This is a genomic window from Burkholderia sp. IMCC1007 (assembly GCF_027257875.1).
GTDB lineage: Bacteria > Pseudomonadota > Gammaproteobacteria > Burkholderiales > Burkholderiaceae > Burkholderia.
In genome coordinates, this window is sequence record NZ_JAPVQY010000004.1 from 56,676 (window position 1) to 172,018 (window position 115,343).

A 115,343-nucleotide genomic window follows, 5' to 3' on the forward strand; every position below is an offset into this window, starting at 1 on the left:
CAATGCCCGAGACGCTCTTCGGCTTTCAGGCGAAGGGGAGACAGCAACCCGTTGAACCCGCCCACTTTGCCCATCGGGAATAGGGATCTATACTTAGTTAACAGACTAATCCGTGATTTCGCAACGCTTCTTAGACAGCCTTCGGCAGTCCCGTTGTCAAACATGACCCACGTCGACGGAGGGGATATGAATCTGCAACGCGGCATCACGCTCGCTGGCGTCGGCATGCTGCTCGCCAGCGCCGTAACGTGTGCGCAATCGTCACCCAACCATGCGGACGCCTCTCCACCGCTGACGCGCACCGAAGTCCGACAGCAGGTGATCGATCTGAATGCGGTCGGCTATCGTCCCGAGATCACCGGCAACGCGCTCTACCCGAACGATCTTATCGAAGCGCAACGACGTCTGGCCTGCAAGCAGAAACTGCAGGCCCAAGGCGGAAACGATGCTGAATGGGCACGGCGTTGCAACATTGCAAGCACGATCACGACGGCCAATCCGTCAGCTTATTGAGCGTCGATGCGCGCCATAAGCCGGCATTCACCGACACACCGCTACGCGAATTGCCGGCACGACGGCGTGTCGCGCCGGCGCGTCGTTCATCGCCGGGTTCCGTCTCGACGGTAGCACCGGATGACGGCTGACAGGCTTCGTCAATGCTTCGTGCCGAAGCCGGCAACGATCGCCTTCGATTCAGCCGAGTCGAGCAGCGTTTCGAATTCGTAGAGTTCGGATCTGAACAACGCATTCATGCCCGCAAACGCGTGGCTCTTGAGCAGCGCCTTGGTCTTGACAACCGCCGCGCCGGGCATCGTCGCCAGTTTCTCTGCGCGTTCGCGGGCATACGCGAACAGCTTTTCAGGCGCGAGCACGCGATTGACGAGGCCGGTGCGCAGCGCATGGTCGGCGTCGAATGCTTCGGCAAACAGCATCGCTTCCGCGGCCAGCCGGTAGCCGGCTGTCATCGGTGCCAGTCGGCTCGACCCGAATTCAGGACTCACGCCGATTTTGGTAAACGGCATGCCGAATATCGCATTGGAGGCCGCGTACACGACGTCGCAGTGATACAGCAGCGTCGTCCCGATCCCCATTGCCGGTCCCGCGACAGCAGCGATCAGCGGTTTAGTCAGCGCATTGACCGTATCCATGAAGGTCAAGACCGGGCGATAGCCTTCATGGGCGACGGATTCCGACTTCAGATCTTTCCCGGCCGTAAACATATCGGTCTGGCCGCGAATGAGAAGAACGCGGACGTCAGGGTCGTTTTCGGCATCGGAAAATGCCTCGCGAAGCATCGTATAGGCGTTGTCGTCGAGCGCATTCCTGCGCTCGCGTCGGTTGATTTCGATTTCAGCCACACCCTTGGACACAACATAGAGAATGGGGAGATCCACTGCCGGCATCCTGGTAATTTGAGAAGAAAAGGCGCTTCATGAATCGCGGCTGCGTTGCACCTGGAAATTCACCGGTTCCGTTACGTCGTCACCGCAATAGCCGGCCAGATCGATTCCGTAATCTCGCGGATTCCCTGATGCAGGTACGGCCGCCGCCCGAAAACCTGCGGAGATCGGGTTCGTCCATTGCCGCGCCGCGTTGACGGTCAGTTCGTATGCCGGCATCCTGACCTCCGCTTACTGCGCCAGCGCACGAATTCCCGCGTTGAAGTTCACCATCGGCGAGCCTGCGTCGCCGGTGGTCGTCTTGCTGATCTTGCCGACGAACATCTCGTGCGTGCCGAGGGTCGTGGTATGGATGACGTCGCACTCGACGTTGGCCAGTGCGTCCACCAGGATCGGCAGGCCGTCCAGTCCCGCGTTCCACTGCCCCCTGGCAAAGCGCGGGCAGCCCTGCGGCTCCTTCATGAATTTCGTCACGACGTCCTGGTGAGCGTGGCCCAGGATATTGGCGACGAATTTGCCGTGGGTTCTCAACGGCTCGAGCATCGAGGAGTCGCGGTGCACGAAGAAGCCCACCAGCGGCGGCTCGGCCGAAATCGCCGTCAGGCTGGAGACCACCATCCCGCTCGGATTGGCGACGTCTCCGGTCGTGATCGCGGACACGCCGGCCGCGAGCATGCGCATCGCGGCCTTGAAGTCCTCGACCGAACTGCCGCCCGAGCACTCGTTGCGCACAATGTGTGCGCGAATCAGACCGGCCTCGTTGACCCAGTTGTATTTCCGGGCGAAGCCCACCATCGCGCCGAAACCGGCTTCCCAGTCCGCATCCCCCGCCTTGCCGGACAGGAATCGAATGACTTGGGGATTGACCCAGACGTGTTCTTCATCGGCACGCTGGCCGACTCGCGCGATCGCGCGATCGAGCAGCGCGCTCGGCTGCTCGTCCACCAGGATCTCGAACTGCTGGAAGTGCGAAGGCGCAATCAGCGTAATCGCACCACTGTTGGTCATATGCAGACGCATTGCAAGTCTCCGTATTGCTCGCTTATCGATTAACCGAACCGCCACTCGCATTTCGATCCATGTATGGAGACCGACGACGCGAGTGCGATTGTTGTTGAATCGATTCTAAGCCGTCCGGAAGATCCGGCTCAATTCAAAAAACTCGCGTTCTGTATTAGGAAATCGACATCAATACGCTTCAATTCTTCTCTTCCCGCCCGTACCCGGATCAATCGGGCGTCGATAACGCGATAGCCCGATGGCCCGAGGGCCGGCGTCGATGCGCCTTGTACCGCCGATGCGTCGTCACCGCACGTCGACGGCGCGTCATCCCTCGACACGCGGCTCGCGCTCACACCACGCCCCGCTCGGCCAGCTCGGCAATACGCTCGGCGCTGTAGCCGAGCACGTGTTGCAGCACGTCGCGCGTACCCTCGCCCAGTTGCGGCGGCGCACGTCGCACCGGCATGCGCTCGCCATCGAAGCGCCACGGCGGCGCAAGCACGGGCGTCGTGCCGGATTCCGTATGTGGGTGAGGTTGCATGGTCAGGAGCCCCGCTTGCGTCGCGCGCTCCGACAGCAGCGCTTCGCGCAGCCCCGCCACCTCGCCGCATGGAATGCCCGCGCCCGCGAGCTTGGCGAGCAGCGCAGCGCGCTTCTCGCCCGCAATGGCGCGGCGGACTTCGGGCAGCAACACAGCGCGATTCCGCGAGCGCAGGATATTGGTCTTGAAGCGCGCGTCGTCGGCAAGTTCCGGGCGCAGCAGCACTTCACGGCAAAAGCGTTCGTACTGACCGTTATTGCCCACCGCGACCACTACCGGGCCGTCTTCGGCGTCGAATACGCCATACGGCACGATCGACGGATGCTCGTTGCCGAAACGCGGCGGATCCTCGCCGGCCACAAGCGCCTCGAGTCCGTAGTAGGCCGTGATCATGAGCCCGCAGTCGAACAGCGCCATTTCGATGTGACGCCCGCAGTCGGTGCGTTCGCGTTCGTAGAGCGCGGCGAGAACCGCCTGCGCCGAATACATGCCGGTAAACAGGTCGACGGCCGCAACGCCGAACTTGAGCGGCGGCCGTTCGGCTTCGCCATTCAACGCCATCAATCCGGCCTCGCCCTGCACGAGCAAATCGTAGCCGGGGCGAGCGGCCTCCGGGCCGGCGCGATCGTAACCGGAAATCGAGCAGTAAACGAGCTTGCTGTTTTCGCGCTTCAATTGCTCGTAGCCGAGGCCGAGCTTTTCCGCGCCGCCGAACTTGAAATTCTGAATGACGACATCGGATGTCTTCGCGATGTCGCGAGCGATCTGCTGTCCCTCCGGGGTTTGCAGGTCGAGCGTGAGCGAGCGCTTGTTGCGATTCACGCTATTGAAATAGGCCGTTTCCGTGCGGCCGATGCGCCGGCCCCAATCGCGTGTGTCGTCGCCGCGACCGGGATGCTCGACCTTGATGACCTCGGCGCCCAGGTCGCCGAGCACCATCGCGCACCACGGCCCGGCCAGCACGCGCGAGAGATCGAGTACGCGTACGCCGGCAAGCGGCAGTGCGCTGTTTTCTGAAGCCATCGGATTGTTCCTCGATGCATTACGCCACACAAAGCGGACTCCGGCATGCGGCTGGCGTTTCGTCCATTCGGCTCGCGAACGTGCTCGACTGCCCGAACACCATTCGCAGCCGTTTACACCGCTGTTTATTCAATATCGGAAAAATCGAGCACCGTGCGTCCCAGCACGCGGCCGCTGCTCAGATCTTCGAATGCGTCGTTGATTTCATTCGCACTGCGCATACGCAGCGGCGGCGCAAGCAGCTGGCCGCTTTTCGCGAGCCGAACCACCTCTTTCAGGTCCGCGAGCGTGCCGACGAACGAGCCGACAATGGCCAGCGACCGCTGAGCGATCGGCGGCATCGGCATGGACAGTTCGCCTCCATGCAGTCCGACGATCACGTACATGCCGCCCTTGCACAGCGCGATGTTCGCCAACGCGAAAGTCGCGGGCATGCCGACGAAATCGATCGCGCCGGCCAGTCGCCCTCCGGTCAACGCCAGCAGCTCCGCGCCCGCCCGGTCGTGACTCGAACGCAGCGTCTTCGTGGCGCCGAGTGCTCGCGCGGCGGCAAGCTTGTCTTCGTCGACGTCGCACGCGATCACGTTCCCGACACCACGCGCGCGCAGGATCGAGATCGCGGACATCCCCACGCCGCCGCAGCCGATCACGGCAACCCAGTCGCCGGCATGGGTCGGCGGCAGCTTGGCCACTGCCGCATACGACGTCAGCCCCGAGCAAGCCAGCGTTGCCGCAAACGCGTCGTCCAGCCCGTCGACATCGACGAGATACGTTTCGTCGGGAACCAGCAGATGCGACGCAAACGCGCCCGGCGTCGCGATGCCGATATTGAGCGGCTTCGCGCAGAGGTTTGCACGACCGATTTCGCATGCGCGGCACGTCCCGCATCCGATCCACGGAAACACCAGCTTCTTCTGACCGACAGCGGCCTCGATCACGTCTTCGCCGCACGCGACGATCGTACCGAGCGGCTCGTGGCCGAGCGTCAGCGGCGGCCGCAAGCCGCGTTCGCTCAGCATCGCCTTCTTGCCGCCACCCATGTCGAAGTAGCCTTCCCACAGGTGAATATCCGAGTGGCACAGCCCCGCATGGGTCACCTTGATCAGCACTTCCCGGCCCTTCGGCACCGGGGTCTCGCGCAGTTTTACCTGCAATGGCTTGCCGTGTTCGATGACGTCGTAGCTAAACATTGCACTGCTCCTCCATTACCGTTTGCGCTGCGACGTCTTGCGCCATCACGCGACTGGAATACCAGGCTCAGAAACTTTGACGCAGGCCGATGCGCGCGACCACCTGTTTGCCGGTCGCGCTATCCACGATATTGTCGATGTCGGCAACGGCGCGACCGCCCTGCGAATTGACGCCCCGCGCATCCTGATAGCCCACTGCGGCATACAGCCCCGTCCGCTTGGACAGGCTGTACCACGCAAGCCCGTAAAACTGGTTCGAGTGCTGGTTGCCGACCTTCGTGCCGTCCGGTCGCGTCACGCCAGCCGACGTCTGGTAGTTCCAGCCGACGGACGTCGAGAACATGGGCGACCACATGTACTGGACGCCCAGATCGAACGTATTGAACTTGACCGCCACGCCGTTGAAACTCGTCATATTGCCGAATTCGGCGTTCGACCACGAACCCGCGAAGGTCCACGCGCCCTTCGTGTATTGCGCGGCCACCATCGCGATCTGGTACGACCGCGCGCTGACGTAGCCGGCGTCCAGTTGATGGCTCAGCAGCGTGCCCGATCCGTTCGACGTGAACCATCCGGTTCCGCTCGTACTGCCGGTAGGATTCTTGAAGAACTCGTAAGCCGCGCCGACCTTCAGGCCAACGCCCGTATCGTATTGCGCACCGAAGTTGTATTGGAGGCCGTTGGTGACGTCACCGGCGACACCACCGAGCGCAAGGCCGCCGCCGAATGTCAGGCCCTTGATGTTCGGGCTTAGATAGCGAATCGAATTGTTTTCGCGCAGATTGATCGCCGCGTTGTCGAGATCGCCTGCGTGCATCGAAGCGCCGTTAGAATTCAGCGAACCTGCATCGAGCGCCATCGTGAAGTTGTAGACGGAGTCGTACTGGCGGCCCAGCGTCACTTGACCGTATTGCGCGCTCCGCAAGCCGACGAAGATCTGCCGGCCCCACATCAGGCCGCCTTGACCGAAGCCACCGGTCGGGATATTGATACCCGATTCCAGCGTAAAGATCGTGTGGAGACCGCCACCGAGGTCTTCGTCACCGCGGATACCCCAGCGCGAGCCGGCCGTCCCCGACAGCGAATCCAACGCGAATTTCGAGCCGGCCGGCGTCACGGTGCCGTTTGCATTGGTCGTGCCGGTGTTGTTCGTGTACGTCACGGCCTGATCGAGAATGCCATATATCATGACCGAGCTCTGTGCGTGTGCTGCAACTGTGAACATCGCCAACGCAGCACCCGCGAAAGTCTTTTTCATTGCAGTGTCTCCAATTTTTTTCTATTAATTGCGTGATCGGACACGTCTCGTATCCGTCCGCGAAGTGAAAAGAAATCGAAAAAACGCTATTTCAATTTCCGCACAACAGCACAACACAGCCAAACAGCGCGTACCCGCATCTGATGCCGGTGACGACGATTCGCGCGGTTGCTCCACTCGCTGCATCACGGCGCGAATGGCCGGAAGTGCGACCGCGCAATCGCGCGTAATCGCACCACTGACGTTCAATTGCGGACGCAATTGCCGTCGTCTTCGTATTCGGTCGTTCAAGCGGCGAGCTCGCTGTTGCGAGCCAGTTCCTTGCGCACGGCCGGGATGATCCTGTCGCCCCAGAGCTCGATCTGCCGGAGCATCGTCTTCTGGTCGCAATCGCCGAGCTGCGTTTGAAGTGCGATATGGTTCGGCCTCAGGATTTCGATTTCGGCAAGGAGCTTGTCGATCACCTGGTTGACGGAGCCGACCGGCAAGTTCTGGCGCAACTGATCGAGCGTCATGTCGGCCGCGCAAGGCGTCTCCTTCATCAGGTAACCGTCGTCCACATCCATCCGACGATCCTTCAGCGCCTCCGAGATACGGCGCGCCCAGCGCGCCGAATCCAGATACGCATCGATTTCCGCCTTGCTGTCCGATGCAAAGCCACACCGTAGAAACCCGATCCTGGTCTGGCCCAGATCCTTGCCCATCTCGCCGGCCAGCCCTTCCAGCCGGCTGCGCAGACCGCGCAGCGCGTCGTTGCCGCCGTGCAGAACGGTAGTGAACAGGTTCACGTTTTCGTTGAATGCGCGACCCAGCGTGCCCGGGTTCATCGACGTGATCCACAGCGGCACCTTCTTCTGAACCGTACGGACCGCAACCGACGTGGGCAGCATGTCGAAGTGCTTGCCCTTGTACTCGAAGACCTTCTCGTTGAGTCCCTTGTTGAGAATGTCCCATATCTCGTGAAAGATCTCGCCGCTGTTGGCGAGGTTGCATCCGAATCGCTCGAATTCGAATTGCTGGTAGCCCGAGCCGATCCCCAGCTCGAGGCGTCCTTCGGACAGCGTATCGGCGAGGCCGATCTCGGTCAGCAGGCGTGCCGGATGGTAGAGCGGAAGAATGCACACTGCCGAGCCAAGGCGAATCTTCGTCGTCCTGGCCGCGGCATGCGCAATCGTCATCAACGGCGACGGCGACAGCGAGTAGTTGTTGAAATGGTGCTCGGCGTACCACGCGGCATCGAAGCCGGCCTGCTCGGCCACGACCGTTTGCTCGATGGTGTTGTGGATCACGCTCCGGGATGTCTGAGCGTAGCTGCGCTGCTGCGCAAGTAAAAATACGCCGAATTCCATGGCGGCATCTCCGTTGTAGTGGTGAATGGCTTACTGGCTGGATCTCAAGCTGAAGCGGATTATGAGCAGCCCGTCATCCATCGCACAACCCACACGATTTCTCGTTCTGTATTGCGAATTCGACACAAATACGCGCCCGTTTTCGATCATTCCGTGTAGTACATTAGCCCCAGCCTTTCGAGGATATTCCAGCGCCCGGAATCGGTATTAACCCTGTGATTCATGTCGATGCGCGTGCCGCGCGCGGCAGGTTCGCAGGCATGATCCGATACGACTCACGGGACGGAATGTTGGTGGAGACCGTCAGCATGACGAATCGATGTTGTCGTGATTCGTACGACATGCGTGGCGCGCCTGCCTCGGGGCTCCGTTCGCCCGAATCGGCAAACGGGTTCATGGAGTGAGACTCTGGACCGATAAAACAGGACGACGATGAACGGACTGATGCAACAACGGCAACTGCTGATCTCCGATCTGATCGAGCATGCGGCCAACTACCACGGCGATCGGGAAATCGTGTCCCACCTGGGCAACGGCAAGATTCACCGCTACAGCTGGTCCGCGGCGCTCGGCCGCTCGAAGCAGGTTGCAAATCTGCTCCAGTCTCTCGGTGTGAGCGCCGGTCAGCGTGTCGCGACCCTGGCGTGGAATACACACCGTCACCTTGAACTCTATTACGGGGTGTCCGGCACCGGCGCGGTCCTGACCACCGTCAATCCGCGCCTGTTCGCCGAGCAGATCGTCTATATCCTGAACCACTCCGAGAGCACGCATGTGTTCTTCGACGTGAACCTGGCCGCGCTGGTCGAAGAGATTGCGCCGCGGTGTCCGGGCGTCAAAGGCTTCATCGCACTGTGCGACGCCGATCAGATGCCCGAGCTGACCGTTCCCGGCCTCGGCTGCTATGAATCGCTGATCGCGGCGTGCACCGACGCATATCCGTGGCCGCGCCTCGACGAAAACAGCGCGTCGTCCATGTGCTTCACGTCGGGCACGACCGGCAATCCGAAAGGCGTCCTGTACAGCCACCGTTCAACGGTACTGCATGCGATGTCCACCTGCATGGCCGACAGTTTCGCGATCAGCGCGCGCGACAGCATCCTCCTGATCGTGCCGATGTTTCATGTGAACGGATGGGGAATCCCGCATTCGTCCGCAATGGCCGGTGCCAAGCTCGTTCTGCCGGGCTCGCAGCTGTCCGGCGAAAACGTGTACGCGATGCTCCGCGACGAGAAGTGCTCGGTATCTTGCGGCGTGCCGACCGTCTGGATGTCGCTGCTCGACCATGCGCGTAACGTGGAGCCGGAACGGCGCCGCCGCGACATCGTCATGACGCGCGCACTCTCGGGCGGGTCGGCCGCCCCGCGCCGCGTGATCGAGCAGCTCGAGCAGTATTTCGGCGCGTATTTGCATCAGGCGTGGGGAATGACCGAAACAAGTCCCGTCGTAACCGTCAACGTGCCGCTTGCCAAGCACGCCCATTTGACGCGTGACGAGCGCATCGAGCTCCAGATGCTGGCCGGTCGTCCGCTGCCCGGTACCGAAATCGCGATCTTCGACGACGCGGGCAATCCGCTTGCGCGGGACGGGCAGACCACCGGACAGCTGAAAGTGCGCGGCGCGTGGATTTCCCGCGCCTATTACAAGCACGAGCACGACGGTTGGGACTCGAATGGCTGGTTCGCCACCGGCGATATGGCGACGTTGAATGCGGACGGCTTTCTCAAGATCACCGATCGCGTGAAGGACATGATCAAGTCGGGCGGCGAATGGATTTCGTCGCTGGACCTCGAAAGCGCGGCCCTCAGCCATCCCGCGATTGCCGAGGCGGCGGTCGTCGGCCTGCCCCACCCGCACTGGCAGGAGCGCCCACTGCTCGTCGCAGTAAGGCACCGCGGGATGGAGGCGACGGCGCAGGACATCCTGGATCACATGCGCGGTCACGTTGCCAAGTGGTGGCTTCCCGACGACGTGGTGTTCGTGGACGCCCTCCCTCATACCGCGACCGGCAAGCTGTACAAGGTTGCGCTGCGCAAACAGTTCGAGGGCTTCTGGTTCTCGACCGATATCGACCACGCCCGGGGATAAACCTATGCAATCCGAAAAAACGGTGCTTATCACCGGGTCCGCATCAGGAATCGGCCATGCGAGCGCCATGCGCTTCGCCCAGGCCGGCTGGCGCTGCGTGCTGGTGGATCACCAGGCCGACGCACTGCAGCGCCTGCTGGAGACTATGCCGCTGGCCGGCGAGCCGCACCTGATTCGCGTGGTCGACCTGATGGAACCGGCGGAGATTGCGGCGCTGGCCGCCGATATGCCGCATCTCGATGCGCTGATCAACAATGCAGGCATGTCGGACAGCACGCAATTGCCACTCACGGCCATGACGCAACAGCAATTCGCGCCGCTCGTTCGCCTGAATCTCGACGCGCCTCGCCTGATATTCCAGACACTGGAAACGATGCTCAAACCGCATGCCCGCGTCGTCAATGTCGCGTCGGGCGCCGGACTGCATGCCATTCCGTTGCGTGGCGCGTACTCGCCCACCAAAGCCGGCGTGATCGCGTTCACGAAGGCGTTGGCCGTTGCGTACCCGGATCTTGGCGTGACAGCCCTGTGCCCCGGCTTCGTACGCACGGAAATCGTGCGCCGCCTGATCGAATCGGGTCGGCTCGATCCGGTTCGCGCAGCGGGGAAAACGCCGCTCGGTCGGATTGCGGAACCGGCCGAACTCGCCGAGGCACTGTTCTTCCTTGGCAGCGAAGGCGCTCGCCCGTTATCGGGGTCCGCGCTGTCGGTGGACGGCGCGGCTTCGGTCTACGGGGGCTCGGCCCCGTGCGCGCCGGCCGAATACGACGTGCTGCCCACCGACACCGATACGGCCATCGCGGTCGTGGGGGCGTCCTCGGACGCCACGCGGAACTGGATGTCGCTGCAGACGAGTAACCGGAATGCCGGATACGCCGCGGTAATCGACGCGTCCGTGCTGAACGCGCCCGATGGCGGGCGTCTGAACGCAGCGCATGAAGCGGCAACGCGCTTCGCTCGTTCGCATACGCATAGCGCGAGCCTCACGCTTTTCCTCCCCACGCGGTCCACGGACTGGCGCACCTGCGGCGACGACGCAGCCGCACGCATGTTCGTCGCGACACAGGCGTGCGAATGGGGCGCGAAGGGTCTGCGCATCAACGCGCTCGAAGTCCACGCGCATACGTCGGTCGACGAGGTGCGGTCGATCACCCGCTACATGGCCGGCGCGGCAGCGCAATTTCTGACCGGCCAGTCGTGGACGCTCGCCCGCTGAACGACGCATACCGATAACGAACGGAGACACGGATGGCGCAGTCAATCGAGCAACAGCGGACCGGGCGCGACATTGAAAACACCATGTCATGGCTGGGCCTGGCCGAACGCACTTGCGTCGTGACGGGCGGCGCCCGCGGTATCGGATCGGAAACGGTCCGGCAAATGGCGGCGGCTGGCGCGAAAGTCGCAGTCGTCGATCGAACCGAAGCGCTCTGCGCCGACGTCATCAACGAGGTTCGGCTGGCGGGCGGCACCGCCATCGCGATCGGCTGTGACGTATCCGACGCCGGCTCCGTGGCGCTCGCCGCCAAGACGGTGTTGCGCGAGCTCGGCGCCGCGCACGTGCTGGTCAACAACGCCGGTATCGGCGGGGGCGGCCGCACCGCGCTGCTGGATGCATCGGTCGATGAATGGAATCGTCTGCTGTCGATCAATCTGACCGGTGCATTCCTGTGCGCCCAGGCATTCGGCGCCCAGATGCGCGACGCAGAGCACGGCGGAACCATGGTGCACGTCGCGTCGATTGGCGGTGACATTGCAATACCGAACGGTATTGCCTACAGCGTGAGCAAGGCTGGCGTCCTGATGCTCTCCAGGCAACTTTGCCTGGAACTCGCGCCCTTCGGCATTCGCAGCAATTGCATCAGCCCCGGATTGGTGCGTACCCCGATGAGCGAGGCCTATTACCGGGACGAAGGCCGTCTTCAGGCGCGCAACAAGGCTGTACCCAGCGGCCGGATTGCAACCCCGCGGGACATGGCGGAAGCGATCCTTTTCTTGTCCAGCGACCGATCGGGCTACGTCAATGGCGAAGATCTGCTGATCGACGGCGGTTTGAGCCAGGTTGTCATGGCGAACATTCCGCGCGTCTGATCGGCTGTACAGGCACCACTCGAGATTAATAGAGGAAATCACAAAATGGAATTCAATACCCTGCTGGTCGAGATCAAGAACAAGATCGCCGTCGTTACGCTCAACCGACCGGAAAAGCGCAACGCGCAGAACGCGGAAATGCGGCATGAAATCATCGACTGTTTCGATGTGCTCGGCGCGCGCGACGACGTGTCGGTCATCATCGTGACGGGTGCGGGTTCCGCTTTTTCGGCCGGCGCCGACCTCAACGACCGCAAGGATCTGTCGCAGCCGGGCGCGTTTCCGAAACATCACCGTATCGTCCGCGAATCGGCGTACGCGATCCGCGAATGCCCGAAGCCGATCATTGCCGCGATCAACGGCGCGGCCATGGGCGCCGGCTTCGGCATCGTCATGAACTCGGACATCTGGGTGGCCTCGGAAGAGGCTTACGTGTCGATGCCCGAGATCAACGTCGGCCTCGCCGGCGGCGTGTCGTTCCTGAATCGCATCTTCGGTCAGTCGCGGGCTCGACGCATGTTCTACACCGGCATGAAAGTCACGGGACGCGAGCTGTATCGCCTCGGCCTCGTGGAAGCATGCACGAAGAAAGAAGAACTGATGCCGTTCGCGATGGAAATCGCGACGGAAATTGCGTCGAAGTCGCCGATCGCGTTGCGCCTCGCGAAGGAAGCGGCCCGCCTGACCGAGAACATGCCGCTGCGTGAAGCCTATCGCTACGAACAGGGCAACACCGAATTCCTGTCGAAGACGGAAGACTCGAAGGAAGCGCAGCGCGCCTTCATCGAGAAGCGCGCGCCCGTGTATGTGGGCCGCTGATCGAGCGGGCAGCTTGAAAGAATATGCGGCGGCGCCCTCGTCCGGTATAGCCGCACTATCGGATTACATCGAGCCAATCATGAGCGAAGTCGATCAGGTGAAGGATGAAGCGTTTTATGCAGCGTTTCGCAAAAAAATCGCTGACTATATTGAAGCCAACGTGCCCGCCGAAGTGCGGGCTGCCACGCGCGCAAACAAGAAGCTGGGCCGCGAGCTGCTGAGCCGATACACGGCGGCGATGGCCAAGGGCGGGCTTGGCTATTCGGCGCCCGGCTGGGCCAGGGAATTCGGCGGACCGGGCTGGGACGTGATGCAGCGCGTGATCTTCGAAGAAGTGACGGCGGAGATGGACTGCCCGCAACTGTATCACCACGGTATCGGCCACATCGGTCCCGTCATCCAGGCGTTCGGCACGGACGAGCAAAAAGCGCGCTTTCTGCCGCCGATCATCGACGGTTCGGAATGGTGGTGCCAAGGCTATTCGGAACCCGGTGCCGGCTCCGATCTCGCGTCCCTCAAGACCGCCGCGGTTCTGGACGAAGCCGGCGAGCATTACATCGTCAACGGCCAGAAGATTTGGACCTCGCACGCTCAGGAAGCCGACATCATGTATACGCTCGTGCGAACGAGCAACGAAGGCAAGCGTCAGGAAGGCATCACGCTGCTGCTGATTCCGATGAATACGCCGGGCATCGAAGTCCGCCCGATTCATACGATCGATCAGTGGCACCACGTCAACGAAGTGTTCCTGAAGGACGTCAAGGTACCGGTGTTCAATCGCATCGGCGACGAAGGCCAGGGCTGGTCATACGGCAAGTTCCTGCTCGATCGCGAGCGCCTGAGCCCGGCGCTGACGCCACGCCTGCTTCGTCACGTCCAGCAGGTAACCGAGCTGGTTCGAAACAAGATCAGCGAAAAAGGCGCGAGCCCGTCGTTGCTGAAGGCGCTCGACCGCTTGTTCGAAGTCGAAGCCGGTGCATACGGGACACGCGAAATCCTGCTGTCGGCGATCCGGGAAGACATGGCAGGCACGCTGCAGTCGGCCAAGTCGTCGGCGCTGAAGATGGCGTGCTCGAAACAGAGCCAGGAAGTGACATCGATTGCGATGGACGTGCTCGGTCCCGAATACGCAGCGCGCCTGCTGCCGCTGACATTACCGGAAGACGAGCTGAATCTCGAACGCAACTTCGTCCATACGTACCTGTTCTACCGTTCCCGTACGCTCGCGGGCGGCTCGACGGAAGTCCAGAAGAACATCATCGCCAAATCGATCATGGACGCGGGCTATGCGGTGAGCACGATGTTCCATGGCGACATGTTCGACTCGTCGGCCCGTTTGGCCGCTGCCGTCGAAACGCACAAGGGCAACGCCGTCGAAGGAACCGCGTCAGGCAAGTGGCGGCAAGCGGTCGAACTGGGCTGGCAGTCCATCCTGATCTCGGAAGACAACGGCGGCATCGGCGCGACGCTCGCCGATCTCGCGGGCATCGTCGAAGCGGCCTCGCGTTATCCGAACGTCGCGCCGCTGGTCGAGCGTTGTGCGGTGGCGCCGGTTCTCCTCGAAGCAGCGGCTGCCGCATCGATCGTCCCGCCGGTGCTCGAACAACTGCTGAGCGGCGAAGCATCCGTGTCGCCGGTCCTGCAATCGCATCTGGGCACCCCGCTGCAGGCCGCTACGGTCAGCCTCGAAGGCAACGTGCTGCGCGGCGCCATACGCGGTTCGAACGAAAGCGAGCCGGCAACGCACCTCGTCTTCAACGCGTCGACTCCGCACGGTCAGGCGCTGGTGCTCATCGAGCGTGCGCGCGTGGCCGAGCGTGCGCGATTGTCCGGCGGAATCGACGGTACGGTGACTGCGGATTACGTCGTCGACGGTCTCCAGGTCAACGACGACGAGATCGTCCTGACCGGCGCCGCAGCCAACGTCGCGGTCAACCAGGCGCTGCAGATGGGCGCACTGCTGACATGCGTGCAGATCGTCGGAGCGGTCGGCGCCCAGGTCGAACAGACGATCCAGTACCTGAACGACCGCGTGCAGTTCGGCAAGCCGCTGGCCGTCCACCAGGTCCTCAGGCACAACGTCGTGGACTGCTATGTGGCCTACGAGGGGATCAAGGGGCAAGTCGCTCGTCTGATCGAAGGTTTCGAAGGCAGCGACGACTGCGCGATCGATCGCCTGGTGATCCTGACCAAGATGTTCTGCGCGGGCGTTGCCAAGGAAGTCGGCCATGCCGTGATCCAGATGCACGGCGGCATGGGCATGACGGTGGAAATGCCGGCAACCCAGCTCTGCATGCAGTCGCGCACTGCGGCGGAGCGGTTCGGCAACCGTAGCCAATGTCTCGACTGGCTCGTCGCACACGCGTGAATCCGCTGCCCGTCTCGGGAATCATCGACCTCATTCGCATACCATGACCTCGTCTACTCTCAGCGCACTGTTCGACGCCAAGTCGGTGGCCGTTATCGGTGCTTCGTCGGACCCGGACCGCATCGGCGGTCGCGTGCTGCGATTCCTTCGCGAATCCGGCTATGAAGGCACATTGTTTCCGATCAACCGCAGCGGCTCGGAAATCCAGGGGATACCGGCCTACCCGTCGATCCTCGACGTCCCCGAGGTTCCCGATCAGGCGATCATCGTCGTTCCGACCGGCAGCGTGGAATCCGCCTTGCGCGATGCGATCCAAAAGGGGGTGAAGTCGGTGGTCGTGCTGACCGCGGGCTTTGCCGAAATCGACGCGCAAGGCCGTGCCGTTCAGGACCGGATGGCCGCCATTTGCAAAGCCGCCGGCGTGCGCATGATCGGCCCGAATTCGCTTGGTCTGCTGAACGTCGAGTCGCGCCTGTTCTCGACCTTCTCGGTCGTGCTCTACGGCGTGCGCCCGAAAGCCGGCAACATCGCGCTGGCGACGCAGTCGGGCGCGTTCGGCTCCGCGCTTTACGGTGCCGCCACGCTGCGCGGCATGGGGTTCAGCAAGATCGTGGCGACCGGCAACGAAGCCGACGTCGACGTCGCGGAAGCCATCGACTACCTGGCCGAAGATCCCGGTACCCGCGTCATCCTGGCCGCGCTCGAGTCGGCAAAGGACGGTCAAAAACTGCGGCGCGCGCTGCTGAAAGCGGCCAACGCGCAAAAGCCGGTGATCGTCATGAAGGTCGGCCGCTCCGAGCTCGGGGCCGCCGCTGCGGCAACCCACACGGGTTCGCTGGCCGGCAACGACGCGGCCTATGACGCCGTGTTCGCGGAGTGCGGTGCGTATCGTGCCCGCTCGCAGGAAGAGATGCTGGACGTCGCATACCTGATCTCGACCATGGGCCACCTGCCCGTCAACAACGAACTGGGTGTTCTCACGTCGTCGGGCGGCATCGGCGTGATGGTCGCAGACGCATGCGGCGATTCCGGCCTCACGATGCCTGCGCTTCCCGAGGCCGCCAGGACGGCCATGCTCGAGCTGCTTCCGTTCGCGGTCGCTGCCAACCCGCTCGACGTCACCGCTCAAATCACATCGGTCAGGAACGGCACGGTCCGGGCGCTGGACCTCATGCTGTCGAGCAGCAGCTACGGCACGACGCTCGCGTACCTGGCATCGGCGGGTCTGGCTCCCGCGTCGTTCAACAGCAATTACGCGCGGCCGCTTGCCGAGCTCAAGGCAACCCATCCCGAACGCGACGTCGTCATCGTCACGCTGTCCGTGCCCGAGGTCGACCGCGAACTCGAAAAGATCGGCATTCCGGTGTTCAACGACGCAACGCGTGCCACGCTCGCACTGGGCGCCGCGGCAACGATCCGCGCACGTTGGGCGAACCTCTATGAGCCGGCCCATGCGACCCAACGGGTGCGGGCGCTCGGCGATGTGAACACGGAAGCGCTGGCCAAGGAAGCGTTGGCCGACGCCGGCCTGCCGGTGCCGCGGGACGTGCTGGCCGTCGACGCCGATGCAGCAGTGGCCGCCGCCGACGCAATGGGCTACCCGGTGGTGCTCAAGATCGTGAGTCCGCAAATCGTGCACAAGACCGAAGTGGGCGGCGTGGCTCTCAACGTCAGGAATGCCGACGGCGTGCGTGCGGCCTGCCGGCAGATCCTGGACAGCGTCCGCTCCCATGCACCCGGTGCGCGGATCGACGGCATCCTGGTGTGCCCGATGATCGTGGGCGGCACCGAAATGATCCTCGGCGTGAACAACGATGCGACCTTCGGCCCGATGATTCTCGTCGGTGCGGGCGGCATCAATACCGAGTTGTACAAGGACGTATCGCTCGCCTCTGCCCCCCTCACGCCTGCGCGCGCACGCCAGGCGCTCGACAGGGTGAAGGCGACGGCCCTCCTGACGGGCTGGCGTGGCGCCGCGCCCAAAGACATGGATGCACTGGTCACGGCCATGGTCAAACTGTCGGATTTCGCGATGAATCATCCGGAGATCGTCAGCGTCGACGTCAATCCGCTGGTCGTGCGCGAGACCGGCGCCGCCGTGCTCGACGCCGTCATCATCAAGCAATAGCGGCAAGCAGAAATACACCGGTGTTTCCATCCTTCACCCAGGCAAACATATGGACCACAACGCAGTATCGAATCAGGCAGTGCAGGATCTGCTCGACCGCGAAGCCATTCGCGAATGTCTGTACCGCTATTGCCGAGGCGTGGATCGGCGTGACGAGGCGGCGTTGCGCGCCACTTACTGGCCGGATGCAACCGATCGTCACGGCCCTTACCAGGGCTCGGCAACCGGATTCTGCGATTGGGTGCTGGACGTGCTGAGAACCCCACGCCGCGGCGTCCACCTGATCGGCAACATCATGATCGAGTTGCTCGGCGACCAGGCATTGGCAGAAAGCTATTTCCACGCGGTTCAGGAAGACCGGCAGGTCGTGCCCGGCACGGTGACCGAAGTCTCGCTGTATGGCCGCTATATCGACCGTTTCGAAAGACGGCACGGTGAATGGCGAGTCGCGGCCCGCACCGTGGTCTACGACTGGTCGCGCAGCACGCCTGTCGCGGATCCCACCGAAATCGGCATGTTCGGCACCGCGCGTCGGCCGCTCGGCGCCCATTGCCCTCACGACGTGTTCTACGGAGTCCGTGCCGATATGCTGGCGCGCAACGCATCATGACCCATCACACCATCAGCATTTGCGGGGACTCGCGGGACGCGCTGGGCGAGTGTCCGCTGTGGGACGACCGCGAGCAGATCCTGTACTGGATCGATTCCCGCGCGTGTGTCGTGAAGGCGCGTGACCTGAAAACGAATACGGTTCGCGATTGGACCTTGCCCTCGCAGATCGGCGCGATCGCATTGTGCGAAAGCGGTCGCCTGCTCGTCGCGCTCGTGGACAGCTTCCATTTCCTCGATACCGAAAGCGGCGACCTCGCGCACTTCATCGATGTGACGCACCCGGCTCCGAACATGCGCCTCAACGACGGCCGGGTCGATCGCGAAGGCCGTCTTGTTCTGGGTTCGATGGCGCTCGGCCGCCGCGAACCCGTGGGCGAACTGTATCAACTCGACGGCGACGGCAATCTGAAGGTTCTGGAGACCGGTATCTGCATCACGAACTCGACATGCTTCTCGCCGGACGGCCGGTATCTGTACTTTTCGGATAGCTTGAGCCACCAGCTGCGTCGCTATCGCTACGACTCCGTGGCCAGCACGCTGAGCGAACGGACGCTGTTCGTGGATACGACATCGCTCAAATCAGGCCCCGACGGCGCCGCCATCGACGCCGAAGGCAATCTCTGGACGGCCCTGGTCATCTCGGGACAGCTCGCTCGGTTCACGGCCGACGGCCGGCTCGACCGCATTATCGACCTGCCTACCGTCTATCCGACCTGCCCGTCCATCGGCGGGCCGGCTCTCGACACGATCTTCGTGACCAGCATCAGCGACAGCGGGAATGCGCTCAAGAGCACCAACCCGCACGCCGGGGCGGTGGTCGCCGTCACCGGTACAGGTGTGCGCGGCCTGCCGGAATGCCGCTTCAAAGATCGGTGAATCAATCAGACGACGTTCAGGAGTGGAAATGAAGAAGCAAGTGGAAGGCAAGGTCGCGCTTGTGACGGGCGGCGCTCAAGGTATCGGTCGGGGTATCGTCAATAAATTCGTTCGCGAGGGTGCCGTCGTCGGCATTCTCGATCGCGACCTCGGCGCGGCTCAGGCGGCAGCCGACGAAATCAACGCACAGGGCGGTTTCGCCCACGCGTTCGGTGGCAACGTAGCCGAGCGCGACACGATTTTCCAGGCTGCCGCCGGCCTCGTTGAAGTTGCCGGTCGTTTCGACATCATCGTGAGCAACGCGATGTGGGTGCGCTATGCGCCGGTTCTGGAAATCACCGAGAAAGACGTGTCGATGATGACCGCCACGGGTTTCAATTCGGTCGTGTGGGGCATTCAGGCTGCGGCGCAATACATGAAGGACGGCGGCTCCGTCGTCAATATCGCTTCGTCGTCGGGTTTCATCGGCCTGCCCAACGCGCTCGTCTACTGCGGCGTGAAGGCCGGCGTGCTCGGCCTGATGCGTGCGGCCGCGGCGGAGCTCGGGCCGCGCGGCATTCGCGTGAACTCGGTCGCCCCCGGCTACACGGAGACCGAAGGCGTGGTCAAGAACGTGTCCGAAGAGACGCGCAAGATCCGCCAGGCGAAGACGCCGATGCCGCGCCTCGGCCAGCCGGACGACATCGCGAATGCCGTGTGCTTCCTGGCTTCGAACGAAAGCGCATTCGTGAACGGTGAATGCGTTCGTGTGGATGGCGGTTCCGCCATTGCCTATCTCTGAAGCGTATCGGAGCGTGGTGTGACGTAGAGCGTGATGTAAAAAACCGGACAGGACGGCAGGGCGGCGTGGATCGCAGCGAATGGTCACCCCGCCCTTCCTGAATCCCGTTCAAAACATAAAAGGAGACAAAGCATGCAGACCATTGACGTCAAGTCGTTCATCGATCAACGACCACTCAAGCCTTTCCACGCCATTCTTTTTTCGCTGATGTTCGTGACCATCATCCTCGATGGCCTCGACACCTCGGCGATGGGCCTGATCGCGCCCGCTCTGATCAAGCAATGGGGTGTGACCAAGGCCGATTTGGCGCCGGTACTCAGCGCCGCGCTGGTCGGTATCGGCATCGGCGCGATCTTCGGCGCGCCGCTCGCCGATCGCATCGGCCGTCGTGTCGTGCTCGTGACGTCGGTCGCCTTTTTCGGCGTGTTCTCGATCGCCGCAGGGTGCTCGACCAACGTGACCGAACTGATGTGGTCGCGTCTGCTGACCGGCGTCGGCCTCGGCGCCGCCATCCCGCTGTGCGCGACGCTCATGAACGAGTTTCTGCCGTCGCGCATGCGCTCGCGTGCGGTGAACTTCATGCTCTTCGGCTTCGCCGTGGGCGGCGGCATTACCGGGCCACTGGCCAAATCGGTCATCCCGGTACACGGGTGGGAAGGCTATCTGATCATCGGCGGCATCGCCCCTGTCGTCGTTGCGGTGCTGCTCGCATTCTTTCTGCCGGAATCGGTTCGATATCTGGCGGCGGCGGGCAAGGGCCAGGACAAGATCGCGAAAGCATTGAAACGCATCGACCCGACGGCCGATTTCACCGACACGGTGTTCGTCGCCGACGTGGCGGCTGCAGTCGAAAAGCGCAAGCTTCCGGTCGCGGAACTGTTCTCCGACAAGCTGCGCGGCCCGACGCTGCTGCTTTGGATTGCTTACATCTGCTCGACGATCACGCTGTACGTGCTGAGCATGTGGCTGCCGACCATTCTCCAGGGAGATGGCCGCACGCTCGCCCAGACCGCCGACACGATGATGTGGTTCAACTGGTGCTCGGGTATCGCCATCCTGCTGGGCGGCATATTGATGGACAAGTTCGGCCCGGTCCGCGTGATCTCGGCGTATTTCGCGATCTCGATGTTGATGGCGCTTCTGGTGTCGGTCAGCGGTGCGCGCGGCGATACGTTGCTGACGCTGCTGATCATGGCGGCCATGACCAACAACGGCGCGTGCTCGTCGATGTCCACGCTCGCGACGCAAATGTATCCGACCAGCAGCCGCGCCACCGGCGCAGCGTGGGTGCTCGGCATGGGCCGCTTTGGGGGCATTGCCGGCACGTTCCTGGGCCCTGTTATGATCGGCCTGGGCTGGCCGTTGACGACCATCGTTGCATGGATCGCGCTCCCCGCGGTGATCGCGTCGGTGTCGATCTTCTGCATCGGTTTCCGCATTCCTTCACTGCGGCATGGCTACGCAGGCTTGCCCGCAGGTGAAGCCGTCCACTAGCGAGCCAGCGACTCCGAATACGACTCGGCAAAGCCGCTGCCAATGTGTAGCGGCTTTGTGTTTTTTGACTGGGGTAATCCCGTACCTACAATATCCCCGTTCATTGTCAACGGGGAAGATGGAGACTTCGTGGACAGACTTCGTGCAATGGAATTTTTTCTTTCCATTTCCAGGAACAAGAGTTTTTCGGAAACTGCCCGCCAATTCGGCATCGCGCCGGCCTCCGTTTCGAGAATGGTTCTGGATCTCGAGAACGACTTGAAGGTCAAGCTGTTCACCCGCACGACCCGCTGCGTCACGCTGACCGAAGCGGGCATCGAGTACGCAAAACACGTCGAAGGCATTCTGCGGAGCATCGACGAAGCGCACCGAAGCATCTCGTCCATCACCTCGGCCCCGTCGGGCACGCTACGCGTGCATTCACGCGTCATGTTCGGCCTCGGTGTATTGCCGACCGTGATTACCGAATTCTCCAAGCTGTACCCGAGCATTCAGATTGAATTGACGCTGAGCGAAGCGCCGTCGGACCTGAACAAGGATCAAATCGATATCGACTTTCGGATTGCCCCGCCGATCGAATCCGGGATCAAGCGCCGGATTCTGTTCCGAAGCGAGCGCCATCTGGTGGTCTCCCCCGGTTACTTCATTGGCCGAAGCTCGGTCACGGCACCGGAAGAACTGAAGAACCATCAATGCATCGCTTACTCCATGCCGGGATCCGGGTATTCCTGGCGATTCCGGAAAGACGGCGCCGAAACCGAAGTTCATTTTCAGCCCCGGCATGTCACCAATAACGGTATCGCACTGCTCGAATTCGCGCGCATGGGCGAAGGCATCGTTCTGCTCGACGACTACACCGTTCACAAGGATTTGATAAGCGGAAAACTGGTTCGCCTGCTTCCCGAGTATCAGGTCACCAACTCCAGCTTTGAAGACGGGATGTACGCGACGATTATCGACTCACCCGCGATCCCGACCAAGATCCGCCTGTTCCTGGACTTCGTGGCCTCCCGCGTGTCCGGTCCGGAACTCCGGTTCTCCGCGTACGAGTCGCCGTGAAGCAAAGCGGTGTCGCCCGCCGCGACGCATGATAACGCTCCGATATCGCGCAGACTACCTGCTATTTCACGCAATTCAGAACGCGTTTTTGATTGAAAATCGTCCGACCGTGGGACAGTACAATTCCTGACAGCCCGATTAGAAAAATCCCCCCAGGAGACGATACGACCATGAGCGAAGCACGCGGCATAGACACCGACTCGGTCACCCTCGAAGTCACGGACGGCGTGGCCCTCGTCACGCTGAATCGCCCCGAGGTCAAGAACGCGCTGTCGCGCGCCATGCGCCGCCGCCTCATTGCCGTATTTGACGAAATCAGCGCTCGCGACGACATTCGCTGCGCGGTGCTCACCGGTGCCGGCAACACCTTTTGTTCGGGTGCGGACCTCCGTGACCGCCCCGATCCCGATGTCCCGGGCGACTTCCTCGACCACAACCGCTGGACCCGCGAAACCGGCAACGCGGTCAAGGAGTGCGCGAAGCCCGTGATCGCGGCGGTCAACGGCGCGGCCTTGGGCGCCGGACTGGGCTTGATGGCTGCGTGCGACATCATGTACGCGAGCGAAAATGCCGTATTCGCGATGCCGGAAATCAACGTCGGTCTGGCCGGTGGTGCGTCGATGCTGCGCACGCTGTTCGGTCGTTCGACCGTGCGTCGCATGTTCTTTACCGGCGACAAGCTGACGGCTCAGGATCTCCTCCGTCGTAACGTACTGGAAGACGTGCTGCCAGCCGACGCGCTTATGCCTCACGTCATGGAACTTGCCCGTCGCATCGCCAGCAAGTCACCCATCGCGCTCATTCAGGCGAAAAAGGCCGCGAATTTCACCGATCAAATGCCCCAGCGCGAAGCTTACCGTCACGAACAGGACATCACGATGATGCTGTCCAGGACGGAAGACGCCAAGGAAGCGCGTATGGCATTTCTGGAAAAGCGTGAACCGGCATTTAAGGGCCGCTAGGAAATTTTCAAAAATACCGCTTCCAGGCGCTTGCGTTTCCAGTAAGTCGGCTATGGCCTCGGCAAGGTCCACGGGGCCGTCGAGCATGCTCGACCGCCGTCATGAAGCTGTTCTCAACACGTTATCGACGGAGATTGAAATGCAACAGGATTTGTCCGGACGCTATGCCCTCGTGACCGGCGCCGGCGCGGGTATCGGCAAGGCGACGGCGCTTCGGCTCGCGGCCCGTGGTGCAGTCGTCGGTGTCAACGATCTGAAGGGGGAACTCGTCAACGATACGGTTGCCGCCGTGCTCGATGCCGGTGGCCGGGCGTTTCCGGTCGTGAAGAACGTGAGCACCCGCGAGGGCATGGCCGACGCAGTGAACGAAGTCCACGCCCACGGCGGTCGATTCGACATTCTGGTCAACAACGCGGCATGGGTGCGCTACCAGTCGGTTGCGGATATCGCACCCGAAACCATGGATCGAATGCTCGATATCGGGTTCAAGGCCGTCGTCTGGGGTATCCAGTCCGCTGCGGCGGTGATGAGCGAAGGCGGCACCATCATCAATGTGGCATCGACGGCAGCGCTGCGTTCGGCCACCCGCTCGATCGTATATTCCGGCATCAAATCAGGCATCCTCGGCATCACGCGTGCTGCAGCGGCAGAACTCGGGGCCCGCAAGATCCGCGTCAACGCGGTTTGCCCGTCCGCCGTGCCGACCGAAGGCACCCTGCGCAACCGCAACGAAGAGCGTGACGCCCGGCGCGTGGCCACGACGCCGCTGGGCCGTCTGGGAGGCGTCGATGACATCGCCAAGGCGATCGTTTATCTGGCATCGGACGATGCGGACTTCATCACCGCGCAATGGCTGGCCGTCGACGGCGGGATTACTTTCACGAATATTTGAACTTTCCGCTCTCGCGTCCCCGAGCCGTCGCTCCCCTCCCTGCGAAGTACGCCGGGACAGCCTGACAAGCATTCCCAAAAGTCGGACACCACCCCGATCTTTGGGCTGAAGCTGTCGTTGTCAATCGGTAGCTTGACATCGCCGAACGCATGACGACACCCGCAAAGCTGATCTACCCTGTCTCGATTTTGCGCACAGTAGGAATTTTTTAATTTCCTGTATGTACGGAGGTTGCTGTTGAAGTTCGTAGATACTGCTAATGGTGTCCGTTCGTGCGCTAATCGTGTCCGGCTATTCCGCTAATGCGGTGCGGCGAAGGTCAAACTGCGGAACCTGAGCAGCGGCAGGTCGTTGACGAAGTTTTTCCACGAGGCACGTTGAATTCCATACGATGGTGTTGAAGCGCGGCATAGGCGTGCGTGCCCGTGCCTCGACTTGAACCGTTGAAAGACCGAAGCGCACCGGGAAATTCATTTGCCGGATCACGCCGAACTCGGGATCCTCGTGATCGACATAGACATCGCTGCTCCGAACTTGCGGGTCTTCGAAGAACTCCTCCAGCGTGTAGATCGAGCCGATCGCCACGCCTTCGGATTCGGCGCGCGCCAATACTTCCGCGCGCGTCATCGTGGTCGCCTTGGCGCCGAGCGCTCGCCACATCTCGCCGTTCCGTTCGATTCGTTTCGCCGCCGACTTCCAGGTGTCGTCATCCAGCAGATCTTCCCGATTGAACAGCCGACACGCAGCTGCAAACTGATCGTCCGTCTGAACGTGACCAATGACCCATCCGTCGCACGTGCGAAGCGGGTGATGATGGCACAACCGTACTCTGCGTACCGAATCAGGCGGCTGCGAGCGAGGCCGACAGGCGTGACCGCCGAAGCGCACTTCCGCTATTCGTGGTTCGTTGATTGAACGGCGAATGGCCTTTCCCGGCGGGCCGGAGCCGACGTCTGAACGTCTCAGCGACACGACGTGTGAACCACACTTCCTGGCCGAATGCGGCCGGCCAGAAGCTCTGTGACGCGCGACCAGGCCATCGTGCCGTCGTGATAAGCTTCCCTATCTCGTTATCATTCCGTTCGGCGATGTCTGCAAACAGCCACGCGCGACACCGGGTGGCCGTTCCGGAGCCGCAAGAAAGGCTCTTTGCACCCGATAGCGGTCCGTCACACCCGGCTGGTAGCGGCGACCAACTCCCGGTCACATACACCGCCGGCAGGCCGCTCAGGCGTCAGCTCTGCTTCGCAACCGGCCATCTGAATGTTGCAAGGCGAGCGCTCGTTCAGCGGCCAGAACGGACATCCATCTGAGCGGCCAACGACGCCCAGCGCTACCAAGCGGAGGCGTCTCCCCTGTTAATCCCTGTCAGCTTGCCGGATTTCGTGCCATGACGACCCACGCCGCGCCGTTGATCAACACCGCCCCCTCGCCGGGGAGGCGCGCGAAGGCGGCACGAACTGCGGCGGAGGCACGGGCGCGGATGTCGTCGGACTGACCAGCGAGCGCACGCGACAGCGGGCCGACCTCAAGCGTCATCCTCACTGCGTCGTCGATCGCGGCATCCCGCGTTTCGCCCTCGCCGAATGGGACGGCCGCGTCGAAGGGCGAGATAACGATTTCGGTGAAACCGGCCGCCGTCAGGATGCGCGCCACGTGCTCCCGGTCGCCGAACGAAAACGGGCCGGGCGCTTCGGGATCCGGCAGCGCGCTCGGCGGGACGATGTCCTTGAGCGCGCCCACCGGCAGTCGTATCCAATCGTTCTCGGCCGCACCGCGCCAGCAGACGAAAGCGACCCGGCCGCCCGGCCGGAGCGCGCGTCGCATATGGGCGAACGCCGCGGTCGGATCGGGGAAAAACATCACGCCGAAACGCGAGAACAGAATGTCGAACGCGCCTTCGGGCAGCTCTGCGCTGCTGGCGTCGGCCACCTGAAACAGGGCCGGCGTATCGTGGCGCGCAAGCGCGCGCGCCCGATCGATCAACGGTTCGGATATGTCCACGCCCAGCACTTGACCCCTCGCGCCGACGCGAGCGGCAAGAGCCAGACTCGACGCACCCGCGCCGCAGCCGATATCCAGCACGCGCTCACCCGTCGCGGGCGCGGCGGCTTCGATCGCGGCCTGGCCGAACACCGCCACCAGAGCGTCGAGCCGGGCCTGGTTGGCGACCCAGCGCTCCCCGCTCTGACCATTCCAGTCACCCACCTGATCAGCACTTTGCTTTGCCATGTCATCGCCTTGACTCGACGATCCGCCTTTCGCCGCGTCGATCTACGCCAACTTTTCGAAGGCGACGACGCGACAAGAGCAGGGATCTGTTCTCTCAAACCACCATCGACTGCTGGGCGAAGATACCCGCCATCGCGCCCTGCGATGATGCCTGGGTGACCGAGGGCAAGAAGGGCGTGGCGAGGTCGCCAGCGGCGTAGATGCCGGGCATGCTGGTTTGGCGGCGCTCGTCGACCTTGAGGACGATGCCGGTGGGCGTATCGACCGTGGCGAGGCCCAGCGATTCGTGCAGGCTTGCGGACGGCCTGTTGCGCGGCTGGGCGAACAGGACGTCGACCGCGACATTGCGGCCGGTATCGAGATTGACGGTGGCGATATGCCCGTTTTGATGGGCGATCTCGACGATCCGGCCGTCGACGACAGGTATGTTGCGACGCGCCAGATCGACCTGGATATCGGGCGCAATGTCATGACCATCGGCGAAGACGGTCAACTTGTCAGTCCAATCGCGGAACAGCCTGGCAGACTGGTACGACTGCGGGCTGGACCAGACAAGGCCCCAATGCTGCCCGGCGACTTCAAAGCCGTCGCAATAGGGGCAGGGCACGATGGACATGCCCCAGCTTTCGGCAAAGCCCGGAACATCCGGCATCTGGTCGGCGACACCATAGCTCAGGATCACGCGGCGCGCCCGCAGGCTTTCGTGATCATCAGTGACGACGCAGAAATCGTCGATGGCGCCCGACACGCTCTCGGCCCGGGCATCGACGAGGCTGATCGATGGATAGCGCGCCAGTTGCTGCCGCGCCTCGACCAGGATGTCCAGCGGCGGCTTGTGATCGTGGCCGAGCAGGCCATGCGAGTGGCCGGCAAAGCGGTTGCGCGGCCGGCCGGTATCGAGAACGGTGACCTTGCGGCGGGCACGGCCAAGCTGCAGGGCGGCGGCGAGGCCGGCAAAGCTGCCGCCGATGATGATGACGTCATTCATGGTGATGGGCTCCGCGTTGTGAATGGAGGGGTGGGCCGGGCGTGGTGTGCAATATCGTCCGGCGATGCGCACTTGAGACGGTCAGCGGGCAGGGCTTCGGCATGGGTGAGAAAGTTGCCGATGTTGGATTGACCGGCCCGACGATGCCGCGCGATATCGCCGGCGGCCTTGAGGCACCTCATCGGGACGACCGGTTGAAACCTGCCCCTGGCTTGCACATTGCGATACTATTTGGTATCGTAATGTGCAAATTTGAATACTGTCAAGTACTGGAATTGTCGTGACCGAAAACAACCAGGGCCGGCGCGGCCGGCCCGCCAACGAGGCGCTTCGCCAAACGATCGTCGACGCTGCCTGCGAACTCTTTGTGGAATTGGGTTTTCAAGCGACGACCATGGACAAGGTCGCCCAGCGCGCGAAGATATCGAAGCTCAGCATCTATCGGCACTTCGAGAGCAAGGAGGCGCTGTTCAGCGCGGCCATGGTGGCCCGCTGCAAACAATTTGCGCCGCAGGCCCTTTCTGATGGCGTCGACGGTTCGGCCGAAGCTCAGCTCATGGCGGTGGGCTCATCGCTGCTTCGCACGCTGTTGAGTCCGGACGTCCGCAGTGTCGAAGCCATGGTTTTGGCCGACAAGACCAATCAAAAGGCGTTGAGCAAGCTCCATTACGAAGCCGGGCCCGCCCATGTCATCGCCCAAATCGAGGCCGTGTTGCGTCAGTTGCACGCGAAAGCGATTCTGAACGTACCCGATGCTCACCGGTCCGCCCGCTTGTTTGGCGCGCTTTTCAAAGGCTCCGATCTGCTGCTTATCGCCCGCTTCGACGAGGCGAGAGCTGAGGACGACAACGAAATCGAATCCTATTGCCGGTCGGCCGTCGCCATGTTCATCGCCGCGCATGGTGGCATCTAAAGATGCGCTATCGCGGCTTGATGAAGAACCCGCAGAGTTGCACACGCTGTTCGCTCTAAGCAGTCTGTGGATCACGCGCGAACGACTGATGCGCAAGGCCGCTGCATGAGTGCAAAAGCCGCCGTGCGGGCAGCCAAGCCGCCTCACCAACTCACGGGTTTGAGCGTCCGCAGCGGCCGTTGACTTGTCCCCCAGGCGACGGCACGGAATGACCGTTCCACTCCGATACTTACCCTTAGAACAGAGACTGCTCGACTGGCTGCAACGGGTCGGCACGCGACGTCCACGGAAATCCACGAAGAACAAAAAAAGCGGCGTGTCCGATATCGATCGAACACACCGCCTTTTTTTCACGACACGCGTCGCGATGCGATGCACCGGCCGCGTCAATCGATGTCGCCGCCATCCTTCAGTTGCGCGCTCACGTAATCGAGAAAGCTCACGATGCGCGACGACAGCGTCGCGTTGCGATAGTAGACCGCGTGAATCGGCTGGCGGAATTCGGTGGTGTCGTCGACGAGCACCTCGACGAGGCTCCCGTCGCGGCGATGCGCGCCCGTCATGTAATCGGCCAGACACACGATGCCGGCGCCGTTCAGCGCGAGCGTCAGCAGCGTTTCGCCGCTCGATGCCTGCAGTGCGGGATGAATCCGGTACACGTCGCCGTCCGCGGTGCGCAGCGGCCAGTGGTTCAGCGTTTCGGGCTGCACGAAGCCGAGCAGCGTGTGGTCCGCGAGATCGGCGACGCGCGTCGGCACGCCGGCCTTCTCCAGATACGCGGGGCTGGCGAGGATGCGCAGCCGGCTGCTGCCGAGCTTGCGCGCGTGCAGCGTCGAGTCGCGCAGTTCACCGATCCGGATCGCGACATCGGTGCGTTGTTCGAGCAGGTCGATGATCTCGTCGCTCGTATGCAGTTCGACCGCGATCGCCGGGTACGCGTCGCGAAAGCCCGGCATCATCGGCGCAATCACGTGCTGCATGAACGGCATCGCCGCATTGATCCGCAGCCGCCCGGCCGGCTTCTCGCGCTGGCTGACGAGCTGCTCTTCCGCGAATTCGACCGACGCGATGATCTCGCGCGCGTATTCGACGAACAGCTTGCCCTCCTCCGTCACTTCGAGCCGGCGCGTCGTGCGGCGGATCAGCGTCGTGTCGAGTTTTTCCTCGAGACGCCGCAGGATCCGGCTCATTACCGACGTCGGCTGGTGCAGTTTGTCCGCGGCGCCCGTCAACGAACCGGTATCGGCGATCGTCACGAACGCGAGCATCTCGTCGAGGGTGGTCTTCATGGTCGGAAATCGTCGGCGGTGGCAGGAACCGTCACGATAGTGGCGCCGCGCGCGTTTGATAAGCGGGGGCCGGCGCGAATCATAGTTGATTCTGATTCAACAATGCCGCGCCAATATTGTCCGACCAGTGCGATCGGTGTTGACGCGGCAACGGTTCGACGAACGCGCCCGGGCGGGCGCGTGTCTCGGCTCGAAGGAACAGCGTGGCGGCGTCAGGCCGCGACCGGCATCGCGTGGCGGATCCAGTCCAGCATCGCGCCATGCTGCGGCGCCCAGCCGAGCTCCCGCCGCGCGCGCACGGCCTTCACGCGGCTGTTCGATGCGAGCGAGAAATGCGCGCGCGAATGGCCGAGCGCCTGTTCGGCGTCGACGATGTCCCATTCGACGACCGACGGCAACCCGAGCCGGGCAGCCAGCGCCGCGCCGATCTCCGCGAACGACGCTTCGCCGTTTTCCGCGAAATACAGCGCGCCCGGCGCCGCCGACCGGAGCGCGCGCAGGTACAGGTCGGCCACGTCCTCGACGTGCACGTTCGACCAGCGGTTCAAGCCCTTGCCGATCACGCGCACGGCACCGGCATCGCGCGCGATCGCCGCGAGCAGCGGCAGCTGCGCGCTGTCGCGTCGGATGCCGAGCCCGTCGCCGTAGATCATGCTGTTGCAGATGACCGCCGAGCGCACGCCCAGCGTCGCGGCCGACATCACGAGCTCGTCGATCGCGCGGCGCCCCGGCTTGGCCGGCGCGACGACCGGCGTCGCTTCGTCGAATACCGGCGCGTCGCCGTGCGCGCCCTGCGCGTCGTCCGCGATCACGCTGGTGCCGCTCGTATGCACGAACGTCTTGCCCGAGCCGCTCAACGCCGCGATGATCGTCTCGACCGATGCGCGATGATCGCTGCTCGCCGCGTTCACGACGCCATCCGCGTCGCTTGCGAATGCATGCAGCAGCGCCGTGTCGTCGAGCGTGCCGATGACCGGCCTGATGCCGGCCGCCGCGAGTTTCGCGGCCTTGTCGCCGTCGCGCGCGAGGCCGGTAACGACGTAGCCTTCCGATACCAGCCGGGCCGCCACCGAGCCGCCGATGTAGCCGGCCGCGCCGGTCACGAATACCTTGATGCCCTTCATCTACCGCTCCGATGGCGAGACGGCTGCGGATGCAGGTGCCTCGCGGGAATGAACCGGCCCGCGCGCACCGGTGTCGGATGGGCGCGGGCCGTGGATGCCGGTCACGCTCGACGTCGGACGACGTGCGGAACGCGGCCATGGGCGTCAGTATCGACGCCGCATGGCGGCGGCGGAAGCAGGCGATCGTAAAAACAGTTTTGAAGCGCGCGGGAAGATCGGCGACACACGACGCCGCGGCACGCGAGCCGCGGCGGCGCCGCTTCAGTGCAGGATCTTCTGCAGGAAATCCCGTGCGCGCGCCGATTTCGGCGCCGCGAAGAACGCGTCCTTGTCGTCGTCCTCGACGATCCGGCCCTGGTCCATGAAGATCACGCGATGCGCGACCTTCTTCGCGAAGCCCATCTCGTGCGTCACGCACATCATCGTCATCCCGTCCTGCGCGAGCTCGACCATCACGTCGAGCACCTCGTTGATCATCTCGGGATCGAGCGCGGATGTCGGCTCGTCGAACAGCATCGCGACCGGATCCATCGACAGCGCGCGCGCGATCGCGACGCGCTGCTGCTGCCCGCCCGACAACTGGCCCGGATACTTGTCCGCATGCGCGCGCAGCCCGACGCGCTCGAGCAGCGCGAGCCCCTTCGCGGCCGCTTCGTCGCCGGAGCGGCCGAGCACCTTGCGCTGCGCGAGCGTCAGGTTCTCGACGATCGACAGATGCGGGAACAGCTCGAAGTGCTGGAACACCATGCCGACCTTCGCGCGCAGCTTCGACAGGTTGGTGCGGCGGTCGCCGACCGACACGCCGTCGACGCGGATCGCGCCCTGCTGGAACGGCTCGAGCCCGTTGACGGTCTTGATCAGCGTCGACTTCCCCGACCCCGACGGCCCGCACACCACGACCACCTCGCCCTTGCGCACGCTTGCCGTGCAGTCGGTCAGCACCTGGAATGCGCCGTAGGATTTCGACACGCTGTCGATTTCGATCATGTTCTGCTCCGGTTCGATTGCATCAGCGCACGGCCTTGCGGAATCTCTTCTCGATGCGCGCCTGCACCAGTTCGAGGACGAGCGACATCACCCAGTAGACCAGCGCCGCGCTGATCAGCATCTCCATGTGCCGGAATTCCTTCTGGCCTTCCGTCGTCGCGACATAGGTCAGCTCCCATACGCCGACCACGGACACGAGCGAGCTGTCTTTCAGCATCGCAATGAACTGGTTGCCGGTCGGCGGGATGATCACGCGCATCGCCTGCGGCAGGATGATGAGCCGCATCATCTGTGCCGGCGTGAAGCCGAGCGCGCGTGCCGCGTTCCACTGGCCGTGCGGAATGCTCTGGATGCCGGCGCGGAAGATCTCGGTCATGTACGCGCCGTAGCACAGCGACAGCGCGGTCACGCCGGCGGGGATCGGATCGACGACATAGCCGAGCTGCGGCAACCCGAGATACAGGATGAAGATCTGCATCAGCAGCGGCAGCCCGCGAAACAGCGACGTGTAGAACGACGCGATGCCGATCGCAATCCCGTTCGACGACAGCTTCGCGAGCGCGCCGATCAGCGCGAGCACGAACGCGATGGCGATCGAGATGGCCGACACGAACAGCGTCGTCACCGCGCCTTGCGTGATCAGGTAGCCGATCTTGCGATGGATGAATTCGAAGCTCAGGTCGAACGTCGACAGGAACGCGGCGAGCAACAGCAGCAATTCGAACCACACGATCACGACCTGCACGCGCGACGGCATGCGCGTCAGCAGATAGCCGTTCGCGATCAGCACGGCGGCGCCGGCCGCCAGCATCAGCAGCGCGTGCCACGCGCCCGGCCGCGCGCCGGCGCCGGTCAGCGCGGTGAGGTTCAGCGTCGCCGCCCATTCGGGCACGCTGCGCGCGATCGCGAACACGACGGCCAGCGCGACGATCACGGCCGCCACCGCGGTGCCGCGCCAGCCCTTCTGCGCGCCGGGCAAGTTTTCTGCAAGCATGGGTTTCTCCCGAAGACGAAAGACGGCAGGCTTACACCGCCCGTTCGCGCATGTAGTCCATCAGCTGGTAGCGCCAGTACGTGAGCTGCGCGACCGCGAGCCCCGCATAGCTGCCGTTCCACGGCAGGCCGAAGGCCGCGAAGCACCGGTAGCGATCGGTGGCGCCCGTCACGCCTTCGGCGATCACGCGTGCGCCGATCGCCGTGGTGTTCATTCCGTGGCCGCCGAAGCCCATGCAATACCAGATGCCGTCGTCGAAGCGGCCGATCAGCGGCATCAGGTGTCGCGCGTAGGCCATCTTTCCGGACCACGCGACCTGGATCGCGAGCGGCGCGAGTTGCGGATACGCGTCGACCATCCGGTCGCGCAACGCGTCGGCGAGCCGGCGCGGATCGGAGCGACGCGTCGTGATCATGCCGCCCCACAGCACGCGGCGGCCGCCGTCGACGAGCCGGTAGTAGTCGCTCGCGCGCCGGTTGTCGCCGATCGACACGCGCGTGCGGATCGCCGACGCGATCAGGTCGCCGGCCGGCTCGGTCAGCATCATGTAGGTGGTGATCGGCAGATAGCTGCGCGCGAGCTTCGGGATCAGGCGCCCCGTGTAGCCGCCGCAGGTCAGCACCACGTCGCGTGCGCTCACGCTGCCGCGCGCGGTGGCGACCCGCTTCGTCGCGCCGCGATCGGCGATCGCGACGACTTCCGAATCCTCGAACACGCGGCCGCCCTGGCGCTCGATCTCGGCGACGAGGGCCCGTGCGTAATTCAGCGGATGGAAGTGAAACGCGCGGCGGTCGAGGAGGCCCTGCCGGTATTTATCCGACACGAGGATCTCCCTGATCGCCGGCGTCGGCAGATGCTCGACCGGATAGTCGAACTCGCGCGCGAGCCAGCGCTGCTGCTCGATCATCTCGTTGCCGTTGTCGTGGCGGGACAGCCGCAGCACGCCGTGAATCTGTTCAGCCGCATCGATGCCGAGCTCGCGGATGTTGTCGGCCACGATGTCGACGCCTTCGATCGACATCCGGTAGAGCGTCTTCGCGTCGTCCATCCCGACGTGGCGCGCGATCTGCGCGACGCCCGTCGAATAGCCGGGGCTCACGACGCCGCCGTTGCGCCCGGATGCGCCCCACGACACGCGGTTCGCGTCGAGCAGCACGACGCTGCGGCCGCGCCGCAGCAGTTCGAGCGCGGCCGTGATGCCGGCCATGCCGGCGCCGACGATGCACACGTCCGCGGCGAGATCGGCATCGAGAGACGGCCGCGCGATCGCATCGTGAAGCGTGCGTGAATAGTAGGTATCCACGTAATCGGTGGTCATGGCGTTCTTCGTCGTCCGAAATTCAAATGATCGGGCGGCGGCCGCATTCGCGCGAATGCGGCCGGTCCGGCTCGCTTACTTCGTATAGTCCTTGCCGAACCACTTGGCGCTGATCTTCGTCAGCGTGCCGTCCTGCTTCATCTGGGTCACCGCATTGCCGACCGTCTTGTTCCAGTCGGCATCGCCCTTGTCCGCGACGATCGCGAGCGGCTCGCGATACGCATAGTCGCCCGGCACGATCTTGACCGGGTAGCCGTTCTTGATCGCGGCGAGCGCGGTCTGCTCGGGCGTCAGGATCGCGTCCACGCGCTTGCCGTCGCCGAGACGCAGGTCTTCGTACGGCAGCAGCGACGTGCCGTAGGTCTTCACCTGCTTCGGGTCTGTCGGCAGATACTGGAACGCGGGCACGTCCGGGCCGCCGATGCTCAGGCGGCGGTTCATGTAGTCTTCCGACGTCGTGCCGGCCTCGACGCCGATCACCTTGCCGCCGAGATCGGCGCGCGATGCGATCTTCGAATCCTTGTGCACGACGAACACGTACGGGCTGTAGTAATAGACGGCCGGGAAATCGAGCAGCCGTTCGCGCTCCTTGGTCGGCGTGACCGACAGCACGGACAGATCCCAGCGGCCGTGCCAGTGGCCGCCCGTCATCAGATTGAACTGCGGCGTCTGGAACGCGACCTTCACACCGACGCGCCGGCCGATCTCGTTCGCGACGTCGATGTCGAAGCCCTCGAATTCGTGCTTGTCGTTCAGATAGGCCTGCGGCGGCCATTTCGCGCTGGTGACGACCACCATCGTGCCGCGCGCTTTCACGCGATCGAGCGTTTCGCCCGCGTGGGCGACGCCTGCTGCGCAGAGAAACGCCGCGACGCACGCGACTTTCCCGATCATCGAGCCGACTTTCATTGATGTGTCTCCTGGTTCGTTCTGCCGGTTTTATTGTGTTTCGCTATTGCGTCGTCGAATCTACGCTTCAATAGCGCGGCACGATATTGAGAAAATTACACGAGGTGGTACGGTAAACTCATCAGCTATTCAGTTCTACTATATGTATACGTCTGAATGGACGAGCCGCTGTCATATATTGAACGCGCGCACCCGCGCTCTCATACCAGTCCGGTTGCGTAATACACCGCGATCACGAGTGCCACGGCGGCCGCCTTCACGAATGTGATGCCGAAAATCTCGCGATACGATTCGCGATGGCTGAGCCCCGTCACGGCGAGCAGCGTGATCACCGCGCCGTTGTGCGGCAGCGTGTCCATGCCGCCGCTCGCCATCGCGACCACCCGATGCAGCACCTCGGCGGGAATGTGCGCGGCGTCGGCCGCACGCACGAAGAAGTCGGACATCGCCGCGAGCGCGATGCTCATCCCGCCGGATGCGGAGCCCGTGACGCCGGCCAGCACGCCGACCGAAATGGCCGCATTCGCGAGCGGATCGGGGATCGACTGCAGTGCGCGGCCGATGAACACGAACCCGGGCAGCGCCGCAATCACGCCGCCGAACCCGTATTCCGACGCGGTGTTCAGCGACGCCAGCAACGCGCCCGCGACCGCGCTGCGCGTGCCGGCGGCGAAACGTGAACGCACGCGGCCGAACGCGGTCACGAGCGTCATCGCGATGCCCAGCAGCAGCGCACCCTCGACGGCCCAGATCGCGACCACGCTCTTGACCGGCATCGACAGCGCGCCATGCAGGCCGGGCAGCACGTCCGGCGCGATCGTATAGGCGTCGCCGTACCAGTTCGGAATCCGGTGCGTGAGGACGAAGTTCGACACGCCGACCACGACCAGCGGCGCGATCGCCAGCAGCGGATGCGGCAGCGCGCCGGCGCCGGTGATCTCGGGTTCGTTCTGGTGCGACGCGCCGTAGCCCTCGCCGGTGGCCATGACCGTGCGGCGGCGCCATTCGAGAAACGCGAGGCCGGCCACGACGATGAACACCGAGCCGATCACGCCGAGCCACGGGCCGGCCCACGTCGTCGTCTTGAAGAACGTGGTCGGGATGATGTTCTGGATCTGAGGCGAGCCCGGCAGTGCATCCATCGTGAACGAGAACGCGCCGAGCGCGATCGCGCCCGGCAGCAGGCGCTTCGGGATGCCGGCCTCGCGATAGAGCGCGGCCGCGAACGGATAGACGGCGAACACCACGACGAACAGCGACACGCCGCCATAGGTCAGCAGCCCGCAGACCGCGACGATCACCGCATTGACGCGCGTCTGGCCGATGTAGCGGATCGCCGCGTGCACGATCGACTCGGAGAATCCCGACAGTTCGATCACCTTGCCGAACACCGCGCCGAGCAGGAACACCGGGAAATACAGCTTCACGAACACGACCATCTTCTCCATGAAGATGCCGGAAAAGACCGGCGCGACGGCGGCCGGATCGGTCAGCAGGACGGCGGCGAGCGCCGCCAGCGGCGCGCACAGGATCACGCTGAAGCCGCGATAGGCGGCCACCATCAGCGCGATCAGCGCGATGGCAATCACGAGAATTGACATGAATATCCAGAAAGAATGAGGTAGCGCGCGCGCTTTACGCGCGCGCGGGCGCGTCGTGCACGCAATCGCGTGCACGCGCCGCCAAGGCCCGGTCGTGCGGAATGAACGCGCGGTCAGTCGCGCGTGTCGGCGGCCCGCCGCGCGGCCGCGAAATCCATCAGCTTCGCGTCGCGCCAGTCGCGCCGCGCCGCGAGCGCGTCCGCGCTCAGATGCCGCCGGCGATCCTGTTCGACCTGCGCGATCAGATCGGCGTCCCACGGCCCTTCGTCGACGCGCGAGCGCGCAATGCTGTGGTACAGCGGCCCGAGCCGGTTCGCATAGTCGGCCACGCCGCCCGGCGCGTTCAGGTCGATCGTCTCGAACGGCCCCATGAACGACCAGCGCCAGCCGAGACCGTCGCGCACGGTCTTGTCGATGTCCTCGCAACTGGCGACCCCTTCGCGGTGCAGCGCCCAGGCCTCCCGCAGCAGCGCCGCCTGGAGCCGATTGAGCACGAACCCCTCGACTTCCTTGCGCACGTGCACGACGCTCTGGCCGATCGCCGTCATCAGCCGCTCGGCGAACGCGAGCGTCGCGGCCGACGTCTGCGTGCACGGCACCAGTTCGACCACCGGCACGAGATACGGCGGATTCACCGGATGCGCGATCAGCACGCGCGCGGACATCGCGAGATCGTTCGCGAAGTCGGAGGCCGGAATGCCCGAGCTCGAGCTGCCGATCACGACCGTTGCATCCGCAACTGCGTCGATCTGCACCATCAGCGCGCGCTTCACGTCGATGCGCTCGAGCACCGACTCCTGCACGTACATCGCGCCGGCCACGGCGTCCCGCAGCGACGCCGCGAGCCCGATGCGCGCCGCGACGCGCTCGGGCGGCTCGTCGAGCAGGCCGCGCGCATGCAGCGCGCGCAATTGTTCGGCGGCCCACGGAATGGCCCGCGCGGCGATCCGCGGGTCGGCGTCGAACACGCGCACGGGCAGGCCGGCCCGCGCAAACGCGATCGCCCACCCGGCGCCGACGAGCCCCGCGCCCACCACCGCGACCGGCTTGTCGAGATCGATTGAAACTGTCATGCGTCTCTCCATGATTCGTTGTCGACGTCCGGCGCGTGCGCAGCCCTGCGGCCGCCCGCATCCAGCGGGTCCGGGCGTCGCGGGCCACGCGGGCCCGATCGTGCGTTATGCGGCGGTCCAGCCGCCGTCGAGCATCAGTGCGCTGCCGGTCATCAGCGACGACGCGTCGCTGGCGAGAAAGACGACCGGCCCCATCACCTCTTCCACCCTGCCGACGCGGCCGAGCGCGATCCGCGACGTCACCCAGTCGCGAAACCCGTCGGCCTCGAACATCGCTTCGGTCAATGCGGTTTCGATGAAGGTCGGGCACAGCGTGTTCACGCGGATCCCGTGCGCGCCCAGCTCCCACGCGAGCGCCTTCGTCATCCCTTCTATCGCATGCTTGGTCGCGCAATAGACGGTGCGCCCCGGGCTGCCGACGTGCCCCATCTGCGACGACACGTTGATGAACGAGCCGGGCCGCCCCGCGCGGATCAGCCTGCGCGCGACAGCGCGGCACACGTAGAACGCGGCCTTCACGTTCAGCGCCATCATGTCGTCGATATCGGCGTCGAGTACGTCGACGAGCGGCTTCGGCCGGTTCATGCCCGCGCTGTTCACCAGGATCTCGAACGGGCCGCGCGACGCTACGGCGTCGTCCACCGCGGCCGGGTCCGTCACGTCGAGCACGACGTAGTCGCCGCGGCCGCCTGCCGCCGCGATCGTTTCGCATGCGGCGCGCAATGCGCCGGCCGAGCGCGCGGCCAGCGTCACGCCGGCGCCGGCCTGCGCCAGCGCGAGCGCCGCGGCCAGACCGATCCCGCGTCCCGCGCCGGTCACCAGCGCGGTCTTTCCATCGAGCCGGAAACCCGGCGTTGTCATCGTCATGTTTGTTCTTGGTATTGCGAAGCGAATTGCCTTTCAGGCCTGTTCAGGCCGTGCGCGACGGCGCAACGACGCACCGTCGCGTCGCCACGCCGTTACGCCGGCACCGGCGTCCCGTACGGCACGTCGCGATGACCGTAGCGGCGCACGCGGATGTTCGCCTGCTCGCCGTGCGCGATCATCCCTTCGAGCGCGCAAAGACGCGAGCAGTACGCACCGACCATCGCGCTGGCTTCGTCGGTCAGCACCTTCTGGTACGTGCAGGTCTTGATGAACTTGCCGACCCACAGGCCGCCGGTGTAGCGCGCCGCCTTGCCCGTCGGCAGCGTGTGGTTCGTGCCGATCACCTTGTCGCCGTACGCGACGTTGGTGCGCGCGCCGAGGAACAGCGCGCCGTAGTTCTTCATGTTGTTCAGGAAGTAGTCGGGGTCGCGCGTCATCACCTGCACGTGCTCCGACGCGATCCGGTCGGCCTCCTGCACCATTTCCTCCAGCGTGTCGGCGACCACCACCGCGCCGTAGTCGCGCCACGACACGCCGGCGGTGTTGGCCGTCGGCAGGATCTTCAGCAGGCGCTCGACCTCCGCGATCGTGTCCTTCGCGAGTTGCAGCGAATTGGTCAGCAGGATCGCCGGCGTGTTGAAGCCGTGCTCGGCCTGCCCGAGCAGGTCGGTCGCGCACAGTTCCGCGTCGACGCTGTCGTCGGCGATGACGAGCGTCTCCGACGGGCCGGCGATCAGGTCGATGCCGACGCGGCCGAACAGCTGGCGCTTGGCTTCGGCCACATACGCGTTGCCCGGGCCGACGACCATCGACACCGGGGCGATGGTCTGCGTGCCGAGCGCCATCGCGGCGATCGCCTGCACGCCGCCGAACGTATAGATTTCGTCCGCGCCGCCCAGGTGCATCGCGGCGACCACCGCCGGGTTCGGGCGGCCCTGCACGGGCGGCGACGCCGCGATGATGCGCGGCACGCCGGCCACCTTCGCGGTCACGACGCCCATGTGTGCGGACGCAACCAACGGGAACTTGCCGCCGGGCACGTAGCACGCGACGCTTTCGACCGGCATGTTCTTGTGACCGAGCACGACGCCCGGCAGCGTCTCGATCTCGACGTCGTGCATCGAGTCGCGCTGCGCCTGCGCGAAATTGCGCACCTGCGCTTGCGCGAACTTCACGTCGTCGAGCTCGCCCGGCGACAGCGAGCGCACGCACGCCGCGATCTCGTCGTCGCTCAACCGGAAGCTGGCGGGCGACCAGTCGTCGAAGCGCTTCGACAGCTCGGCCACGGCGACGTCGCCGCGTCGCGTGACGTCGGCGAGGATGCCGGTGACGACTTCACGAACCGTGTCTGCGTCGTGGGAAGAATCGGCGGCGCTGCGGCCGTGCTTCAGGTATTGAATTGCCATGTGCGTTCCTGACGGGAAAGAAGAATCGAAATGCGGCTCGTGTTGCGGCGAGCCGGGCGTTCACGATGGCTGCAAATCTATCGCAACGCCTTCTGCAAATGCAGTGCAAATGGTCGGCACTTTCCCCTAGCCCCTTGTCAATCCAGCTTTCCTGCTAGCACAATCGTGGCGGTCGATCATGCAAAAGAATGCAAACCATGCCCCGAAAGATTGCAACGCAGGTCAAGCTCGCGGATGTCGCGGCCCGCATGGGCGTGTCGGTGTCCACGGTGTCGCGCGCGCTGGCCGGTCACCCCGCCATCAGCAGCGACACGCGCAGCGCGGTGCAGACGGTCGCCGCCGAACTCGGCTACCGGATCCCGTCGCAAGGCCGCAAGCCGAAGAAATCCGCGACGCGGCTGATCGGCGTGGTGGTCGGCGCGCTGCACAACCACTTCATGACGCTGCTGCTCACGCACCTGTACGACGCGCTCGGCGAATTCGGCTACCAGGTCACGCTGATGATCGATCCGATGAACGATGCGGAAAACCTGCTCGCGTTCCGGCCGCTGATCGACGGCTATCTCGACGGGCTGATCTTCGCGACCGCGACGCTCGACTCGCCGGTCGTCGCCGAGATGCAGCGCCGCGGCATTCCGCTCGTGCTGGTGGTGCGCTCGATCGACGACGTGAAGGTGGATACGGTCGAGATCGACAACGTGCATGCGGGCGCCGTGGCGGTCGAGCACCTGTACCAGTTCGGACATCGCCGCTTCGGGCTGCTGATGGGGCCGCAGAACACGTCGACGAGCCGCGACCGCACGAAGGGCGCGCTCGACTGGCTCGCGAGCGTGGGGCTCGGGCCCGAAGCGGTGGTCACGCTGTACGGGGACTACACGACCGAAGTCGGCTACGCGAGCACGATGGCGCTGCTCGCCGAGCAGGACCCGGTCACGGCGATCGTCGCCGGCAACGACATGATCGCGCTCGGCGCGCTCGAGGCGGCGAAGCGCAAGGGCGTCGCGGTGCCGCGGCAGTTGTCGATCATCGGCTTCGACGACATGCCGCTCGCCGGCTCGCCGCTCGTCGGGCTGACGTCGATCCGCCCGCCCGTGGAGGCGATGGCGCGCACCGCCGCGCGCCGCCTCGTCGAACGCATCCGCGCCGGCGGGCTCGGGCCGCCGTCGCGCGACGTGCTGCCGATCCAGCTCGTGCGCCGCGACTCGACCGGCGGGGCCGAATCGGCCTGAATATGCGTGAACACGCGCCGAACGCCGCTGAACGCCCGTGAACCCGCCTAGCGGCGCGCGCGAGCGCGCCCGGACGGCGCGCCGAGCGCCGCATCGTGCTCGTCGGCCAGCAGCTTCACGAACGCGGCAGCGAGCCGGTCGCGCGAGCGCTGCGGCGGATACAGCAGGTAGGTGGGAATCGTCACGGCCGGCGAGAACGGCCGGATCGCGATATCCGGCCCCGAGAAATCGCGCGCGACGACCGGATGCGCGAGCGTCACGCCCATCCCCGAGCGCACCATCTCGCAGCAGATCGCCGTGTATTGCGCCTCGACCGCCAGCTTGCGCTCCACGCCCGCGCGCTGGAACACCGCATCCATCAGCGTGCGCATGCCGTCGCCCTGACACAGCGAAATGAACGACTCGCCGGCGAGATCGGCCGGCTTGATCGTGCGCTTTTTCGCGAGCCGATGCTCGGCCGGCATCACGCAGACCGCCGCGACCGACGACAGCAGCTCGACCTCGCAGTTCGATGCTTCGCTGATGTACACCGCGACGCCGACGTCGCAGAACTGCGATGCCGTCCAGTGATTGACCGTGCCCGATGTATTGACGTGCAGCGACACCGTCACGCCCGGATACTGCTCCTGGAAGCGCTTGATCGCGCGCGGCACCAGCGTGTAGCCGACCGCCGGCATCGCCGCGATGCGCAGCCGCCCGCTGCCCAGGTTGCGGATCTCCTCGGCCGCGTTCGCGAGCCCCTGCAGGCCGACGTACGCGCGCTCCACCTCGCGGAAGAACGCGGTGCCTTCGCTCGTCGGCACGAGCCGCACGCCCGCGCGTTCGAACAGCTCGAGCCCCGTGTCGCGCTCGAGATGCGCGATCAGCCGGCTCACGTTGGGCTGCGTGGTGAACAGCGATTTCGCGGCAGCCGTCATCGAGCCCGTGACCATCACCGCACGAAATGCTTCGATCTGCTTCAGATTCATTGGGACGCTCCGTGGATCTCCGTAGGGCCTTACCCCAATCCATCACATTTTGGTATGGGTAAGCATTTTATTCGTATTGGACGGCATGGAACACACGAGCCAGACTGCATGGCATTGGCGCACTTCGACGCCGCCTGTCACCACAATCGAATGGAGATCGCCGTCATGGATCACACGCTGTGCCGTCGCCCGTTTCGCTCCCCGTTCCGCGCCGCGATGCGGCCGCGCCACCTCGCAGGCGCGGCGCTCGCGCTGCTCGCCGCCGCCCTCGCGCATGCCGAACCGACGCTGTACGTCGCGAACGTCGGCGGCTCGAACGAGCAGCTGTATCGCCAGAAGGTGATTCCGCCGTTCGAGAAGGCGCACAACGTGAAGATCGTCTACGTGGCCGGCAATTCGAGCGACACGCTCGCGAAGCTGCAGGCGCAGAAGGGCCATCAGCAGATCAACGTCGCGGTGATGGACGACGGCCCGATGTACCAGGCGATGCAGCTCGGCCTGTGCGCGAAGCTCGACGATGCGCCGGTGATGAAGGATCTCTACCCGCTCGCGCGCCTCGGCCCGACCTCGGTCGGCCTCGGCCTCGTCGCGACCGGCATCGGTTACAACGTGGACGCTTTCAGGAAGCTCGGCATTCCCGCGCCCGATTCGTGGAAGTCGCTGGAGGATCCGCGCCTGAAGGGCAAGCTCGGGATGCCGCCGATCACCGTGACCTACGGGCTGCACACGCTCGTGATGCTCGCGCGCCTCGGCGGCGGCGGCGAGAAGCGCATCGATCCGGGTTTCGCCGCGATGACGAAGCAGGTCGCGCCGAACGTGCTGTCGTGGGCGCCGACGCCCGGCGAGATGGACGGCCTGATGCAGGCCGGCGACGTGATCGCCGCGCCGTACGGCAGCGGCCGCGCGGTGTCGCTGCAGAACACCGGCTTTCCGCTGAAGTTCGTGTATCCGAAGGAAGGCGCGGTCGCGCTGCAAGTCGCCGCGTGCGCGGTCGCCGAGAATGCGCAGCCGCAACTGTCGCAGCAGTTCATCCAGTACCTGCTGAGCCCGGAGGTGCAGGCGCTGCACGCGCAGGCGATCGGCCTCGGCCCCGTCAACAAGACGGTGAAGCTCGCGCCGGAGGTCGCCGCGCGCGTGCCGTACGGCCCCGACCAGATCGCGAAGCTCACGACGGTCGACTGGACGACCATCAACCAGCAGCGCGCCGAGTGGACCCAGCGCTGGAACCGTTCGGTCGAACGTTGAGCGCGGCGCGCATGCGCGCCGCTTCGCGGCCGTTCGCGCCGCTTCGGCTTAGCAAGGATTCCGACACATGAGCTTCCTGACCCTGCAACGCATTTCGAAACGCTACGGCGACTTCGCGGCCGTCGAGCAGCTCGACCTGTCGGTCGAGCGCGGCGAGTTCCTGTCGCTGCTCGGGCCGTCGGGCTGCGGCAAGACGACCACGCTGCAGATGATCGCGGGCTTCGTGTCGCCGTCCGGCGGGCGCGTGACGCTCGACGGCCGCGACATCACGCACGAACGCCCGGAGAAGCGCGGCATCGGCGTCGTGTTCCAGAGCTACGCGCTGTTTCCGCACATGACCGTCGCCGGCAACGTCGGCTTCGGGCTCGAGATGCGCAAGATGAAGCGCGCGCAGCGCGAAGAGCGCATTGCGGAAGCGCTCGCGCTGGTGCGCCTGAGCGGCCTCGATGCGCGTTACCCGAAAGAGCTGTCGGGCGGCCAGCGCCAGCGCGTGGCGATCGCGCGCGCCATCGCGATGCGGCCCGAGCTGCTGCTGCTCGACGAACCGATGTCGAACCTCGACGCGAAGCTGCGCGAGGAAATGCACATCGAGCTGCGCGCGATCCAGAAGCGTCTGCGCATCACGACGATCCTCGTCACGCACGACCAGGTCGAGGCGATGACGATGAGCGACCGCATCGCCGTGATGCATCGCGGCGCGATCGCACAGCTGAGCACGCCGTTCGATGCGTACGAGCACCCGGCCACGCCGTTCGCGTCGGCGTTCCTCGGCCGCACCAACACGCTCGCGGGCGAAGTGCTGCGCCACAACCCGCGCTGCGCGGAAGTCGCGGTCGCGAGCACGACGCTGCACGTGCCGCACGAGGGGCGCGAGATGGCCGGCGCGGTCAACGTGTATATCCGTCCCGAGAAGATGCGGCTCGCGAACGGCGATGCGCGGCTGCACGGCCGCGTGGCGACACGCGTGTTCGTCGGCAATCAATGGCTGCTGGTGGTCGACACGGCGCTCGGCAAGCTGCACGTCACGCAGGCGAACACCGGCGCACCGCCGCCCGACGAAGGCTGCGAAGTCGGCCTCGCATGGACCGACGACGATCTGCGGATGCTCACGCGGGAGGCGGCGCATGGCCACGCTTGACGATGCGCGCGGCGGCGCCGCGCCCTGGCTCCTGTCGGCGCCCGCGCTGCTGCTGTTCGCGACGCTGCTCCTCGCGCCGATGCTGCTCACGCTGGTGCTGTCGTTCCATACCTTCAGCGATCTCGCGGGCACCCGGCCGGGGTGGACCATCGGGAACTACCTCGAAGTCGTCCGCGATCCTTACTATCTGACGATCTTCCTGCGCACGGCCGGCCTCGCCGCCGCCGTCACGCTGCTGTCGATCGTGCTCGGCGTGCCCGAGACGATCGTGCTCGCCCGCATGCGCAAGCCGTGGCAGTCGCTGTGCCTGCTGATCGTGCTCGGCCCGCTGCTGATCTCGGTGGTCGTGCGCACGCTCGGCTGGCAGATCCTGCTCGGCAACAACGGCGTGCTCAACGGTGCGCTGCAGGCGCTGCACATCACCGACGAGCCGATCCGCCTCGTGTTCACGATGACCGGCATGATCATCGCGCTCACCCACGTGCTGGTGCCGTTCATGGTGATGTCGGTGTGGGCCACGCTGCAGAAGCTCGATCCGCAGGTCGAATGGGCGGGGCTGTCGCTCGGCGCGTCGCCGTGGCGCGTGTTCCGCCGAGTGATCCTGCCGCAGATCCTGCCCGGCGTGCTGTCGGGCTCGATCATCGTGTTCGCGCTGTCGGCATCCGCGTTCGCGACGCCCGCGCTGATCGGCGGACGGCGCCTGAAGGTGGTCGCGACCGCCGCGTACGACGAATTCCTCGGCACGCTGAACTGGCCGCTCGGCGCGAGCATCGCGGTGCTGCTGCTGATCGCCAACGTCGCGATCGTGATGGGCTGCAGCCGCCTCGCCGAACGCCGCTACAAGCACATCTTCGACTGACGGAGCGACGCCATGCAACGCAACGGCCTTGCCGCCCTCTCGTTTCACGCGCTGTTCATCGCGTTCATCGTCGCGCCGCTCGCCGCCGTGATGCTGGTCGCGTTCACCGACAAGAGCTATATCTCGATGCCGTTCGACGGCGCATCGCTGCGCTGGTTTCGCGCGATCCTCGACAACGACGACATCGTGTCCGCGTTCTGGCTGTCGGTGCGGCTCGCGTTCGCGGCCGCCACCCTCGGCGTCGTGCTCGCGGTGCCCGCCGCGCTCGCGATCGCACGCTACCGCTTTCCGGGGCGCGGCGCGCTGACGAGCTTTTTCCTGTCGCCGATGATGATCCCCGCCGTCGTGCTCGGCATCGCGTTCCTGCGCTTCCTGTCGCTGCTGCACCTGAGCGGCTCGTTCTGGGCGCTGGTCGCCGCGCACGTCGTGATCGTGCTGCCGTATGCGCTGCGCCTCGCGCTGTCGTCGGCGGTCGGCCTCGATCGCGACGCCGAGCGCGCCGCGCTGTCGTGCGGCGCGAGCCGCTTCACCGCGTTTCGCCGCGTCGTGCTGCCGATGATCCGCACCGGCGTCGCGGGCGGCTGGGTGCTGTCGTTCATCCAGAGCTTCGACGAGCTCACCATGACCATCTTCGTCGCGACGCCCGGCACGACCACGCTGCCCGTCGCCATGTACAACCAGATCGCGCAGACCATCGATCCGCTCGTCACGTCGGTGTCGGCGGTGCTGATCGTCGGCACGGTCCTGCTGATGATGCTGCTCGACCGGATGGTCGGGCTCGATCGCATCCTGATCGGAGAAACCCGATGACCCAACCCACAGCCGCGAGCGCTGACGTGCTCGTGATCGGCGGCGGCCTGGTCGGCGCCGCGGTCGCCTACGGGCTCGCCCGCGACGGCGCGCGCGTCACCGTGCTCGACGAGGACGACGGCGGCTTTCGCGCGTCGCGCGGCAATTTCGGCCTGGTCTGGATCCAGGGCAAGGGCCACGACCGGACGCCGTACGCGCGCTGGTCGCGCAGCTCGGCCGTGCGCTGGCCCGGGCTCGCCGCGAGCCTGCTGGAGGACAGCGGCATCGACGTCGCGCTGCGCCAGCCCGGCGGCTTTCATCTGTGCCTCTCGGACGACGAGCTCGCCGAACGCCGCACGCGGCTCGCGACGCTGCAGGCCGAACTCGGCGACTACCCGTTCGAGCTGCTCGATCATCGAGAACTGCGCGAACGGTTGCCCGGTGTCGGGCCGGCCGTGGTCGGCGCGAGCTACACGCCGATGGACGGCCACGTGAACCCGCTGAAGCTACTGCGTGCGCTGCACACGGCGATGCAGCACCGCGGCGTGCGCGTCGTCACCGGCGCGCGCGCGCATCGGGTGCACGCCGAGCGCGGCGGCTTCGCGGTCGACAGCGCGGCCGGCACGTTCCGCGCGGCCCGCGTCGTGCTCGCCGCCGGTCTCGGCAACCGCGCGCTCGCGCCCCAGGTCGGCCTGTATGCGCCGGTCGCGCCGAATCGCGGCCAGGTGCTCGTGAGCGAGCGCGTCGCCCCGTTCCTCCACTACCCGACCATCAACGTGCGGCAGACCGACGAAGGCACCGTGCAATTCGGCGATTCGATGGAGGAAGTCGGCTTCAACGACTTCACGACCACGCCGGTGCTCGCCGACATCGCGCGGCGCGGCGTGCGCGCCTTCCCGATGCTGCAGCACGTGCGGCTCGTCCGCATGTGGGCGGCGCTGCGCGTGTACAGCCCCGACGGCTTTCCGGTCTACGACGAATCGCCCGAGCATCCGGGCGCGTTCGTCGTCACGTGCCATAGCGGCGTGACGCTGGCCGCCGCGCACGCGCTGCGCATCGCGCCGTGGATCACCGGCGCGCCGCTGCCCGACGAATTGCCCGCGCTGTCGGCCCGCCGCTTTCCCGACGCGCCCGCCGCGTTCACCGGCGCCGTGCGTCCGGCGCCTGCCTACTGACCTTGCCCGCTGCCCATGACCGCCCAATCGTCCCCTTCCCTGTTCAAGCCGCTCGAGGCCGCCGGCGCGACCGTCGAGATCCGCTTCAACGACACGCGGCTGCGCGTGCCGGCCGGCGTCAGCGTGGCCGCCGCGCTGCTCGCCGCCGGCGTGTCGCGGTTTCGCGCGACGCCGGTATCGGGTGCGCCGCGTGCGCCCTACTGCATGATGGGTGCGTGCTTCGAGTGCCTCGTCGAGATCGACGGCGTGCCCGCGCGCCAGAGCTGCATGGTCGACGTGCGTGACGGAATGCGGATCCGCACGCAGGAAGGCGCGCGCGAGCTTGCGCCCGACACGCCGACCGCCACCCCGTCACTGGAGAATGCCGATGGCCGCTGAATTCACGTCCGAAACCGTCGACGTCGTGGTGGTCGGCGCCGGCCCCGCCGGCATGAGCGCCGCGACGCGCGCCGCGCGCGCGGGCCTGTCGGTCGTGCTGATCGACGAGCAGGACGCCGTCGGCGGGCAGATCTACCGTGCGATCGAGCGCGCCGATACGCGCCGCAAGGACATCCTCGGCCCCGACTACGCGGCCGGCGCCGCCCTCGCCGATGCGTTCGTGCGCTCCGGTGCGCGCCATCTGAAGCAGGCGACGGTCTGGCAGGTCACGCGCGAGCGCCAGGTGCACTACCTGCGCGACGGCCAGGTCGGCAGCTTCGATGCGCGGCGCGTGATTCTCGCGAGCGGTGCGCTCGAACGGCCGTTTCCGATTCCGGGCTGGACGCTGCCGGGCGTGCTCACGGCGGGTGCCGCGCAGATCCTGCTGAAGAGCGCCGGCGAAGTGCCGGCCACGCCGCCCGTGCTGGCCGGCTGCGGGCCGCTTCTGTACCTGCTCGGCTGGCAGTACGTGCGCGCCGGCGTGCCGATTCGCGCGCTGGTCGACACCACGCGGCACGAAGACCGCTGGCGCGCGAAACGGCATCTGCTGTCGGCGCTGCGTGCGTGGCCGTTTCTCGGCAAGGGCTTGCAGATGATCCGCGCGCTGCGCGAAGCGAACGTGCCGATCCTCGAAGGCGCCGACCAGCTCGCGATCGAGAGCCGCCAGGGCCCGGACGGCGAACCGCGCGCCAGCGCGCTCACGTTCACCGTGCAAGGCCGCGCGCAGCGCATCGATGCCGACGTGATCCTGCTGCATCAGGGCGTCGTGCCGAACACGCAGTTCACCCACGCACTGCGCGCGACCCATCGCTGGGACGCCGCGCAACTGTGCTTCACGCCGCAGGTCGATGCGTGGGGCGAGCTCGACGTGCCGGGCATCTTCGTCGCCGGCGACGGTGCGGGCATCGGCGGCGCACTGGCCGCCGCGCAGCAGGGCACGCTCGCGGCGCTCGCGGTGGCCGCGCAGCTCGGCGCGCTCGGCGACGCCGCACGCGAGCGCGAAGCCGCCGCGCATCGCGACGCGCTGGCGCGGGTGATGCGGATCCGTCCGTTTCTCGACAGCCTCTACCGCCCGCGCGACGCGAACCGCATTCCCGCCGACGACACGATCGTCTGCCGCTGCGAGGAAGTCACGGCCGGCGAGTTGCGCGGCTTCGTCGCGCTCGGCTGTGCCGGGCCGAACCAGGCGAAGTCGTTCGGCCGCTGCGGGATGGGGCCGTGCCAGGGTCGCATGTGCGGGCTGACCGTCACCGAAGTGATCGCCGATGCCCGCAAGGTCGCGCCCGACGCGGTCGGCTACTACCGGATCCGGCCGCCGATCAAGCCGATCACGCTCGCGGAGCTCGCCGGTGAGTGAGTATCGCGCGCGCGTGCGGCACGAAGCCGATGCGATCGTGATCGGCGGCGGGCTGCACGGCGCGAGCAGCGCATTCCATCTCGCGCGGCGCGGCGCCAGCGTGATCCTGCTCGAAGCCGCTTACGTCGCGCGCCATGCGTCCGGCGTGAACGCGGGCGGCGTGCGCACGCTCGGCCGGCCGCTGCCCGAAATCCCGCTCGCGCTCCTGTCGCGCGAGCGCTGGCACGCGCTGCCCGAGCTGATCGGCGACACCGGCGGCTTCGTGCCGTCGGGACAGCTCAGGATCGCCGAAACCGAAGCCGAGCTCGACGAATGTCGCGCCCGTGTCGCGCTGCTGCAGGCGCACGGCTTCACGCACGAAACGCTGATCGATCGCGACCGCGTGCGGGAACTCGAACCCGCGCTGGCGCGGCACGTGACGGGCGGCATCTGGGTCGAGCAAGACGGCTACGCGCTGCCGTTTCGCACGACGACCGCATTCCGCGCCGCCGCGCAACGGCATGGCGCGCGCTTTCACGAGGCCACGCCGGTCACCCGCATCGACACGCTCGGCGCGCGCTGGGTCGCCCATACGCCGCGCGGCGCGTTCGCGGCCGACCGGCTGCTGGTCGCGGCCGGTGCATGGTCGGGCGAGCTCGCGCGCCAGGCCGGCGAGCCGGTGCCGCTGCATCCCGAGGGCTTGATGCTGATGGTCACGCAGCGTGTCGCGCCGTTCTGCCGCACGACGCTCGGCGCGACCGGGCGGCCGCTGTCGTTCAAGCAGTTCGACAACGGGACGGTCGTGATCGGCGGCAAGCTGATCGGTCACGCCGACCTGCGGGCGCGGCACGGCGAAGTCGACTTCATGCGGCTCGCGCGCAGCGCGCGAACCGTCGTCGACCTGTTTCCGCACTTGCGCGACATCGGCATCAATCGCGCGTGGGCCGGCATCGAAGCGTTCACCGCCGATGCGCTGCCGGTGATCGGCGCGAGCCGCAACGCGCACGGGCTCTACTACTCGTTCGGCTATTGCGGCAGCGGTTTCCAGCTCGGCCCCGGCTGCGGGCAGCTCGTTGCCGAACTGATGCTCGACGGCGCCGCAACCGTGCCGCTCGACGCGTTCGCGATCGATCGCTTCGACGGCGCGCGCGCCGCGGCCCGTTCGTCGCACTGAATTTTTCCACCTGCCGTCATGGCGAAGGAGTGCTTGTCATCATGTCCGATATCATCCGCATCGAAACCAACGCGCGCATGAGCCGCGTCGTCAAGGCCGCCGGCCTCGTATTCATCGGCGGCCAGACGTCCGCGGATTCGACACCCGACATCAAGGTGCAGACCGCGAAAGTGCTGGAAAAGATCGACGGTTTTCTCGAGCAGGCCGGCATCGACAAAACGCGCATCGTGTCCGCGCAAGTGTGGCTCGCCGACATCACGCGCGACTTCGCCGGCATGAACGACGTGTGGGATGCGTGGGTGCCGGCGGGCCACGCACCGGCACGCGCGACGGTCGAAGCGAAGCTTGCGGCCCCGCATCTGCTGGTCGAGATCGCGGTGGTGGCCGCGCAACGCTGACGGCCGGCCGCGCCGCTCGGCTGCGGCGCATCGTTGCAAGACAACGGGCTCGCGTGATCGAACGCGAGCCCGTTTTGCTTGCCGGCATGCCGTTCCGGATGCCGGCTGCGTACCGCGTACCGTGCACCGCGCGGCGCCATCGCCGCACGGTGCCGCCGGATCAGAACCGGTGACGAATCGCCGCGCGCAGCACGACCTGGTTCGCGGTCGACGACGAGCCGGCCGCGCCGGGCACATACGCGACGTCGAGCCCCGTGCCGGTCTTGTCGCCGCCCGCGTGCTGATAGCCGGCCTGCACGTAAAGATCGGTGCGCTTCGACAGGAAGTAGTCGCCCATCAGCCCGGCCATCTGGAAGGTCGGATGCAGCGTGCCGCTCGTCGCGTCGAACGTCGTGCGCGTGTACGTGTACATCGCGCCGACGAAGAACGCCGGCGTGAACTGGTACTTGCCGTTGACCTCGAAGTTCTGGAAGCGCAGGTTCGACAGCGTGCCCGACGCGAACGTGCCGACATGGTTCAGGCTCGTCGGTCGCGACGCGTTCGTGTTGGTGTACGCGAAGCCGACCGTCGCCTTGCCGAACGTGTAGTTCACGCCCGCACCGAAGATCCGCAGCCGGCCCGCGACGAAGTTCTTGTCGCCGCCGTTGCTGATCGCGCCCGAATCGGTCGTCGACGGATTGTTCGCCTGCAGGTAAGCTGCGCCGAGCAGCAGCCCGCCGTTCGTGTAGGACGCGCCGACGCTGTACTGCCGGTTGTTCGCGAAGTTGGTGTCGTTCGAGAAACTGTAGGTGCCGCCGAACTGGAACCCGGAGAACGCCGGACTCATGTACTTGACGGTGTTGTTCACGCGGAACGAGTTGTCGGTGTTGTCGTTGTCGTACGGGTGCGTGAACAACGATCCGCCCCAGTTTCCGTTGGCCGTGGTCGGCGCGAGAAAGCTGACGACCGCGTCGTACTGGCGGCCGAGCGTGACGGTGCCGTACTGCGCGCTGCTCAGGCCGACGTACGCCTGGCGGCCGAACATCAGCCCGCCCTGGCCGAGCTTGCCGGTGTTGACGTTGTAGCCGTTCTCGAGCTGGAACACCGCCTTCAGGCCGCCGCCGAGATCCTCGGCGCCCTTCAGCCCGAACCGGCTGCCCGACGTGACGCCGCTTTGCAGCTCGACGACCTTGCTGCCGCCCACGTTGTTGGTGTAGTCGATGCCTTCGTCGATGATGCCGTAGAGCGTCACGACGCTCTGGGCATGAGCGGCCACGCCGAACGTCGCCACGATGGATGCCGCGAGCACTTTCTTCTTCATAGATATGGACTCCAAACCACTAAGGTCGATAGTTGTAGATACCCACTGCCCTGCTGAAAACGCCGTCAGACGCCGGGTACGGCGCCGAGCGGCCGGGACGGCGAGCGCCGCCGCGCCCGCCGCGGCGTCAAAGCGCGTGCGCGGCCCGCGCGTGCCGGCCCTGCATGAAGCGATCGGCGCGGAACGCCGCGAGATCGAGCGACGGCCGGCCGTCGCCGATCCATTGCGCCATCTGCACGCCAACCGCCGGGCCGAGCGCGAAGCCGTGACCGCTGAAACCGGCCGCGACGAACAGGTTCTGCGCCGGATCGGGACGATCGATGATCGGGATCACGTCCGGCGTCAGATCGATCCGGCCTGCCCAGCTCGTTTGCAGCGCGATCCGGTCGAGATGCGGGAACAGCGCGCGAAAGTGCGCGAAGTTGCTCGCGACCTTGCGCTCGTTCACGCGCGGTTCGGGCAACGGCAGCACGGCGCCGTCGCGGCGCGCCGCGCGTCGCAGCGCATCGATGAATTCGCGGCCGAGCGACAGCCGCAGTTGGCGCCAGTTCTCGCGATAGGCCGGCAGGAAGTGCCGCAGCCCGCGCAGCGATTCGATCGACAGGTCGTAGTCGGCGCCCTGGCCGCGATAGCCGTTGCCGATCACGAACGAGCCGTCGCGGCGCGGCCGGTACGCGACCTGCGGGCCCCAGACGGCGATCCGCGTGAACACGCCCGCCGGCGACGTGCGCCCGACCGACGAGCGGATCGCCTGGATCGGCAGATCGATGCCGGCCTGGCGCGCGAGGTGCGCGGTGCCGATGCCGGCCGCCAGCAGCACCGCGCCGCCGTCGATGTCGCCGTCGCCGGTCGTGACGCCGACGACGCGACCGTTGACCGTCTTCAGCCCATGCACGGGCGCGTGTTCGACGATCTCGACGCCGAGCCGGGCCGCCTCGCGCGCGATCGAGCGCGACGCGACGGCCGGTTCCGCATACGCGTCGCCGGGCGTATGGAGCCCCGCGCGCCAGCGGCCCTGCAGTTGCGGCACCAGCACGCGGATCTCGTCGGCGCCGACGCGCCGCGCGTCGAGCCCGTGCGCGGCCGCATCGGCGACGCCGGCGCTCACGCGCGCGACGTCCTCGTCCGTTTCGGCCACCATCAGGATGCCGGCCACGTCGAACTCCGTCGCGGCCGCGCCGAGCCGCTCGGTCAGGTGATGCCAGATCCGGTTGGCCTCCTGCGCGAGCGGGATTTCCGCCGCGTGCCGGCCCTGCTGGCGCACGAAGCCCCATGCGCGGCTCGACTGCTCGGACGCCACCTGCCCGCGTTCGAGCACCACCACCTTCGCGCCGCGCTCGGCCAGCCACAGCGCGGTCGAACAGCCGACGATGCCGCCGCCGACGATCACGACGTCCGCCCGTTTCGGGTTGCCCATGTCCGTGCGCTCCTTATTTCGCCGCGTTGAGCATGCGACCGCGCCGGTAGTATTCGGCGGGAATGACGCACGCGAAGGTGAACACGATGAGTGCGGACGCAACGGCCGTCAGCGCCGGCGTAAGCTCGTAGCGCAGGTTCGCCCAGATCATCATCGGCAGCGTCTGGCGGCCGCCCATGATGAACAGCGCGACGATCAGGTCGTCGAACGACACGAAGAACGCGAACACCGCCGACGACAGCACGGCCGGCCGGATCGCCGGCAACGTCACGCGCCAGAACGCCTGCGTCGGGTTCGCGCCGAGAATGCGCGCCGCGCGCTCGAGCGAGTCGCCGGTCTGCTTGACGGCGGACGCGACGATGATCACCACGAGCGGCAGCGCCATCGTCGCGTGGGCGAGCACCAGCACCCACGCCTGCCCGTACACGCCGAGCTTGCCGACCAGCAGCAGGATGCCGAGCGCGAGGATGATCTGCGGCACCAGCTGCGGGCCGAACGACACGATCGACACCGTCTTCGTCAGGAACGACGGACGGCGCACGATCGCGATCGCGGCGAGCGTGCCTGCCGTGATCGCGATCAGCGTCGAGCAGACGGCGATCCACAGGCTCAGCAGCGTCGCCTGGGTCCAGCTGCGATGCGCGAGCACGTACCGGTACCAGCGCAGCGAGATGTCGGCCGGCGGAAAGGTCAGGAACTCGCTGCTGCTGAACGAAATCCCGAACGTGATGAACACCGGAAACAGCAGGAACAGGATCGCGATCCCGAGAAAAATGCGTCCGAGCAAGCCCGGAACGTCGATGCGCAATGCCCTCACTTGCGACCTCCTTCATAGCTCTTCGGCAACATGCGGCGCGTCACGCCGAGGATCGGCGCCATCACCACCAGCGCGGTGCCGATCAGGAAGATGGACAGCACGGCCGCGCCGTTCCATTCCAGCGTCTGCACCACCTGCGTGCTGATCACGTTCGCGACGAGGCTGTCGTTCGGCCCGCCGACGAGCGCGGGCGTCACGAAGAAGCCGAGACACAGGACGAACACGAGTGCGGCGCCGTTGATCGCGCCGGCGGCGGTCAGCGGCACGAACACGCGCAGGAACGCCGTCAGCCGGCCGGCGCCCATGATGCGGGCGGCACGCACGAGGGTCGGGTCGACCGACGTCATCGCGCTGAAGCTGCTCAGCACGACGATCGGCAGCAGGATCTGCGTCATCGTCACGTACACGGCGCCGCGCGTGAACAGCATCTTCAGCGGATGGTCGAGCACGCCGATCTCGAGCAGCAACCGGTTGACCAACCCGTCGCGGCCGATCACCACCATCCACGCGTAGGTCCGCACGAGCACGCTCAGCCACATCGGCGTGATGATCGCCATCAGTGTCCAGGTGCGCATGCGCGGCCCGAGCCGGTAGATCTGCAGTGCGATCAGGTAACCCAGCACCAGGCACGCGAGCGCCACGACGGCCGCCACCAGCAGCGTGCGCATCGTCAGCAACACATAGGTGTCGGTGCCGAGGAAATCCTGGAAGTTGGCCAGCGTGAAGCCGTTGCCCTGGTCGTCCGCCAGGCTCCAGCGCAGCACTTCGCACACCGGGATCAGGAAGAACACCGCCAGCAGCAGCTTGGACGGGATGATCAGACCCAGTCGCCGCCCACGATCGATAGTCGCCATATCAGTACTCGCCTCTCATTCTCGACACGGAATCCCGCCTGCGCTTACGCGCCCGCATTGCCCTTCAGGCGCCAGCGATCCCACGCGCGCTGGATCCGCGGCAGGTTGTCGGCCCAGAATTCGCCGTTGAACTGGAACTGCACCTTCAGGTTGTCCGGATAGGTCGGCAGCTCCGACTGCAGGTTCTTCGGCAGGCGCTCCATCAGCCCCGGCGCGAAGCCCGGATACGGCAGCGCCTTGGTCATGTCGGCCCCGCGCTGCGGATCCGTCCAGCACCACTTCAGCCAGCGGTACGCGCCGTCGGTATGCTTCGCGCCCTTCAGGATCGAGTGAAAACCCACCATCAGGGCGCCGCCGTTCCACACGATCCGCACCGGCACGCCTTCCTTCTGCAGCGGCGGGACGCGGCCGTTCCACGCGGTCGCGTAATAGACCTCGCCGCTCGCGAGCAATTGCAGCGGCTGCTGGCCCGAGGTCCACCACACGGCGATGCTCGGCTTGATCTGATCCATCTTCTTCAGCGCGCGATCGACGCCCTCCTTCGTCGCCAGCGTCTTGTAGACGTCCGCCGGCGCGACACCGTCGGCGATCAGCGCGAACTCGAGGTTCTTGACCGGCGTGTCGTGCAGGCTGCGCGGGCCGGGGAAGGTCTTCAGGTCCCAGAAGTCGGCCCACGAGCCCATCGTCTTGCCGGGCGGCAGCTTGTCGGTGCGCACGACCATCGTTTCGGAATACGAGTTGATCCCGACGCCGTACGGGTTGCGCGCCAGCGCGGGCAGCTTGTTGTCCGGGTCGATCTTGCTCCAGTCGAGTTTCTCGAGCCAGCCGTTCTTCGCCGCCGCGAAGATGGTGTCCGCCGACGTGTTCGAGATGTCCCAGATCACGTTGCGGGTCAGCATCTGCGCGCGAATCTCCGCCGTGGAATCGTCCGTGTTCGCCGGCTGGATCACGATGCCGGTCGCCTTCGTGAACGGCTCGTCGCAAATGCGGCGCAGCGCCTCGCCGAAGGTGCCGCCGCCGGACGCGCGCACCACCACGTTGTCCGACTGCGCGTGGGCGGGATGCCACGCGGCGCCGGCCGCGACGATGGCAGTCAGGATTGCATAGCGTTTCATCAACATGATCCGTCTCCTCCTTTTCGTGGTTCGTCAGTCGTTCAGGACCAGCAGGTCCTCGACGTTGAAGCGGGCGCGCACGGCCGCGCCGATCACGAACAGGTTGTCGCGCTCGGACGCCGTGGTGCGGAATTGCTGGGCCAGCAGCAGCTTGCCGGACGCCAGCCGCAGGTGGACCATCAGGTTGTTGCCGAACATCTGCACGTTCTCGATCGTCGCGGCGGCCGACACTTCCGCGTCGGTCGTCGGCTGATCGGGCGCCGACAGCCGGATCTTCTCGGGCCGCAGCGCGACCGCGGGCGACGCGCAGTCGCGCGCGCCGCGCAGCCCGTCCGCCGCGATCTCGACGCCCCAGTCGGGCACGCCGAGCACCATGCCGCGCCGGCGCGCGGCCGCCGTATTGCTTTGCCCGACGAAGGTCGCGACGAACGCGTTGACGGGCTGGTCGTAGACGTCCTTCGGCGAGCCGCGCTGCACGAGCCGGCCTTCGCTCAGGATGATGATCTCGTCGGACATCGACATCGCCTCCGACTGATCGTGCGTCACGTAGACCACCGTGCTGCCCGTGCTGCGCTGGATCCGCTTGATCTCGAACTGCAACGCCTCGCGCAGCTTCAGGTCGAGCGCGCCGAGCGGCTCGTCCATCAACAGCACGCGCGGGCCGAACGAGATCGCGCGCGCCACCGCCACGCGCTGCTGCTGGCCGCCCGACAACTCGCGCGGCATGCGCCGCGCGAGCGACGACAGCTGCACCGCCGCCAGCGCATCGGCGACCATCCGCTCGGTCTCGGACTTGCGGACCTTGCGCATCGTCAGCGGAAACGCCACGTTCTGCGCGACGTTCATGTGCGGAAACAGCGAGTAGTTCTGGAACACCATCCCGATGTTGCGCGCTTCCGGCGCGAGCGACACGATCGACTTGCCGTCGAGCAGGATGTCGCCCGCGGTCGGTTCGATGAAGCCCGCCAGCATGTTGAGCAGCGTCGTCTTGCCGGAGCCGCTCGAGCCGAGCAGCGTGACGAAACTGCCCGGTTCGATCACGGCATCGAAATGCTCGACGGCCGTCATGGTCCCGTAGCGTTTCTGCACGCCACGAAATTCGATATGTGCACCGCTGGTAGTCACGAGCGCCCTCCCGACGTATGAAGAAGACCGACGACCATCACGAACCCGCGACCGCCGAGCGGGACTTGCGCCACTCGATCGCGGCCTTCAGCCCGTGTTCCTTGCGGATGCGCGAGAACTCGGCCGTTTCCGGGTTCTCTTCGGCCTCGACCATGATCCCCGCGTCGAGCGCCGCTTCGAGCGCGGTGCGCATGCCCATCGTGTCGAAGGTCCGGTTGATCGCCTGCTTGAAGTACGTGACCGAATGCGGCGACGAGCTGACGATCTGCAGCGCGAGGTCGCGCGTGAACGCTTCGCGCTGCGCATCCGGCACGACGTGGTTGACGATGCGCGCGTCCTTCGCCTGCTCGGCGCCGAAGCCCTCGATGCCGCACATCAGGATTTCCTTCGCGAGCTTCGGGCCGGCGAGCCACGGCAGCATCAGCAGCACGCTCGACGATCCGAACTTCGCCTCGGGCATGCCGAAGCGCGTGCTTTGCGCCGCGATCGAGATGTCGCATGCGAGCGACAGCTCGAACCCGCCGGCCAGGCAATGGCCGTGGATCGATGCGATCGTCGGCTTCGGACAATCCCAGAAGCTCATCATGAACTCGAAGTTCTGCCGATAGCGCGCGCGCCAGCCGGCCACGCCCTTGGTCGCGCGCTGCACGCTCTGCTTCAGGTCGAAGCCCGAGCAGAACGACTTGCCTTCGCCGGACACCACGATCACGCGCACCGCGTCGTCGTCCGCGAGCCGTGCGAGCGCGTCCATCGACTCCGTCATCAATTCGACCGAGATCGCGTTGTGGATCTCCGGTCGCGCGAACGTCAGGTAGCCGATGCCGTCCTGCCGGGAAACCTTCAGGGTCGTGTAGTTCATTGCGTCTGCTCCACCGTGATGAGGGCGTCCACGGCCGTCATGCGGCCGTCGCGGACGATGATCGGATTGAGGTCGAGGCCCGTGATGCGCGGATTGCGCACCGCGAGCGCCGCGACCGTGCTGACGACGCGATACAGCGCGTCGATCGATACGCCCGGCTTGCCGCGTGCGCCGTCGAGCACCGCGCGGCCGCGCAGCGTCGCGAGCGCCGCTTCGAGATCGGCGCGGCCGACCGGCGGCAGCAGCGATACGCTGTCCTTCAGGATTTCGGTGAAGATGCCGCCGAGCCCGACGGTCAGCACCGCACCGAAGCGCGGATCGCGATACATGCCGACGATGAGCTCGAAATCGGCCGGCGTGAACGGCTGCAGCATCACGCGCGGGCCGCAGCGACCGGCGACGTCGTCATATGCGCGCCGCAGTTCGTCCTCGTCGCGCAGGTTGACCCGCACACCGCCCATTTCCGTCTTGTGCTCGATCGCCGGGTTGGCCGTCTTCAGCACGACCGGGTAACCGAGTGCGGCGGCCTCGCGCAGCGCGCCCGCCACATCGTCGGCCACCGCGAACGGCGCGATCGGCAGGCCGAGGTCGGCCAGCAGCGAGAACGTCGTCTCCGGCTTCGGCGACGCCAGCATCGCGATCGGCCACGCCGGCACCTCGGTCGCGGCGCTCGCCTGCGCGGCGGCTGCATGATCGGCACGGCGCCGTGCATGCCACGCGAGGAAGCGGGCCGTTGCCTGGCAAGCCGTCTCGGTGCCCATCAGCACCGGGATGCCGCGCGCGCGCAGGCGGCGCGCGCCGTCGCGCGACACCGTCGTGCTGATGTTGCCGAACACCACGACCGGCTTGTCGGTTGCTGCCGCGATCGCGATACACGCGTCGGACGTATCGTCGAGGAACTTGCGCCCGTGAACCAGGTTCGTGCCGACCGCGACGAGCCCGACTTCGTCGTCCTGCGCGGCGATCGTGCCGGTTTCGGCCATCAGCAGCTCGCCGTCGCCGTAGCAGTCGATCGGATTGCCGACCACCATGCCGGGGTCGAGCACGTCGGCCAGCGCCTTCGCGGTTGCGGGCCGGAACGCGGCGAGGCGCAGGCCGGCGCGCGTCGCGACGTCCGCGATCAGCTGGCGCTCGCCGCCCGAGTCGCTGACGATCGCCGCGTGGCTGCCGCCCGGCACGCGCGGCGTGCGGAACACCTCGATGCAGTCGAGGAACTCGTCGAGATGCTTCGCGACGATCAGCCCGTGCTGGCGCGAGATCGCTTCGAGCACGTGCGTCGGGCTCGACAGCCCGCCCGAATGCGCGGCCGTGAAGCGTGCCCCCGCATCGCTGAGCCCGAGGAACAGGCCGACCACCGGCACACCGCGCTGCGCGGCCTGCTCGAGCACGCCGATGAACCGCTCGGGCTCGCGAATCGTCTCGACCACGAGGCCGATCACGCGGGTTTCTGGTTGCGCGAGGAAGTACTCGACGTAATCCGCAATGCCCGTCGCGATTTCGCCGCCTGCCGACACGACGGTGTCGAACGCGAGATCGCGCTGGCTGCCCACGATGCCCGACCACGTCGAGCCGCTTTGCGACACGATGCACACGCCACCGGGCGCCGCATCCATCGCCGGCACGCTGAACGTCATCGTCAGCTTCGCGCGGACGTTCACGAAGCCCATGCAGTTGTGACCGCAGATCGCGAGCCCGCCGGCTCGTGCGATCGCGGCGAGCCGGTCGGGAATCGCGTGTTGCGATGCCTGCTCGCGGTCGTACGCCCGCGACGGAATGAAGAAGCCGCCGACGCCGTCCGCCGCCAGCGACTCCAGCGACGGCGCGAGCGCATGGTCAGGAATGCAGAGCGCCGCGAATTGCGCGCCGCCCGGAATCTCCGACACGCGCGCGAACGACTGCGCGCCCGGCACCGGCTCCGCACGCGGATGGACCGCGTACACCGAACCTTCGTAGCCGGATTGCCGCAGTGCGGCAACGATCCGGGTTCCCATGTTCCCCGGCTTCGGGCTTGCGCCGATCACCGCGATGCTTGTGGGTTTGAGCAGTTTTCCGAGATCCGCCTTCAGCATTCCTCACCCGTTCACCGGTTTGTGTGCATACGTATTCATAAACGCACGCATCTGGTTGTCGAAGAAAAGTCGTGACATCGGTGCGTATAGTCCGACAACGAATTTTCACGTACAAGGACGCACATACCCTTGTTGACGAGCGATGCATACGTATGCAGTAATGAGCAAAGCGTATGCAGTGATGAGAAAACCGAACCTGGAGGATTCCGATGCACATCCCGTCGAATGCCGTATCCACATGGCTCACGCCGCGCGTCTCCGAGACGGACGGCTGCGGCCACATCAACAACACGACCCTGCCGGTGTGGTTCGAGGCCGGGCGCCGCGAATTCTTCCGCGCGGTGTCGCCCACCCTCGCGTTCGACGACTGGCGCCTCGCGGTCGTGTCGATGCAGGTGCGCTTCCACCGGCAGATCTACCTGCACGACGACGTGCGGATCGCGACGTGGGTATCGCGGCTCGGCAACAAGAGCATCGTCGTCAGCGAAGCTGCGTTCCAGCGCGACGTGCTGTGCGCGGCGGGCGAATGCACGTACGTGTTTTTCAACTATGCGGAGCAGCGCTCCGAGCGCGTACCCGATGCGGTCCGGGAACGCCTCGCGGCCATGCACAGCGAATCGATGGAGGCAAGCGACCAATGAATACGACGAATTCCGGCACCGGCTACTACTTCGAAGACCTTCAGGTCGGCATGTCGGCCGCGATCACGCGGGTCGTGTCGAGCGCGGATATCGAAGCGTTCGCCGCACTCACCGGCGACGACAACCCGATCCATCTCGACGACGCATGGGCGTCGAAGACGCGCTTCGGCGGCCGCATCGCGCACGGGATGCTGACGGGCGGCCTGGTGTCGGCCGTGATCGGCACGCGCCTGCCCGGGCCGGGCAACATCTATATCCGGCAGATGCTCGAGTTTCGCGGGCCGGTCCGGCCCGGCGACACCGTCACGGCCGAGGTGCGGATCGCGCGCCTCGAGCCCGAGAAAAAGCGCGTGTTCCTCGACACGACCTGCCGGTGCGGCGACGCCGAGGTGCTGCGCGGCGAGGCCGTGCTGCGGGTGCAGTCGCGTGCCGAACCCCTATAATCTCGGTTTCCTCGACAGGGCGCCTGTATCCGTGAAGAGCACGAAAACCGAAAGCAGTCGCCGGCCGCTGGCGACGTCCCAGGACGTCGCGCGGCTGGCCGGCGTTTCACAATCGACGGTCTCGCGTGCGCTCGCGGATCATGCTTCGGTCTCGGAGGAAACGCGCATCAAGGTTCGCGACGCGGCGGCCGCGCTCGGCTATCGGCCGAACGTGCTCGCGCGCAGCCTCATCACGCAGCGCTCGGGGCTGATCGCGATCGTCGTCGCATCGATGGACAACCCGTTCTACTGGGAAGTGCTCGGGCTGTTCAGCCAGGCACTGCAGGCAAGCGGCCAGCAATTGCTGCTGTTTACGATCGGCCCGCGCGAGAACTTCGATTCGGTGATCCGCAAGGTGCTGCAGTATCGCGTCGACGGCGTGATCGTCGTGGCCGCCGTGCTGTCGTCGCAGGCGATCGCCGAGTGCCGGGACGCGAACCTGCCGGTCGTGCTGTTCAACCGCTATGTCGACGGCAACGACCTGAACGCGGTGGTGTGCGACAACGTCGAAGGCGGCCGCGCGGTCGCGACGCTGCTCGCCAATACCGGGCACCGCACGTTCGGCTTCATCTCCGGCGTCGAGGACACGTCGACCAACCGCGATCGCCTCGAAGGGTTCAGGCAGCAATTGCGCGCGCTCGACCTGCCGATGCCGGCGGTCGAGCACGGCGACTATACGTACGAGAGCGGCCGCGAAGCCGTCAAGCGGCTCGTGCTGCAGGGCGAGCGGCCCGACGCGATCTTCTGTGCGAACGACATCATGGCCATCGGCGCGCTGGATGGCCTGCGGCTCGATCTCGGGCTGCGCGTGCCGGACGACGTGTCGCTGATCGGCTTCGACGACATTCCGATGGCGAGCTGGTCCGGCGTCGAACTGACGACCGTGCGCCAGCAGCGCTCGCGCATGGTGGAAGCGAGCCTGCAGATCCTGCAGCAGAACCTCGCCGCCCCCGGCATGGACCCGGTGTTCCATCTCGAGCCCGGGCGCCTGATCCTGCGCCGCACGGTGCGCCTGAAGGCGAGCCGCGATACGGACGCGCCGCCGTTGCCGCACGACCCACGCCCCTGACCCGGCGCGCGCCGCCGCCCGCCTGCGCCGATACGCGGCATGCGGGCGGCGCGGCGCGTTCATGACGGGATCTTCATCACGCCGTCGCGAATCACGATGCGGTCGGCATCGCGCGCGCGATCCTGGAACGGCGGCAGCGACTCGGCCGTGGTCGGCGCCGCGTTGCCCGGCGTGCCGGTGCGCGGCGTCGTGTGCACGACCTGGCTGTCCGGCAAGCGCTTGCCGGACTTCAGGTGCGCGTACATCGCGTCGAGCGCGCGGATCTGGTACACCGACACCGGCACCGCGCGCACGTCGAAGCCCGGCGACGAAATCAGCCCCTCCCCGTGCATCCCGCCGACGATCTCCATGTAACGCAGCGAATCGCGCCCCGGCTCGTTCAGCGATGCGGTCGCCGCATACGGGCGGCTGCCGAAGTTCGGGCCTTCGACGTCGTCGCTGCGCCCGTGCACGATGATCGCGGGCGTGCCGTTCAGGCGTGCGCTCGCGGCCAGCGCCTCGATGCCCGCGCGCACGCGCGCCGACGCCGGGTGCTCGTCCGTGAACAGCTTGCGCAGGCACAGCGCCGCGTCGAGATCGTAGTCGTTGCGCCCGCTCGAGCGCGACACGGAACGGTCGTCCTTGTGCGGCCCGCGTGGATCGTCGTCGTTGACGAGACTGACGTGCGCACCGTCCGGCGTGCCGCCCGGGAATCGCGCGAAGCGCTGCGCGAGCAATTCCGCGCTCGCGGCAACCGGCACGCCGTCCGCATCGGTGGCCGCGAAGCTCAGGTTGCACAGATGGTCGGTCACGCGGAAGCGGCCGAACTGGCTCGCCTGGCCGAGCACGCCCTGGTTGTCGAGCGCCGACGCCGCGGTCGCGACGTCCACGTCGTCCAGGAATCCGTAGCGATGCAGCTTGTCGAGCGCTTCGCGCGCCTGCGCGTCGACGCTCGTGCCATGCAGCAGGCCCTTGTCCGCGAGCGACGCGCAGCGGTTCGCAGCGAACGGCAGCTTCGCCGCCTGCGGATCGTTCGGCACGGCCAGCGCCGCGCATGCGCCGTACACGTTCTGGTACGACAGGAAGTCGTAGCTGCTGCGCGCGGACCCGTACCAGGTGCGCCCGCGATCGTCGATCGCGACGTCGGGATTGGCGCGCACATAGATCTGCGGCGCCAGCGCGACGACGCCGTCGAGCAGATGGCCGGCATCCTGCTCCGCCGCGCGCAACACCGCGCCGCCGCCGTTCGAGAAGCCCGATGCGATCACGGTGATGTCCTTGCGCTGCAGCGGCGCGTGTTGCGGCCACGTGCGCGCTTCCAACTCGGCCAGCCCGAATGCGGCCGCCTTCAGCACCGCGCGGCCCCAGTCGGCTTCCTGGTTCCACCCGGCGTTGGCCCACTTGAACGCGATGCGATGCGGATACGCTTTTGCGAACGCCGCGACATCGGGACGATCGCGCGTCACGTCGAGCCGCACGCCGTCGCGCGGCCGGGTCGTCGTGCCGTCCTGCGCGACCGTGGTGCCGCTGTCGAGATCCTGGATGCTCGCGCCCGTGCCCTTGTCGGTCCACGCGAGCGCGCAGCCGCGCCGCAGCCCCCAGTAGCCGGCGCGCAGCATGTCGTTCCAGTAGTTCTGGCTGCCGGGCGTCGCGATCACCACCAGGCATGCCGCGGCCGGATCGAACGTCGCGGGCACCTGCAGCAGCAGGCCCGCGTTGTTGCCGTCCCGGTCCTGCGCGTATGCGATCGTTTCGTCGCCGGCCAGCTTGCCGTCGTCGGCATAGGTCTGGCCCGTCGCCGGATTCACGTTCGGTCCATAGAGCCGGCCGAAGCCGTTGGCCGGATTGCCGGCCTTGCGCAATACCGCGCGACGCAGCTCGGCCGGCGACGGCTGCAGCGGATCGTCGAAGGCCGGCGCCGGCTTGCCGGACAGGATCGCCGCCATGCCGACGCCGCCGGTGATCAGGTCGTCGTGCACGCCGTCGTAGACCGTGCGTTGCACGACATGCACATCGGCCGGAAGCGGCGACGGCGCGCTCCACGCATGGCCTGCGACGAGGCTCGCGGCGACAGACAGCGCGAGCCGCACGCCATGCGGGTGAGCCATCCGGTATCGATTCATGTTGACTGGTTTCATTTCGTCGGGAGAGAGGCGGGATCGGCGCGGATTCGATCGAACGCACCGCGTGGCGCAACGTATCGGGCAGGTGATCGTGATCGCGCCATCGCTGAATAATCAGTTGTTCAAATCATGTGACGTGGATCGGCACGGGCATGGGGACGCGCTTGCGCGCATCCGGTATCGATCGGCACGGCATGGCACCGATCGTCTTCCGTCGCCCTGTTGAGGTCATCGGTGCCGCCACGTCGGCGTCGTCGCTTTCATCGTGGCGGCCAGTCAAGGCCGACATGCCCGCGCGACGACCGGTACGAATTTAGCGCAATGCGTTATGCAAATGCCGCGCAAATAGTCGGAAATTACCCTGATGCTTTGCTGCGCGGCGATTCGCTTGGCGGTCAGCCGAACCCCGCTTCGACCAGCGTGCACCCGTTCATCGTGATCGCGTGCCGGTGCCGCGACCCGTCGGCCACCCGGCTCCCGCTTGCCGACACGAGCGTCGTTGCATCGCCGTCCGCGTGCAGCGCATCGCTGAACCCGCCATCCATGCGCGGCACCGCGAACCACATGCGCAGCGCGTGCGCGTCGAATTCGAGCAGCCGCTCGCGTTCGGGAACGCGCAGCGCATCGACGCACAGGTGCGCGATGCGCGCGACGATCATCGCGTGGTAATGGCGGTGGATGTGCGTCGGCGTGTCGTGCGGCACGCTGCGACGGGGCGGCGGCGCAAGCAGGTTGCTCAGCGCCCGGTGACCGCGTGCGACGGCGATAGCATGACGAGCGCTACGGCTTGCCGGTCACGGATTCGACGATCCGGTATGCCGTCTTCACGCGATCCGCGATCGGGAAGCTGCGGTTCGCGAGCATCACGATCGCGACGCGCTTCGCGGGCACGAACGCGACATACGTACTGAAGCCGCTGGTCGAACCCGTCTTGTTGATCCACACGTCCTGGCGCGGCGCCAGCGGCGGCTCGAGTTCGGTCGCGGGCGTCGCGTTGAACAGCATCGCCGGCGCGTTGCCGTCGAGCAGCGTGGGCAGCGCGACCGGATACGGATACTGTTCCCAGATCAGGTCCTGCGTCAGCGGCCCCGCATGGAAATAGCCGGTGTGCGTGCGCTCGAGCGCGCGCTGCAGCCGCGGCGTCGTCTCGACGAGCCCCATGTTCGCCTGCACGAAGCGCAACAGGTCGGCCGCCGTCGTCCTCACGCCGTACGCCGGCTGCCACAGCATGCCGCCCGTCATCCGGATCGGCTTGCCGTCCTGCGTATAGCCCTGCGCATAATCGGCCCGGCGCGCGGCGGGCACGTCGATATACGTATGCGTCATCCCGAGCGCGGGGAACAGTTGCTGCTCCATCAGCACGGAGAAATCGCGGTTCATCGCGTTCGCGGTGAGCCGCCCGAGCATCCCGATCGCAACGTTCGAATACGTGCGGCGCGTGCCCGGCATGGACGCGGGCCGCCACGCGTCGAGATAGCGCATCAGGCTCGCATCGTCGCGCACGCTGTCGGGCACCTGCAGCGGCATACCGCCCGGCGTGTGCGTGCCGAGCTCGAGCAGCGTCACGCCGCCGAACGGCTTGCCCCGCAGCGCGGGCAGGTACTTGCCGGCCGGGTGCGACAGCGACAGCTCGCCGCGCTCGTGCGCGTCGGACGCGAGCGTCGCGGTCAGCGTCTTGCTGACCGAGCCGATCTCGAACAGCTTGTCGCCGGTTACGGGCTTGCCGGTTTGCGTCGACATCACGCCGTAGTCGAACACGTACGGCTTGCCGTCGGCGACGATGCCGATCGCCATGCCGGGAATCGCGTACTGCTGCATCAGCGGCGCGACGTTGCGCGTCACGGTGTCGTGAATCTCGTCCTGCGTGGCGGCCGCCGCGCGGCCGGCCGTGGCGGCGGCGCACGCGGCGACGAGCAGCGTCGCGACGATGCGTATCGCGTCGAATCGCATGGTTGCGGTTCCTTCGATGTCGGTGGTTTGCCGGGGCGCCGGGCCCGATGCACCGCGCGGCAATGGCGGCGGGCCCGGCGAAGCAGGACTATCCGCTGCCGGCCGCGCGCCAACAATCGATGAATTTTTGCGCGAGCATAAAGAAAATCTTATGCAGCGTGAACCGGCTTGCCGAACATCAGTCCGGCAAGCGATCGAGAAAGGCGAGCATCGCGGCGTTGAACAGCGCGGGCCGCTGCAGCGGCGCAAAATGGCTGACGCCCGGCAGGATCGTCAGCGTCGCGCCCGGAATCGTGCGCGCAAGATACGCCGCATGCTCGACACGGATGAATTCGTCGTGCTCGCCCTGCACGATCGCGACCGGCACGGCGATCGCCGCGAGATCGGCCGCGCTGTAATCCGGTTGCGTGCGCATCATTTCGCTGACTGCTGCGACGAATGCATCGAACCGCTCGGGCGTCGCGGACAGTCGCGCGTAGTCCTTCCGGTGCCGCGCGAAGCAGCGGTCGATCAGCGGGCTCGGCACCATCTCCTTCGTGCCGCCCGGGTCCATGTTGCACGCGAAGAAGAACACGCCGGCCGCACGGTCCGGCGCGCGGGCGGCCAGCACGAGTGCGATGCACGCACCGTCGCTCCAGCCGACGAAACGTGCGCGGCCGATGCGCAGCGCGTCGAGCACCGCGAGCACGTCCGACGCCATGCGGTCATAGGAATAGGGTTGGTCGTCGCGCGTGCTGCGGCCGTGGCCGCGGCTGTCGATCACGATCGCGCGATAGCCGGCCGCGAGCAGCGCCGGCACCTGGTTGCCCCAGTTGCCGCCGTGGCCGAGCCCGCCGTGCAGCAGCACGACCGGCGGGCCCTGGCCGAACGACGCATGCCAGATGCGCGCGCCATCATGGTCGAGCCATGCTTCGGTGTCGGCCGGCGGCAGCGGCGTGCCGCCTTGCGTGTCGAAACGGACGAGATCGTCGTCGGTGGATTCCGCATTCATCGTTCTGCCGTCCTGTGGGGAAGAGACGCGCTTCCGATTGTAATGCGCGTTGCGCGCGCATCCCGCGCCTGCACCTGTGGCGCGGCGGTGGCCCGCCGTCAGGCCTGCGTCGACACCAGGTTGCCGGACGTCGAGCCGCCCGTCTGCTCGATCGCCTGCGTGAGCTGCGCGATCGCCACGGACAGCGCGGCTGAGATCGAACTGGCTTCCGCGCTCAGCGACTGCTGCTCGATCGCGGCGGCCGGATCGTGCTTCGCATGCTGCCCGGCATTCGTCCCACAAAGTAAAGTCGTAACATCTGGTCCCAAAGAAAACCCCATCATTCTGTGAGGGGACCAGTTCGTGTGTCTGACTTTACGTTCCGCAAAGGCGAACTAAACTTCGATCTTGTTGATGTCGAGAAGTAAAGTCGTGACTTTGCAAGGAGACGGGGGTGGACGATTCCTGTCCGGACGATCCCGCACAGCGCTTTGCCTATCAGCCGGTGGCCATCCAGCGATCAAAATGGCTGCACCAATTCCATGCCTGGAGTCCGAAGCTATCCCGACGGCGGTCACATCGACGCAGGCCCCTACGCGGAACCCAACGAGCGTCCCTATATCGAACGATTTTTCGGCACTGTTGACAGTACGCTGTCGCATCACCTTCCCGGCACGACAGGAAAGGGCGCCCAAGATGTGCGACGGCCCTTGTCGGACCCAGACGGCAAGCTCATTACCCCGATACCTCCATCGTCCTCCCGGACAGCCTACGGTCGACCCAATGCCCGAGGTCACATCGGAACTTGCGGTGGGCCCAATCGCTTCGGGGGACCAGTCGACGCGTTGGGCAGCCCAATGGCCGCATGTCGACGCCACATGCATGAGGCTATACGCTGTCTACAAGAGACTCCGACGAAATCGGATCCGCCGCTTGGCACGTTCGATCGGGCCTGTCCGGTTAGAAATCGATTCGGACCGTCATTCGACTTATCACGGATTGCTGTTGTTCGACGGTAGCACATCACCGCTGTCGATCGCCTTACTCGGCTCGCGCCTTTCCTGGGAGCGACGATTCAGTATTCGAACTCTCGTGGGTTGTCCAAAACACTATCCGCCGTTCGGTTTGCTTGAATGACTGGCCTTCATGCCCGTTCATCTAGCACCCACCGGCCTCGGCGATCCCGAAGACTGGTTGCGGCGCCATTTTATTCACGCACTTGATCAAACCTGGAACGCCTGGCGCACGATCGCACTCGGTATGCGTGAAAACGTGTGCCATGTCGTCTCTTCATTGCTTCTGTCCCACACGCGTACTCTGGCTGGATGTTCGAGATCGCGACGTCGATTTCGGCCGCATCGTGGATGGGTGTCCGTGACCATGGTCGGTAGCAGAGCGACGCTGGACTGATAAGTTCATTCGGCCGGTGATCGGCGCGGTGCGCGGATTGCGTTTCTGGACGCGATGCACACGGTCGTCATCGGATGCCGTCCGTTAGGCAATTGGCACCACCAGCGCCGCACGCTCGGCATCCCGTTGGCACCGCTCGAGATCGCGCTGCTTCAGCCGAGCGAGCGCACCGGTAAGCACGTTGCTTTGCCACTGCCGAAACTGCATCTCGCGCGTTTATCACATTGCGTCGCACCAGATGCTCACGATTCCCTGCTGCCCAACCCATTATCGGCCATTGCAAACGGCATGCCGACGCCGCGGGTGCGAGGCTCCCTGCAGGATGAACGCGCGCCAAATCTCTGCAAAACAGCATCCACCACCTGCATTTGATAATGACAATCATTCTCATTTGTGGCACAGTGACCTCGGCGATGCAGTTCTTTCATGGTGCTGGCCTAGGTGTTTCGGGCGTGAACTCCGAAACTCCCTGTCCGCACCCTGGAGGCGTCGTCGAACCAAGTAGTGCAAGCGTGAGAGCGCTCTCATGGAAGACTTTCACCAAAGAAACTGATCGAACCGTTATTAAGGAACACAAACGAATGTCAAACAAATTTGATCATCTCGCCACGTCCTGCGGTACTTTCCAAGATCTCACGGAAAGTGAGATTGCGATGGTGTGTGGCGCGGCCGGGAAGGGGCCGATGGAGGTTATGGGGCCCGAATTTCGAGGCCCGGTGACATCGGTGCCTGATTTTCCGCGGCCACCTGCCAATGGTCCAATGCCTGCAAGCGGCGCCGGCGCAGTTGGCGCATGGGGCGGCTATATTTACAACAATAGTCATCCGATTGGCTCAACGATTCAGAATATTCGTGGCGGGGCTGGCGGAAAGCATTGACTCATTGATATTTTAAAGAGGATCGTCTGAGGCATGCCGACGCCTAACGTAAGCGTCAGGTGTCGGCATGTCAGAAGTAGCGTTATGGAACTAACATGAACACCCAATTGACGTCGCGATCGGATACGGAATTCATAGCCGCAGCCCATCTTGGAAGAAGTGGGTGGAAGTATGCTGCGGGAGCACTTCTTCTCTTGATTTCGGCCTGGCTGGTCGGCAATCTCGTATATTATTCGGTGGAATCGAGCATTTCGACGAGACTCGATCCCAATGCATCCGGATATGTTTTGAAATTAATATTTTTGTGCTCAACAACAACACTCCTATGGCTCGGAATGTTTCTCGTTGCAAAATTCGTTCTGCGTAGAAAAATAAGAACCTTTGTTTTATTCTCGAGAAAATTCAACTTGAAATTGTTGGGTCTCGGGGTGATCGCTTTTCTCGTTGCAAGAGCAATCGATCTGCTTGTTTTGTTGGTGGCTGGAGGGAGGATTGGAACGCCAGCTGTGCGGTGGCCGGACTTCGCAGTCACACCTGTGTTTGCAACATATTGTGTAACTTATGTCGTCGTGTTGATTTTTCAAAGTGCGATCGAAGAAATCACTACGCGTGGATTTGTCATGCAGTCGGTATTTGCCATTGCCAAAAACAAGTTCGCCTCGGCGACCATCACATCCATCCTGTTTGTTTCTCTTCATCCGGGAAATGGCGTTGTCTTCGCCTCGACAATGCTCGCCGCTTCGATGTGGATGGCCGCACTCTGCCTCGTTAGCGACGGCTTGGAAATGCCGATTGGTTTCCATTTTTCCAACAATGTAGGCGCATTTTTTGCGACAGATGTCTTTTATGGAGGCTATTTGAATATAACCGCCCCCGCTGGATCGGAGTGGTCGTTGTTCATTTTGTATGCGCTTGCTGCTTCCGTGACATTTGCAATGATTCCATTGCGCCGCAATCGCCAGCGGAATTCATAATTGAAACTGGTCGACACCCTCGGCATTGAATCAATGCCCCAGTACATTCCCCGTAACCACGCTTCTCCTCTCGGAACGCTTGCTTGAGAACCGCATCTGCAGATTCGCTCTTTCGCTCCGAGGCCACGGAAGCACAACGCACGTCGCGCTTGGGCGAAATCGTCTTGATCCGCCCCGTGTCGTTCATTTTTCTGACGGCTATCGCCCTCGGCATGGCAGCCATCGTGATTCTGTTCTTCGTATTTGGCAGCTATACGAGGCGCACTGCCGTCGAGGGCGTTTTGACACCCGACAGTGGCCTCGTGAAGCTCTACGCGAAACAGCCAGGCATCGTATTGAGGAGGAAAGTCGTCGAAGGCCAAAGCGTGAAGCGTGACCAGGTGCTCTACACTGTTTCGACCGACCTGCAGAGTGCGGTCGCAGGCGATACACAAGCCGCCCTCATCGGTCAGGCACATCAGCGCAAAGCGTCGCTACAGCAGGAATTGGGCAAGACCCGGCAGTTGCAGAACGACGAACGCGACACACTGCTGACCAAGATCGCTAGCCTGCGCACTCAGCTCGCCGGCGTCGATGACCAACTCGCCGTCCAGCGTATCCGTACCTCGCTCGCAGCCGACGCGTCAGCGCGCTACGCAAGTCTGCTCTCGAAGGACTACATCTCCAAGGACCAGGCCCAGCAACGTGAAGCCGAACTGCTTGACCAGCGCTCCAAACTCCACAGTCTCGAACGCGACCGTGCCAGTTTTGCTCAGTTGCTGAAAGAGGCTTCCAACGATCTTACAGGCCTGTCGCTCAAGCAGCAGAACCAGCTGTCGCAGATCGAGCGCAGCGTGATCGATGTCGACCAGAGCCTGATTGAGAGCGAGGCGAAGCGTGAACTGGTCATCACGGCCCCGGAAACCGGCACTGCCACCGCCGTAATTGCCGAGCCGGGACAGATGGTCGACACCTCGCATCCGCTCGCGAGCGTCGTGCCAACAGGCGCTCGGTGGCAAGCATACCTGTTCGTGCCCAGCACCGCGGTTGGCTTTATCCGCGTGGGTGATCCGGTGCTGATCCGCTATCAAGCCTATCCGTACCAAAAATTCGGCCAGTATGCAGCGAACGTCGTGTCGATTGCCCGCACCGCGCTGTCGTCCGCGGAACTCGCGACGAGTGGTGGCCCGACCCGCAGCGATGGCACCTTCTACCGGATCACCGTCGCACTGAAATCGCAGCACGTGCTCGCCTACGGCAAGCCGCAACCACTGCAGGCCGGCATGGTGCTGCAGGCGGACATCCTGCAGGAACGCCGCCGCCTATACGAATGGGTACTCGAACCTCTTTACAGCCTGACCGGCAAACTCTGACGCGATGCCTTACTCATGCCCTTTCTTGATCGCCTTTCATTTGGTATCGGCAGCAAGCTTCCGATAACCCTGCAGACGGAAGCTACCGAGTGCGGCCTCGCATGCCTTGCGATGGTCGCGGGCTATCATGGCCACCATATCGATCTCGCGACACTGCGCAGACAGTTTCCCGTGTCCCTGAAGGGAACAGGCCTCGATCGCGTCATCGAAGTTGCGCAGCGCCTGAATCTTGGTACCCGAGCGCTCAAGCTTGATCTCGGCCATTTTGGCCAGTTGCGCGCGCCGTGCATTCTGCACTGGAACTTCAATCACTTTGTCGTGTTGCGCGAAGTAAACGGCAAGACCGTGACGATCCACGATCCGGCTCAGGGTGTCCGTAAGCTATCGCTTGATGAGTTGTCCCGCGCGTTCACCGGCGTCGCGCTGGAACTGTGGCCCGCGAGCAGCTTCAAGCCACGTGAGGCGACGCCCTCCGTCAAGCTTCGCGCGTTGCTCGGGCCAGTGACCGGGTTGTCTCATTCAATCGGACAGATCCTGCTGTTGGCGCTTGCGCTGGAAGTATTTGCGCTGGCCTCGCCATTCTTCCTTCAATGGGTAATCGATGAGGCGATCGTCAGCGCGGACCGAGATCTTCTGACGGTGCTCGCACTCGGCTTCGGGCTGTTGTTGCTAATGGAACAGGCGACCAGCGCTATTCGCGCGTGGGCGATGATGTACTTCGGAACGACGCTCAACGTACAGTGGCGCGCAAACGTATTCACGCATCTGCTGAGTCTGCCGGTGCAGTATTTCGAACGCCGTCACCAGGGTGACGTCGTGTCGCGCTTCGGTGCGGTCGACACGATCCAGCATACGCTCACAGCATCGTTCCTGAGCGCGGTGATCGATGGGCTAATGACCATCGTTACGCTCGCGATGATGTTCATCTACAACTGGAAGCTGGGGCTGATCGCGCTTGGCACGATGCTGCTCTACGCGCTGCTGCGCGCGCTCTGGTATCTGCCGCTTCGGCAGGCCACTGAAGAGCAGATCATCCACACCGCCAAGCAGCAGAGTCACTTCCTCGAAACTGTGCGCGGCGTAAAGACGATCAAGCTGTTCAACCGGCAGAACGAACGCCGTTCAGGCTGGCTCACGCTGCTGGTCGAGCAAATCAATGCAGGCCTGCACGCGCAGAAACTGCAACTGTTCTACCAGCAACTGAACGGACTATTGTTTGGCCTCGAGGGCCTGGTGATCATCTGGCTCGGCGCACGTTTTGTGATGGATGGCCAGTTCACTGTCGGTGTGCTGATGGCGTTCAATGCGTACAAGGGGCAGTTCGACAGTCGGGTCGGCAGTCTGATCGACAAGTTCTTCGAGGTCAAGATGCTGCAGTTGCAAGGTGAGCGCCTGGCCGACATCGTGTTCGCGCAAGCCGAACCCGACGCCAGCCTGCGCCAGGTACCCGGCGAAAGTGACAATCTGGTCGCCAGCATCGAATGCGAGCAGCTCGTGTTCCGCTACGTCGCCGGCGAACCGCTCGTGCTCGCCGGCGTGTCGCTCAAGATCGAACCGGGAGAATCGGTGGCGATTGTTGGTCCGTCCGGGTGTGGCAAGACCACGTTGATCAACGTACTGCTCGGCGTGCTGATGCCAACGGGCGGCACGATCCGCGTCGGTGGCGTCGACGTTGAAAAACTCGGGCTCGACCGGCTGCGTGCGCTCGTCGGCACCGTACTGCAAGACGACGTGCTGTTTGCCGGCTCAATCGCCGACAACATCAGTTTCTTTGATCCGCAAGTAGATCTCCGCTGGGTGGCCGAATGCGCAGAGCTCGCAGCCGTGCACGCGGATATTATCGAGATGCCGATGGGCTACAACACGTTAGTCGGCGACATGGGGACGGTACTGTCGGGCGGGCAGAAGCAGCGTGTGCTGCTAGCACGGGCGCTCTACAAGCGCCCGAAGATCCTGGTGCTCGACGAAGCGACCAGCCATCTCGACCTGCAGCGCGAACAGCAGGTGAATGCCGCCGTCAGTGCGCTAAAAATGACACGCTTGATTGTCGCGCACCGGCCGGAGACCATTGCTTCAGCTTCACGTGTGATCGTGCTCAAGGGTGGCAAGATCGTTCTCGATCAGGCGACATCGGGATGCCTGCCAAACGATATTGCGCCGGAGGTCGCTCCGCCGGCCGGCACGCTCGCCTCCGAGCGCGCGACCGAACAGTAATGCCAACGGTCCGCATCTCTTTCTCCACCGCTTGCGCGGCCATGTTGCTCACTGCGCAGCCTGCGGACGGGCAGTTGCTCGATATCTATCGTACGCAAAATCTTATCTCGGAAATCCCGGCTGCGCCTATGTTGAAAAACGCATCATGTGTGGCGGAAGTGGTCGATCGTCCAATCGAACTGGAGGATGCGATCTTGCAAGCGATCTGCGCAAATCCACAGACCCGGCAGGCATGGGCGAACGCGCGTGCGCAGGCCGCGGCGGTCGGGGTCAGCGAGGCCGCTTATCTGCCCACGTTGAATGCAACGGGTGGGTACGGGCGTGACACGCTGCGGACGACCTATGACGGCAGCGCATACGGTATAAGCGATATCACAAATTCACAAAACTCGTCCAGCAAATACGGCATGTTGAATCTGAGCTGGGTGCTGTTCGATTTCGGCAAGCGCAGCGCCGCCCTACGTCAGGCGCGCCAGCTTCTTGCCGCCGCGAATGCCTCGCAGGACGGTACCCTGCAAACTGTGTTTTTCAATGCTGCGCAGTCCTATTACGCTGTGCTTGATGCGCGGGCATCCGTTGAAGCAGCGCGGCAGTCGGAAACCATTGCGAAGGAAAGTCTTGCAGAGGCCAGCGCGAAGCATGATGCCGGAGCCGGAACACTGAGCGACCAGTTGCAGGCGCAGACGAGCTACCGCCGCGCGGTGCTTGATCGGGTGAGCGCGGAAGGCGGAATGCACATGGCGGTTGGCACGCTTGCTACTGCGATGGGGCTCGACGCGAACACGCCCGTGCGTATCGCCGCGTCCGAGTCCACCGCGGATAGGACCGAGTTTGCGCAAGGGGTCGATCAGCTTATCGATGAGGCCAAGGCGCGGCAACCCAAGTTGATTGAGGCCCGGGCGAAACTCGCGGCCGCGCGGGCGAATGTCGACGCTGTACGCGCCCAGAAGCGTCCCACTATCTCGCTGATCGGTAGCTTGACGCAAAATAATCCGTCATACCAGCAACAACCTGTCTCACTTGGCTCACCGCCGCTGAGTTCCAGCCGTGGCAGCACGATTGGCATTCAGGTAACGATTCCACTGTTTGAAGGCTTCGCATCTGGCTACCGTGTCGCACAGGCTCGGGCACAAGTCGACGCAACGGAAGCAGAGGTGCAGAACACCGAACTGCAGGTATCGCTCAACGTATGGAAGAGTTACCAAAGCCTGAAAACCGACACGGAAAACCTTAGTAACTCGAAGGATCTGCTCAAGGATGCTCAGCGCTCGTTCGATATCGCACGTGGCCGCTACACGGCGGGCGTCGGCACCTTCACCGAACTGCTTAACGCTCTGACTGCGCAGACCGATGCGCAGAAGCAGCGAGTGCTAGCTGTCTCAAAATGGCGCACCGCACGCCTCAAGCTTGCGGAGAGTCTCGGCAAGCTTGGTATGTGGCGTAGTCCGTAATAGGTGGCATAGGAGTCGTGGAAAAGGGACCAGCGAGTCAAGAGGGCAAGATAAAACCTTATCACCGGCACGATTGCCTGTTCAAACTTGGGGGAAGCAGCACATCGCGTGGCCGCGACTGCCGACGCTGCAACGGGCACGATTGGTCGATGCGCAACCGCGGGGTCCGCCGCCGGCGATGCCGGCGCGCCCGGCGTCTTGCCCGCGGCGCCCGACGACGCGGCGCCGCTCGTCGGCAAGGACGCCGAGGTCGAAGCCGTCGAGGTGGAAGCCGAGGTAGAAGTCGAAGTCGAAGTCGAAGCCGCTACCGCCGTCGCGCCGGACAGGCTCGCGGATGCAGCGCCCGTGGTCAGCGGGGTCTGCGCGGCTGAAGAGAGATTGATCTGCATCGTGTCGGTCCGTCGCGAGTCCGCGACGCGTATCGGTTAATCGGGCGTGCCTTCCAATCCGTTTACGGCATTCATCCGACGAAACTTTAGCGACACCGAAATTCGGGAAGGGGCCAGATTGACGCACCGCTCGCGCTGGTAAAATCGCGGGCTGGTCTGCCGGCGCAACACGCCGGCTGCTCTCCGCAGCGCCGCGCGGCACGCCCGTATCGGCGCGCGCCCGGTCCAGCACACACGCCTAGTCGTCCAGCGCCGGCACGTCGCGTGCGTTGCGCTCGCGTCGACGCGACGAAGCGCGGGCCGCGCCGCGCACACCCTTCATCACGCATCTCGAGGTACTCACGATGGCCCGCATCGGCGCCTTCTGCCTGACGACGTGGCTCGCCGCCGCGATTCTCTATTTCGGCCAGCACTCGGTCGCGATGATCGCGCTCAGCGGCGTGGTCGTGTTCGGCGGGTTCGACTTGCTGCGTCCGTAACGGCAACGGCGGCACGCCGGTCGATCGACTCGCGTCGGCTACTCACGACCGCACACGCCCCAATCGTCACCACGGGCCGGCACACGCACGAACCGGAACGAAGCGCCTGCCGTTCCGGCGCATGCGCGCACCGTCCCACCGGTCGACGGCGTCTAGCGGGGTACACGGGCCGCACACGCCGCTCGTAGCGGAACAGCCCGTCGCGCAGCCCGCTCACGCCGCGACTGTCGCACTCGACGAGCGCAGCCGCATCGTCGAACGCCCCGCAATCACTGAGGTAAATCGATGAAGCGGCGCATCGCTCAGGCGTACCCCGTCGTGCCCTTCGTCTCCAGATATTCGACGAGCCCGAACTCCGCATACTCGCGCCCGTTGCCCGAACGCTTGTAGCCGCCAAACGGCGCGGCCGGATTCCACGCGGGATAGTTGATGTGCACGTTGCCGACCCGCAACCGCGCCGCGACCCGGCGCGCACGTTCGGGATCCTTCGTCTGTACGTAGGCCGCCAGCCCGTAGACCGAGTCGTTCGCGAGCGCGATCGCCTCGTCCTCGGTGCGGTAGGTCAGGATCGACAGCACCGGCCCGAAGATCTCCTCGCGCGCGATCGTCATGCCCGGCGTGACGTTCGAGAACACCGTCGGCTTCACGTAGAAGCCATCGCCGAGCCCGTCGGGCCGACCCAGCCCGCCCGCGACGAGCGTCGCGCCTTCGTCGATGCCGCACTGGATCAGCTGCTGGATACGGTCGAACTGCGTGCGGCTGACGACCGGTCCGATAACGGTTTCCGGCGAACGCGGATCGCCGACCACGGTGCGCGCCGCCTCGTTGCGTGCCGCCGCCTCGGCCGCGGCCAGCTGGTCGACATGCACGAACATCCGCGTCGGCGCGTTGCACGACTGCCCGCTGTTGCTGAAGCAACTGCGCGCACCGCGCGCGACCGCATCGTCGAGGTCGGCATCGGGCAGGATCAGGTTCGGGCTCTTGCTGCCGAGCTCCTGATGCACGCGCTTCACGGTATCGGCGGCGGCCTTCGCGACCTCGATCCCGGCGCGCGTCGACCCGGTAAACGACACCATGTCGACGTCCGGATGCCGCGACAGCGCATCGCCGACTTCATGCCCGTAACCGTGCACGAGGTTGAACACGCCCGGCGGCACGCCGGCCTCGTGCAGGATCTCCGCGAACAGGATCGCGCTGAACGGTGCGATCTCGCTCGGCTTGAGCACCATCGTGCAGCCTGCCGCGAGCGCCGGCGCGACCTTGCACACGATCTGGTTGATCGGCCAGTTCCACGGCGTGATCAGCGCGCACACGCCGATCGGCTCGTGCGACACCAGCAGCGAGTCGGTCTGCGTGCTGAACCGGAACGATTGCAGCGCGCGGATCGTCTGTTCGAGATGCGCGGTGCCGACTGCGGCCTGCATCGCGCGTGCGAACGCGATCGGCGCGCCCATTTCCTGGCTGATCGTGCGCGCGACTTCGTCGTAACGCCGCAGGTAAATTTCCAGCACGCGCTGCAGCAGCGCGACGCGCGCGTCGACCGTCCAGCGCGAATACGCGTCGAACGCCTGCTTCGCCGCGCCGACCGCATGATCGACGTCGGCCGGCCCGCCGATCGCGAGCCGTGCATACGGCTTCGCGGTGGCCGGGTCGATCACGTCGATCGCGCGCGCATCGGCCGGGTCGAGCCACTGCCCGGCGATATAGCTCTGGTGTGAGGTTCGCATCGAATGCTCCTGATATGACGGATGCCGGTGCCGCGCTCAGCGCGTCGCACGGGCGTAGGTATCGGCGAGGATGTCGCGAATCTTCGCGACGAACCACACGATCTCGTCGCGCGACATCACGAGCGGCGGCGAGAACTGCACGATCGGCGTGCCTTCGTGGTCGACGCCCGCACGACACAGCAGCCCCGCGTCGAAGATCGCGGGCGCGAGCAGCGTCGACACGAACGTCTGCGCGCTGATGCCGGCCGCCCAGCGGCGCGCGGCCTTGTCGGTCACGAGTTCGAGCGAGTAGTGGTAGCCGTCGCCGCGCACGTCGCCGACGCACGGCAATTCCAGCAGGCCGTCGAGCGTCTGGCGGAACACCGCTTCGTTGGCGCGGACATGCGCGAGCACGCCTTCACGCTCCATGATCGCGAGGTTCGCGAGCGCGGCCGTGCAGGCGACCGGATGGCCGCCGTAAGTCGCGCCGTGCAGGAACATCTGCTGCGGGCCGGCGAGCACGGTATCGACCACCGTGTCGCTCGCGATCACGCCGCCGAGCGGCACGTAGCCGGACGCGATCCCCTTCGCGAACGTGATGAGATCCGGCTTCAGCCCGTAACGCGTCGACCCGAAATATTCGCCGAGCCGGCCGAACCCGCAGATCACTTCGTCGGCGACGAGCAGCACGCCGTGCCGGTCGCACAGCGCGCGCAACCCTTCCGCATAACCGGCCGGCGGCGTCAGGCTCCCGCCCGCGTTCTGCAGCGGCTCGACGACGATCGCGGCGACGGTGTCCGGCCCTTCCTGGACGATCAGCGCTTCGATCTCGTCGAGCAGATGACGCGTGAACTGGGCTTCCGTCTCGCCTTCCGGCCGCCCGTAGCGCTTCGTGTTGCTCACGTGCCGCACGCCTGCCATCAGCGGCTCGAAATGCTTGCGGAAGTTGGTCATCCCGTTCAGCGCGAGCGCGCCGAACGACGTGCCGTGATACGCGACGCGCCGCGCGATGAACTTGCGCCGCTGCGGTTCGCCGCGCGCCTGGTGATACTGGCGCACCAGCTTGATCGCCGACTCGTTCGACTCGGAACCGCTCGACGTGAAGAACACGCGGTTCAGGCCGTCCGGCGCGAGCGCCGCGAGCTTGTGCGCGAGCCGGATCGCCGGCTCGTGCCCGTAGCCCCAATTGGTCGCGAACGGCAGCCGCCCCATCTGCTCGCGGATCGCGTCGCCGATCTCCGCGCCGTGGCTGTAACCGACCTGCACGCAGTACAGCCCCGCCAGTCCGTCGAAATAGCGCTTGCCGTTGCGGTCCACGAGCCAGCAGCCTTCGCCGCGGTCGAACACCGTCAGCGCCTGCTCGCGATACGCATCGGCGTGCGTGAAGTGCATCAGCAGATGGCGCTTGCCGAGCGCCTGCAGGTCCGCGTCGAGATTGACGTCAATGCCGTTCATGGGTCACTCCTCCTTCAGGGTTTCGATACCGGCGCGCGGCAGCGGCCCGCCGGTCATTCAGTTCATCGACAGCGTCGGCGCCGGGCGCGTGAAGCCGCGCGTGAGCCACAGCAACTGGCCGAGCCCGAGCACGAGCCAGCCGATGCCGACGTAGAAGGTCTGGCGCGACAGGCCCGACCACAGCCAGACGTTCATCGCGAAGCCGAGCGCCGGCACCACGCCGAACTTGATCCAGCCCGCGCCGCAGCGGTGTTCCGGGCGGCCGAGGTAGCTACGCATCACGCACAGGTTGACGACCGCGAACGCGACGAGCGCGCCGAAGCTGATCATCGTCGACGCGAGATCGAGCGTGATGAACAGCGCGGACAGCGATACGGCGCCGACCGCGAGCGTCGCGCGCACCGGCGTGCGCAGCCGCGCATGCAGATGGCCGAACACGCACTCGGGCAGTACCCGGTCGCGGCCCATCGCGAACAGCACGCGCGTCACGCTCGCCTGGCCGGCCATCGCGCTCGCGAAGCAACCGGCCACATAGACGGCGACGAACAGCGCCGACAGCGTGCCGCCGCCGATGCGCCGCATCAGTTCGAGGCTGGCCGAATCGAGATCCTTGAACGCGTGCCAGTCGGGAAACACGACTTGCCCCGCATACGCGATCAGCATGAACAGCACGCCGCTCGCGAACGTGCAGAGCAGGATCGCGCGCGGCACCGTGCGGCGCGGTTCGTGCGTTTCCTCCGACAACGTCGATACCGCGTCGAAGCCGAGGAACGACAGGCACAGGATCGCGGCGCCCGCGAAGATCGCCCGCGCGTCGCCCGACGACGGCAGCGCGAGCGTCGGGCTCAGCCCCTCGCCGGCCGCGACATGCGCGGCCGCCGCGACGAACACCGCGATGAACACCAGCTGGCTCGCGATCAGGATCAGGTTCACGCGATTGACGAGCCGGATGCCGACGATGTTCAGCCCGGTGATCAGCGCGATGCTCGCGACGATCCACACGCTCGCCGGCACCGCAGGAAACAGTTGCTTCATGTAGATCCCGATCGCGAGGTAGCTGATCATCGGGATGAACAGGTAGTCCATCAGCAGCGCCCAGCCGACCATGAAGCCCGCCGACGTGCCGAAGTTACGGCTCGCGAACGTATAGGCGGAACCCGCGCTCGGCATCAGCCGCACCATGTGGCCATAGCTGCGCGCGGTCAGCAGCATCGCGACCAGCGTGACCGCATATGCGATCGTCAGATGGCCGTTGGTCTCGCGCGTGACGATCCCGTAGGTCGTAAACACCGTCATCGGCAGCATGTATGCGAGGCCGAAGATCACCAGCGCGCACAGCCCGAGCGCATGCGCGCCGCGTGGCCCCGCACCATCGCGCGGATTCGCGTGCGCGCTTACATCCACTCGTACATCGTTGGTCGCGGCGCTGCGCGCGCGCGGCTCCTGGCTGGCGTCTCTCATGCGGTCCTCGCGTGGATGTCGTCCATGACTTCAACACTCGTCTCGTCGGCCATGCAGGCTGCGCGTGGCGCGATTCGGAAACGAGTGTCGTGCGCCAAAAAATCGTCGACGAATGAGAAAAGCGGACGTAATCGGGGGATATTTTCGGCCGCACGGCAGTCGTCCTTCGCCGGCCGTGAAGGTGCGCTGACCGCTGGCGTTTCGCCGACATTCCGGCTATGTTCTACGCGAACCCGTCGCCCCCGCCCCCGCCCCATGGACAGCCAGTCCCATCGACATCAAAGCCGCGCCGAACGCAGCCTGCGCTCGGCGCTCGGTCTCGCGCGTCCGGCCGGACGCCAGCGGGACATTCCCGCGACCGTGCACGCGATCGCGGTCGCGCTCGACGAGTGCCGCGTCCGGCACATCGACGGCGCCGCGCTACTCGAAGGCACCGGCCTTGGCGCGGCCGAAGTCGCGTCGCCGAACCTGCACGTGAATCGCGAACAGGAACAACGTTGCTTCCGCAACCTGCTGCGCTTGAGCGGCGTGCCGTCGATCGGGCTCGCGATCGGCGCGCGGCTCCATGTATCGACGCTCGGCCTCGCCGGCTACGCGATGCTGATCAGCGGCTCCGTGATGCAGGCGTTCCGCTGCATGAGCCAGTTTCCGTTGTTCATGGGACTGTATTTCGACGTGCGCTTGCACACGCACGCCGACGGGATGAGCGTGACGATCGACCGCTACAACGGCGAGCCCGACCTCGAGGTGTTCCAGACCGACATGTGCCTGTCGAGCCTGCGCCTGATCGTGTCCGACCTGGTCGGCAAGCCGGCGTGGCCCGCGCAGGTGCATCTTGCGCGGCGCACGCCGCGCAACGGCGCGGACTACGCGCGTCACTTCGGCTGCCCGGTCACGTTCAATGCGAGCGAAAACCGGCTCGTGTTCACGAGCGTGAACGGCACGGAGGCCCCGCGGCTCGCGAACGAAGTGAGCTTCAACGCGCTGCACGGGCAATGCGAAGCGCTGGAGCGTCAATGGGCCGCGTCGGTCGGCACGCGCTTCGCCGATCGCGCGAAGGAGTTGATGGCGCGCGACCTCGCGCGCTTCAAGTCGATGACGTCGCTCGCGAACGCGCTGCACCTGACCGAGCGCACGCTGCGCAGGCGGCTCGACAAGGACGGCATCACGTTCCAGTCGCTGCTCGACGACGTGCGCCATCAGGAGGCGGTCCGGCTCCTCGACGAGCCGACGCTGAGCGTGGCCGCGATCGCGGAACGGCTCGGCTACAGCGAACCGCGCAGCTTCCGCCATGCGTACCGGCGCTGGACCGGCAAGACGCCGCGCGCCGGCGCGGACGACGACGACGCATGAGTGGTGCGCGAAGCAGGGATAAGCGCCGGGCCGCGTGTCCGGTCGTCATCGACGATGCCGGACGGCAAGTATGAAGCGCTCGTCGCGTCGCCGCTCAAGGCCGGCCGCATTAGCCGGACATCGCGCTGTTCTACGCGACGCCGGGCACGATGATGTACTTCATCAACGGCCTGAAATGGTCGAGCTGCAAGGGCCTCGACTGGAACGTCGTCGGCCAGGCGGCGTGTGCTGATTTATGGGGCAGCGCGCTCGCGACCGGCGAGCCTGTCGATCGCGTGCAATGCGGATCGCCGCGACCGCGGCGTGCTGGGATGTGTGCGCGGGCATGGAAGTGAGCTACCCGAAGAAGACCTGAGCGACGCTCGCGCGGCATCAGCCGCCGAGCGTCTCGTTCAGGAAATTGACGCAAGCACGCACCTTCGCGGATTGCGCGAGCCGCGCCGGATACACGGCCCACACGTTCGCCGGCTGCGTGACGCCCGGCAGCACGCGCTGCAGGCGTCCCGCGTCGATCAGCGGCTGCACGTCCCAGATCGAACGCAGCACGATCCCGCGTCCGGCCAGCGCCCACTGCACGGCCACTTCGCCGTGATTGCTGGACAACGGCCCGCTCACCTGCACCGACACCGTCTCGCCGCGCGCATCGAGCCGCCACACGCCGAACGGATGGTCGCGCTCCTTGATCACGAGGCATGCATGCGACGCGAGATCGCCGACCTGCTTCGGCGCGCCGTGTCGCGCGAGATAGTCCGGCGACGCGCACAGCACGCGATGATTGGTCGCGAGCTGCTTCGCGATCAGGTGACCGGCGATCTCGTCGCCGATCCGCACGTCGACGTCGAAGCCCTCGGCCGCGACGTCCACGAGCCGATCGAACAGTTCGAGCCGCACGTTCAGCTGCGGATAGCGATCCGACAGCCCGGCGAGCGCCGGCGCGACGACATTGCGGCCGAAGCCGAAGCTGCTCGACACGCGCAGCGTGCCGCGCGGCACGCGGCGCGTGGTCGACACGTCCTCGACCAGATGCTCGACGTCGTCGAGGATCTTCTCGGCCCACGCCACCACGCGTTCGCCGGCATCCGTCACCGCCACGCGGCGCGTCGACCGGTGCAGCAAGCGGATCCCGAGGCTCGTCTCGAGCATCGCGACGCGCTTGCTCACGTACGACGACGACATCGCCAGCGCATCGGCCGCCGCGCTGAAGCTGGCCTTGCGCGCGACGGTGCAGAACACGCGCAGGTCGCCGAGCTCGGGCATCGTGCTCGCGTCGGTCATCGCGCGGCCCCCATTCGCACGAGCCGCGCATGCCGGCACGCCGGAGAGCGCGCATCGTTGATCGTGTGCTTCATCGCTTTACCGCGTAATCGTTCGTGTGCGGCCAGGATCAGTTCAGCCCGCGATCGGCCGCCTCGACGAGCTTGCGCTCCGCTTCGGTGTCGAGCGAGCGGCACGTCCACAGATAGACGAGCGCGGCGACCGGCAGGCCGATCAGCATCGCGATGTCGGTACCGCCGAGCGCGCGCGCGACGGGGCCCGTGTACAGCTCGGTCTTGAAGAACGGGATCATCGCGACGAAGCCGATCGCATACGCGGTGAGGCCGCGCCAGTTCCAGCGTCCGTAGATGCCGCGCGGATTGAAGATCTCGCGCACCGAGTAATGCGTGTGCCGCACGAAGAAGAAGTCGACGAGGTTGATCGCGGTCCACGGCGTGAACAGGTAGCCGAGGATGCCGAGGAAGTCGCCGAACTTGCCCATGAAGTCGTCGGACGCGGCGAACGCGAGCGAGGTCGCGACGAGCGCGACGATCAGCAGGCTGGCGATCCGCTTGCGGGCGCTCGACTTCAGCGGCCGGAACGAATCGGTGATGCTCAGCAGCGTGAGCGACGCGCCGTAGAAGTTCAGCCCCGTGATCGCGAGCAGGCCGAGCAGCGACAGCAGCAGCGTGATCGACCCGAAGCCCGGATGGATCGCGTCGCCCGCGCGCTGCACGGCGTCGGCGATCTCGATCTTCGAATTCAGCGCGGCGGCGGCGGTGCCGACCAGCATCATCCATGCGCCACCGATCAGCGCGCCCATGAAGGTCCACCAGAAGGTTGCGCGCACACCGGTCGTCGGCGGCAGATACCGCGAGTAGTCCGACACGTAGATCGACCACGACAGCTGATACGCGGCGGCCGCGAACAGCTGCACGAGGAACGGCGTCGCCTTGAAGCCGGCGAACGACAGCTGCTCGGCCGGAAACGGCACCTTCACGCAGATGCCGACGCTGAATACGGTCAGCGCGATCAGCAACGCGATCGCGAGCCAGCGCTGCGCCTTGTGGATCAGGTCGTAGCCGAACACCGCGAGGCCCACCGCGATCGCGGTGAACACGATATAGCTGACGTGCGGCTCCGTGCCGAGCAGATGGTGCGCGGTCTGGCCGGCCATCAGCTGGTTGAACGAGTTGTAGCCGATGTATGTGACGAGCGCGACGACCCAAACCAGCAGCGCGCCCATGTAGCCGAACTGCGGGCGCGACTGGATCATCTGCGGCAGCCCGAGCTGCGGGCCCTGGCTCGAATGGAACGCCATGAAGAACGTGCCGAGCAGGTTGCCGATCAGCACCGCGATCGCACTCCACAACAGATTGCCGCCCATGCTGACGCCGATCGCGCCGCACGCGATCGTCGCGAGGTTCGCGTCGCCGGTAAACCAGACGGGCCACAAATGCCACGCCTTGCCGCGCCGCTCCGCGAGCGGCACGTAATCGATCGAACGCGCCTCGATGCGCGATTTGGCGCGGCCCTCCTCCATCGCGATGCCGTCGGCCACTGCTTGCTGTCTCATGTCTCCTCCATTGCGTCGGACGGCGCCGGTCACGCGCCGCGCCGCCAACGGGCGCAGGCCCGGCGACGACACGGCGGATCACCGGACACCGGCGACGTTACCTTCAGTTAACGATGAACTATCGGTTAACCATGGTACGCAGTTCGTAGGCGTGCCCGTACTAGCGCATTCTCCTATTGACGCCCCTTCAAAATACGTCGACTTACGATTTCGAGCAACGATCAGACAAATTCCGCCATCGAGGCGGCCCTGTTGTTGCCGATCTCGGGATAACCCTGATCCAAAACCGGGCGTGAATCTCCTATATTTCGTTAACCGTTAGTTTTAACGTAACCATCAGTTAATACAAACAACGCAACCGCGACCTAATCGCCCCGACGCCATGACCTACCTGCCGATCGAATTCCATCAGAAGGCCACGCTGCCGCAACTGCCTGCCGATTTCTGCTCGAACCCGGAACTCGCGTGGACGATTCCGAAGACCTATTACACGTCGCAGGAAGTGTTCAAGGCCGAGGAAGAGAAGATCTTCGCCGATACGTGGATCTGCGTCGCGCACCGCAGCGAGCTGGCCGACGCCAATCAATATGTGACGCGCGAAGTGATCGGCGAGAACATCCTGATCGTGCGCGGCAAGGACAAGGTGCTGCGCGCGTTCTACAACGTGTGCCCGCACCGCGGCCACCAGCTGCTCGAAGGCAGCGGCAAGGCGAAGAACGTGATCACGTGCCCGTATCACGCGTGGGCGTTCAAGCTCGACGGCGCGCTCGCGCATGCGAACAACTGCGATCACGTGCAGGCATTCGACAAGGAGAATTCGAGCCTCGTGCCGGTCAAGGTCGAGGAATACGCGGGCTTCATCTTCATCAACCTGAACCCGAACGCCGGCACCGTCGAGGAGCAGCTGCCCGGCATGGAGGCGCGCCTGCGCGCCGCGTGCCCGGTGATCGACGACCTGAAGCTCGCCGCGCGCTTCGTGTCCGACACGCCCGCGAACTGGAAGTCGATCGTCGACAACTATCTCGAGTGCTATCACTGCGGCCCCGCGCACCCCGGCTTCTCCGACTCGGTGAAGATCAACGAGTACGAGCACACGCTGCACGGCAACTGGACGGTGCAGTTCGGCCATGCGCGATCGTCCGAGCGCTCGTTCAAGCTCGACCCGTCAGTCAAGGACCCGAGCTTCCAGGGCTTCTGGGCATGGCCGTGCACGATGTTCAACGTGCCGCCCGGCGCCGACTTCATGACCGTGATCTATGAATTCCCGGTCAGCGCGGAAGTCACGCTGCAGCACTACGACATCTACTTCCTGAACGAAGCGCTCACCGACTACCAGAAGAACTTGATCGAGTGGTATCGCAACGTGTTCCGCCCGGAAGACCTGCGCCTCGTCGAGAGCGTGCAGAAGGGGCTGAAGTCGCGCGGCTATCGCGGCCAGGGCCGGATCATGGTCGACCCGCGCCGCAGCGGCATCAGCGAACACGGCATCGCGCACTTCCACCATCTGCTCGCGCAGAAGTATCAGGACTGACCTTTCGCTCCAGGACGACACCGAACATGACCTCCCGTGAACAACCGGGCCTGCTGCGTGAGCAGGCATACATCGCCGGCGCGTGGCGCGGCGCCGACGACGGCGCCGTGCTCGACGTCACCAACCCGTCGACGGGCGAGCTGATCGCGCGCGTGCCGAACATGGGCGCGGCCGAGACGCGCGCCGCCATCGCCGCCGCGCACAGCGCGTTCGCGAGCTGGCGCAAGACCACCGCGAAGGAGCGCGCGCGCCTGCTGCGCACGTGGTTCGAGCTGATCATGGCGCGCCAGGAAGATCTCGCGGTGCTGATGACGCGTGAGCAGGGCAAGCCGCTTGCCGAAGCGCGCGGCGAAATCGCGTACGCGGCGTCGTTCGTCGAATGGTTCGCCGAGCAGGCCAAGCGCATCGACGGCGACGTGATCCCGAGCCCCAACCCCGACCAGCGTCTCGTCGTGACGAAGGAGCCGGTCGGCGTGTGCGCGGCGATCACGCCGTGGAATTTTCCGGCGGCGATGATCACGCGCAAGGCCGCGCCGGCGCTCGCCGCCGGCTGCACGATCGTGATCAAGCCGGCCAACGAGACGCCGCTGTCCGCGTTCGCGCTCGCCGCGCTCGCCGAACAGGCCGGCATTCCGCCCGGCGTCGTCAACGTCGTGACCGGCAAGTCGCGCGAGATCGGCGCGGAAATGACGTCGAGCCCGCTCGTGAAGAAGCTCACGTTCACCGGCTCGACCGAAGTCGGCCGGCTGCTGATGCGGCAGTGCTCGGACACCGTCAAGAAGATGTCGCTCGAACTCGGCGGCAACGCGCCGTTCATCGTGTTCGACGATGCCGATCTCGATCGCGCGGTCGAAGGCGCGCTGCAGTCGAAGTACCGCAATGCGGGCCAGACCTGCGTATGCGCGAACCGCTTCTTCGTGCACGACGCCGTATACGACGAGTTCTGCCGCCGCTTCGCCGCGCGTGTGTCGGCGTTCAAGGTCGGCGACGGCTTCGATGCCGACGTGAACATCGGACCCCTGATCAATGAAGCCGCGCGCGACAAGGTCGATGGCCTCGTGCGCGATGCGGTGGCCGGCGGCGCGCGCGTGCTGGTCGGCGGCACGCCGCATGCACGCGGCGGCAACTTCTACGCGCCCACCGTGCTCGCCGATGCGAAGCCGGGGATGGCCGTGCTGACCGAGGAAATCTTCGGGCCCGTCGCGCCGGTCGTGCGCTTCACGACCGACGACGAAGTCGTGCAGCTCGCGAACGAGTCGATCTACGGGCTCGCCGCGTATTTCTACAGCCGCGACATCGGCCGCGTATGGCGCGTCGCCGAGCAGCTCGAATACGGGATCGTCGGCATCAACAGCGGGCTGATCTCGAACGAAGTGGCGCCGTTCGGCGGCGTCAAGCAGTCCGGCATCGGACGCGAAGGCTCCAAGTACGGGATCGACGATTTCCTGTCGATCAAATACCTGTGCATGGGCGGCCTGAGCGCCTGATTCCCGTCGCGCGCGCGGCGGGCTTCGGCCCGTGCGCGCCGCGTTTCATCCACGAACGAACGACCCCAGCGATACCCGCCGCGCCGCGCGCATGTCGCCCCGCGCGCCGCCGGCAAAGGACAGCCTCATGAACGCCCGTGAATCGATCACCGTCGACGTCGTCGCCGTCGAGACCCTCACCCCGCTGATCAAGCGCTTCACGCTCGCGCTGCCCGACGGCGCGGAACTGCCGCGCTTCAGCGGCGGCGCGCACGTGCTCGTGTCGATGCAGGACGGCGAGCAATGGCGCCACAACGCCTATTCGCTGCTCGGCTCGCCGCACGATACGCGCCAGTACCAGATCGCGGTGCGCCGCGAGGAAGCGTCGCGCGGCGGCTCGGCGTTCATGCACGACCACGTCGCGCCCGGCACGCGGCTCGCGATCGGCTCGCCGGCGAACCTGTTCGAGCTCGCGCGCGGCGCGCGCCGCCACGTGTTCATCGCGGGCGGCATCGGCATCACGCCGTTTCTCGCGCAGCTCGCCGAACACGCGCCCGGCGGCGACGTCGAGCTCGAACTGCATTACGCGTACCGCAGCCCCGAGCACGGCGCGTTCGTCGACGAACTGCAAGCCGGCCCGCATGCCGCGAACGTGCACACGTACGTCGACAGCCTCGGCCAGCGCCTGGACCTGCTGCGCCTGTTCAAGTCGCTGCCGGCCGACGCGCACGTGTACGTGTGCGGGCCGCAGGGCCTGAACGATGCCGTCGACGCGAACGCCGCGCTGCTCGGCTGGCCGAAGGCGCAGCTTCATTCCGAACAGTTCGCGGCCGCCGACACGGCCGGCCGCGCGTTCACGGTCGTGCTCGCACGCTCGGGGATCGAACTCGAAGTCGCCGAGGACACGACGATCCTGCAGGCGATCGAGCGCGCCGGCGTGCAGATCGAATCGCTGTGCCGCGAAGGCGTGTGCGGCACCTGCGAAGTCGCGATCCTCGAAGGCGAGGCCGATCATCGCGACCAGTACCTCGACGACGACGAAAAGGCCGCGCAAAAGACCCTCCTGCTGTGCGTATCGCGCGCACGCACGCCGCGGCTCGTGATCGACCTGTAAATTTTTCCGCGCGCGTATCCGTTAAACTACGGCGGATACAGGGAACCCCCGGCGCGCCTCTGTCCTGACGCGGCGGCATCGCCCGCGGCCCGCACCACGCGCGCCGCGGGCGATGCCGCCGTTGTCGTCCGGCCGCGCGCCGTCGTCAGAAAGAGGAATGGATGTCCGAGGATACGTTCGCGTTCCGTCTCAAGGTGCTGCTCGAGCACAAGAAGCTGAGCCTGCAACAGGTCGCCGACGTCGTCGGCATCTCGCGGCCGGCCGTGCACAAGTGGACGCGCGGCGGCGAGATCGATTATTCGAACCTGCGCAAGCTGGCCGCGTTCCTCGACGTCAACTGGGTCTGGCTGCGCTACGGCGACGACGCGGTCAAGGATCTCGGCCTCGGCGCGCCGACCGAACTGCCAATGACCGACCTGCGCCGCCGCTACACGGCCGAGATCGTGTCGAACGAAGCGCGCATGAAGCATGCGCAGGAAGTGGCCGGCATCGTCACGTGGGAATGGAATCTCGTGTCCGACGAGCTGATCTATTCCGATAACTGCGCGAACCTGTACGGCCGCGAGATCCATAGCAACGAAGAGTTCTGGGAAATCCTGCATCCCGACGAGCGCAGCTGGCTGAACAGCCGCACGCTGCGCGAGGCGATCGATGCGCGCGAGCCGTACGTATGGGAATTCCGGATCGTGCTGCCCAACGGCACGGTGCGCTGGATCGAGTCGCGCACCGCGACGCTCGTCGACGATGCGGGCCGGCCGACGCGGATGATCGGCACGACGATCGACATCAGCGCGCGCAAGGCGGTCGAACAGCAATTGCGTGCGCGAATCGCGCTGCTCGCCGACGCGGAGCGCCTCGCGGGGCGCGGCGCGTGGCAGTGGCGGCCTGAAGCCGATGAAGTGAGCGTGTCCGACGAATGGTGCCGGCTGTTCGGCGTCGCGACGGCCGATGCGCCGCGCCGCCATGCGGACCTGCAGGCCCGCGTGCATCCGGACGACCGCGCGGCGCGCGACGCCGCGGTACAGGATGCGATCGTGCGGCGCGGCGAGTATCGTGCGCTGTACCGTGCGCTGCTGCCGGACGGCATGGTGCGGCTGCTGCTCGAACAGGGGCACGCGCGCGCCGACGACGAAGGTGACGGTGACGGCGTGCGGGTGACCGCCGTGTGCCGCGCGGCGGAGCCGGCCGACGCGATGGCATTCGCCACGCAGCCGGCCGCGACCGTCACGCCGCACTGACGACGTTGGCGTTGGCGCTGACGGTGAGGTGACGCCGCCGCCCGGTTGCGCCGCTTGCGCATCCATGCGCGCGGCGCCGCGGGTGACGCAGCGTCAACGCATCGACATCAAAGCGCGGCGGCCACCGCATGGCCGACCGCCGTCGTATCGGCCGTGCCGCCCATGTCCGGCGTGCGCGGCCCGTTCACCAGCACCGTCTCGATCGCGCGCATGATCGCGTCGTGCGCGTCCTTGAAGCGTGCATCGCCGTCGCCGAGGAAATCCAGCATCATCGCGCCGGACCAGATCATCGCGATCGGGTTCGCGATGCGCTTGCCGAAGATGTCGGGCGCCGAACCGTGCACGGGCTCGAACAGCGATGGGAACGTGCGCTCCGGGTTCAGGTTCGCCGACGCGGCCAGGCCGATCGTGCCGGTGCATGCGGGGCCGAGGTCGGACAGGATGTCGCCGAACAGGTTCGACGCGACGACCACGTCGAAGCGGTCGGGCTGCAGCACGAAGCGCGCGGACAGGATGTCGATGTGCTGCTTGTCCCACGCGATGTCCGGATAGCCGGCCGCGACCGCCGCGACGCGCTCGTCCCAGTACGGCATGCTGACCGCGATGCCGTTCGACTTGGTTGCCGCCGTCAGCTTCTTGCGCGGTCGCGTGTTCGCGAGCTCGAATGCGTACTTGAGGATGCGGTCGACGCCGTGGCGCGTGAACACCGATTCCTGCAGCACGAACTCGCGCTCGGTGCCTTCGAACATCTTGCCGCCGACCGACGTGTATTCTCCTTCGGTGTTTTCGCGCACCACGTAGAAGTCGATGTCGCCGGGCTTGCGGTTCGCGAGCGGGCACGGCACGCCGGGCAGCAACCGCACCGGCCGCAGGTTCACGTACTGGTCGAACTCACGGCGGAACTTCAGCAGCGAGCCCCACAGCGAGATGTGATCGGGCACCTTGTCGGGCCAGCCGACCGCGCCGAAGTAGATCGCGTCGTAGCCGCGCAGCGTGTCGAACCAGTCGTCCGGCATCATCTTGCCGTGCTGCAGGTAGTAGTCGCAGCTGGCCCATTCGAAGTGCGTGAATTCGAGGTTCAGGCCGAACTTCGCGCACGCGGCCTGCAGCACGCGCACGCCTTCGGGCATCACTTCCTGGCCGATGCCGTCGCCCGCGATCGCCGCGATCCTGAATGTCTTGCTCATGGTCCGTTCTCCGTGTCGTTGCATCCGTTAGGTCGATCGCCGCGCGGGGCCGCCGGGCCCGCACGCGACGCATTGACGACAGGATGCCGGAAAGCCGGCCGCGGATAATCCGCTCGAGCATGGATGCGTTCTGCACGAATCGTGGACAATCGCGGCGCGTCACGATCCGCGTCGCGTCACGATCTGCGTGATCTGCGTAAGCCGGGCGATCCGCGTGCGCCGCCTGTCACCGCGATCCGAGCAGCGTCGCCAGCGCGACGTCCGCGAGCTTGCCGAACGGCGCACGCAGCAGGCTCGGCAGATTCCAGCGCCCCTGCACGAACACGCCCTTCGCATGGCTCATCGCGCGGAACCCTTCGATGCCGTGATACGCGCCCATTCCGCTCGGGCCGACGCCGCCGAACGGCAGATCTTCCTGCGCGACGTGCAGCAGCGTGTTGTTGATCCCGACGTTGCCTGACGTGGTGCGTTGGAGCACGGTCGCGCAGTCGCCATCCGTCGGGCCGAAGTAATAGAGTGCGAGCGGGCGCGGACGCGCGTTCACGTAGTCGATCGCGTCGCCGATCGTCCGGTACGTGCGCACCGGCAGGATCGGCCCGAAGATCTCTTCCTGCATCAGCGCCGAGTCGTCGCTGGCGCCGACGACCAGCATCGGCGCCAGCGTGCGCGTGCGGCTGCCCGCATGCTGCGGCGTGACGCCCGCCTCGATCACGCGCGCGCCCTGCCGGCGCGCATCGTCGACGAGCCCTTTCAGCCGGTCGTAGTGCCGGTCGCTGACGATCGACGTGTAGTCGGCACTCGTCGGGCCGTCCGGATAGAAGCGCGCGACCATCGCGTCGTAGCGTGCGACGAATGCGTCGAGGTCGTCTTCGTGCACGAGCGCGTAGTCAGGCGCGACACAGGTCTGCCCGCCGTTCGACAGCTTGCCGAACACGATGCTCGACATCGAGCGGTCGTCGACGTGCCCGCGCGCGACGATCACCGGGCTCTTGCCGCCCAGTTCGAGCGTGACCGGCACCAGGTTGTCGCTGGCCGCCTTCATCACCTTGCGCCCCACCTGCGTGCTGCCGGTGAACAGCAGATGATCGAACGGCAAGCCGCTGAACGCGGCGCCGACTTCCGGGCCGCCGAGCACGATCCCGACTTCCTCGCTCGCGAAGGTGGCCTCGAGCATGCGCCGCATCACGTCGCTCGTGCGCGGCGTCAGTTCCGACGGCTTGAGCATCGCGCGGTTGCCGGCGGCGAGCGCGGTGGCGAGCGGAATGAACGTGAGCGCGAACGGATAGTTCCACGGCGCCATCACGCCGACCACCCCGACCGGCTGGTATTCGACGCGCGCCTGCCCGGCGCGATAGAACAGGCCGACATGCCGGCGCTGCGGCTTCATGAAGCGGCGCAGGTTGCGCGTCAGGTAGTCGATCGCCTGGATCACGCCGACGAGTTCCATGATCGCCGTCTCGTGGCGCGAGCGGTGCCCGAAATCGGCGCTGACCGCCTCTTCCGCCTCGCGCCGATGCGCGAGCACCACGGCGCGCAGCCGCGCGAGCCGCGCCTTGCGCTGCGCGAGGCCCGGCGGGCCGTCCGCGATGAACGCGCTGCGCTGGCGGGCCAGCAACGCCGCCGGGTCGATACTCAAGCTGGATTCTGCGGGAACGCCCATGTCGAACCTCATCGGTTTGCGTCAATGTAGACACTGTCAACTTGCGTGCCACGGATCATAGGACCACAATGTGTTCCATGTCAACATTGGAAAACCCCGCAATGCCAGCTGATGCCGATACCGGGCACAAGACCTACCACCACGGGGATCTGCGTCGCGCGATCATCGACACGGCGCTCGACACGCTGCAGGAGCAACAGGGCTGGCAGTTCACGCTGCGCGAAATCGCGCGGCGCGCGAACGTCAGCCATTCCGCGCCGTACCGCCATTTCCCGGACAAGGCCGCACTGCTGCACGAACTCGCGCTGATCGGGTTCGACCGCCTGCGCGACGAACTCGCGGCGGCCATCGATTCCACATCGGACACACCGACCGTGCTGCGCGCACTCGCGTATGCGCATCTCGCGTTCGGCCAGCGCAATCCCGATCTCTATCGTCTGATGTTCGCGGCCGACGCCGGCGACCCGTCGGACATTCACCGCGATCCGCGCACGCAAGCGCCCTTCCTGCTCGTCGTCGAGTTGCTGGAACGCGGCCAGCAAGCCGGCACGATCCGTCCGCGTTCGGCGCTCGGCCAGGCGACCGCGTGCTGGGCGCATCTTCACGGCCTGACGATGCTCGCGATCGACGGTCGGCTGGTGCGCGAGAAAGTCGGCGATCATGCGATCGAGGATGCGCTGACGACCTTGCTCGACGGGCTCGTGCTCGCCGACGAACCGCGGCGGCCGAGCCGCGCGAAAAGGTCTTGACCTTCCACTTTGCTCAAAGGTCCGCAATCGGCGAAGGCGACGGCCGAGCAGGGCGTCGCGCTCCTGTAACGCGGCAGGCCGGCGCGATGCGCGGGCGGCACCTGACGCCCGACGCGCCGCCGGCCGGCACGACACCGGCCGCTGACCCGCGGTGGCAGCAGCCTGTCTCGTCACGTCGATTCGTCATCCTGCATTTTCCATTTCCTGTCGCGACGGGCGCGCTCGCAACACGCTCAAAGCAACTCGAAACGCAACCCCGCATGGCGCACGAGCCGCTCGACGAAACGCGCGTCGAACATCGTCGCGGGCGTCCAGAATCCGCCGGGGCGCCCGGTCTTCTCGCCGTCGCGAGCCCAATCCAGCGCGAGGCCGACGGCGGCCTGCCCCAGCATCTTGCCGGTCGAGCCGTAGCCCGGATCGCGATCGCCGGTGACTTTCACGCGCAGCGTCCGCCCGTCGTCGGTGCGGCCGAAGAAGCGCAGGTCGTAGCGGCCGGCCTGCTGCGCGGCGACGCTCGGCCCCTCGCCCGGCTTCGGCAGCAGGAAGCGCTCCATCACGCCGCGCACCGGCTTGATCAGAACGCCCGCCATGAACGCGCCGAGGCCGGCCACCAGCGTCAGCGCGGCGACGCGGCCCTTCAGGCCCGTGCCGGCGATGACCGCTTCGTCATATGTGAAGCGGCTGCCGTACGCGTAGTCCGCGAGCGCATTGGAGCGGTGCACCACGCGCTCGTTGATCGCCGCCATCACGAACGGTGCGATCCACGTGCCGGCGTCGCGATCGAATTCCGCCGACCTGACCGCGTGCTGCCGCACCGTGAAGCGACGATCCTTCGGGCACAGCGCGTACGGATCGAGCAATTCGCGGCGCAACGCGGGATCGGCCGCCGCTTCGCGCACGACGTTGATCACGCTCGCGACCGTTCCGCCCGACGCGCCGCCCTTCAGCGTCCTGACGCGCATCTTCACCTGGGTGGCCGGCACGCCCCACTGGCGCCGCGCGTGCTGCTGCAGGAACAGCACGCCGAGATCCGACGGCACTGAGTCGAAGCCGCAGCAATGCACGATGCGCGCACCCGACTGCCGCGCCGCCGGCTCGTATCGTTCGATCATCCGCTTGATCCACTGCGTCTCGCCGGTGAGGTCGCAGTAGTCCGTGCCGGTTTGCGCGCAGGTGCGGACCAGCGGCTCGCCATACAGCGCATACGGGCCGACGGTCGACACGACGACGCGCGTTTGCGCACATAACGCCCGCAATTGCGCTTCGTCCGCCGCGTCGGCGACGATGATCGGCAGCGCCTGCCCCGCGTCGCCCAGCGAGTCGCGGAGTGCGCGCAGCTTCGTTGCGGAGCGGCCGGCAATCGCCCAGCGCAGCGTTTCACCGCTGCCCGGCAGGTAATCCGACAGGTAGCGGGTCAGGATCTGCCCGACGAAGCTGGTGGCACCGAATACGACGAGATCGAGATCACGGGGCGGCTGGGTCATCGATGCTTCCTCGGGAAAGGGGTGGCTGCGGACGGCGGCCGGGTTCATCGAACGGGTTCGTTCAACGCTGGTTCAACGCCTGCAGCGGCGTCGGCAGATTCAGCACCAGCTGCGCATCGTCGAGCACGTCGAACCGCATGATGGTGGATATGCCCAGCCCGTCGAGCAGCTGGCTCAGCGGGCCGCCGTGCCGCACCAGCTCGACGTCGCGCGGCAACATGCGCTGCGCGTACGACAGCGTATTGGTCTGCACCGAACTCTGGTGCCACACGCCGTCGACGAGATTGATCATCGTGTTCGTGCCCATCCGCGATTGCGGTGCGACGCGGGTCAGCGCAGGCGCCGGCGCGTTCAGCGTCAGGTCCGGCCTACCGTCCGGCCCGGCAATCCGCGCGCTGACGCGTGCGCCGATGTTCAAGTCGATATCGGCGAGCCATTTCGGCAGCTGATAGCCGTGCACGCCGCGCACCCGCGCGATTTCCGTGGTGACGGGCAGCGCCAGCACATGCGCGAAGAAGCTCCTGCGCCGCATTGCGTCGAGCAGCTCCAGCGCGTGCGAGCCGCGCGCGCCGGGCCGGCGAATCACCACTGCGACGGAAACCTCGTCGTACGGATCGTTGTCGCAGACCGAATAGGAAAAGAACGTCAGCGCGACCAGCCCGTATCCGGGAACCGCCCGCAGCGGCCCGAGCGGCACCGGCAGCATCGTGCGCAGCCGTTCGAGCGGCGCGAGAAACAGCAGCTGCGCGCTGCTGGAACGATAGTAGAAGTTCGGCGCCCACGTCGGCCCGACGCGCGACGCGACCTGACGCTTCGGAATCCGACGGAAAAAATCGATATTCCCCGCGGCGGGATCCCGCGCGACTTCGTCGAGATCCGGGTTCATCCGGAACCGGTCGTAGTACCCGCCTTCGGGCACGTCGACCTTGTGCGGCCCGAATTCGACCTGTGTAAAGCGCCTGTCCATGTGCGTTGCCTCGCGTCGCAGATTGATCGTGGCAGGCAACGTGCGCGGCCTGCTGATTCATTACCGTCAGCAGGCACTCTAAGATTCAACTTCACTTCAAGGTCAAGGGGCCCGACTAGAGGAACCGGTCGGAATGCACGGCGCGCGTCATTTGGCGCTCGACCGGCGCGCGTTGCCGCGGATCGGAAGTCATGCGGGAAGGCAGCGGGCAAGCGAACGACATCGAATGACTAACGGCGCTCGGATCGCGCGCCTTGCTCCGCTGCCTCGCCCATGTTTCGCCAAGCCGTTAAGGCACTGATCGCCAGCAACGCGGGCGAGACAATCAGCGCGTGCCCGAGGCCGCGCACGAATGATGCCGGTTCCGTGTCGCGAACGAGAAAAGCCGAACACGGCGACGCCGAGCACGCCGCCGACCTGACGGGCCGCATTCAGCAGCCCCGATGCCGTACCCGACTGCGCGCTGCTGACCGCGGCCAGCAGCGCAGCGGTGATGGTCGGGATCGTCAGCGCGATGCCGCTGCCTGCGAGCAGCATCGGCAACGCGAGCCACCCGTGCGATGGCGCGGCAAGTGCCGGCCACATCGCCAGATAGCCGGCTGCGGCGATCGACAGGCCGGCCGTCGCCAGCACGCGCGCACCGGTTTTTCCCGCCAGCCGTCCGGCGACGATGTTCATCAGCATCAGGATGCCCATCATCGGCAGGAACGCGAGGCCCACCGGCTCCCCACCAGCCGATCGCGCGGCTGCGCGCCGCCGCATCGTCGAAAGACAGACGCAGCACGGCCAGCGAGTTCGGCACCAGCAGCGCCGCACCGGCGCCCTGGGCCAGCCGCCACGCGATCAGCGCGCCCAGCGACTGCGCGACGCCGCAACCGATCGACGCCAGCGTGAAATGCACATGGCCCGCGATGAACGCGCGCTTCGCGCCGAACCGGTCGCCAAGCGCGCCCGCCATCAGCAATGACGACGCGAACACGAGCGCATACGCATTGACGACCCATTGCAGGTCCGTGATGCCGGCACGAAATGCGGCACGCAGCGCATCCAGCGCGACGTTGACGACACTGACGTCGATCAGCACGACGACGAAGCCGAGGCAGGCGGCAATCTGAATCAGAGCGGAACGGGATTTCGGCAGCGTGGACATCGGCGCCCCTTCGAATTGGCAAGGTCGCAGCGTAGAGGATCGTCGTCTGTGCGAATATTCCGCAAAACCGCACAGCAAACCGGAGAAAACGCACCGATGTTCGATTGGGAAAACCTTCGTTTCTTCGTGGCTGTCGCGCAGTCCGGCAGTCTGTCGGCCGCCGCCAGGCAGTTGAAGGTCGACCACGCGACCGTCAGCCGTCGCCTGAGCGCGCTCGAAGCCGAGCTGAAGATGCGCGTCGTCGACCGATTGCCGCGCGCCTGCGTGCCGACCGCGGCCGGCAGGCAGATTCTCGAACTCGCCGCGAACATGGAGGAAAGCGCATTCGCCATCGAGCGGCTCGCATTCGCCGCGCAATCGCCGATGCAGGGCACGGTCACGATCAGCGTCCCGCCGGTTCTCGCCAGCAACTTCTTCGCGAATCATCTGCATGAATTCGCGCGATTGCACCCGGGCATCCGGCTGGCCCTCGCCAGCCACGCACAAACAGGCCTGCACGGCGGCAAGCTGAACGACGAGCCGGCCGATCCGTCATCGGGAGAACCATGGAGACGGACCGGTCGATATCGCCCATCGGCGGAATCGATCGCAGCGACGCGGGTCGCGTCCGCCGCCCCGGCTAGTGCGTAACCGCGTCCGCCTGCCGCACGGCCGCCATGTGATCGGCCGCGACATAGCCGAACGTCATCGCCGGCCCGATCGTCGAGCCGGGGCCCGGATAGGTCTTGCCCATCACGGCCGCCGACGTATTGCCGAGCGCGTAGAGCCCGTCGATCACCGAGCCGTCGGGCCGCAGCACGCGCGCATGCGCATCGGTGCGCAATCCGCCCTTCGTGCCGATCTCGCCGGGATCGATCCGCAACGCATAGAACGGTGCACGCTCGATCGGCCCGAGGCACGGATTCGGCTTCGACGACGCATCGCCGTAGTAGCGATCGAACAGGTTGCCGCCCTTGCCGAATTCGGTGTCGATGCCTGTCTTCGCAAAGCCGTTCATCTGCTCGACCGTCTGCGCGAGCCCCTGCGCATCGACGCCGATCTTCGCGGCCAGCTCGGCCAGCGTGCCCGCGCGATAGATGACCGAGTCCAGCCAGCCGGCCGGCATCTTGCTGTCGGGCTGCACGCTGCCCGGCAGCAATACGCCGCACGGATAGCGCTTTCGATATTCGGCATCGAAGATCAGCCACGCCGGCACGTTGGCACCGGTTTTCGCATGATCGGCATACATCGCGTGGATCACGTCCGGATACGGCGCCGATTCGTTGATGAAACGCCGCCCGAGCCGGTTGACCATCACGCAGCGCGGCGCCGAACGCTCGACGAAGAGCCCGCGCTGCTTCTCCTCGCCCGGCACGCGTACGGTCGGCACACCCCACACGAAGTCCATCAGCGCGACGTCGGCGCCGAGCGCGAGCCCCGCGCGGATGCCGTCGCCGGTGTTGATCGGCGGCGCCGCGCTCCATTCGGCGCGCGTCGGCTTCGGCAGGTACTGTTCGCGCATCGCCTGGTTCGCTTCGAAACCGCCACACGCGAGCACGACGCCGTGCGTCGCGCGGATGCCGAACGGCCGGCCGTCGTGCTCGACGATCACGCCGTCCACGCGCGTGCCGTCGGTATGCAGCGAGCGCATCGGCGTATCGAGCCACAACGCAATCCCGCGCTGCGCTAGCGCCGCGCGCAGGCTCCCGACGAGCGCGTTGCCGAGCGTCAGGCGCCGATCGCGCGGCGTGCGGCGGCGCCACCTGAAATCGGTCGCATAGCGCAGCATCAGGCGCGCGGCGAGCCGCAGCCAGCCGCGCTCCTTCGCGAGTATCGTATGCGCTTCGATCTGCGTCATCGCGATGCGCCCGCCGATCAGCGTGGCCGGCGACGGCGCGCGCAACGTGTCGAAATGCGCGCCGAGCCGCGCGGCATCGAACGCCGCCGGCTCCATCGTCCGGTAGCCGGGCTTGCCGCCCTTGCGATCCGGGTAGTAGTCGGGATAACGCGGCACCGCATTGAAGCGGGTGTGGGCGCGCTGCGCGAGATACGCGACCATCTTCGGGCCGTTCTCGAGATACGCATCGATCCGCTGCGCGTCGAAGTCCTCGCCCACCACGTCGCGCAAATACGCAATCGCTTCGTCATACGAATCGTTTCCGCCGAGTGCGGCGATCTGGTCGTTGCAGGGAATCCAGATGCCGCCGCCGGACACCGCCGTCGTGCCGCCGTAGACGCTGCTTTTCTCGACCACCAGGACCGACAGCCCGTGGTCGTGCGCGCGCAGCGCCGCCGTCATCGCGCCTGCGCCGGAGCCGACCACCACCACGTCGTACGTGGCGTCGCCGAGCGGATCGTATCGATCGTCGTGCATGATGGCCTCCCCGTCAGATCGTCGCGAGCCGGCTCGCGGCATCGGCCGGCACGTCGGCGAGCTGGCGCCACGCGCCGTGCTCGCCGCGGTATTCGTGCACCTCGACGCGCGCGTGCTGCGCGGGCAGCGCGGCCACGTCGGTATAGAACTGCTGATACCACTGGCGCAGCCGGTAGATCGGGCCGTCGCCTTCGCACAGCAGCGGATTGTCGACGCGCGTCTTGTGATCCCAGATCGCGACGTCCTCGCGGAATGCCGCCTGCGCGGCCTGCACGTAGCCGTCGACCATCGCGCGATTCTGTTCGTCCGTGAGCGCCGGATTCTTCTCGACCATCACGCCGAAGCGCAGCTCGAAGCTGTTCGTATCGATCGGCACGTGGCTGTTGAGCAGGATCGACCGGAGTGGCTGCCCCTGCGCTTCGCCCGTCATCAGCGTCACGTGGTACGCGGGGCCGAAGTACGCGGAGTCCGCCGTCAAACCGCCGCTGCCGGCGAGCCGCGTGCTGCCGCCGCGCAGCTTCTGGTACGCGACCGGGCCGTCGAACGTATTGCAGAAGTAATCGATCGGTGCGCCGTGCACGGGGCCGAAGTGCGCCATGTCGGACTGATTGTCGATCAGTTCGCGGCAATTCGTGCCGATCACCCATTTGACGATCGCCCAGGCGCTCCATCCATCGGAGAAGCAGGCGTCGATGCGCGGAATCTCCACTGCCGGATCGGGCGTGTTGCCTTCCGGATCGTTCCATACGAACAGCAGCCGGTTCTGCTCCATCACCGGCCATGACTTGATGCGCGCCTTCGGCGGGATCCGCTGCGAGTACGGAATCGCCGCGCAGGTGCCGTCGCCGGCCCACGACCAGCCGTGAAACGGACACACCAGCGCATTGCCTTCGACGCGCCCGCGCCCGAGGTCGGCGCCCATGTGCGGGCAATAGCCGTCGAGGATCCGCAACTGCCCGTCGTCGCCCTGGAACACCACCACGCGCGTGCCGAATATCGACAGGCCGTGCGCGCGGCCGTCGCGGTAGTCGTCGGCGAGGCCCAGGCAATGCCAGCCGCGCGCATAGCGCGCGTCGATCGGTGCGGCATGAATCCGGTGAACGGGATGCCGGCTGGCCGGCGCGAGTGTTTCGGTCATGGATCGTCTCCTTCCAGTCGAGCGGCGCAGCCCTGCATCCGTGTGGCGGACCTTGCCGGGAACACGTCGGGCAGGTCGATCCGCCCGATCGCTATGTCACAAACACATCGATTTGTGACGCTCATAATGGCACAAATTCCAATTTTGTGACAACGTGTGCGAGAATCCGGTGCTGACGCATTCGGTCGGCACATCGGGACGGGCCGCGCGACACACGGCATCGAGGAAGGGTATGGATCGGCAACTGCGCTGGGGCGACGCCAGCAGAATGGACAGCGTCGATGACGGGCGAAGCGCAATCCTGCGCGCGACGCTCGACGCGATGATCGAGCACGGGATCGACCGCCTGTCGATCGACGACGTCGCACGCCGCGCGAACATTTCGCGGCGCACGCTGTACCGGTATTTCGGTACGAAGAAGGCGCTGATCCAGGGCGTGATCGGCGTGCAGAACGCCGAGTTCTTCGACGAGATGCAGCGCGCGCTCATCGGCTTCGAGCACGATTTCGCGGCCTATTGCGAAGAGAGCGTGTGCTTCGCGGTGCGCTACCGCGATCGTCATCACGGCGGCTTTCACCACAACTACCTGGCCACGAGCCTGTCCACCGACGTGTTCGGCTATATCGTCGAGAACATCGCGCCGATGTGGCAACGCGTGCTGGAAAAACCGTATCGCGAATCCGTCGCCGCGCACGGCACACAGGCGGTGCCTGCGCTCGACGACATCATCGCGCTGATCAGCCGCATCGGGCTCGCATACTGCCTCGTGCCGGCCGACGAGCCGGCGATGCGCGCGCAGATGCGCATCCTGCTGACGTTCCCGCGCGAGGCGGCCGGCAAGCCGGTCGCCGCGCGGATGAAGGCAGCGCGCTGAACCGCAAGCACGCGCGCTGCCGCGCGACCCCTCTCAACTCACCCTGGATCACCCCATGACGACCTGCGGAGTTTCCGTCTCCGGCCGAACGCTCGATCGCGCCGACTTGCTGCTTCTCGTCGAAAGCGCGCCTGCACCGCTTCATCTGGAAGACTGCGACCTCGAAGGCGCGGACCTGTCGCGGCTCGACTTGCGCGGCGTGCGATTCGAGCGCTGCGCGCTCGCGGAAACGTCGTTCATCGGCGCCACGCTCGCGCAAACCACCTGGATACGCTGCCGCGCGCGCCAGGCGAGCTTCGCGTCCGTCGATCTCGAGGACGCGCAGTTCCAGTCGTGCGATCTCAACAACACGAGCTGGCGACGCAGCAAGCTCGGCTCGGTGCGCTTCGACGAATGCCGGCTGACCGGCGCCGATTTCGACGAATGCAAGACGCTCGGCATCGCGTTCTCGAATTCGCTGCTCGTCGGCGCGAACTTGCGGCGCTTTTCATTCCGGAAAACGCGCCTCGTCGCCCTCGATTTCTCCGACGCCGATCTCGCCGGCGCGGACTTTCGCGACGCCGTGTTCGAAGGCGGCAGCCTGCGCAACGCGCATCTGAACGACGTGCGGTTCGACGGCGCCGACCTGCGCGACGTCGAGCTGGAGGGCACGCCGAAGCTGCTCGCGTCGGGCGTGCTGCGCGGCGCGATCGTGTCGCACGATCAGGCCGCGATGCTGATCGAGAATTTCGGGATTCGGGTCATGTAACGCGTGCAACGCGCCGACTGCGCGCCGCGCGTAGCTTCGGCCGCAATCTCAGTCGCGGGCGGTGTCGCGCTCGGCCGCGTGGTAGTTGAGCCGCTCCGACAGATCGTCGGCCGCCTGCCGGACCTGGCCGACGAGGCCCTGGTCGATCATCGACTTCTCGAGGAACGGCCGCGCGACCGTCAGCGTGACGGCGGCGACGATCAGTCCGCTGCTGTCGCGCACCGGTGCACTGATCACCGAGATGCCGGGCTCGAACGACGATTCGCTGAGCGCGTAGCCATCCGCCGCGTACTTCTGCGCACGCGCATACACCTCCGCCGCGGTGCGCGGCGTGTGCGGCGTGTAGGTCGGCAGCATCGGCTCCGGAAACAGCGCGTCGAGTTCCGCCTGATCGAGATCGCCGAGCAGCACGTGGCCGTGCACCGACGCATGCGCGGGAATGCGCGTGCCGATGTTGACCTTGATCGCGCTCATCACCGAGTCGTGCGTCCACGCCTTCGCGACGAACACGACGTCGCGGCCGTCGCGCACCACCAGATGGCTCGCGAAGCCGGTCGTGTCGCGCAGACGCTCGATCACGGGCGTGGCGATGTCGGTCAGCGCGAGCGAGCTCAGGTAGTCGAAGCCGAGCTTCATCACGCGCGGGCCGAGCCGCACGTCGCGATCGCGGTTCGTGCGTTCGAGATAGCCGAGCGTCTGCAGCGTCTGCACGAGCCGCAGCGCCGTGGTGCGCGGCAGGCCGAGCCGTTGCGCGATCAGGTTCGGCGTGAGCACCGGCTCGCACGCGTTGAACAGTTCGAGGATCCGCAGGCCGCGCTCGAGCGCGGGAACGAGATAGGTGTCGTCGTCGGAAAGCGTGCCGGTGGTGTCGGGCGTATCTGGATTCATCGTGGCCTTGCGTCGTCAGTCCTGCACCGTCGACTTCAGCGGTTCGGGCGCGCTGCCGCCCGCGGCCGGCGGGTCGAGCTCGATGCGCTTGACCTCGCCGAGCAGGAACGTGTAGCACAGCGCGCCGATCACCGCGAACACGCTGATCAGCCCGAGCGCCCATCCGAACGAGCCCGTCTCGCGAACGATGAAGCCGATGGCGATGGGCGTAACGATACCAGACAGGTTGCCGACGAAGTTGACCGCGCCGCCCGTGATCCCGAGCATGCTGCGCGGCGCGATGTCGCCGATCAGCGACCACGATGCCGACGCGACGCCCTGCGCGAAGAACGCGAACGACATGATCGCGATCACGACCCAGTTGGTGTCGGTGAGCACCGCCAGCGACATCGTCGGCACGAGCAGCAGGCCGGTAATGATCGGCGTCTTGCGCGCGGTGCCGACGCTCGCGCCGCGTCGCAGCAGCCAGTCCGACAGCGTACCGCCCGCGAGCACGCCGATCGACGCGGCGATGAACGGGATCGACGCGGCGCCGCCCGCCTTCAGCACGGTCATGTGGCGCTCGCTGATCAGGTAGCTCGGGAACCACGTCAGGAAGAAATACAGCGACGACAGCGACGCGAACTTGCCCGCGCAGATCGCGATGATCTGCCGGTTGCCGAACACGATCGCGAGCTTGCGCCACGGGAACGGTTCGCCGCGCGCGGGCTTGCCGGTCTCGATCACCGCACCGCCGGTGTAGATGTGCTCGAGTTCCGCGTCGTTCGCCCACGCGCACTGTTCCGGGTCGCGATACAGCAGATACCAGACACCCGCCCACACGATGCCGACGAAGCCCGTCGCGAAGAAGATCTCGCGCCAGCCGTAGGTGCCCGCGATCCAGAACAGCACCGGCGTCAGCGCGGCCATGCCGACGTACTGGCCGACGAGATACACGCTGGTCGCGATGCCGCGTTCGCGCTGCGCGAACCAGATCGACACGACGCGATTGTTGATCGGAAAGGTCGGCGCTTCCGCGATGCCGACGCCCAGACGCAACCCGAACAGCGTCGCGAAGCGGCCCGCGAAGCCCTGCAGCAGCGTGAAGCTCGACCACGTCAGCAGCGCGAGCGCATACATGACGCGCGAGCCGAAGCGGTCGACGACCCAGCCGCCCGGCAGGTTGGCCAGCACGTAGGTCCACGCGTACGCGGAAAACAGCACGCCGATCGCGACCGGGTCGAGCCCGAACTCGTGCGTGAGCAGCGGCGCCGCGACCGACAGGTTCGCGCGATCGACGTAGTTGATGACCGTGCCGACGAACACGAGAAACAGCATCAGGAAGCGGACGCGGGTGGGTTTCCGGGAAGAAGTGGCTGGCATCGGGGTTGTCTCTCGCGTTGTTCTGGCCCATGTGCCCACATATGGACATTTTGACCATCTGAGCCGCGATGATCGCGCGGACAAAAGCGACGGTCAAGGAACGCCTAATTATTTTCCGCTTGATCCGCGTCAAAAACCGGTTCTATGATTTTTCCCACCTGATAACGAAACGACCACTGGTGGTCATTCTGCGAACCATTCGGTCGATCCGTCCGCCTTCTTCCCGGTCCTGACATATGAAAATCCTGCCTCGCACGTTACTGATCGCCGGATGCGGCGTCTCGCTCGTTTCGCTCGCGCACGCGCAAAGCAGCGCGGTCACCCTGTGGGGCCAGATCGACTCCGGGATCACCTACATCAGCAACAAGCGCGGCGGGACGTCATGGGGCACGGCTTCGGGGATCGGCTCGCCGACGCGCTGGGGCCTGCGCGGCAACGAGGATCTCGGCGGCGGCTATCGCGCGGTGTTCGCGCTGGAAAGCGGCTTCAACATCAACACGGGCACGCTGATCAAGACCGGCACGCTGTTCGACCGGCAGGCGTACGTCGGCCTCGACGGCCCGTTCGGCACGCTGACGTTCGGGCGCCAGTCCGACCTGATGGACGACGTCGCGATCCGCTATTCGAATGCGTTCTGGAATCGCAGCCTGTATTCGTTCCATGCGGGCAACCTGGACAGCCTGACCAACGGCTACCAGATCGAGAATGCGGCGAAATTTCGGAGCCCTGACTGGTACGGGATGCGCGTCGGCGCACTGTACGGCTTCACCGGATCGGACGCGACGGGCCACAGCGCGGGCGCGTATGCGACCTACGATCGCGGCCCGCTGTCGGTCGGCGTCACGTACATGACGACCAAGCGCCGCGTGCTCGACCTGTACAACTACTTCGGCTGGACGCGGTTCCTCGGCCAGACGCTGTCCGCGCAGACGAGCTTCCAGTCGAACGAGGTGAACAACCTGGGCATCGGGTTCACGTATCGGATCACGCAACCGTGGCAAGTCAACGTGCTGTATACGCGGACCGACATCAAGGGCGCGAGCACGGCCACGCACATGCAGAACGTCGACGCCGGCACGCTTTACCAGTTCACCGCGGCGGAAGCCGTCACGCTCGACTACACGTATTCGCGCATGGGCGGCATGCACTGGAATACGCTCGAGGCCGGCAACCTGTACGCGCTGTCGAAACGCACGCAGCTGCAGGCGACGCTGACATGGCAGCTCGCGTCGGGGAACGGCGCGACGGCGGCGACCTATCCGAACGGGCCGTCGTCGGGGCGCGCGCAGCTGCTCGCGCATGTGGGGATCACGCATTCGTTCTGAGCGTCGCGGATTGCGGCCGGGTGCCACGGACGACCCTCCGACGATCGTCGCTCCGTCACGATCGCATCCGCCGAACGACGATGCGATACGCGCGGACCGGCGCGTGCGCGAACGGCCGCTCCGCCGGCAGGCGTCGTCGCCCGTTCGCGCGTCATGGCAAGCCGACGCTAGTTCAGCGCCTTCTCCGGCTGCTTTCGGCTCGCCTGTGCGACTCGCCAGCGATACATGATGGCCAGCCCGATGAACCATGCGGGCATCACGCTCAGTGCTTCGGCAGTATCGCGCTCCAACGCAAGCAAGCAGACGATGAACGCGAAAAACGCTATGCAGGCCCACGCCATGAACCGGCCGCCCGGCATCTTGAACGCCGACGCGTCATGCAACTGCGGATCGCGACGCCGATAGCGCAAGTACGCGACGAGGATCATGACCCACACGAAGATATAGAGGATCGCTGAAACCGTCGTGAGCACGGTGAAGGCGCCCATCACCTCGGGCATGAAATACAGCACGGACAGTCCGGCGAGCATGCAGAAACACGAGAACAGCAGGCCGCGAACGGGCACCGACGCGCGCGAGAGCCGCATGAAATAGCCGGCCCCCTGCCCGTTGGCGGCAAGCCCGTAGAGCATCCGGCTCGTCGCGAACACGCCGCTGTTGGCAGCCGACATCGCCGATGAAATCACGACGAGGTTAATGACGCCGGCAGCGGCCGGGAACCCCGCGAGGACGAACAACTGCACGAACGGGCTTTTATCCGCGGCAATCTCCGACCATGACGACACGGAGATGATGCAGGACAGCGCCAGTACGTAGAAGAACAGGACCCGCAGCGGAACCGCATTGATCGCGCGCGGCAACGTCCGGGTCGGGTTCCGCGTTTCGGCTGCCGTCGTTCCGATCAACTCGATTCCGCCAAAGGAAAAGATCGCGATCTGGAAGCCGGCAAAGAAGCCCGACACGCCGAACGGAAAGACCGAACCGCGCTCGACCAGATGAAGCGCCGATGCCTGCACGCCGGTCGGCGCGACATAGCCGGTGCAGATCATGAAGGCGCCCGCGACGATCAGCGCGGTAATGGCGATGACCTTGACCAGCGCGAACCAGAACTCCAGCTCGCCGAATACGCGCACCGCGACCAGATTCAGGACGAGCAAGATCGTCAGCACGGCCAACGCCGGAATCCACAGCGGCAAATCGGGCAGCCAGAATCGAAGATAGCCGCCGATCACCGTGCAGTCCGCGATGGCCACGACGACCCACGTCATCCAGTACGACCAGCCGATGAAGTAGCCGGCCCACGGCCCGATGTAATGGCTACAGAAGTCCGAAAAGGATTTGAAGCGGAGATTGGCGAGCAGGATCTCTCCCATCGCTCTCATCGTGAAGAACAGGAAGAAGCCGATCGTCATGTACGTCAGGATGATCGACGTCCCGGACACGCTGATGGTCTTCCCGGAACCCATGAAGAGGCCCGTTCCGATCGCGCCGCCAATCGACATCAACTGAATGTGCCGATTACCGAGGCCGCGATGAAGACCGCCCTCGCCTTGCTTGCCAACATCAGACATAACACTCCACCTATCAATCGGAAACTGCGTCGAAAGTGACGGGACGATTCCTGCGCGCATCGACACATGCGCGAAGCAGCCGGGCTGCCGCACGGCCGTCGAGACGGCACGGAATCCGGTCACATGAAAATTTCCAAGCAGTCCTTTACAGTCTGGACCACAGGAATTCGCTGATATGAAGGCCCGCGAATCAGAATGCCGGCGCGACCTGCCGGCCAGCCGGCTTCGACGGGCGATCGCGCGCACTTCGAAGGCTTTGAGTGTTTGGTGGCGCGATGAAACGCGATATTTCACGCACGCATGGGCGTGTCCGTACGGGCGGGTCGATCATTGTTCGTCTCCAAGTTCGTTATTTTCTTCTGTATCCGGGTAAAGCCCTCGGCTTCACTCCGGGTTGCCGGCACATTCGCCGGATCTGCAATCGCTTCCGACCCACTGACGCGTCGCGGCGGCAACGGGTCGAAAGGTGTCCCGCCTGCCTCGATCATGACGAGGTGGGCGGGAAATCTGCTTACGTTGCCGTGCGTCGTTGCTGTCCGGCGTGACGCGCGATGACGCGCCGCGCGCGAAGCAGCACGGGCGCATCGACCATCACGTCGTCGACGGTCGTCGCGGCGCCTTCGCTCGCTTCCGATGCCGCAACGACGCGGCCGGCCCACGCCAGCTCGTCGTCCGTCACGTTGAACGCTGCGTCGACCGCGCCGATTTGCTTCGGATGGATGCACAGCTTCGCGGTGAAGCCGAAATCACGCGCGCGCGGCGCGTCGCACTCCGACGGCACAATCTCTTGTAAATTCACCGGCTCCGTCGCGGATTCGACCTTCGGCACCATCACCAGCGCCGGCTTCAACGCCTGGCACAGAGCGAGGTCCTCGCCCGACGCTGCGTCGCGCAAACCGTTGATCCGCGGACACAGCGCCACGCCCGTCTCGTGCGCGAGCGCCGACAGCGAAGTCCACGCCTCGGCGCGTGCGCGCCGTGCCGCAGGTTTGGCGGATGGCGCAACCGCATCTTCGAGATCGACGATCACCACGTCCGCACCGGAGCGAACCGCCTTCTCGAAACGTTCCGGACGGTCGCCCGGCACGAACAGGTAGGTCACGGCATCGTCATGTGTTGTCATCGTGTACCTCCGGTCAGATGGCGCCGGTCGCGCGCAGCGCATCGATCCTGGACCGGTCGAAGCCGAGCTCGGCCAGGATGCTGTCGGTGTGCTGGCCCACGGCCGGAATCGGGTCCATCCGCTGCGCAAAGGCGGTGCCGCCCGGCGGCAGGAGTGCCGGAACTTCCCCAACCGGAGAGTCGACCACGCGCCAGCGATTGCGAGCCTTGAGCTGCGGATGGTCCCACACGCCCTGCATATCGTTCACGCGCGCATTGGCGATATCCGCCGCGTCCAGCCTCGCGACCAGCTGATCGCTGTCCAGTGTGGCGAACATGGCATCGATGATGGCGCGTAGCTCGACGCGATGCTCGCTGCGGCTCGCATTCGTCGCGAAACGCGCGTCCGTCGCCACGTCCCTGGCCTCCAGGACGATCTCGCAGAACTTCGCCCATTCGCGCTCGTTTTGCAGCCCCAGCATCACCGTCTTGCCGTCGCCCGCGCGAAACGGCCCGTACGGGTAGATCGTCGCATGCGATGCGCCGGCGCGCGGCGGCGGCGCCGCGCCGTCGAATGCGTAGTACAACGGAAAGCTCATCCACTCCGCCATCGCCTCGAGCATCGACACGTCGATCCGGCAACCTTGCCCGGTTCTTCCTCGCTGGATCAGCGCGGCGAGGATGTTCGAATACGCGTACATGCCCGCGGCGATGTCCGCGATCGAGCAGCCGGCCTTGACCATCTCGTCGGGCGTGCCGGTCACCGACAGGAATCCGGCCTCCGCCTGAACGAGCAGGTCGTACGCCTTCTTCGTCGCATAAGGGCCGTCGTCTCCATAGCCGGAGATGTCGCATACGATCAGTCGCGGATAGCGCGCGTTCAGCGACGCGTAGTCGAGACCGATGCGCGCCGTCGCCCCCGGCGCGAGGTTCTGCACGAGCACATCCGCGTCGGCGAGCAGCGCGTGCAGGATGTCGTCGGCGTCCGCGTGCTTGGTGTTCAGCGTCAGGCTCTCCTTCGAACGGTTGGTCCACGCGAAGTGGGACGCGAGACCGTTCACCCGTTCGTCGTACGCGCGCGCGAAATCGCCGACGCCGGGCCGCTCGATCTTGATCACGCGCGCGCCGAGATCGGCGAGCTGCCGCGTGGCGAACGGAGCCGCGATGGCCTGCTCCAGCGAAACGATGGTGATGCCGGCAAGTGGGCCTGTCATGTGCTGTGTTCCTCTTCTGGTTCCAGTGCGAATGCGTCGCCGCGCCGGCCGTTACAGGCCGAGCCCCCGGGCGATGTGCAGCACGCGGTTCATTTCGTTGCAGACGATGGTGTAGCCCTCGTCGAAGCCCATCCCCGGCTTCGCCAGCATCTGGGTGACGCCGGTCGCCACGCCGACGTGAGTCGTCGCGCGCGCGGACAGGTCGGTCTCCGCGCACGTTCCGCCCAGCACGGGGCCGACACCGTGGCGATGACAGTCGAGGATCGCGTCGATCGAGTTGTGCAGCGAGCCCAGGTCGGGCGTCTTGATCTGGATCATGTCGGCCGCGCCGGCAGCGGCGAACAGATGAACGTCCTGCACCGTGTTGGCCCATTCGTCGGCGATGATCGCGACGCGACTGCCGCGCGCCTTCAACGCCTCGCGCAGTTTCGCCAGCGCGTCGATCTGGGCATCGCGGCCGCCGGCATCCAGCGGATGCTCGATGCGCAACGCATGCGGTCGGGCCGCCTGCTCGAGTCGCGCGATGATGTCGGCGGTCTTCTCGATCGAGCCGTTCGCGACCGTGCCGATCAGCCCGTAGACGTCGATGTGCAGGACCGGCTGGTAACCGGCCGCGGGGCGCAGTTGCGCGATGCGCTCGCGCAGCCAGTCGACGTACCGTTCCAGCGCGATGCCGCCTTCGCCGACCAGGTCGGGCGTGTTGATCAGGCCATGCGGCATGACCGGCACGCGCTTCAGGATCATCTTGTCGACGTTCGTGTAACGTTCGTCGCCGCACTGACCGTACACGGGCACCGCCGCGAGCGGCGCGTCGATCTTCCATTCGTCCCGGACGACCTGCGCCATCAGATGGTGACCGGCGATATGCGCGGCCGCATCGAGCAGCGCCTGCGACACCCCGTACGCGGTCGCGCGCTTCGCGTCGAACAGCCGGTCGACGATCGTCTCGACGGTGGCCGCCGCGTCGCGAAACGAGCGAACCTGCTGGCCGATCAGATGCGGCGCCAGTTCCCGCTCGATCTGGGCAGCCAGTTCCATGGCGTGAAAGCGCGGTTCGCGCCCGCCGACGCCCGTGTATTGCACGCTCGCGCAATCGCCCTTCGCGATATAGCCGTCGCTCAGCACGAGCAGCACCGAGACCGATTCGGACGGTTCGCGTACCGCGTTGAAACCCGGCGTGCGCGCCGTGCCGGTGTATGTCGCGCCATCGCGTCGTGCGCCCGCCTTGATCGCGGCCTGGTCGTCGAAGAAGAACGAGCCGACACCGGGGCTCGCGAACACTTTCTGAATGGTAATCAAGCGGAACACTCCAATCTCAGGAAATCGATACGAATGCGTGAACGGGGCGCGGTTCAGCCGGCCGACTGGCTGACGAGCCGAAGATGCATGTAGGCCAGCACGCCCTCGGTGCCGCCTTCGTAGCCGTAGCCGCTGTTGCCCAGCCCGCCGAGCGCCACGTCCGGCAGCGACGGCGCGGTCTGGTTGACGCCGATGTTCGATGCGTTCAGGCGGCGCACGAGGTCGTCCCGCACGCGAATCGAGTCGGTAAACACATACGCGGCGAACGCATACGGCGTCGCATTCGCGAGTTCGACGGCTTCGTCGAGCGAGTCGACGGCCTGCACGGTCGCGACGGGACCGAACGGTTCCTCGAGCAGGATCTCCGCGTCCCGCGACACCGATGACAACACCGTCGGTTCGACGAAATAGCCGGCGCGCTCCACCTTTCTGCCGCCCGTTTCGATCACCGCGCCCTTCGCGACGGCGTCGTCGATCAAATGCAGGAACGCCGCCACGCGGCCGCCGTGCGCGACCGGCCCGAGCGTCGCGTCGTCCGCCTCGCCGTGCCCGATCCGGTAGGTCTCGGCCTTCGCGACCAGCGCCTTGACGAATGCATCGTGTACGTTGCGGTGTACCAGGTAGCGCGTCGGCGCCACGCACGACTGACCGGCCGAGCCGAACTTCGCGGGCGCCGTGATCGCGACCACGCGGTCGACGTCCGCGTCGCGCCACACGATCACCGGCGCATGACCGCCGAGCTCGAGGATCGGACGGATCAGGTTCGGCGCAGCGAGCGCCGCCAGTTGCTTGCCCACCTGCGTGGAGCCGGTAAACGACACACCCTTCACGACCGGCGATGCCAGCAATTGCTGGCTGACGGCCACGGGATCGCCGTAGACCAGGTTGACCACGCCGTCGGGAAGACCGGCGTCCACCAGCGTCTGGACGATCGCCCGTGCGCTGTACGGCGTGAATTCGGATGCCTTCAGCACGACCGTGCAGCCGGCGGCCAGCGCGGCGCCGAGCTTGCGTCCGACCAGCACGGCCGGGAAGTTCCACGGCGTGATCGCGACGACGACGCCGAGCGGCGTCGGCACCGACACGCGCGTGCTGCCGTCGACGAGACCCTGGTGTACCTTGCCGGCAATACGGCCGGCTTCCTCGCCGTTCCATGCAAGCGTTTCGATCGTCCGCCGGATTTCGCCGATGGCGTCGGCGCGCGTCTTTCCGGACTCCATAAGAAGCCCGCGGGCGATCTCGTCGACGCGACCGGCCAGCAGCACTGCCGCCTGTTTCAGGATCGCGCCGCGCGCATGCCCGGGCATCGCGCTCCAGGCCGCGAACGCGCGGCTCGCGGCATCGAGCGCGGCCTGCACCTGGGCGCTGTCGGCGAGCGTCACGAGGCCGACGGCTTCGCCGGTACCGGGATCGATGTTGGGCTGCGCACCGGCGCGCCCCTCTTCCCAGCGGCCGTCGATGAAGAGATGAGCGTCAAGATTCAAGTCGGCCATGGCCGTCTCCTGCAAGTGGGGTTTGAGAGGGATCATCGGCGCGTCACGCCGCGCATTGCCTGCCGCGAATCATGTCCGCGGCCTTTTCGGCGATCATCAGCGTCGCCGCGTAGGTGTTGCCGGAGGTGATCCTCGGCATGATTGACGCATCGACGACCCGCAGGTTTTCCAAACCGTGCACCCGCAACGCGCTGTCGACCACCGCCATCGGATCGGATTGCGGGCCCATGCGGGCCGTGCCCACCAGATGAAAACCCGTCGAGCCGTGGTGGCGGCAGAAATCGAGCATCTGCTCGTCGGTCTTCACCGCATCGCCCGGAACGGTTTCCTCGAGCAGATATTTCGCGAGCGTCGGCGAATGGAGCAGCCCGCGGATGATCTTCATGCCGGCGACCATCACCTCCTGATCGCCCGGATGCGACAGATAGTTCGGCTGAATGACGGGATCCTCGAACACGTCGGTCGAGCGCGCATGCACGTAGCCGACGCTCGCGGGCCGGTGCTGCCACCACCCGCCGGTCACGCCCGGATAGTCGTCGAGCACGTAGTGCTTGCCCTCGCGGTAGCTGCCCGGCACGAACACGCACTGCAGATCCGGCGTGTCGACATCGGGCTTCGACTTGCAGAACAGATGCGCCTGCGACGGCGTGAGCGTCAGCACGCTCGGCTTCTTGAGCAGCCAGCGCATCACCTGCCACGCGAGGCGCGGGCCGCGCGCCATTTCGTTCAGCGTCGTCGTGCCGGGGCGCGCGCGCATCACCAGGCGCGCCGAATAGTGATCGCCGAGATTCTCGCCCACGCCGGGCAACGCATGGATCACGTCGACGCCCAGCGTTGCCAGCAGGTTCGCCGGGCCGACGCCGGAGATCTGCAGCAGCCGCGCCGTGTTCACGGTGCCCGCCGACACGATCACCTCGCGACGCGCGCGGACCACGGTTTCGTCGCCGCCCGGCCGCCGGACGAACCCGACACCGACGGCGCGCTTGCCGTCGAAGACGACGCGCCGCGCCCGCACGCCGGCGATCAGTTCGACATTGCCGCGCTTGAGGGCCGGCGCCAGGAACGCCATCGACGCACTCACGCGAAACCGGTTCTCGATGGTGCGCTGGAAGTAGCCGACGCCTTCCTGATCGCCCGAGTTGTAGTCGGAATTGCGCTTGTGTCCGGCGGCGACTGCCGCATCGATGAACGTTTCGGATACCGGATGAAACCAGTCCATCGGCGTGACCGGAATCGCGCCCGAGCGTCCGCGAATGCCGTCGCCGTCGGCGCTCATGAACCGCTCGAAGCGTGCGAAATACGGCAGCACGTCGCGATAGCCCCAGCCCGGGTTGCCGTCCGCAGCCCAGCTGTCGAAATCGCCGGGCTGGCCCCGGACGATCATCATCCCGTTGATCGAGCTCGACCCGCCGACGACGCGCCCTTGCGTCGTCGAGATCCGCCGCCCGCCGCTACCCGCCGACGGCTCGGTCTTGAATTGCCACGTGATCTGCGGCTGCGTGAGCGTCTTGACGAAGCCGGACGGAATCCGGATGTACGGACGCGCATCGCTCGATCCGGCTTCCAGCACGCAGACCGTCACCGCCGGATCCTCGGACAGTCGCGCCGCCAGGACCGATCCTGCCGATCCGGCGCCGACGATCACATAGTCGTAGGTTTGGGCGTTCTCATTCGTTGCGCTCACGCTTCGCTCCTCTCGCTGCTTGCTGTTTCATCGCTCCGGACGTGCCGTCGGCCCGGAGGCCAATGACGCGTGCCGACCCCGCCAACGGGAGTGGACGAATGGTAGGGAGCGGCTTTAAATAAAAAAAGCGATTTACATGCACCGTCAGATGCAAGACTTTCATCTATCGAGCGATTCGAGGGAAACCCTGACAGGCGCGTGGCGTTGCGGAATCTGGATTTGACGGCCGTAGCGGGCGTGTGCTCGACTCCCGCTGCCCATTGCCATCCCGCGCGTCATCATGCAATGATTCGATTTATCGAAACCACAGATTCATATTTTTCACTGAAGACAATGCGATGTCGCTGAGTGCATACGAGATTTTCGTCGCGATCGCGGAACGGGGCAGCTTCGCCGCGGCCGCGCATCAGTTGAACCTGTCGCCGTCCGCGGTGAGTCATGCGCTGGCCGCGTTCGAGCAGGATCTCGGCTTCACGCTATTCCGCCGAAACCGCAGCGGCGTGCGCTTGACGGCCGGCGGCGAAGCGCTGCTGCCTGCCGTGCGCGAAGTGCTCCAGAGCAACGAGAAGCTCGAGCAGCAGGCGTCGAAGCTGCTCGGGCTCGAATCGGGCACGGTGCGCATCGGCGCGTTCAGTAGCGTGAGCGTCGCGTGGTTGCCGAAGA

100 protein-coding genes and 5 pseudogenes (1 of these 105 only partly in view) are annotated in these 115,343 nt (G+C 65.7%); 49 read left to right on the forward strand and 56 right to left on the reverse strand.

Annotated features, from left to right (window positions below):
* Nucleotides 1-186 precede the first annotated feature (186 nt).
* Nucleotides 187-513 (forward strand): DUF4148 domain-containing protein, encoded by a 327-nt coding sequence (locus tag O1Q03_RS05790; protein WP_269502132.1) that lies wholly within the window; start codon nt 187-189, stop codon nt 511-513.
* A 140-nt stretch (nt 514-653) separates the two neighbouring features.
* On the opposite strand, the gene O1Q03_RS05795 is transcribed toward O1Q03_RS05790, so the two are convergent.
* The 7 genes from O1Q03_RS05795 to O1Q03_RS05825 all read right to left on the reverse strand — a co-directional run bounded on the left by O1Q03_RS05795 (nt 654) and on the right by O1Q03_RS05825 (nt 7,763).
* Nucleotides 654-1,394 (reverse strand): enoyl-CoA hydratase-related protein, encoded by a 741-nt coding sequence (locus O1Q03_RS05795; protein WP_269502134.1) that lies wholly within the window; start codon nt 1,392-1,394, stop codon nt 654-656.
* Between the two features lie 36 nt (nt 1,395-1,430).
* Nucleotides 1,431-1,619, reverse strand: coding sequence for a hypothetical protein (locus O1Q03_RS05800; RefSeq protein WP_269502135.1), 189 nt, complete (start codon nt 1,617-1,619; stop codon nt 1,431-1,433).
* 12 nt (nt 1,620-1,631) lie between these two features.
* Nucleotides 1,632-2,420, reverse strand: a complete 789-nt coding sequence (locus O1Q03_RS05805) for a flavin reductase family protein (RefSeq protein WP_269502136.1) — start codon at nt 2,418-2,420, stop codon at nt 1,632-1,634.
* A 331-nt stretch (nt 2,421-2,751) separates the two neighbouring features.
* On the reverse strand, nt 2,752-3,966 hold the full coding sequence (locus tag O1Q03_RS05810) for a CaiB/BaiF CoA transferase family protein (RefSeq protein ID WP_269502137.1): 1,215 nt from the start codon (nt 3,964-3,966) through the stop codon (nt 2,752-2,754).
* Between the two features lie 125 nt (nt 3,967-4,091).
* Entirely contained in the window at nt 4,092-5,156 is a 1,065-nt protein-coding gene (locus tag O1Q03_RS05815) for an alcohol dehydrogenase (RefSeq protein ID WP_269502138.1), read from the reverse strand.
* Nucleotides 5,157-5,223: 67 nt separating this feature from the next.
* The gene (locus O1Q03_RS05820; RefSeq protein ID WP_269502140.1) at nt 5,224-6,414 is read right to left on the reverse strand and encodes a porin; all 1,191 of its coding nucleotides are present in this window, start codon (nt 6,412-6,414) and stop codon (nt 5,224-5,226) included.
* A gap of 287 nt (nt 6,415-6,701) precedes the next feature.
* Nucleotides 6,702-7,763 (reverse strand): LLM class flavin-dependent oxidoreductase, encoded by a 1,062-nt coding sequence (locus tag O1Q03_RS05825; RefSeq protein ID WP_269502141.1) that lies wholly within the window; start codon nt 7,761-7,763, stop codon nt 6,702-6,704.
* A gap of 432 nt (nt 7,764-8,195) precedes the next feature.
* On the opposite strand from O1Q03_RS05825, the gene O1Q03_RS05830 reads away from it, so the two are divergent.
* From O1Q03_RS05830 to O1Q03_RS05890, 14 genes and pseudogenes are all read left to right on the forward strand, one after another.
* Nucleotides 8,196-9,851, forward strand: a complete 1,656-nt coding sequence (locus O1Q03_RS05830; protein WP_269502143.1) for a long-chain fatty acid--CoA ligase — start codon at nt 8,196-8,198, stop codon at nt 9,849-9,851.
* Nucleotides 9,852-9,855: 4 nt separating this feature from the next.
* Entirely contained in the window at nt 9,856-11,067 is a 1,212-nt protein-coding gene (locus tag O1Q03_RS05835; RefSeq protein WP_269502363.1) for an SDR family oxidoreductase, read from the forward strand.
* A gap of 32 nt (nt 11,068-11,099) precedes the next feature.
* Complete coding sequence (locus O1Q03_RS05840; RefSeq protein ID WP_269502144.1) at nt 11,100-11,942, forward strand: SDR family NAD(P)-dependent oxidoreductase; 843 nt, start codon at nt 11,100-11,102, stop codon at nt 11,940-11,942.
* 45 nt (nt 11,943-11,987) lie between these two features.
* Nucleotides 11,988-12,761, forward strand: coding sequence for an enoyl-CoA hydratase/isomerase family protein (locus tag O1Q03_RS05845; RefSeq protein ID WP_269502145.1), 774 nt, complete (start codon nt 11,988-11,990; stop codon nt 12,759-12,761).
* A 79-nt stretch (nt 12,762-12,840) separates the two neighbouring features.
* Nucleotides 12,841-14,043: pseudogene (locus tag O1Q03_RS40105) on the forward strand (acyl-CoA dehydrogenase family protein); the annotation flags it as partial.
* 660 nt (nt 14,044-14,703) lie between these two features.
* A pseudogene (locus O1Q03_RS40110) lies at nt 14,704-15,129 on the forward strand (acyl-CoA dehydrogenase family protein); the annotation flags it as partial.
* Between the two features lie 43 nt (nt 15,130-15,172).
* A complete protein-coding gene (locus O1Q03_RS05855; RefSeq protein ID WP_269502148.1) occupies nt 15,173-17,257 on the forward strand; it encodes an acetate--CoA ligase family protein in 2,085 nt (694 codons plus the stop codon).
* A 49-nt stretch (nt 17,258-17,306) separates the two neighbouring features.
* Nucleotides 17,307-17,867 (forward strand): nuclear transport factor 2 family protein, encoded by a 561-nt coding sequence (locus O1Q03_RS05860; RefSeq protein WP_269502151.1) that lies wholly within the window; start codon nt 17,307-17,309, stop codon nt 17,865-17,867.
* Nucleotides 17,864-18,745: an SMP-30/gluconolactonase/LRE family protein gene (locus O1Q03_RS05865; protein ID WP_269502152.1), complete on the forward strand. Its 882-nt coding sequence runs from the start codon at nt 17,864-17,866 to the stop codon at nt 18,743-18,745. The genes O1Q03_RS05860 and O1Q03_RS05865 overlap by 4 nt, the downstream gene beginning before the upstream one ends.
* Before the next feature lie 28 nt (nt 18,746-18,773).
* Nucleotides 18,774-19,526, forward strand: a complete 753-nt coding sequence (locus O1Q03_RS05870; protein WP_269502153.1) for an SDR family NAD(P)-dependent oxidoreductase — start codon at nt 18,774-18,776, stop codon at nt 19,524-19,526.
* Nucleotides 19,527-19,658: 132 nt separating this feature from the next.
* Nucleotides 19,659-21,020, forward strand: a complete 1,362-nt coding sequence (locus O1Q03_RS05875; protein ID WP_269502154.1) for an MFS transporter — start codon at nt 19,659-19,661, stop codon at nt 21,018-21,020.
* 129 nt (nt 21,021-21,149) lie between these two features.
* A complete protein-coding gene (locus O1Q03_RS05880; RefSeq protein WP_269502155.1) occupies nt 21,150-22,079 on the forward strand; it encodes a LysR family transcriptional regulator in 930 nt (309 codons plus the stop codon).
* A 170-nt stretch (nt 22,080-22,249) separates the two neighbouring features.
* Nucleotides 22,250-23,041 (forward strand): enoyl-CoA hydratase/isomerase family protein, encoded by a 792-nt coding sequence (locus O1Q03_RS05885; RefSeq protein WP_269502156.1) that lies wholly within the window; start codon nt 22,250-22,252, stop codon nt 23,039-23,041.
* A 139-nt stretch (nt 23,042-23,180) separates the two neighbouring features.
* Nucleotides 23,181-23,933, forward strand: coding sequence for an SDR family NAD(P)-dependent oxidoreductase (locus O1Q03_RS05890; RefSeq protein WP_269502157.1), 753 nt, complete (start codon nt 23,181-23,183; stop codon nt 23,931-23,933).
* 291 nt (nt 23,934-24,224) lie between these two features.
* Here the strand turns inward: O1Q03_RS05890 and O1Q03_RS05895 are convergent, their stop codons facing one another.
* From O1Q03_RS05895 to O1Q03_RS05905, 3 genes are all read right to left on the reverse strand, one after another.
* On the reverse strand, nt 24,225-24,905 hold the full coding sequence (locus tag O1Q03_RS05895; RefSeq protein WP_332112513.1) for a CoA transferase: 681 nt from the start codon (nt 24,903-24,905) through the stop codon (nt 24,225-24,227).
* A gap of 396 nt (nt 24,906-25,301) precedes the next feature.
* Entirely contained in the window at nt 25,302-26,165 is an 864-nt protein-coding gene (locus O1Q03_RS05900; RefSeq protein ID WP_269502158.1) for a class I SAM-dependent methyltransferase, read from the reverse strand.
* Between the two features lie 94 nt (nt 26,166-26,259).
* The gene (locus tag O1Q03_RS05905; protein ID WP_269502159.1) at nt 26,260-27,153 is read right to left on the reverse strand and encodes an NAD(P)/FAD-dependent oxidoreductase; all 894 of its coding nucleotides are present in this window, start codon (nt 27,151-27,153) and stop codon (nt 26,260-26,262) included.
* 280 nt (nt 27,154-27,433) lie between these two features.
* On the opposite strand from O1Q03_RS05905, the gene O1Q03_RS05910 reads away from it, so the two are divergent.
* Both O1Q03_RS05910 and O1Q03_RS40115 read left to right on the forward strand, forming a co-directional pair.
* Nucleotides 27,434-28,066 carry a TetR/AcrR family transcriptional regulator gene (locus tag O1Q03_RS05910; RefSeq protein WP_269502160.1) on the forward strand — a complete coding sequence of 211 codons (633 nt, stop codon included), beginning with the start codon at nt 27,434-27,436 and terminating at the stop codon, nt 28,064-28,066.
* Nucleotides 28,054-28,175, forward strand: a pseudogene (locus O1Q03_RS40115) (IS5/IS1182 family transposase); the annotation flags it as partial. The gene O1Q03_RS05910 and the pseudogene O1Q03_RS40115, both read left to right, overlap by 13 nt.
* 277 nt (nt 28,176-28,452) lie before the next feature.
* On the opposite strand, the gene O1Q03_RS05915 reads toward O1Q03_RS40115, so the two are convergent.
* The 10 genes from O1Q03_RS05915 to hisD form a co-directional block, all read right to left on the reverse strand.
* The gene (locus O1Q03_RS05915) at nt 28,453-29,355 is read right to left on the reverse strand and encodes a LysR substrate-binding domain-containing protein (protein WP_269502161.1); all 903 of its coding nucleotides are present in this window, start codon (nt 29,353-29,355) and stop codon (nt 28,453-28,455) included.
* Nucleotides 29,356-29,567: 212 nt separating this feature from the next.
* Nucleotides 29,568-30,479 (reverse strand): NAD-dependent epimerase/dehydratase family protein, encoded by a 912-nt coding sequence (locus O1Q03_RS05920; RefSeq protein ID WP_269502163.1) that lies wholly within the window; start codon nt 30,477-30,479, stop codon nt 29,568-29,570.
* Nucleotides 30,480-30,740: 261 nt separating this feature from the next.
* Nucleotides 30,741-31,466 carry an amino acid ABC transporter ATP-binding protein gene (locus tag O1Q03_RS05925; RefSeq protein ID WP_269502165.1) on the reverse strand — a complete coding sequence of 242 codons (726 nt, stop codon included), beginning with the start codon at nt 31,464-31,466 and terminating at the stop codon, nt 30,741-30,743.
* Nucleotides 31,467-31,488: 22 nt separating this feature from the next.
* Entirely contained in the window at nt 31,489-32,460 is a 972-nt protein-coding gene (locus O1Q03_RS05930; protein WP_269502167.1) for an amino acid ABC transporter permease, read from the reverse strand.
* 31 nt (nt 32,461-32,491) lie between these two features.
* The gene (locus O1Q03_RS05935) at nt 32,492-33,778 is read right to left on the reverse strand and encodes an NAD(P)/FAD-dependent oxidoreductase (protein ID WP_269502168.1); all 1,287 of its coding nucleotides are present in this window, start codon (nt 33,776-33,778) and stop codon (nt 32,492-32,494) included.
* Between the two features lie 75 nt (nt 33,779-33,853).
* Nucleotides 33,854-34,687: a transporter substrate-binding domain-containing protein gene (locus O1Q03_RS05940; protein WP_269502170.1), complete on the reverse strand. Its 834-nt coding sequence runs from the start codon at nt 34,685-34,687 to the stop codon at nt 33,854-33,856.
* A gap of 200 nt (nt 34,688-34,887) precedes the next feature.
* Complete coding sequence (locus tag O1Q03_RS05945; RefSeq protein WP_269502171.1) at nt 34,888-36,288, reverse strand: GntP family permease; 1,401 nt, start codon at nt 36,286-36,288, stop codon at nt 34,888-34,890.
* A 113-nt stretch (nt 36,289-36,401) separates the two neighbouring features.
* Nucleotides 36,402-37,361, reverse strand: a complete 960-nt coding sequence (locus tag O1Q03_RS05950) for a 3-hydroxyacyl-CoA dehydrogenase (RefSeq protein WP_269502172.1) — start codon at nt 37,359-37,361, stop codon at nt 36,402-36,404.
* A 105-nt stretch (nt 37,362-37,466) separates the two neighbouring features.
* Complete coding sequence (locus O1Q03_RS05955; RefSeq protein WP_269502173.1) at nt 37,467-38,228, reverse strand: SDR family NAD(P)-dependent oxidoreductase; 762 nt, start codon at nt 38,226-38,228, stop codon at nt 37,467-37,469.
* A 92-nt stretch (nt 38,229-38,320) separates the two neighbouring features.
* Entirely contained in the window at nt 38,321-39,634 is a 1,314-nt protein-coding gene (hisD, locus tag O1Q03_RS05960) for a histidinol dehydrogenase (RefSeq protein WP_269502174.1), read from the reverse strand.
* A gap of 197 nt (nt 39,635-39,831) precedes the next feature.
* Here hisD and O1Q03_RS05965 point away from each other — a divergent pair, with 197 nt between their 5' ends.
* On the forward strand, nt 39,832-40,863 hold the full coding sequence (locus O1Q03_RS05965; RefSeq protein ID WP_269502175.1) for a LacI family DNA-binding transcriptional regulator: 1,032 nt from the start codon (nt 39,832-39,834) through the stop codon (nt 40,861-40,863).
* Between the two features lie 47 nt (nt 40,864-40,910).
* Here the strand turns inward: O1Q03_RS05965 and O1Q03_RS05970 are convergent, their stop codons facing one another.
* Nucleotides 40,911-41,831: a LysR substrate-binding domain-containing protein gene (locus O1Q03_RS05970; protein ID WP_269502176.1), complete on the reverse strand. Its 921-nt coding sequence runs from the start codon at nt 41,829-41,831 to the stop codon at nt 40,911-40,913.
* Nucleotides 41,832-42,047: 216 nt separating this feature from the next.
* Here O1Q03_RS05970 and O1Q03_RS05975 point away from each other — a divergent pair, with 216 nt between their 5' ends.
* The 9 genes from O1Q03_RS05975 (at nt 42,048) to O1Q03_RS06015 (ending at nt 50,362) form a co-directional block, all read left to right on the forward strand.
* Entirely contained in the window at nt 42,048-43,076 is a 1,029-nt protein-coding gene (locus O1Q03_RS05975) for an ABC transporter substrate-binding protein (RefSeq protein ID WP_269502365.1), read from the forward strand.
* A 67-nt stretch (nt 43,077-43,143) separates the two neighbouring features.
* Nucleotides 43,144-44,214, forward strand: a complete 1,071-nt coding sequence (locus O1Q03_RS05980) for an ABC transporter ATP-binding protein (RefSeq protein ID WP_269502177.1) — start codon at nt 43,144-43,146, stop codon at nt 44,212-44,214.
* Nucleotides 44,201-45,073, forward strand: a complete 873-nt coding sequence (locus O1Q03_RS05985) for an ABC transporter permease (protein WP_269502178.1) — start codon at nt 44,201-44,203, stop codon at nt 45,071-45,073. The genes O1Q03_RS05980 and O1Q03_RS05985 overlap by 14 nt, the downstream gene beginning before the upstream one ends.
* Before the next feature lie 12 nt (nt 45,074-45,085).
* Entirely contained in the window at nt 45,086-45,883 is a 798-nt protein-coding gene (locus O1Q03_RS05990) for an ABC transporter permease (RefSeq protein ID WP_269502179.1), read from the forward strand.
* The gene (locus tag O1Q03_RS05995; RefSeq protein ID WP_269502180.1) at nt 45,880-47,037 is read left to right on the forward strand and encodes an NAD(P)/FAD-dependent oxidoreductase; all 1,158 of its coding nucleotides are present in this window, start codon (nt 45,880-45,882) and stop codon (nt 47,035-47,037) included. The genes O1Q03_RS05990 and O1Q03_RS05995 overlap by 4 nt, the downstream gene beginning before the upstream one ends.
* Nucleotides 47,038-47,052: 15 nt before the next feature.
* Nucleotides 47,053-47,415, forward strand: a complete 363-nt coding sequence (locus O1Q03_RS06000) for a (2Fe-2S)-binding protein (protein WP_269502182.1) — start codon at nt 47,053-47,055, stop codon at nt 47,413-47,415.
* Nucleotides 47,405-48,811, forward strand: a complete 1,407-nt coding sequence (locus tag O1Q03_RS06005; RefSeq protein WP_269502183.1) for an NAD(P)/FAD-dependent oxidoreductase — start codon at nt 47,405-47,407, stop codon at nt 48,809-48,811. The genes O1Q03_RS06000 and O1Q03_RS06005 overlap by 11 nt, the downstream gene beginning before the upstream one ends.
* On the forward strand, nt 48,804-49,964 hold the full coding sequence (locus O1Q03_RS06010) for an NAD(P)/FAD-dependent oxidoreductase (protein WP_269502184.1): 1,161 nt from the start codon (nt 48,804-48,806) through the stop codon (nt 49,962-49,964). Before O1Q03_RS06005 ends, O1Q03_RS06010 begins: the two co-directional genes overlap by 8 nt.
* Nucleotides 49,965-50,005: 41 nt before the next feature.
* Entirely contained in the window at nt 50,006-50,362 is a 357-nt protein-coding gene (locus tag O1Q03_RS06015; RefSeq protein ID WP_269502185.1) for a RidA family protein, read from the forward strand.
* A 160-nt stretch (nt 50,363-50,522) separates the two neighbouring features.
* Here O1Q03_RS06015 and O1Q03_RS06020 read toward each other — a convergent pair whose 3' ends face one another.
* The 8 genes from O1Q03_RS06020 to O1Q03_RS06055 all read right to left on the reverse strand — a co-directional run bounded on the left by O1Q03_RS06020 (nt 50,523) and on the right by O1Q03_RS06055 (nt 59,918).
* Nucleotides 50,523-51,662, reverse strand: coding sequence for a porin (locus O1Q03_RS06020; RefSeq protein WP_269502186.1), 1,140 nt, complete (start codon nt 51,660-51,662; stop codon nt 50,523-50,525).
* 127 nt (nt 51,663-51,789) lie between these two features.
* On the reverse strand, nt 51,790-53,079 hold the full coding sequence (locus O1Q03_RS06025; protein WP_269502187.1) for an NAD(P)/FAD-dependent oxidoreductase: 1,290 nt from the start codon (nt 53,077-53,079) through the stop codon (nt 51,790-51,792).
* Between the two features lie 13 nt (nt 53,080-53,092).
* Entirely contained in the window at nt 53,093-53,896 is an 804-nt protein-coding gene (locus tag O1Q03_RS06030) for an ABC transporter permease (protein ID WP_269502188.1), read from the reverse strand.
* Entirely contained in the window at nt 53,893-54,750 is an 858-nt protein-coding gene (locus O1Q03_RS06035) for an ABC transporter permease (RefSeq protein WP_269502189.1), read from the reverse strand. The genes O1Q03_RS06030 and O1Q03_RS06035 overlap by 4 nt, the downstream gene beginning before the upstream one ends.
* A gap of 44 nt (nt 54,751-54,794) precedes the next feature.
* Nucleotides 54,795-55,871 carry an ABC transporter substrate-binding protein gene (locus tag O1Q03_RS06040; protein WP_269502190.1) on the reverse strand — a complete coding sequence of 359 codons (1,077 nt, stop codon included), beginning with the start codon at nt 55,869-55,871 and terminating at the stop codon, nt 54,795-54,797.
* 27 nt (nt 55,872-55,898) lie between these two features.
* Nucleotides 55,899-56,990, reverse strand: coding sequence for an ABC transporter ATP-binding protein (locus O1Q03_RS06045; RefSeq protein WP_269502191.1), 1,092 nt, complete (start codon nt 56,988-56,990; stop codon nt 55,899-55,901).
* Between the two features lie 37 nt (nt 56,991-57,027).
* Entirely contained in the window at nt 57,028-57,849 is an 822-nt protein-coding gene (locus O1Q03_RS06050) for an enoyl-CoA hydratase/isomerase family protein (RefSeq protein ID WP_269502192.1), read from the reverse strand.
* A complete protein-coding gene (locus O1Q03_RS06055; protein WP_269502193.1) occupies nt 57,846-59,918 on the reverse strand; it encodes an acetate--CoA ligase family protein in 2,073 nt (690 codons plus the stop codon). Before O1Q03_RS06055 ends, O1Q03_RS06050 begins: the two co-directional genes overlap by 4 nt.
* 209 nt (nt 59,919-60,127) lie before the next feature.
* On the opposite strand from O1Q03_RS06055, the gene O1Q03_RS06060 reads away from it, so the two are divergent.
* From O1Q03_RS06060 to O1Q03_RS06070, 3 genes are read left to right on the forward strand one after another with little or no spacing between them, the layout of a single operon-like run.
* Nucleotides 60,128-60,559 carry an acyl-CoA thioesterase gene (locus O1Q03_RS06060; protein WP_269502194.1) on the forward strand — a complete coding sequence of 144 codons (432 nt, stop codon included), beginning with the start codon at nt 60,128-60,130 and terminating at the stop codon, nt 60,557-60,559.
* On the forward strand, nt 60,556-61,002 hold the full coding sequence (locus O1Q03_RS06065; protein ID WP_269502195.1) for a MaoC family dehydratase: 447 nt from the start codon (nt 60,556-60,558) through the stop codon (nt 61,000-61,002). Before O1Q03_RS06060 ends, O1Q03_RS06065 begins: the two co-directional genes overlap by 4 nt.
* A gap of 31 nt (nt 61,003-61,033) precedes the next feature.
* Nucleotides 61,034-62,110: a LacI family DNA-binding transcriptional regulator gene (locus O1Q03_RS06070; protein WP_269502197.1), complete on the forward strand. Its 1,077-nt coding sequence runs from the start codon at nt 61,034-61,036 to the stop codon at nt 62,108-62,110.
* Nucleotides 62,111-62,169: 59 nt separating this feature from the next.
* Here the strand turns inward: O1Q03_RS06070 and O1Q03_RS06075 are convergent, their stop codons facing one another.
* From O1Q03_RS06075 to O1Q03_RS06095, 5 genes are all read right to left on the reverse strand, one after another.
* Nucleotides 62,170-64,197 (reverse strand): 3-hydroxybutyrate oligomer hydrolase family protein, encoded by a 2,028-nt coding sequence (locus O1Q03_RS06075; protein WP_269502199.1) that lies wholly within the window; start codon nt 64,195-64,197, stop codon nt 62,170-62,172.
* Nucleotides 64,198-64,607: 410 nt separating this feature from the next.
* A complete protein-coding gene (locus O1Q03_RS06080) occupies nt 64,608-64,916 on the reverse strand; it encodes a hypothetical protein (RefSeq protein ID WP_269502200.1) in 309 nt (102 codons plus the stop codon).
* A 76-nt stretch (nt 64,917-64,992) separates the two neighbouring features.
* Nucleotides 64,993-66,162: a class C beta-lactamase gene (gene ampC, locus O1Q03_RS06085; protein WP_269502202.1), complete on the reverse strand. Its 1,170-nt coding sequence runs from the start codon at nt 66,160-66,162 to the stop codon at nt 64,993-64,995.
* Between the two features lie 178 nt (nt 66,163-66,340).
* The gene (locus O1Q03_RS06090; RefSeq protein ID WP_269502203.1) at nt 66,341-67,153 is read right to left on the reverse strand and encodes an alpha/beta fold hydrolase; all 813 of its coding nucleotides are present in this window, start codon (nt 67,151-67,153) and stop codon (nt 66,341-66,343) included.
* 98 nt (nt 67,154-67,251) lie between these two features.
* Complete coding sequence (locus tag O1Q03_RS06095) at nt 67,252-67,461, reverse strand: hypothetical protein (RefSeq protein WP_269502371.1); 210 nt, start codon at nt 67,459-67,461, stop codon at nt 67,252-67,254.
* Between the two features lie 1,135 nt (nt 67,462-68,596).
* Here O1Q03_RS06095 and O1Q03_RS06105 point away from each other — a divergent pair.
* The 8 genes from O1Q03_RS06105 (at nt 68,597) to O1Q03_RS06140 (ending at nt 76,279) form a co-directional block, all read left to right on the forward strand.
* Nucleotides 68,597-68,914, forward strand: coding sequence for a hypothetical protein (locus O1Q03_RS06105; RefSeq protein WP_269502204.1), 318 nt, complete (start codon nt 68,597-68,599; stop codon nt 68,912-68,914).
* 2 nt (nt 68,915-68,916) lie between these two features.
* Nucleotides 68,917-69,420, forward strand: a complete 504-nt coding sequence (locus O1Q03_RS06110; protein WP_269502205.1) for a hypothetical protein — start codon at nt 68,917-68,919, stop codon at nt 69,418-69,420.
* Nucleotides 69,421-69,515: 95 nt separating this feature from the next.
* Nucleotides 69,516-70,394 (forward strand): CPBP family intramembrane glutamic endopeptidase, encoded by an 879-nt coding sequence (locus O1Q03_RS06115; RefSeq protein WP_269502206.1) that lies wholly within the window; start codon nt 69,516-69,518, stop codon nt 70,392-70,394.
* A gap of 83 nt (nt 70,395-70,477) precedes the next feature.
* On the forward strand, nt 70,478-71,746 hold the full coding sequence (locus tag O1Q03_RS06120) for an HlyD family secretion protein (RefSeq protein WP_269502207.1): 1,269 nt from the start codon (nt 70,478-70,480) through the stop codon (nt 71,744-71,746).
* A 15-nt stretch (nt 71,747-71,761) separates the two neighbouring features.
* Nucleotides 71,762-73,960: a peptidase domain-containing ABC transporter gene (locus tag O1Q03_RS06125; RefSeq protein WP_332112514.1), complete on the forward strand. Its 2,199-nt coding sequence runs from the start codon at nt 71,762-71,764 to the stop codon at nt 73,958-73,960.
* Nucleotides 73,960-75,411, forward strand: a complete 1,452-nt coding sequence (locus tag O1Q03_RS06130) for a TolC family protein (protein WP_442865754.1) — start codon at nt 73,960-73,962, stop codon at nt 75,409-75,411. The genes O1Q03_RS06125 and O1Q03_RS06130 overlap by 1 nt, the downstream gene beginning before the upstream one ends.
* 108 nt (nt 75,412-75,519) lie before the next feature.
* Complete coding sequence (locus O1Q03_RS06135) at nt 75,520-75,840, forward strand: hypothetical protein (protein ID WP_269502208.1); 321 nt, start codon at nt 75,520-75,522, stop codon at nt 75,838-75,840.
* A 304-nt stretch (nt 75,841-76,144) separates the two neighbouring features.
* Nucleotides 76,145-76,279: a hypothetical protein gene (locus O1Q03_RS06140; RefSeq protein WP_006750603.1), complete on the forward strand. Its 135-nt coding sequence runs from the start codon at nt 76,145-76,147 to the stop codon at nt 76,277-76,279.
* Nucleotides 76,280-76,345: 66 nt separating this feature from the next.
* Here O1Q03_RS06140 and O1Q03_RS06145 read toward each other — a convergent pair.
* The 4 genes and pseudogenes from O1Q03_RS06145 to O1Q03_RS06160 all read right to left on the reverse strand — a co-directional run.
* A pseudogene (locus O1Q03_RS06145) lies at nt 76,346-76,529 on the reverse strand (hypothetical protein); the annotation flags it as partial.
* Between the two features lie 52 nt (nt 76,530-76,581).
* Entirely contained in the window at nt 76,582-78,006 is a 1,425-nt protein-coding gene (locus tag O1Q03_RS06150; protein ID WP_269502210.1) for an aldehyde dehydrogenase family protein, read from the reverse strand.
* A gap of 36 nt (nt 78,007-78,042) precedes the next feature.
* Nucleotides 78,043-79,440: an aspartate aminotransferase family protein gene (locus O1Q03_RS06155; protein WP_269502211.1), complete on the reverse strand. Its 1,398-nt coding sequence runs from the start codon at nt 79,438-79,440 to the stop codon at nt 78,043-78,045.
* 57 nt (nt 79,441-79,497) lie between these two features.
* Nucleotides 79,498-80,901: an APC family permease gene (locus tag O1Q03_RS06160; protein WP_269502213.1), complete on the reverse strand. Its 1,404-nt coding sequence runs from the start codon at nt 80,899-80,901 to the stop codon at nt 79,498-79,500.
* A gap of 255 nt (nt 80,902-81,156) precedes the next feature.
* On the opposite strand from O1Q03_RS06160, the gene O1Q03_RS06165 reads away from it, so the two are divergent.
* Nucleotides 81,157-82,254, forward strand: coding sequence for an AraC family transcriptional regulator (locus O1Q03_RS06165; protein WP_269502214.1), 1,098 nt, complete (start codon nt 81,157-81,159; stop codon nt 82,252-82,254).
* Nucleotides 82,255-82,626: 372 nt separating this feature from the next.
* On the opposite strand, the gene O1Q03_RS06170 is transcribed toward O1Q03_RS06165, so the two are convergent.
* Nucleotides 82,627-83,529 (reverse strand): LysR substrate-binding domain-containing protein, encoded by a 903-nt coding sequence (locus O1Q03_RS06170; RefSeq protein ID WP_269502215.1) that lies wholly within the window; start codon nt 83,527-83,529, stop codon nt 82,627-82,629.
* Between the two features lie 109 nt (nt 83,530-83,638).
* The gene (locus tag O1Q03_RS06175) at nt 83,639-85,084 is read right to left on the reverse strand and encodes a purine-cytosine permease family protein (RefSeq protein WP_269502216.1); all 1,446 of its coding nucleotides are present in this window, start codon (nt 85,082-85,084) and stop codon (nt 83,639-83,641) included.
* A 382-nt stretch (nt 85,085-85,466) separates the two neighbouring features.
* Between O1Q03_RS06175 and O1Q03_RS06180 the strand changes: the two genes are divergently transcribed.
* The 4 genes from O1Q03_RS06180 to O1Q03_RS06195 all read left to right on the forward strand — a co-directional run bounded on the left by O1Q03_RS06180 (nt 85,467) and on the right by O1Q03_RS06195 (nt 90,433).
* On the forward strand, nt 85,467-86,615 hold the full coding sequence (locus tag O1Q03_RS06180) for an aromatic ring-hydroxylating oxygenase subunit alpha (RefSeq protein WP_269502217.1): 1,149 nt from the start codon (nt 85,467-85,469) through the stop codon (nt 86,613-86,615).
* Between the two features lie 26 nt (nt 86,616-86,641).
* Nucleotides 86,642-88,102, forward strand: coding sequence for an NAD-dependent succinate-semialdehyde dehydrogenase (locus tag O1Q03_RS06185; RefSeq protein ID WP_269502218.1), 1,461 nt, complete (start codon nt 86,642-86,644; stop codon nt 88,100-88,102).
* Between the two features lie 127 nt (nt 88,103-88,229).
* Entirely contained in the window at nt 88,230-89,195 is a 966-nt protein-coding gene (locus O1Q03_RS06190) for a PDR/VanB family oxidoreductase (RefSeq protein ID WP_269502219.1), read from the forward strand.
* A 161-nt stretch (nt 89,196-89,356) separates the two neighbouring features.
* On the forward strand, nt 89,357-90,433 hold the full coding sequence (locus tag O1Q03_RS06195; protein WP_269502220.1) for a PAS domain-containing protein: 1,077 nt from the start codon (nt 89,357-89,359) through the stop codon (nt 90,431-90,433).
* Nucleotides 90,434-90,540: 107 nt separating this feature from the next.
* On the opposite strand, the gene O1Q03_RS06200 is transcribed toward O1Q03_RS06195, so the two are convergent.
* Nucleotides 90,541-91,620: a tartrate dehydrogenase gene (locus tag O1Q03_RS06200; RefSeq protein WP_269502221.1), complete on the reverse strand. Its 1,080-nt coding sequence runs from the start codon at nt 91,618-91,620 to the stop codon at nt 90,541-90,543.
* Nucleotides 91,621-91,846: 226 nt separating this feature from the next.
* Nucleotides 91,847-93,256: a coniferyl aldehyde dehydrogenase gene (locus O1Q03_RS06205; RefSeq protein ID WP_269502222.1), complete on the reverse strand. Its 1,410-nt coding sequence runs from the start codon at nt 93,254-93,256 to the stop codon at nt 91,847-91,849.
* Between the two features lie 125 nt (nt 93,257-93,381).
* Here O1Q03_RS06205 and O1Q03_RS06210 point away from each other — a divergent pair, with 125 nt between their 5' ends.
* Nucleotides 93,382-94,029: a TetR/AcrR family transcriptional regulator gene (locus O1Q03_RS06210; RefSeq protein ID WP_269502223.1), complete on the forward strand. Its 648-nt coding sequence runs from the start codon at nt 93,382-93,384 to the stop codon at nt 94,027-94,029.
* A 233-nt stretch (nt 94,030-94,262) separates the two neighbouring features.
* Here the strand turns inward: O1Q03_RS06210 and O1Q03_RS06215 are convergent, their stop codons facing one another.
* The 4 genes and pseudogenes from O1Q03_RS06215 to O1Q03_RS06230 form a co-directional block, all read right to left on the reverse strand.
* Nucleotides 94,263-95,513 carry a saccharopine dehydrogenase family protein gene (locus O1Q03_RS06215; RefSeq protein ID WP_269502224.1) on the reverse strand — a complete coding sequence of 417 codons (1,251 nt, stop codon included), beginning with the start codon at nt 95,511-95,513 and terminating at the stop codon, nt 94,263-94,265.
* Nucleotides 95,514-95,574: 61 nt separating this feature from the next.
* Nucleotides 95,575-96,480 (reverse strand): acetoacetate decarboxylase, encoded by a 906-nt coding sequence (locus tag O1Q03_RS06220; RefSeq protein WP_269502225.1) that lies wholly within the window; start codon nt 96,478-96,480, stop codon nt 95,575-95,577.
* 189 nt (nt 96,481-96,669) lie between these two features.
* On the reverse strand, nt 96,670-97,179 hold the full coding sequence (locus tag O1Q03_RS06225) for an MFS transporter (protein ID WP_269502226.1): 510 nt from the start codon (nt 97,177-97,179) through the stop codon (nt 96,670-96,672).
* Nucleotides 97,180-97,255: 76 nt separating this feature from the next.
* Nucleotides 97,256-97,564: pseudogene (locus tag O1Q03_RS06230) on the reverse strand (MFS transporter); the annotation flags it as partial.
* On the opposite strand from O1Q03_RS06230, the gene O1Q03_RS06235 reads away from it, so the two are divergent.
* Entirely contained in the window at nt 97,484-98,260 is a 777-nt protein-coding gene (locus O1Q03_RS06235) for a LysR family transcriptional regulator (RefSeq protein WP_269502227.1), read from the forward strand. The pseudogene O1Q03_RS06230 and the gene O1Q03_RS06235 overlap by 81 nt on opposite strands.
* Here O1Q03_RS06235 and O1Q03_RS06240 read toward each other — a convergent pair.
* Nucleotides 98,250-99,983 (reverse strand): FAD-dependent oxidoreductase, encoded by a 1,734-nt coding sequence (locus O1Q03_RS06240; protein WP_269502228.1) that lies wholly within the window; start codon nt 99,981-99,983, stop codon nt 98,250-98,252. The two genes, O1Q03_RS06235 and O1Q03_RS06240, sit on opposite strands and share 11 nt — an antisense overlap.
* 13 nt (nt 99,984-99,996) lie before the next feature.
* A complete protein-coding gene (locus tag O1Q03_RS06245) occupies nt 99,997-101,121 on the reverse strand; it encodes a Rieske 2Fe-2S domain-containing protein (protein WP_269502229.1) in 1,125 nt (374 codons plus the stop codon).
* A 232-nt stretch (nt 101,122-101,353) separates the two neighbouring features.
* On the opposite strand from O1Q03_RS06245, the gene O1Q03_RS06250 reads away from it, so the two are divergent.
* Together O1Q03_RS06250 and O1Q03_RS06255 are read left to right on the forward strand one after the other, a co-directional pair.
* On the forward strand, nt 101,354-101,995 hold the full coding sequence (locus O1Q03_RS06250) for a TetR/AcrR family transcriptional regulator (protein ID WP_269502230.1): 642 nt from the start codon (nt 101,354-101,356) through the stop codon (nt 101,993-101,995).
* A 55-nt stretch (nt 101,996-102,050) separates the two neighbouring features.
* The gene (locus O1Q03_RS06255; RefSeq protein WP_269502231.1) at nt 102,051-102,743 is read left to right on the forward strand and encodes a pentapeptide repeat-containing protein; all 693 of its coding nucleotides are present in this window, start codon (nt 102,051-102,053) and stop codon (nt 102,741-102,743) included.
* A 48-nt stretch (nt 102,744-102,791) separates the two neighbouring features.
* Here the strand turns inward: O1Q03_RS06255 and O1Q03_RS06260 are convergent, their stop codons facing one another.
* Nucleotides 102,792-103,631 (reverse strand): IclR family transcriptional regulator, encoded by an 840-nt coding sequence (locus O1Q03_RS06260; RefSeq protein WP_269502232.1) that lies wholly within the window; start codon nt 103,629-103,631, stop codon nt 102,792-102,794.
* Nucleotides 103,632-103,646: 15 nt separating this feature from the next.
* Complete coding sequence (locus O1Q03_RS06265; protein WP_269502233.1) at nt 103,647-104,993, reverse strand: MFS transporter; 1,347 nt, start codon at nt 104,991-104,993, stop codon at nt 103,647-103,649.
* A 236-nt stretch (nt 104,994-105,229) separates the two neighbouring features.
* On the opposite strand from O1Q03_RS06265, the gene O1Q03_RS06270 reads away from it, so the two are divergent.
* The gene (locus O1Q03_RS06270; protein ID WP_269502234.1) at nt 105,230-106,318 is read left to right on the forward strand and encodes a porin; all 1,089 of its coding nucleotides are present in this window, start codon (nt 105,230-105,232) and stop codon (nt 106,316-106,318) included.
* A gap of 167 nt (nt 106,319-106,485) precedes the next feature.
* Here O1Q03_RS06270 and O1Q03_RS06275 read toward each other — a convergent pair whose 3' ends face one another.
* From O1Q03_RS06275 to O1Q03_RS06300, 6 genes are all read right to left on the reverse strand, one after another.
* Complete coding sequence (locus O1Q03_RS06275) at nt 106,486-107,889, reverse strand: amino acid permease (protein ID WP_332112517.1); 1,404 nt, start codon at nt 107,887-107,889, stop codon at nt 106,486-106,488.
* Between the two features lie 511 nt (nt 107,890-108,400).
* Complete coding sequence (locus O1Q03_RS06280) at nt 108,401-109,012, reverse strand: aldolase/citrate lyase family protein (protein WP_269502236.1); 612 nt, start codon at nt 109,010-109,012, stop codon at nt 108,401-108,403.
* 13 nt (nt 109,013-109,025) lie between these two features.
* Nucleotides 109,026-110,204, reverse strand: a complete 1,179-nt coding sequence (locus tag O1Q03_RS06285) for a CaiB/BaiF CoA transferase family protein (protein WP_269502238.1) — start codon at nt 110,202-110,204, stop codon at nt 109,026-109,028.
* Nucleotides 110,205-110,255: 51 nt separating this feature from the next.
* Nucleotides 110,256-111,503, reverse strand: a complete 1,248-nt coding sequence (locus tag O1Q03_RS06290) for a methylaspartate ammonia-lyase (RefSeq protein WP_269502239.1) — start codon at nt 111,501-111,503, stop codon at nt 110,256-110,258.
* A gap of 53 nt (nt 111,504-111,556) precedes the next feature.
* A complete protein-coding gene (locus O1Q03_RS06295; RefSeq protein WP_269502240.1) occupies nt 111,557-112,996 on the reverse strand; it encodes an aldehyde dehydrogenase family protein in 1,440 nt (479 codons plus the stop codon).
* Between the two features lie 43 nt (nt 112,997-113,039).
* The gene (locus O1Q03_RS06300) at nt 113,040-114,680 is read right to left on the reverse strand and encodes a GMC family oxidoreductase (RefSeq protein WP_269502241.1); all 1,641 of its coding nucleotides are present in this window, start codon (nt 114,678-114,680) and stop codon (nt 113,040-113,042) included.
* Nucleotides 114,681-115,018: 338 nt separating this feature from the next.
* On the opposite strand from O1Q03_RS06300, the gene O1Q03_RS06305 reads away from it, so the two are divergent.
* Nucleotides 115,019-115,343, forward strand: the start of a protein-coding gene (locus tag O1Q03_RS06305) for a LysR family transcriptional regulator (RefSeq protein WP_269502242.1). It continues 575 nt past the right edge of the window; the window shows 325 of its 900 coding nt (coding positions 1-325); the start codon lies at nt 115,019-115,021; its stop codon lies beyond the right edge, outside the window.

Bases quoted from the DNA above. Each gene is read 5' to 3' on its own strand.
- O1Q03_RS05790 (WP_269502132.1), top strand. From the start codon at position 187: ATGAATCTGCAACGCGGCATCACGCTCGCTGGCGTCGGCATGCTGCTC.
- O1Q03_RS05800 (WP_269502135.1), bottom strand. From the start codon at position 1,619: ATGCCGGCATACGAACTGACCGTCAACGCGGCGCGGCAATGGACGAAC.
- O1Q03_RS05805 (WP_269502136.1), bottom strand. From the start codon at position 2,420: ATGCGTCTGCATATGACCAACAGTGGTGCGATTACGCTGATTGCGCCT.
- O1Q03_RS05810 (WP_269502137.1), bottom strand. From the start codon at position 3,966: ATGGCTTCAGAAAACAGCGCACTGCCGCTTGCCGGCGTACGCGTACTC.
- O1Q03_RS05815 (WP_269502138.1), bottom strand. From the start codon at position 5,156: ATGTTTAGCTACGACGTCATCGAACACGGCAAGCCATTGCAGGTAAAA.
- O1Q03_RS05820 (WP_269502140.1), bottom strand. From the start codon at position 6,414: ATGAAAAAGACTTTCGCGGGTGCTGCGTTGGCGATGTTCACAGTTGCA.
- O1Q03_RS05825 (WP_269502141.1), bottom strand. From the start codon at position 7,763: ATGGAATTCGGCGTATTTTTACTTGCGCAGCAGCGCAGCTACGCTCAG.
- O1Q03_RS05830 (WP_269502143.1), top strand. From the start codon at position 8,196: ATGAACGGACTGATGCAACAACGGCAACTGCTGATCTCCGATCTGATC.
- O1Q03_RS05835 (WP_269502363.1), top strand. From the start codon at position 9,856: ATGCAATCCGAAAAAACGGTGCTTATCACCGGGTCCGCATCAGGAATC.
- O1Q03_RS05840 (WP_269502144.1), top strand. From the start codon at position 11,100: ATGGCGCAGTCAATCGAGCAACAGCGGACCGGGCGCGACATTGAAAAC.
- O1Q03_RS05845 (WP_269502145.1), top strand. From the start codon at position 11,988: ATGGAATTCAATACCCTGCTGGTCGAGATCAAGAACAAGATCGCCGTC.
- O1Q03_RS05855 (WP_269502148.1), top strand. From the start codon at position 15,173: ATGACCTCGTCTACTCTCAGCGCACTGTTCGACGCCAAGTCGGTGGCC.
- O1Q03_RS05860 (WP_269502151.1), top strand. From the start codon at position 17,307: ATGGACCACAACGCAGTATCGAATCAGGCAGTGCAGGATCTGCTCGAC.
- O1Q03_RS05865 (WP_269502152.1), top strand. From the start codon at position 17,864: ATGACCCATCACACCATCAGCATTTGCGGGGACTCGCGGGACGCGCTG.
- O1Q03_RS05870 (WP_269502153.1), top strand. From the start codon at position 18,774: ATGAAGAAGCAAGTGGAAGGCAAGGTCGCGCTTGTGACGGGCGGCGCT.
- O1Q03_RS05875 (WP_269502154.1), top strand. From the start codon at position 19,659: ATGCAGACCATTGACGTCAAGTCGTTCATCGATCAACGACCACTCAAG.
- O1Q03_RS05885 (WP_269502156.1), top strand. From the start codon at position 22,250: ATGAGCGAAGCACGCGGCATAGACACCGACTCGGTCACCCTCGAAGTC.
- O1Q03_RS05890 (WP_269502157.1), top strand. From the start codon at position 23,181: ATGCAACAGGATTTGTCCGGACGCTATGCCCTCGTGACCGGCGCCGGC.
- O1Q03_RS05900 (WP_269502158.1), bottom strand. From the start codon at position 26,165: ATGGCAAAGCAAAGTGCTGATCAGGTGGGTGACTGGAATGGTCAGAGC.
- O1Q03_RS05905 (WP_269502159.1), bottom strand. From the start codon at position 27,153: ATGAATGACGTCATCATCATCGGCGGCAGCTTTGCCGGCCTCGCCGCC.
- O1Q03_RS05915 (WP_269502161.1), bottom strand. From the start codon at position 29,355: ATGAAGACCACCCTCGACGAGATGCTCGCGTTCGTGACGATCGCCGAT.
- O1Q03_RS05920 (WP_269502163.1), bottom strand. From the start codon at position 30,479: ATGAAGGGCATCAAGGTATTCGTGACCGGCGCGGCCGGCTACATCGGC.
- O1Q03_RS05925 (WP_269502165.1), bottom strand. From the start codon at position 31,466: ATGATCGAAATCGACAGCGTGTCGAAATCCTACGGCGCATTCCAGGTG.
- O1Q03_RS05930 (WP_269502167.1), bottom strand. From the start codon at position 32,460: ATGCTTGCAGAAAACTTGCCCGGCGCGCAGAAGGGCTGGCGCGGCACC.
- O1Q03_RS05935 (WP_269502168.1), bottom strand. From the start codon at position 33,778: ATGACCACCGATTACGTGGATACCTACTATTCACGCACGCTTCACGAT.
- O1Q03_RS05940 (WP_269502170.1), bottom strand. From the start codon at position 34,687: ATGAAAGTCGGCTCGATGATCGGGAAAGTCGCGTGCGTCGCGGCGTTT.
- O1Q03_RS05945 (WP_269502171.1), bottom strand. From the start codon at position 36,288: ATGTCAATTCTCGTGATTGCCATCGCGCTGATCGCGCTGATGGTGGCC.
- O1Q03_RS05950 (WP_269502172.1), bottom strand. From the start codon at position 37,361: ATGACAGTTTCAATCGATCTCGACAAGCCGGTCGCGGTGGTGGGCGCG.
- O1Q03_RS05955 (WP_269502173.1), bottom strand. From the start codon at position 38,228: ATGACGATGACAACGCCGGGTTTCCGGCTCGATGGAAAGACCGCGCTG.
- hisD (WP_269502174.1), bottom strand. From the start codon at position 39,634: ATGGCAATTCAATACCTGAAGCACGGCCGCAGCGCCGCCGATTCTTCC.
- O1Q03_RS05965 (WP_269502175.1), top strand. From the start codon at position 39,832: ATGCCCCGAAAGATTGCAACGCAGGTCAAGCTCGCGGATGTCGCGGCC.
- O1Q03_RS05970 (WP_269502176.1), bottom strand. From the start codon at position 41,831: ATGAATCTGAAGCAGATCGAAGCATTTCGTGCGGTGATGGTCACGGGC.
- O1Q03_RS05975 (WP_269502365.1), top strand. From the start codon at position 42,048: ATGCGGCCGCGCCACCTCGCAGGCGCGGCGCTCGCGCTGCTCGCCGCC.
- O1Q03_RS05980 (WP_269502177.1), top strand. From the start codon at position 43,144: ATGAGCTTCCTGACCCTGCAACGCATTTCGAAACGCTACGGCGACTTC.
- O1Q03_RS05985 (WP_269502178.1), top strand. From the start codon at position 44,201: ATGGCCACGCTTGACGATGCGCGCGGCGGCGCCGCGCCCTGGCTCCTG.
- O1Q03_RS05990 (WP_269502179.1), top strand. From the start codon at position 45,086: ATGCAACGCAACGGCCTTGCCGCCCTCTCGTTTCACGCGCTGTTCATC.
- O1Q03_RS05995 (WP_269502180.1), top strand. From the start codon at position 45,880: ATGACCCAACCCACAGCCGCGAGCGCTGACGTGCTCGTGATCGGCGGC.
- O1Q03_RS06000 (WP_269502182.1), top strand. From the start codon at position 47,053: ATGACCGCCCAATCGTCCCCTTCCCTGTTCAAGCCGCTCGAGGCCGCC.
- O1Q03_RS06005 (WP_269502183.1), top strand. From the start codon at position 47,405: ATGGCCGCTGAATTCACGTCCGAAACCGTCGACGTCGTGGTGGTCGGC.
- O1Q03_RS06015 (WP_269502185.1), top strand. From the start codon at position 50,006: ATGTCCGATATCATCCGCATCGAAACCAACGCGCGCATGAGCCGCGTC.
- O1Q03_RS06020 (WP_269502186.1), bottom strand. From the start codon at position 51,662: ATGAAGAAGAAAGTGCTCGCGGCATCCATCGTGGCGACGTTCGGCGTG.
- O1Q03_RS06025 (WP_269502187.1), bottom strand. From the start codon at position 53,079: ATGGGCAACCCGAAACGGGCGGACGTCGTGATCGTCGGCGGCGGCATC.
- O1Q03_RS06035 (WP_269502189.1), bottom strand. From the start codon at position 54,750: ATGGCGACTATCGATCGTGGGCGGCGACTGGGTCTGATCATCCCGTCC.
- O1Q03_RS06040 (WP_269502190.1), bottom strand. From the start codon at position 55,871: ATGTTGATGAAACGCTATGCAATCCTGACTGCCATCGTCGCGGCCGGC.
- O1Q03_RS06050 (WP_269502192.1), bottom strand. From the start codon at position 57,849: ATGAACTACACGACCCTGAAGGTTTCCCGGCAGGACGGCATCGGCTAC.
- O1Q03_RS06055 (WP_269502193.1), bottom strand. From the start codon at position 59,918: ATGCTGAAGGCGGATCTCGGAAAACTGCTCAAACCCACAAGCATCGCG.
- O1Q03_RS06060 (WP_269502194.1), top strand. From the start codon at position 60,128: ATGCACATCCCGTCGAATGCCGTATCCACATGGCTCACGCCGCGCGTC.
- O1Q03_RS06065 (WP_269502195.1), top strand. From the start codon at position 60,556: ATGAATACGACGAATTCCGGCACCGGCTACTACTTCGAAGACCTTCAG.
- O1Q03_RS06075 (WP_269502199.1), bottom strand. From the start codon at position 64,197: ATGGCTCACCCGCATGGCGTGCGGCTCGCGCTGTCTGTCGCCGCGAGC.
- ampC (WP_269502202.1), bottom strand. From the start codon at position 66,162: ATGCGATTCGACGCGATACGCATCGTCGCGACGCTGCTCGTCGCCGCG.
- O1Q03_RS06090 (WP_269502203.1), bottom strand. From the start codon at position 67,153: ATGAATGCGGAATCCACCGACGACGATCTCGTCCGTTTCGACACGCAA.
- O1Q03_RS06105 (WP_269502204.1), top strand. From the start codon at position 68,597: ATGCACACGGTCGTCATCGGATGCCGTCCGTTAGGCAATTGGCACCAC.
- O1Q03_RS06110 (WP_269502205.1), top strand. From the start codon at position 68,917: ATGACAATCATTCTCATTTGTGGCACAGTGACCTCGGCGATGCAGTTC.
- O1Q03_RS06115 (WP_269502206.1), top strand. From the start codon at position 69,516: ATGAACACCCAATTGACGTCGCGATCGGATACGGAATTCATAGCCGCA.
- O1Q03_RS06125 (WP_332112514.1), top strand. From the start codon at position 71,762: ATGCCCTTTCTTGATCGCCTTTCATTTGGTATCGGCAGCAAGCTTCCG.
- O1Q03_RS06130 (WP_442865754.1), top strand. From the start codon at position 73,960: ATGCCAACGGTCCGCATCTCTTTCTCCACCGCTTGCGCGGCCATGTTG.
- O1Q03_RS06140 (WP_006750603.1), top strand. From the start codon at position 76,145: ATGGCCCGCATCGGCGCCTTCTGCCTGACGACGTGGCTCGCCGCCGCG.
- O1Q03_RS06150 (WP_269502210.1), bottom strand. From the start codon at position 78,006: ATGCGAACCTCACACCAGAGCTATATCGCCGGGCAGTGGCTCGACCCG.
- O1Q03_RS06155 (WP_269502211.1), bottom strand. From the start codon at position 79,440: ATGAACGGCATTGACGTCAATCTCGACGCGGACCTGCAGGCGCTCGGC.
- O1Q03_RS06160 (WP_269502213.1), bottom strand. From the start codon at position 80,901: ATGAGAGACGCCAGCCAGGAGCCGCGCGCGCGCAGCGCCGCGACCAAC.
- O1Q03_RS06165 (WP_269502214.1), top strand. From the start codon at position 81,157: ATGGACAGCCAGTCCCATCGACATCAAAGCCGCGCCGAACGCAGCCTG.
- O1Q03_RS06170 (WP_269502215.1), bottom strand. From the start codon at position 83,529: ATGACCGACGCGAGCACGATGCCCGAGCTCGGCGACCTGCGCGTGTTC.
- O1Q03_RS06175 (WP_269502216.1), bottom strand. From the start codon at position 85,084: ATGAGACAGCAAGCAGTGGCCGACGGCATCGCGATGGAGGAGGGCCGC.
- O1Q03_RS06180 (WP_269502217.1), top strand. From the start codon at position 85,467: ATGACCTACCTGCCGATCGAATTCCATCAGAAGGCCACGCTGCCGCAA.
- O1Q03_RS06185 (WP_269502218.1), top strand. From the start codon at position 86,642: ATGACCTCCCGTGAACAACCGGGCCTGCTGCGTGAGCAGGCATACATC.
- O1Q03_RS06190 (WP_269502219.1), top strand. From the start codon at position 88,230: ATGAACGCCCGTGAATCGATCACCGTCGACGTCGTCGCCGTCGAGACC.
- O1Q03_RS06195 (WP_269502220.1), top strand. From the start codon at position 89,357: ATGTCCGAGGATACGTTCGCGTTCCGTCTCAAGGTGCTGCTCGAGCAC.
- O1Q03_RS06200 (WP_269502221.1), bottom strand. From the start codon at position 91,620: ATGAGCAAGACATTCAGGATCGCGGCGATCGCGGGCGACGGCATCGGC.
- O1Q03_RS06210 (WP_269502223.1), top strand. From the start codon at position 93,382: ATGCCAGCTGATGCCGATACCGGGCACAAGACCTACCACCACGGGGAT.
- O1Q03_RS06215 (WP_269502224.1), bottom strand. From the start codon at position 95,513: ATGACCCAGCCGCCCCGTGATCTCGATCTCGTCGTATTCGGTGCCACC.
- O1Q03_RS06220 (WP_269502225.1), bottom strand. From the start codon at position 96,480: ATGGACAGGCGCTTTACACAGGTCGAATTCGGGCCGCACAAGGTCGAC.
- O1Q03_RS06225 (WP_269502226.1), bottom strand. From the start codon at position 97,179: ATGATGGGCATCCTGATGCTGATGAACATCGTCGCCGGACGGCTGGCG.
- O1Q03_RS06240 (WP_269502228.1), bottom strand. From the start codon at position 99,983: ATGCACGACGATCGATACGATCCGCTCGGCGACGCCACGTACGACGTG.
- O1Q03_RS06245 (WP_269502229.1), bottom strand. From the start codon at position 101,121: ATGACCGAAACACTCGCGCCGGCCAGCCGGCATCCCGTTCACCGGATT.
- O1Q03_RS06250 (WP_269502230.1), top strand. From the start codon at position 101,354: ATGGATCGGCAACTGCGCTGGGGCGACGCCAGCAGAATGGACAGCGTC.
- O1Q03_RS06255 (WP_269502231.1), top strand. From the start codon at position 102,051: ATGACGACCTGCGGAGTTTCCGTCTCCGGCCGAACGCTCGATCGCGCC.
- O1Q03_RS06260 (WP_269502232.1), bottom strand. From the start codon at position 103,631: ATGAATCCAGATACGCCCGACACCACCGGCACGCTTTCCGACGACGAC.
- O1Q03_RS06265 (WP_269502233.1), bottom strand. From the start codon at position 104,993: ATGCCAGCCACTTCTTCCCGGAAACCCACCCGCGTCCGCTTCCTGATG.
- O1Q03_RS06270 (WP_269502234.1), top strand. From the start codon at position 105,230: ATGAAAATCCTGCCTCGCACGTTACTGATCGCCGGATGCGGCGTCTCG.
- O1Q03_RS06275 (WP_332112517.1), bottom strand. From the start codon at position 107,889: ATGTCTGATGTTGGCAAGCAAGGCGAGGGCGGTCTTCATCGCGGCCTC.
- O1Q03_RS06280 (WP_269502236.1), bottom strand. From the start codon at position 109,012: ATGACAACACATGACGATGCCGTGACCTACCTGTTCGTGCCGGGCGAC.
- O1Q03_RS06285 (WP_269502238.1), bottom strand. From the start codon at position 110,204: ATGACAGGCCCACTTGCCGGCATCACCATCGTTTCGCTGGAGCAGGCC.
- O1Q03_RS06295 (WP_269502240.1), bottom strand. From the start codon at position 112,996: ATGGCCGACTTGAATCTTGACGCTCATCTCTTCATCGACGGCCGCTGG.